Genomic DNA, 113,199 nt, shown 5'->3' with positions numbered 1-113,199 from the left:
ACGCCGACAGGCTGCGGTAAGCCGGGGCTCCGCCCCGGACCCCGCCAGGGCGCTGCCCTGGACCCGCCGGGGGGGATCATCCCCGGCCCCCCCGAAAGGGGGCGTCTTGCCAATCAGGGGGCGGGCGATTAGTTTTTCCCCGGCAGGTCCTTCCGGGGAAAAGAACTTTGGACGCCAGGCACACGCCCGACCTGCCAACCCCTTTTGAAAGTTTTTGAAGAGAGTCCAGAGAGAAACTTTTTTCAAAAAGTTTCTCTCTGGCCGCCGGAGGCATCCTCCCCTATGCGTACCATCGGCAGATATCCCATCCAGGCCGTCCTTGGCCGGGGCGGCATGGGCGCGGTCTTCAAGGCCCGGGTGCCGGTGGTCGGCCGGGTGGTGGCCTTGAAGCTTTTGCGCCCCAACGAGCTGACCCTTGGCCTGTGGGGCCGGGAGCGGGTGGAGCGGGCCTTTCGCGACGAGGCCGCGCTCCTTGGCGGCCTGCGCCATCCGAACGTGGTCGATGTGTTCGACTACGGCGAGGCCGGCGGCTGGCCGTATTTCGTCATGGAGTTTCACGGGGAGTCGCTCGGTTCGGTCATCGGCGAGACCTACCGGGTCGAGGCGGCCAGCCGCCGGCTGCCGGTGGACCGGGCGGTCGGCTACGGGGCCCAGCTCCTGGCCGGCCTGGCGAGGCTCCACTACGCCGGCATCGTCCACCGCGACGTGAAGCCCTTCAATCTCCTCGTCACCGACGCCGATGTCCTTAAAATCACGGACATGGGCCTCTCCAAGGTCCGGGGCGAGACCTTTCGCGGCCCGGCCAACGTCAAGGTCGGCTCGCCCTATTACGCCGCGCCCGAGCAGGAGGACGACCCCGAGGCGGCCGACGCCCGGGCCGACCTGTACGCGGCCGGGGTGACGCTTTTCCGGATGCTGACCGGCCGGCTGCCGGAAACCGGCCGGGAGCGGCCCGGGGACCTGGTGCCGGACCTCGGCCACGCCTTTGACAGCCTGCTCGAAACGGCTCTGGCCGAGCGCCCGGGGAAACGGTTTCCGAGCGCCCGGGTCATGGCCGAGGCCCTGGCCGCCAGCCACGCGGTCTGGCGGCGGCGGATGGAGGGGGTGTGCGCCGGAGCGGGGGAGGCCCTGCTCGCCCCCCGGACGGCGGCGGGAGCCGACCGGCCCCGGCGGGAGCCGGTCATGGTGCCCACGCGCCACGCCCGGGAAGCCTTTGGCCTGGACGGGCTCTGGCGGCCGGCGGCCTACTGGCCGGGGCGGTTCAAGGACATGGGCGGGGGCGTGGTCCGGGACCCGGACGCGGGACTGGCCTGGGTCCGCCAGGCCGCGCCCTATGCCGTCACCTGGCCGGAGGCCGGGACTTATGTGGACGCGCTCAACGCCGGGCGTTTCGGCGGCTTCGCCGACTGGCGGCTGCCGACCGTGGCCGAGCTTGTGACCATCCTGACGCCGGAGCCGACCGGGGCGGGCTACTGCCAGCCGGCGGCCTTTTCCCAGCCGGTCAGGCGGGTGTGGAGCGCGGACCGGGCGAACTACGCCGGCGCCTACGCCGTGGACGTGGAACTCGGCTACGTGACCCGGGCGGATTTCTGTTGCCCGGTGGCGGCCCGGGCCGTGCGGTCGCTCTGAAAAGGGGATTCTAGATGGGACAGCGGTCCTTGGTCGGGAGCTTTTTCCCGGTCAGCCGTTTGTAGAGGAACTCCTCCACCGGCTTGCCGCCGAGTTTGGCCAGCTCGATCTCGGCCCGGGCCGCGCCCCGGTGGCCGCCGGCCGAACCGATGTCGCCGAAGACCTTGGCCGCCATGTGCCCCATGTTGCGGCCGATGCCGTCGCCCCGGAAGATCACCACCACCTGCTTTTTGACCACCGCCGCCAGCGTGTTCCAGGACAGGCCGTGGACCCGGGTGAAGAAGTCGGCCAGCATGACCAGGATGTCCGGGCTCTCGATGGTGTCCATGTAGACGAACAGGCCATGGGTGCCGACGAAGCGCATCTTGCGAAAGGCCTTGGAAAAGAACTTGAGCCAGCGCCGGTGGAACTCGCTGTGGATGATCTTGCGCATGAGCACCATGTCGGCGCACTTGGTCAGGTAGCTGAAGGCCTTGACGTCGGCTTCGATGAAATGGCGTTCGAAGCTCTGGGTGTCGGTCTTGATGCCGTAGACGAGCGCCGTGGCCAGCAGCTTTCCCGGCCGGATGCGCAGGTTGTAGAGGTATTCCGTCAGGATGGTGCTGACCGAGCCGTAGTCGGGCCGGATGTCGGCGAAGGCGGCCTTGACCGGATGGTCGGGATGGGTCGGGTGGTGGTCGATGACGATGCTGAAGTCGCAGTTCTTGAAATCGGGATGGTGGTGGGGCTGGGAATCGACCATGGCGAAACGGGTGTAGGCCGCTTTCAGCTCCGGGGTGAGGGTGACGGTCGGGATGCGCAGAAACCGCATCATGGCCAGGTTGTCCGGCCGCTTGACCTCGTTGACGTGGGCGATGCCCACCTCGTCCACGCGGTGGGCCATGATGCGCCGCAGGGCCATGGCCGAGGCCATGGCGTCCGGGTCGGCGTTGATGATGATGAGCCAACGGTCGTCCCGCTCGAGCATCTGGGAGAGCCGCGTCGTTTCCGAGACCAGCTTTCGAAAATAGGTCATGAGGCGTTTCCCTTGAGCGCCACGGACAGGCCGGCCACGACCAGGCGCACGTCTCCGGCCATGGCGGCGGCGGCCTGGTTGAGCGTGCCGAGCGCGTCCGCGAACCGCCGGACCGAAGCATCGGCCGCAAGCGGCCCCAGCCCGATTTCGGCGCTGACCACGATCAGTTCCGGGCCGTCCGCCCCCTGGTAAGGGGCCAGTCCCCGGGCCAACGCCGCCAGGCTCGATTGCGTTTTCCCAAGGTCATGGCAGGCGAAAAGCCAAAAGTCCAGGCTGTCAAAGAGAATCGTGCCCCCGTGTCCGGCCTCGCGGCCAAGGACGTCCATGGCCGCGGCCCCGGCCTCGATGACCGCGACCCCGGCCGGCCGGGCCCGTTTGTGGGCCGCGATCCGCTCCCGGAAGGCGAAATCCAGGGCCCGGCCCGTGGCCACCACCCGGCGGGGCGGCGACCCGGCGGCAAGAAGCGCCTCGCCAAGAGCCGACTTGCCGCTTCGCGTGCCGCCAAGCAGCAGCCGGATCACGCCCCGTCTCCGGCGGGGCAGTTCCGGGCGGCCTCCCCGGCCACGGCGTCGAGCACGGCCAGGCTTTCGAGCAGGTGGACGGGGGTGAAGACCTCGGCCACCACGGTCCGCGGCCGCAGGCGGGTGAGCATCCACATGAGGACTTCCCGGCCCTCGGGCGACAGGCAGCTGAGTGTGCGGTGGGAGTGGCTGCGTCCCGGCGGCGGCCCCTCGACCCCGAAGGGCGAATAGACGTGGAGCATGCGCGCGGCCGGGGCGAGCCTCGGATCGTCGGTCGGCAGGGCGTGGCCCATGGCCAGCAGGTGGCCGAGGTCCAGGCAGACGCCGCAGCCGGCCGCGTCGGCCAGGGCCAGGACGTCGGCCGGGGAGGCCGTATCGGTGTTTTCGAGCAGCACGGCCTGCGGATCGCGGCCCGAGGCCGCCAGGGCCCCGAGAAAGGCGTGCAAGTCGTCCGGGCGCTCGGGCGGGTGGAGGACAAAGGCCCAGGGGTGGAGATAGGCGGTTTTTTCGAGCAGCCCTTCCATGGCGTAAAAGACCGTTTCCCCGCCAAGCCGCCAGGGCAGGTCCAGGGGCAGGTGCAGGTGGTAGGCCAGGCCGTAGTCCTTTCGGGGCAGGTCGTCCGGACCGTAGGCCAGGCAGGCGTGGAGTTCCAGAAGATAGAGCCCGACTTCCGCCACGGACCGGGCCAGGCGACGGCAATTGATGGCCGCGGTTTCAGGAAAAACGCAACTCGGGGCTGCGGTGTGCCAGGAAAAAGAAGTATTGCAATTTTGTATCATGGCAAAATGTAAAGCGATAATAGTTAGGGGTCAAGGCTTGAGGGTTCCCCCCGCCCGGAGTATGGAAAGCCCGTTGCCGGGGTATCCAGGGGAGAGGGACTCTCGCTCCTGGACGTGGTTTTTTCCCGGCATCCCGGAGTGAGGATCATGCGACACGTTCGAGATTTCATGCAGCACTTTTTCAATCCGCTGCACGTGTATTGCCGGTTGAAGGACATGGGCGTGGCTGCGCCGGCGGCCCATCGGATGACCCGGGCCTACGAGCGCTACCTGTGGCGCTTCATATGGTAGGTTCCCCGCCGCCGAGCAAGGGCAGCTGCCTGGCCTGACGAACGGTGCGGGCCGCCAAGGTCCGTTGCCTGACCCCGCCGAGATCGAGCTCTTCCAGAAAACGCGACCGAGGAAGCGCGAGCCTCTTGCCAAAGAGGTCGCGGCGTTTGGCGTGGGAGAGAAAGAGCCGGGTCTTGGCCCGGGTGAGGCCCACGTAGAAAAGCCGCCGTTCCTCGTCCTCGTCCATCCGGCCGGCCGGATCGCCCGCTGTGCCGCCGGGCGCGCCGGTCAGGGCCGCCGCGCCGGCAAAGGGCAGGATGCCGTCCTCCAGGGCCGGCAGGAAGACGGCCGCGAATTCGAGCCCCTTGGCCGCGTGGAGCGTCATGATCCGGACCTTCTCGGCCAGCCTCCCCACCAGTTCGATCTCCGTCTCCCCGGCCACGTGGTTGAGCAGCCCGGCCCAGCCCTTGTGGGTGTCGTAGGCCCGGCAGAGGTCTCGAAACTGGGGCCCCTGCCAGAAAAGCCGGTCAAAGGGCGGGGAGTCTTGGAGCAAGGCCGCCAGTCCGCGCGGCCCCCGGGCCAGGATTGCATCCGGCAAGGCCGGGAGCGTTGGCCCGTCGGCGTCGCCGGCCTCGCCGAGCGCCGCCGGCAGCCCGAGGTGCCGGCCGGCGGCGGCGAGCAGGAGCCGCACGCGCGGCTCGTTAAAAAAGGCGTCGGCCTCGGGCGCGGCGCACGGAATGCCCCGGCGCTCGAGGCTCTTGCGGATGGCCGGGACGAGGCCGGAAAACCGGACCAGCACGGCCACGTCGCCCGGCGACAGGGTGGCCACGGAAAAATCCCGGGTCAGCGTCAGGGACGTGCCGCCGAGCAGCTCCTGGATCCGCCCGGCCATCCATTCGGCCTCGGCCCCGGCGGTCGGGGCCGCGAAGAGCTCCATCCCGCCGGCCGCCGGCAGGATCGGGCCAAGGCGCGACACCAGGGGGCGGCGGCCCGGAAAGAGCCCGGCCGCCAGATCGAGCACGGGCTGGGCGGACCGGTAGTTCTCGGCCAGGGGAGCCACGGCCAGATCCGGCCACAGGGCGGCGAGCCTTGCCTCGACGCCGCCGGTCGCCCCCCGGAAGCCGTAGATGGACTGGTCCGGGTCGCCGATGGCGAACAGCGCGGCCCGGTCCGGCCCGGCCAGGGCCGCCACAAGGGCCAGCTGCAGAGGCGTCAGGTCCTGGACCTCGTCCACGAGGATATGGGACCAGTCCGGCCGGCTGTCGCCCGACGTCAGCTTCTCCAGCCAGAATTCGAGCAGGTCCGTGAAATCGAGGAGGTTCCAGGCCGCTTTTTGGGCGGCGTACCGGGCGGCGAAGCGGCCGGGGCCGTCGCTTCCGTCCGTGTCCGCTGCCGGTTCCAGGGGCTCCAGGCGTTCGCGGGAAAGATCGAGCGCGCGCCAGGCGGCTTTGAGCCGGGCGCCGGCCAGCCCGGGGTTGGCCAGGGCGAAAAGCCGCCGGGCCGCCTCCTCGGACAGAAGGACCGGCTCGCGGCCGCCGGCCTCGGTCCAGGCAGCCAGGGCCAGGGCGTGGAGGGTGTCGGCCCGGGGCAGGGCGGCCGCTCCGGTTCGGGTGCCGTCGGCCAGGGCGGGGATGTCCCGGGCCAGCCGGTCCCGCAGTTCCCCGGCCGCCCGGCGGGTGAAGGTCACGGCCAGGATCTTGTCGGCCGGGACGCCGGCCTCGAGCAGGGACCGGATCTTGGCGAGCAGGGTATGGGTCTTGCCCGTGCCCGGGCCGGCCACGACCAGGAGGTGGCGGCCGGCGGCCGTGACGGCGGCCTCTTGGGCGGCGTTCAGGTCCGGGCGGGCCGGGGCGGACCGGGGCGTTTGCCCGGCAGGGGGAGGCTCGGGCGGCGCATCGCCGTCGGATGCGGATTCGCGCGGCGTGGCCCCCGTGGAGTTTCCCGCCGGCACGGGTCGAAACCGGCCGGCCTTGATGTCGCGCTTTTCCTCGGCCGAAAAGACCGTGATGCGGCCGTACTCGCCGTCAAAGCCCGGCGTGCGCTCCACCCGGCCCTGGCGCATGCGGGAGACGGCCTCGGCCAGGACGGTGTTGACCTTGGCGAGGTCTTCGGGCGGCGTTTCGCGCAAAATGGTCAGCTCCGCGCCGAAGCGGGCGTAGAGGGCGGCCGTCAGCCGCCGGGCCTTGCCGGTCTTGGGTCCCACCCCCATGATCTCGCCGGCCAGCTCGTCCAGGGGAATAAGCGAGGTGAACCCGGGCATGCCCGGGGGCCTGGCGGGTTCGGTCCGGTCGGCCAGATCCAGGACCCGGTGGAGGACGCCAAGGGTGAGCTGCTTGCCGCAGACCGGACAGATGCCGCCCCGGGCCTTGGCCTCGGCCGGCTCCATGACCACGTGGCAGTCGCGGTGGCCGTCCAGGTGGTATTTGCCCTCTTCCGGGAAAAATTCCACGGTGCCGCAAAAGTCCCGGCCGCCGTTTTCGCCGCGAAGGGCCCGGTGGATGCCCTCGTAGCTGGCCTCGCCGCAAAAAAGGTTGCACTCCCGGCCGAGCTTCTCCCCGGAGTGGGCGTCGGAGTTGGAGATGAGCCGGAACCGGTCCAGGGCCGAAAGGGTCCAGTTCATGTCCGGGTCGGACGACAGGCCTGTCTCCAGGGCGAAGATCTCCTTGGACAGGTCGCCGAAGCACTCCTCCAGGGAATCGAAGCCCGATTTGGAGCCGAAGACGGAAAACCAGGGCGTCCAGATGTGGGCCGGCACGAGAAAGGCGCGCTTGTCCGTTTCGAGCACCAGTTCGAGCAGGTCGCGGCTGTCGAGACCCAGGATCGGCCGGCCGTCGGAAGCCAGGTTGCCGACCTTGGACAGCTTGCGGTTGATGGTCTCGGCCACGTCCAGGGACGGGGCGAAGACCAGGTTGTGGACTTTCCTGACCTTGCCGCCGCGCTTGTAGATGGAGCTTATTTCGGCCGAGAGCATGAACCGGACCCGGCCCTCGGGCCGGAAGTCCGGCAGCCAGGGGATCTCCCGGCCAAGCCCGGCCGGGTCGGCCGTGTCGGCCAGGCGCAAAAGGCCCGTGCCGTCCTCGATCAGGTCGCGGCGCAGGTCGGCCAGCCAGCCCGGATGGGTGAAGTCCCCGGACCCGACCACGGCGAGGCCCTTCAGTTCCCCGAAGGCGGCCAGGTTCCGCGGGGTCAGCCCCTTGCTCGTGGCCCGTGAATAATGGGAGTGGATGTGCAGGTCGGCGAGGTACTGCTTCATGGCCTGATCCCATACAAGGATTGCCACGGTGCGGCAAGGGCGGGGGAAAAGAGCCCGGGCGCGGCGGCGGTCAGGGGCGCTTGACGTCAAAGGCGAAGGCCCAGACCCCCTTGGCGGCGAGGCGCTGGCGCACGGCGCCGCCATCCTCGAAGGCGGCTTCCAGCAGCCGCTCCTCCCGCTGCCGGACATGGGCGAAGAGGACCCAGCCGTGGCCGGCCGCCTTGACGGTCCGGACCGCCTCGTCGAGGGAGGACGGGTCGCCCCGGGTGACGGACAGGGGCGTGAAGCCCGTGAGGCGCGGATCCTGCCGGCCATAGTATTCGAGGAGCGGCACGGCCGCCTGAAAGACGAAGACGGCATCCCCGTCCGCGCGCGCCTGCGCAATCTGGGCGCTGATCGTCTTGAATTCCTGGCGCTCAAACGAGCCGGGGTCGAACACTGCGGCGGCCATGGGCCGGACCAGAAGCGCCAGCACGGCCGCGGCCGGCAGCCATTTGCAGGCCGGGCGGACCCGGCCAAAGCGGGCGCCGAGGGCGACGAGGCCCTCGGCCAGCAGCAGGCAGCAAAGCGGCAGGGTGAAGAGCAGCAACCGTTCGTGCAGGGGAAACCGGCCCGTCATGGACAGGAGCACCGCCGCCGCGATCGGAAGGGTGAGGACGCACCCATAGGCCCGGTCGCGGCGCAGCACGGCCACGGCTCCAACCACGGCCAGGCCGGCCAGAACCGCTCCCTGCCAGGGATGTTGCAGCCCGAAAAAATGGCACAGGACCTGGCTTGCCCGCTCCCCGTACCAGAGGAACGCCGACAGGGACGTGGGAAGGGGGGCCGCAAAGGCCTCCCAGTAGCCGGCCCGCAATTGGGTGGCGCTGGCCGGTCGGGCATAGACGCCGTACATGACCAGAAACGACAGGCCGCCGACAGCCAGGAGGGCCCAGGCCGGACCCTGCCGGTTGTGCGCCGACCGCCTGGCAGCGAGCAACCCGCCGGCCAGCCCGGCCAGCAGGAAGATTGTGGGAAAGCCCAGCCAAGGCGCCAGGGCGAAGAGCACGGCCCAGCCGGCCGGGTGGGGCAGGGGTTCCCCCTCCAAAAAGCGCCTCGCGGCCAGCAGGAAAAGGACCGAGAGCAGGGCCTCGGTGGCGTAGGGCTTGAACTCGGCGGCGTAGTAGACGCCGCCGGAGGAAACGGCCAGCAGGAAGGCGCCGGCCAGCAGGCAGGATCGCGAATGCCGGCGGGCCGACAGCGGCCAGAGGCCAAGCGCCAGGCAGGCGCTGGCGAAGGGGATGGCGCGCAGGGCCGTTTCGGACGTTCCGGCCACGGTCGAGAACATTTTGACCAGTACGAGAAACAACGGCGGCGGCGTCTGCTCATAGGGCAAGGGCAAGGCCAGGAGGGTGGACAGGGGCCGCTCGACGATGGCCAGGGCCAGGAAGGCTTCATCGAGCCACAGGGATCGGTTCCAGAGGAGCTGTTCCGCCCGCAGGGCGCATCCGAAGGCTACAATACAGAGCAGTACAAGCGGATAGGGCGCCAGGAAACCTCGCAAGCCCTCCAGGGAAAAAGGGTTTGCCGGAGAACGGAAGGGGAGGAAGAGAGGACGCTTTTTCATGGCACGGCAACGCTCCGGGTTCCGAGGTAGGCTCCGGTTGCTCCCCGGGCCCTCAAAGAGAGGGCGCATCGTCCTTCCTATGCCGAAACCGGGGAAGCGTGGCAACCAAAAAACCTTTTCCCGGGCAGGGCCGCCTTTCGCGTCGGGCCTGGGTGCCGGGCCGGCGCCCGCCTTCCGGCACGAAAAAAGCCCCCGCCAAACGGCGGGGGCTTCTCTGGCCCGTCCGGGGCAAGGCCCCGGACGGGAAGGGATGCGGATACTTATTTGGCTTTGTCGCCGGAAGCGGCGCCGTGCATCTTGATCTCGACCTTTTCGGTCAGGCCTTCGTAGTACTTGCGCAGGATGACCAGGACCTCTTCGCGGCCGAAGTGATCCGGGATCTCGCCGCCCTCGGACAGCATCTTGCGCAGCTTGGTGCCGGACAGGATGACGCGGTCTTCCTTGGTGTGCGGGCAGGTGCGCAGCGAAGCCATGCCGTCGCACTTGTAGCAGTAGAAGGTCCAGTCGATCTTCAGCGGCTCGCACAGGAGAGCCTTGCCCGGCATGTCGCACTTGCCGTCGGCATAGGGGATCCGGTCGAAGATTTCCTGGGCCTCGAACATGCCGTAGAAGTCGCCGACGCCGGCGTGGTCACGGCCGATGATCATCTTGTTGACGCCGTAGTTCTGGCGGAAGGTGGCGTGCAGCAGACCTTCGCGGGGACCGGCGTAACGCATGTCGAGGGGGTAGCCGCCCTGGACAACGTTCTTGTCGACAAAGTAGTGCTTGACCAGGGTGTCGATGCACTCCACACGGACTTCAGCCGGGATGTCGCCGGGCTTCAGGTTGCCGATCAGGGAGTGGATGATGACGCCGTCGCACACTTCGATGGCGATCTTGCACAGGTACTCGTGGGAGCGGTGCATGGGGTTGCGCAGCTGCAGAGCGGCGACGTTGGCCCAGCCGCGCTCGTCGAAGATGGCGCGGGTCTCGGCCGGACGCAGGTACACGCCCTTGTACTTGGTGGGGTACTCGCCTTCGGACAGGACTTTGACCGGGCCGGCCAGGCACACGGGCTTGCGCTCCATGACCATCTTGACGCCCGGATGGTCGTCAAGAGCGATCTTCCAGAACTTGTCGTCGGCGGAATCGTCGCCGGCGCCCTTGTAGACCAGCTCGCTTTCCCACTTCTTGTCGGCTTCGGTCAGCTCGAACTTCTCGGTGACCTTCATGGTGGCGAAGATTTCGCCCTTGCGCTCAAGGGTGATCTCGTCGCCTTCCTTGATGCCGTTGGCGTCTTCGGGGGTGACCGCCAGCATGACGGGAACCGGCCAGAAGGTGCCGTCGGCCAGCATCATCTTCTCGACGACGCTCTTCCAATCGGCCTTGGTCATGAAGCCTTCCAGGGGCGAGAAGCCGCCGATGCCGAGCATGATCAGGTCGCCCTTTTCCTGGGCGGTGATCTCGACTTTCTTCAGGCCAGCGGCCTTTTTCAGCTCGGCTTCCTTGGCAGCGCCCTCGAGCAGGCGGATGACCAGACCTTTGCCTCCATGCGGCGGAACCAATTTGGACATGTAGCGCCTCCTTACCGGTGATTTTGTTTAACGTTTCCGCGTAAATCGTGGGTGGCCGGATGTTATCCGGAGCCGGCCGTCCCCATGAGTTCGACTCCTATACACCAGGGCCAGGGGAATACCAAGTGAAAAATGTGTCAAACCCTCCGAAAATGGGCACGGAACCCGTGCGGGCAGGCGGTTTTTTCTTCCTCCGGGAACGCCCGAAACCCGCCGCATTGACCTGGACGGCGCCTTCCATTATGTGCCTTGCCGACCCTCTGCCACGTTTCGCCAAAAGGCTTCCCCACACATGGATACTTCGCGCATTCGCAATTTCAGCATCATCGCCCACATCGACCACGGCAAATCGACCCTGGCCGACCGCATCCTCGAGCTCACGGGCCTGATCGCGGCCCGGGACATGCGCGAGCAGTACCTCGACCGCATGGACCTCGAACGCGAACGCGGCATCACCATCAAGGCCCAGACCGTGCGCATCCCCTACAAGGCCGCCGACGGCAGGGACTATATCCTGAACCTCATCGACACCCCGGGCCACGTGGACTTCTCCTACGAGGTCTCGCGGAGCCTGGCCGCCTGCGAGGGCGCGCTCCTGGTCGTGGACGCCACCCAGGGCGTCGAGGCCCAGACCTTGGCCAACGTCTTTCTGGCCCTGGACAACGACCTGGAGATCATCCCGGTCCTCAACAAGATCGACCTGCCGAGCGCCGACCCCGAGGCGGTCAAGGCCGACATCGAGGAGGCCATCGGCATCCCCTGCGCCGACGCGGTGGCGGTCTCGGCCAAAACCGGCGTCAACGTGGACAAGGTCCTCGAACAGATCATCGCCAGGATTCCGCCCCCGCGCGGCACGGCCGAGGCGCCGCTCCAGGCGTTGGTGGTCGATTCCTACTACGACTCCTACCAGGGCGTGGTGGTCCTTTTCCGGGTCATGGAAGGGACGGTCAAACTCGGCCAGCGCATCCGCATGATGTCAAACGGCGTGGAGTTCGAGGTGACGCGGCTGGGGGCCTTTTCCCCGGGGCCGCTCGATTTCCCGTCGTTCGGACCGGGCGAGGCCGGGTTTTTGTGCGCCAACATCAAGACCCTGACCGACGCCCGGGTCGGCGACACCGTGACCGAAGCCGCCAATCCGGCCACCGCACCCCTGCCCGGCTTCAAGGAAGTCAAGCCCATGGTCTTTTGCGGCCTCTATCCGGTGGATTCCGCCGAATACGAGGTCCTCAAATCGGCCCTGGAAAAGCTGGCCTTAAACGACGCGGCCTTCACCTACGAGCCCGAGACCTCCCAGGCCCTGGGGTTCGGCTTCCGCTGCGGGTTCCTCGGGCTCCTGCACATGGAGATCATCCAGGAGCGCCTGGAGCGGGAGTTCGGGGCCACGCTCATCGCCACGGCCCCGTCGGTCATCTACAAGGTGGAGACGACCTCCGGCAAGACGGTGTCCATCGACAACCCGAGCAAGTTGCCGAAGACCCAGGAGATCGCCGCCCTTTACGAGCCCTTTGCCCGGCTTGAGATCCACACCCCCAACGAGTACGTGGGCGCGGTCTTCAAGCTGTGCGAGGAAAAGCGCGGCATCCAGAAGGACGTCCGCTACCTGACCGCCACCCGGGTCATCATCACCTACGAACTGCCCTTTGCCGAGATCGTCTACGACTTCTTCGACCGGCTCAAGTCCGCCACCCGCGGCTATGCGTCGCTCGACTACGAGATCGTGGAGTACCGGGCCTCGGATCTGGTCAAGCTCGACATCATGATCAACGGCGACCCGGTCGACGCCCTGGCCGTCATCGTGCACCGGGACAACGCCTACACCTACGGCCGGGCCCTGGCCCTGCGGCTCAAGCGCGTCATCCCGCGCCAGCTGTTCGAGGTCATCATCCAGGCGGCCATCGGCACCAAGATCATCGCCCGCGAACGCAACTCGCCCATGGGCAAGAACGTCACGGCCAAATGCTATGGCGGCGACATTACGCGCAAGCGCAAGCTTCTGGAAAAGCAGAAGGAAGGCAAGAAGCGCATGAAGCGCATGGGCAACGTCGAACTGCCCCAGGAAGCCTTCCTGGCCGCGCTCAAGGCCGGCGAGGACTAGACCGCCGTTTTGAAATCAACGGGTTGCCAGAAAGGGCTTTCCTGACCCCGGCGGGAAGGTATAAGGGTCCGGAGCGCGGCCAGGCGCGCTGCCTCCCCGCCTGGCCCCACGGCCGGGCCAGGCCATATCCCCATGCGCCGGCGCGCCGCCCCTCCGGTTCCCCTCCCAAACAACAACAAGGAATTGCGACGATGAATCCGAGATGGCAAAAACTGCTGTTGGAATACCTCGAAGCCCTGGCCGTGGCCCTGGTGCTGGCCTTTGTCATCCGCACCTTCGTGGTCCAGGCCTTCAAGATACCCTCCGGCTCCATGCTCGATACGCTCCTTATCGGCGACCACCTGCTGGTCAACAAGTTCCTCTACGGCACCCACATCCCCTTCACCGACAAGGTCGTCCTGCCGCTCGAAGAGCCCAAGGCGGGCGACGTCATCGTCTTCGAGTTCCCGGAAGACACCTCCAAGGACTTCATCAAGCGCATCATCGGCGTGCCCGGCGATGTCGTGGAAATGAAGGACAAGGCCGTCTTCCGCAACGGCGAGAAGCTCACCGAGCCCTACATCAAGCACACCGATCCGGGCATCCAGTCGCGCCGGGACAACTTCGGCCCCATCACCGTGCCCGAAGGCAAGTACTTCGTCATGGGCGACAACCGCGACGAGTCCTACGATTCCCGCTTCTGGGGATTTGTCGACAAGGAAAAGATCCGCGGCAAAGCCTGGATCATCTACTGGTCCTGGGACGGGCCGGCCGACATCCGCTGGAACCGCATCGGCCGCATGGTCAATTAGGAGAGGGGATGCCTCCGGCGGCCGGGAGGGGGTTACCCCCTCCCGGACCCTCCCTGTCCGGGGGCGTCGGCGGCCTTGGCCGTCAAAGCCCGGCCAAGGCCGCCGACACCCCCAAACAGCCAGTTTCCGACAGCGCATTCCCGGCCCATCGACTCTCCGCCAAGCCTACCCGACGTTCCCGCCCAGGGGGTCCGGGGGGGATGATCCCCCCCGGCCGCCGGAGGCCTCTTCGCTCTTCCCCGCTTCCGCGACGACCACCCGATTCCTTCCCGAATTCTTGGCCTCGTACAGGGCCGCGTCCACGCGCTGCATGAGTTCCTCCACGGTCTCGCCGGGGGCAAGCTCGGTAACGCCGAGGCTGATGCTGCCCGCGATGCCGTGGGGGAAGGGGGCGCCGGCCACCAGGGCGCGGAGTTTTTCGGCCAGGACGGCGGCCTGGGCCCGGCCGGTGTGGGGCGCGGCCACCACGAATTCCTCGCCGCCGTAGCGAAAGAGCCAGTCCACGGCCCGGATGGCGGCCTGGACCCGCCTTGTCAGCTCGCGCAGCATGTCGTCGCCGGCGGCGTGGCCGTAGGTGTCATTGACGACTTTGAAGCGGTCGATGTCGAACATGATAACCGAGAGCGGTTCGGCGTAGCGGCCGGTCCGCTTGATCTCGTGCTCCATGACCTGGTTGAACTTCAAGCGGTTGTAGGCCCCGGTCAGCTGGTCGGTGACGGCCAGTTCGGTCAGGGCCTCGTTGGCCCCTTCCAGGCGTTCCCGGTCGGCGCAGATGCGGCGGACCATGGGGCGCAGAATGCAAAGGCCGACGGCCGCGAGCAGGGCGAGCATGCCGACGGTGGTGGCCAGCTCGACCCGGCGCAGGATGGTCAGGCGGCCGACGGCCTGGCGCTGGTATTCCTGGACCACCTTGCCGAGGTCGCGCAGCAGCTCGTCCTGGCCAAAGGCCAGAACGTCGAGGAATTTCGGATCGGACAGGGCGGGGCGGCCGGCGTCGGAGCGGTAAAAGGTCCGGGTGGCGTCCAGGAAAAACCGCATGCGCCGGTCGAGCTCGTAGGGCGGCTTGAAGTAGAGGGCGGCCAGCTCCGGGGAGTGGGCGGCCAGGGAGCCGGGATCGCCGAGGTCGGCCAGCAGGTGGGCGTGGTTGGCTTCGAGGGTGTCCACGGCCCGGGCCAGATGGGCCCGGATGTCGCGCCGGGCTTCCTCGTCATCGGCGGCGGCCAGGAGCAGGCACTGGGCCAGGACGCGCTGGATGAGCAGGCGCTGGGAGCCGTTGATGGCGGTGATGGCGGCCGACCGGTCGATGGTGGCCCCGATATGGCGGAAGACGCCGTAGGACAGGAGGGCCAGGGCGGCCACCAGGCACAGGGCTGCGACATAGCGCAGGGTGAGGCCGCGCTTGTAACGGCCGCTGCGTGCGTCGGCCTGGTCGCGTGCTGGCGGGGGCATGCCTCCAAGCCTAGGCGAGTTGGAGGAAATGTTCAAGGCGGGCCGGGCGCGAGACGGTCTCGCGCCCGGCCCGGGAAGGGGGCTAGAGGTCGCCGATGGCCTGCCGGTAGGCGGCGATTGCCGCCACGGTCACCAGCGGAAAGCCGTGGGCCGCGGCAAAGGCCTCGATCTGCCCGCCCTTGGCCATGGTGCCGTCGGGGTTGGTCAGTTCGCAAAGGACGCCGGCCGGGGCGAAGCCGGCCAGCCGGGCCAGGTCCACCGTGGCCTCGGTGTGGCCCCGGCGGGCCAGCACGCCGCCGGGCTTGGCGATCAAGGGAAAGACGTGGCCGGGCCGAGCCAGGTCGGACGGCTTGGCGCCCGGGGCCGTGGCCGTCTTGACCGTGGTCACGCGGTCGGCGGCCGACACGCCGGTGGTGACGCCTTGGGCCGCCTCGATGGTGACGGTGAAGGCCGTGCCGTTCTTGCAGGTGTTGACTGCCACCATGGGCGGCAGCTCGAGCTCCCGGGCCTTTTCTTCGGTCAGGCACAGGCAGACGATGCCGCTGCATTCGCGGATCAGCATGGCCATCTGGGGGGGCGTGAGGGTTTCGGCCGCGAAGATGAGGTCGCCCTCGTTTTCGCGGTCCTCGTCGTCGGTGACCAGGATGCCCTGGCCCTGGCGCAGGGCCGAGATGGCGTCGGTGACGCTTTTGAACTGGGACTCGGTGCCTGAAAAGGACTGATTCATGGCGCACTCCATGCGTGAGTTGCAAGGCCAGAATCAGGGCGGAAATTGAGACGGCCGCGCGGGTCGCCCATGCGAACCGCCGGCCTCGCGCCGGAACGACCCGGCGGCGGGGAAATGCCGTCTTCTCCTCTTCACTCCGGACTGTGACCGTCGGCCCTGGCCTCGCACCAGGTCTGCTGACCTTTCCGCCGCGCAGGGCCCGTGGAGTGGCCCCGGCGTCGCGCCCACGGAGGAGGCTCCGTCCGGGAGCGGCCGGCTGCGGCCGTCCCTGTGGCGCACGGGCGAAAAGCGCTCGCGGGCTCCCCGGTTTTCCGGGATACCGCCGGTGGGGACTTCCACCCCGCCCTGAGGACAACGGGCGGGTTGTAGCGCCGGCCCGGACGGTTGGCAAGGGGAGCGGGGCGCAAAAAAGCGGCCGGGCCCCGGGCCCGGCCGTTTGGAAAAGACGGGGCCGGGCTACAGGCCGGGCATGCCGGCGGGCCTTTCGGCGGGCAGAAGCCTGGCGGCGAGGGGGCTGCGCATGGTTTGTTCCTTGTGTTGGAAGGTCCGAGGACTAGTTGGTCTTGGCCGTGCCGGCCGGAGCCGCGTCCTTGGCCATGTCCATGCCGCCCATGTCCATGCCCGGCATCGCGCCCTTGCCCATGCCGTGGCCGCCCATCATGCCCTTGCCCATCATCATGCAGCCACCGTCCATGCCCTTGCCGCCCATCATCATGCCCTTGCCCATGTGGCCCATCACGCCCCGGGTGTCGCGGATGGGGGTGCCGGTCTCCTTGGCGTAGCGGATGCGAAAGAGGGTGGCCTGTTCGAAGAGCTGGCCGCGCAGGGTGGCGATGTCGGCGGTGAGCTTTTTCACGGCCGCCGTTTCGTCGGGGTTGGTGGCCAGCTGGGCTTCGAGCTCGGCTTCCCGGGCCGTGATCCTGCCGTGGAGTTCGGCGGTCTTGGCCACGAATTCCTGGTGCAGCAGGTCGGCCTTGGCCGGATCGGCGGCCGGGACGGCCTTGGCGGCCGGCATGGCCATGGCGCCGCCGGCCGGGTGCTGCATGGGGGTCTGGGCCAGGGCCGGAACGGCCAGGGCCAGGGTCAGGGCCAAAATGGCGGGAATACGAATGCTGTTACGCATGGGAGAGCCTCCTGTGGGATTTGCCGGTGAGCATAGCACGGGGCATGCCAGGGGGGAATGGTTGCGGGAAAAAAGAAGTCCGGGCGGCCGGCCCGGAAGGCGGGCTTGGGGAGGCTGCTGCGGCAACACGCTTGAAAGCTGCAGGTTTTAGGGAAAACCTGCAGCGGGCGGGCCGCCTCGGCCGGAAGACGTCCGGCGTGTCGCCGCCGGCGGAAGAGGGCGGCCGGGCAAACCGGTGGCCGGCATCCGGCTAGAATCTATACGGGGAAAGGATGGAATCCGGGCGAATTCCATACATCTGTCGTCAAATTAGCCGGGGCGGTCAGGGCGCCACGGCCCGCACGGCCGGGGGCGCCGCCTCTTCCACGCCGAAGCGGTTCTCGAAGTCCCGGCCGAACCGGCACAGGGCCTCCAGGATGGGGATGATGTCGCATCCGGGCTCGGTCAGGCCGTATTCCACCCGGGGCGGCACCTCGGCGTAGACCGTGCGGGAAATGAGCCCGTCGGCCTCGAGTTCGCGCAGCTGCTGGGTCAGCATCTTCTGGGTGATGATCGGCATGGACCGGCGCAGGGCCGAGAACCGCATGGTGCCGCCGCCGCGCAGGTGCCACAGGATAAGCGGCTTCCACTTGCCGCCGATGACGGCCAGCGACAGCTCCATGCTGCACGAATACTCCTTGCCGCGACAGCGCCTGCGGCCGCATGGCGTCGGGGAATCTCCCATGGCTGGTCCTCCTTGTGGCCGGTAGGCGGCACCCATTGGTATCCAAAAGGGTACTACAGAACTTTTTTGTGCCTACTTGCTTTTCCGGGTATACTGGCAGAATTTGCCCAAAGCGTAAAGCGGAAACCAACTGCGGAAACCATCAAGGAGGCTCCCATGGATCTTTTCGAAGCCCTCCACACCCGGCGCAGCATCCGGGCCTTCACGCCCGAGCCGGTGTCCGAGGCCGATTGCGAGACCGTGCTGCGGGCGGCCATGGCCGCGCCGAGCGCCGGCAACGCCCAACCCTGGCATTTCGTGGTCATCACCGACCGGGCCGTCCTCGACGCCATTCCGGCCATCCACGCCCACGCGGCCATGGTCACGGGCGCGCCCATGGCCATTGCCGTGGCGGCCGAGCTGTCCCTCGAAAAATACCCGGGCTTCGGCTACTGGACGCTCGACTGCTCGGCGGCCGTGGAAAACCTGATGCTGGCCGCCCGGGGCCTTGGCCTCGGCACGGTCTGGTGCGGCATCTACCCCCGGCCCGAGCGCATGGAAGGCCTGGGCAAGCTCTTGCAGTTCCCCGAAGGCGTGACCGCCCACGCCCTGGTGGTCATCGGCCACCCGGCCCAGGAGTTTCGGCGCGTGGACCGGTTCAAACCCGAGCGCATCCACCGCAACGTGTGGTAAGAGGCCGGCCTATGCACACCAACATCGGCCCGACCTGCGCGCTTTATCCCATGCCCTCGACCCTCGTCGGGGCCACGGTCGGGGGCCGGGCCAACTTCCTGGCCATCGCCCACATCGGCATCTTAAATAACGTCGCCCCCCAGTACCTGACCGTCAGCCTCAAAAAATTCCGCCACACGGCCAAGGGCATCCACCAGACCGGGACCTTCTCCATCTGCCTGCCCACCAAGTCCATGGTCCTGGCCGCGGACTACGTGGGCATCGTCTCCGGGGCCAAGGTGGACAAGTCGCGGATTTTCGACGTGTTTTACGGAGAACTGGAAACCGCGCCCATGATCCGGGAATGCCCGGTCAACATGGAACTGAAGCTCCACCAAGTGATCGACCTGCCGGCCCACGAGGTCTTCGTGGGCGAACTGGTGGCCAGCCACGTGGCCCCGGAGGCCCTCGACAAGGGCAAGGTCGACCTGGAAAAGGTGAAGCCGCTTCTTTTTGACTACGCCAGCGGCTGGTATTGGTCCCTTGGCGAGCCCGTGGCCCCGTGCTGGCGGGCCGGCCGGGACTACCAGCCGCAACAAACCGAAGAAGAAGGGAGATGACATGAAAGTATCCATCGGCCCCAAGACCATGGCCCTGCCGACCCCGACCTGGCTGGTCGGCACCTACGACGCCGACGGCAAGCCCAACCTCATGACCGCGGCCTGGGGCGGCATCTGCTGTTCCAAGCCCCCGTGTCTGACCGTCTCCCTGCAAAAGCCCCGGCATTCCTATGCCGCCATCATGGAGCGGCAAGCCTACACCGTGAGCGTGCCCTCCGAGTCCCAGGCCGCCCAGGCCGACTACTGCGGCATCGTGTCCGGCCGCGACCACGACAAGTTCGAACGCCTCGGCTGGACGCCGGTCAGGAGCGAACTGGTGGACGCGCCCTACGTGGCCGAATGCCCGCTGACCATCGAATGCAAGGTGGTCCACGTCAAAGACCTCGGCATGCACACCCTGTTCGTCGGCGAGATCCTGGACGTCAAGGTCGACGAGGCGGCCATGAAGGAGGGCAATCCCGATCCGACGTTGATAAGGCCCATGATCTACTCTCCTTCCGACCGCAGCTACTACGGTCTCGGCCGGCTTCTCGGCCAGGGCTTTTCCATTGGTAAGGAGTTTAAATAATGGAGAAAATGAAGGTCGATCCCGACCTCTTGCCCCCCATGCCCATGACCCTGGTCGGGGCTACGGTCGAGGGCCGGGCCAACTTCATGGCTGCGGCCTGGGTGACGCGGGTCGGGCACAAGCCGCCGCTGATCGGCGTGGCCATCAACCACCGCCAGTGGACCGGCCAGGGCATCCGCCAGACCGGCGCGTTTTCCGTCTGCCTGCCCGGCCGGGACCTCCTGGAAAAGGCCGACTACTGCGGCCTGGTTTCCGGCCGCAACGTCGACAAGGCCGCGCTCTTCGACGTCTTCTACGGCGACCTCGGCAACGCGCCCATGATCCGGGAGTGCCCGGTGTGCCTGGAGGTCAGCCTGACCCAGACGGTGGAGTTCGAGCACCACGCCTTTTTCATCGGCGAGATCAAGGCCGGCTGGGCTGACGGGGAGGTCCTGACGGCCGGCCGGCCGGACGTGGACAAGTACAAACCCCTTCTCCTCACCATGCCCGACAACCGCTACCACGCGCTCGGCCCGGTCGTGGCCCAGGCCTGGAGCGTGGGCAAAGCCCTCAAGAAAGGAACGGACCATGAAAGTTCTGGCGATTAACGGCAGCGCCCGAAAGGACGGCAACACGGCCATCATGCTGCGCACGGCCATGGTCGAGCTCGAGGCCGAAGGCATCGAGACCGAGCTCGTGCAGCTCCACGGCAAGGTCATCCAGGGCTGCATCGCCTGCATGCAGTGCTGGGAGAAAAAAGACGGCCACTGCGCGCTCAAAAAGGACATGTTAAACGAAATCCTGGACAAGATGGTCGCGGCCGACGGCATGCTGATCGGCTCGCCCACCTATTTCGCCAACGTGTCGAGCAATATCAAATCCATCATCGACCGGGCCGGCATGGTGGCCCTGGCCAACGACTCCCTGCTGGCCCGCAAGGTCGGGGCGGCGGTGGTGGCCGTGCGGCGCGGCGGGGCCATCCATGTCTTCAACTCCATCAACCACTTCTATTTCATCAACCAGATGGTGGTGCCGGGGTCGAGCTACTGGAATCTTGGCCGGGGCCTTGAGCCGGGCGATGTGGAAAAAGACGACGAAGGTCTCCTGACCATGCAGAACCTGGGCAAGAACATGGCCTGGGTGCTCAAGAAGCTGCACGCCTGAGCCGCTTTTCCGCTTCGCCGCCGCGCCCGGGCCCCGGGCCCGGGCGCGGCTTCCCCGCAGCCGGCCCGGCCGGTGGCATCCAAGGAGAACCTATATGATTGTCGCAAGCGAAACCGAGGCCGGGCTCGTGGTCCTGTGGGTCACGCGCGACCGCGAGGCCGCCCTCAACATGGCGCTAATGTATGCGAAAAATTCCAGGCTCCAGGGCTGGTGGGACCGGGTGCATCTGCTCGTGTGGGGCCCTTCGGCCGATCTGCTCGCCTATGACCGGGAGATCCAGGACGAGGTGGCCGCCTGCCGTGAGGCCGGGGTCGAGGCCTTCGCCTGCCGGGCCTGCGCCGAACGCTACGGCGTGGCCGACAAGCTGGCCGGCCTCGGCCTTACGGTCCTCTACGCCGGCGAACCCCTGACCCGGTACCTCAAGGACGGCTGGAAGGTCGTAAGCGTGTAGGCCAGGGCCGGGCCGGCCTTCCCGGCCGGGCTAGGCAGGACCTTGACCCGGGTGAGGCCGGCCCGGCCGACGGAAGGCATAGCCGGCGGCCGGCCCACGACCTGAACCCGGCTTTGACAAAAACGGGCGAATCCTTTCAAATGCCCTTTACATGCGGTCCCGCCGGCCGCGTCTGCCGGTTCCGGGACCTTTCCCTGTCGCCTGTGCGACGCCAGGAGGTTTCCATGTTGCGCATGGCTGTCGGGCACGCCAAATGTCTGGATCCGGATTGCGCGGCCCGGGGCGCGGCAGAGTCCTGCCGGCAGGGCCTCGGCGGCCGCGATCCGGTCGGCCTGCTGCTCTTTGTCGGCGTCAGCTATGACCACGCGGCCATCCTCGAACGGATCGAATCCGTCTTTCCGGGCGTGCCGCTGGTCGGCACCACCAGCGCCGGCGAGATGTCGGCCGCCGGCGGCACCAGCGACGATTCCGTGCTGCTGGTCGCCTTTGGCGGCGAGGGCGTCGGCTGCGTCACGGGCCTGGCCCGGGACGCAGCCGGCCCGGAGACGACCCCCGGGGAAGCGGCCCGGGCCGCCCTGGAGGCGGTCCGTCCCCGGCTGGCCGGGCCCCCGGCCCTGTGCCTGACCTTTCCGGACGGGGCCCGCGGCGGGGTGCAGGCCTTCAGCCAGGCCCTGGCCGAGGGCCTTGGCCAGGGTTGCCCGGTCCTTGGCGGCCTGTCCGCCCGGCACGCCTCCGAGCACCTGCCCAAGCGCCAGTTTCACGGCCGCGAGGTCCTGACCGAGGGCGCGCCGTTTCTCATCCTGACCGGCAACGTGCCGGCCATCCAGCGCCTGTCCCGGGGCTGGCGGCCGGTGGGGAGCCTGGCCCGGGTGACCGGGGTGACCGGCAGCGTGGTCAGGCGCATCGGCGACCGCACGGCCCTCGGCTTTTACCGCCACTACCTCGGCCCCCGGGCCGAGCCGGCCCTCGAGCTGCCGCTCGCCGTCATGTGCGAGAAATACAAGGATTTCATCCTGCGCGTGCCGCACTTTTTCAGCGAGGACGACGGCAGCATCGAATTTCCGGGCGGCGTGCCCGAAGGAGCCATGGTCCAGCTGGCCGAGGCCACCCGGCCGGAAATGCTGGCCGACATCCGCCAGCTGGCCAAGGGCCTGGCCCGGGAGGCGGCGGGCCTGCCGCCGGCCGGGGTGCTCATTTTTTCCTGCGCCACCCGCAAGGACATCCTCGGCACCAAGTCGGTGGTGGAAATCGAGGCCATGCGGGACGCCCTGCCGCCCGGCACGCCCATCGCCGGGTTCTACTGCCAGGGCGAGGTCGGGACCACCGGGCCCGGCATGCCGCTGCACCTCCAAAACGGCACCATGGTGGCCCTGGTCCTTGGCGGCGAGCAGTCCTCCCCGGCCCTGGTGGCAAAGGGGAGCGAACTGCCGTGCCCGGCCGGCGAGGTCGAAGGCCTTCTGCGGGAAAACCGCTCCCTGAACCGGGCCCTGTCCCGGGCCCTGGAGTACCGGGAACGCCTGGAAGCCCAGAAGGAGCGGTCCCAGTCCCTCATGCGGACCATCAACCAGGAGATCAACGAGGCGCGGCTCGAAATCCAGCGCAAAAACGAACTCTTGCGCCAGGCCCTGGCCCTGGCCGAGGAGGTGCAGCGAAACCTGCTCCCCCAGGCCGCGCCCGGGCTTCCCGGCTTCGACATCGCCGGCACGAGCCTTTACAGCGACGAAACCGGCGGCGACTATTTCGATTTCATCCACACCCAAAACGAGGACCACGGCCGGTTCGCGGTCATCATCGGCGACGTGACCGGGCATGGGATCGCGGCGGCGCTCCTTATGACCACGGCCCGGGCCTTTTTGCGCATGCGCTCCTTCCAGCCGGGGTCGCTGGCCGCGGTCATGGACGACGTCAACAAGCTCCTCTGCGCCGATCTGGCCGATTCCGGCCGGTTCATGACCCTTTTCTACCTGGCCATCGACGTCGAGCGAAAGCGTCTCCACTGGGTCCGGGCCGGGCATGACCCCATCATCCTCTACGACGCCGAAACGGGGCTTGTGAGCGACATCCCGGACAAGGGCGGCCCGCCGCTCGGCATCGTGACCGACGCCCGCTACGCCGAGAACAGCGCCGACGGCATGCTTCCCGGGCAGGTGGCCCTTCTGGCCACCGACGGCCTGTGGGAGGCGCGAAACGGTTCCGGCGAAATGTTCGGCAAGGAGCGGGTGCGGGAGCTCCTTGGCCGCCACAACGGCGAGAGCGCGGCCGACATCGTGACCTCGGTCCTGGCGGGCCTCAAGGCCTTTCTGGGCGACGTCCCGGCCGAGGACGACGTGACCCTGGTCGCCATCAAGGTCCTGCCCGAGGAGGCGGACGGCCAGCCGGAAGGCTAGGCGGAGGGCCGACAGGAGGGCAGGGCGGCCAAGTGGGGGGCCGGACCGTCAGCCGGACAGTGGGGTCGGAAAGCGGGCGAAGAGGAGAGCGGGCGGGCTTGGACGCGGAGACCGGGGACCTATAGGAGAAACGCCGCCTTGGCGGCCGGGGGCGTCGGCGTGACGCTCCCCGGCCTTGAGCGAAGCGCCTTATTCGTCCTTGAGGGCCCGGGTCATCAGGTCATAAACGGCCTGGCCAGGGTCCTTGTCCTTGTAGAGGATGGCGTAGACCTGCTCGGTGATGGGCATTTCCACGCCGACTTTCTCGCGCAGGGCGTGGACGGCCTCGGTGGTCTTGACCCCCTCGGCCACCATCTTCATCTCGGCCAGGATATCGAGGAGCTTTTGCCCCTTGGCCAGGCGCAGGCCGACCTGCCGGTTGCGGGACAGGTCGCCGGTGCAGGTCAGGACCAGGTCGCCCATGCCGGACAGGCCCATGAAGGTCTGGCGGTCGCCGCCCATGGCCTTGCCGAGCCGGCTCATCTCGTGCAGCCCCCGGGTGATGAGCGCCGCCCGGGCGTTGCCGCCGAATCCCAGCCCGTCGGCCACGCCGGCGGCGATGGCGATGATGTTCTTGATCGCGCCGCCAAGCTCCACGCCCGGCACGTCCGAGGCGGTGTAGACCCGGAAATAGGGCGTGGACAGGGCCTCCTGGACTTCCTTGCCGGCTTTCTTGTCCTTGCAGGCCAGCGTCACCGCGGTCGGCATCTCGCGGATGACCTCGTAGGCGAACGACGGGCCGGACAGCATGGCGAAACGGGGTTTGGACGAACCCAGGGCGTCGTCGCAGACCTGGGACATGGTCATCAGGCTGTCGAGCTCGATGCCCTTGCTGGCGCAGATGACGACCGGGCTTTTGGGCAGGTATTTCTGGAACCGCTGGTAGGCGTTGCGAATGAACTGGCAGGGCACGGCGAAGATGAAATGCCTGACCCCTTCCGACACGGCTGCCGCGTCGGTGCTGACCTCCAGGTTTTCCGCGAGCTTGCGCCCGGGCAGGTACCAGGAGTTTTCGCCCGTGGTCCGGATTTCGTTCATGACCGCCGGTTCGCGGACCCAGAGCCTGGCCTCGTGCCCTTTCTTGGCCAGCAGGTCGGCCAGGGTGGTGCCCCAGCTGCCGCCGCCTATGACCGCCATTTTCATCGCATTGCCTCCGGAGGAAAAACCGGGCGGGCAGGGGGCGGGGAGAGGCCCCGCGGGGTCCTGGCCGTCAGGAACTATCGGTTCGAAACGCCGGGCGCGCGGTCCTGGACCAGGACCGGCGCCACGGTTGCCTCTAGCACACAAAGCCGCTAGAGACAAAGGCTTTCCAGAAGACACAGGCGGGAGGCGCCATGGACGAGGATACAGTGGGGACGGAGCTTTCGCGGCTCGACAGGGAGATTCTCCGGCGGGTGCAGGACTCGCTGCCGGACTCGGCCACGCCCTATGCCGACATCGCGGCGGCCGTGGGCACGGACGAGGCCCATGTGCTGGACCTCTTGTCGCGCCTGGCCGCGTCCGGCGAGATCCGCCGGTTCGGGGCCACGCTCAAGCACCAGAAGGCCGGGTTCGGGGCCAACGTCATGGTGGCCTGGTACGTGCCCGAGGAGGATGTGGACCGCATCGGCGCGCTTCTGTCGAAGCGGCCCGAGGTCAGCCACTGCTACCATCGGAAAAACTGCCTGGAATGGCCGTACAACCTGTACACCATGGTCCACGGCCGCTCGGCCGAGGCCTGCCAGCAGGTGGTCACGGCCATGAGCGAGGCCGCCGGCCTCGACGACTACGCCATGCTTTTTAGCCTCAAGGAACTCAAGAAGGTCAGCATGCGGTATTTCTAGCCGCCGCCGGGAAGACGGGGGCCGTGGCCCGGCTGCGTAAAACCGCTTCGGCCCGGCGCCGCCGGGAGCGCTCGCGCCATCGGCCCCGGGCCGCTCACGGGGCAGCCGGCCGGGGTGAACAGGCCGCCGGGGGCGCCGCTTCGCCGGCCCCGTGGCGCCCGTGGGCAGCGGCCCCGGGGCCCAGGGAAGCGGCGGCGCGTTCCTATTCGGCGGCCTGCCGGCCTTTCGCCCGGGCGGCCATCCGGTTTTGCATGGCGACCTTGAACTCCGGCGAATTGACGCGGTTCAAAATCAGCATGTCCTCGGTTTCAAGCGACCGCCGCAGCTCGTTGATGTCGCTTTTCAAGAGCTTGCGGATGGAAAGCATGGTCGAGACCTGCGGCTCCTGGTAGAAGTTGGCGATTTTGAGCGCCTCTTCCTCGAGCTTGGCCCCGGGCACGATCTTGTCCACGATGCCAAGCGTCAGCGCCTCTTCGGCCGTGAACCGGGGCCATTGCAGGATCTCGGCCGTCTTGCCCGCCCCGAGCATCCGGGACAGGAAATAGCCGCTGCCGCCCTTGGGGATGGTGCCGACCTCGGCGAACCCGTTTTCGAAAACCGTGTTCCGGGTGACGATGCGGTAGTCGCAGGCCAGGCTGACGTTCAGGTGGAACAGCGAAATGTGGCCCGTGTCGGCGTGGATGGTGACCTTGTCGAGGCCGGCCATGGTCACGGTGTAGTTGTTGACCAGGTTGAAAAGCCGCTGGATCAGGTAGTCCTCGCGCCGGGACGTGAGGAAGTGGTCGAAAAACTCCATGGTCTCGGTGGCCCCGGCTTTTTCCGGGCAGCCGAGGAAGACCACGACGTTGACCTGGTCGGTGTGGGCGATGATCTCCAGGTGGTCGAAGAAGGTGTCGATCTTTTTGAGGTCCCGGGCGTGGCGGGTGAAATGCGGCTTTCCCCGCACGATCAGCAGCTGCCCCTGGCGTTCCGAGGAAAAAAACTCGTTGTCCGTGACAAGGCTTGTGGCGACTTCCATGGAACCCTCCCGTGCCGGCGGGGACCTGGGGCGGACCCGGGCCGCGGCTCGGATCCCCGCTGCAACCAGCCGGCTTTATTGAAGCCTGCCACTGCCTTTCCGGCCTGTCAACAACGGTCGGCCCGGCCGCCCGGCGGGGCAAAATCCGCAAAACCCCTTGCTTTGGCCGGGCGAGCCTTTTATCCTCACCCAAACCCCGGACAACCTCTCACGCGGAGCCACCGTTGAGCGCCCGAAGCCTTGACGCCCTGTTTCGACCCAATTCCGTGGCCGTTATCGGCGCGTCCACCGATCCCCGCCATGTCGGGGCGGTGATCATGAAAAACCTGCTCGGCGGCAAGTTCCTCGGCCCCGTCATGCCGGTCAACCCGGCCCTGGACGCCATTTCCGGGGTCCTTTGCTACAAGTCCGTGGACACCCTGCCGCTGACCCCGGACCTCGGCGTCATCGCCACCGACCCCGAGTCCGTGCCCGAATACCTGCGCGACCTGGGGCGGCGCGGCGTCGGCGCGGCCGTCGTCCTGCCCCCGGGCTGGGCCAAGATGCCGCGCGAGGCCAAGCGGGCCTTGCAAGAGAGGATGCTCGAGGCCGCGGCCCCGTCGGGCATCCGCATCCTCGGGCCCTCGGGCCTGGGCCTCGTGGTGCCGGGCATCGGGCTCAACTGTTCCCTGGCCTCCTCCGACGCCCTGCCCGGCCGCATCGCCTTCATTTCCCAGTCCGCCTCGCTTTTCTCCGCGGTCCTCGACTGGGCCCGGACCAAGGGCATCGGCTTTTCCCACATCCTGTCGCTTGGCGACCGGGTGGACCTCAAGTACGCCGACATCCTCGACTACATGGCCCAGGACCCCAACACCCGTTCGATCCTTCTTTACGTCGAGTCCATCACCGACGCCCGGTCGTTCATGAGCGCCTCCCGGGCCGCGGCCCGAAACAAGCCCGTCCTGGTCATAAAACCCGGCCGCCGGCTCTGGTCCGTCTTTCCGCCCGATCCGGACGAGGGCCGCGACGAGGTCTACGACGAGGCCTTCCGCCGGGCCGGCATGCTGCGGGTGGGGGAGATCGACGCCCTTTTCGACGCGGCCCAGACCCTTGCCCGGTCAAAGCCCCTTCGCGGCGAGAACCTGGCCATCCTGACCAACGGCGGCTCCATCGGCATCATGGCCGCCGACGCCCTGCTCGAAGGCGGCGGGTCGCTCGCCGCCTACGACGCCGAGGCGACCACCGCCCTGTCCGCCCTCCTTGGACCCAACTGGCTGCGCCACGGCGTGGTGGACATGAGCTTCGACGCCGCCCCGGCCGACTACGCCGCCGCCCTGCGGGCCCTCTTGCGCGCCCCGGACGTGAGCGCCGTGCTGGTCATCCACGTGCCCTTTCCCGGGGTGTCGGCCGACGAGGCGGCCACGGCCATGGCCGAGGTCCTGTCCAAGACCAACCGGACGATCCTGGCCTGCTGGATGGGCTACGACCCGGCCGGAGGCGAGGCGCTGAAAATCCTAAACGCCGCCGGCGTGCCCACCTACGAGACTCCGGACCAGGCCGTTTCGGCCTTTGTCCACCTGCTTCGCTACCGCAAGAACCAGGAACTTTTGATGGAGATGCCGGCCAGCCTGCCCTCGGAATACGCGCCTGATCCGGACGCGGCCCGGGCCGTGGTGGAGCGGGCCTTTGCCGAGGGCCGGCTGACCCTGACCGATCCCGAAGCCAAGGAGGTCCTCGGCTACTACGGCGTGCGGGCGGTCGCCTCGCACCTGACCGAGGACGTGGACGACGCCGTGGCCGCGGCCGACGCCCTGGGCTATCCGGTGGCCGTCAAGATCGTCTCCCCGGACATTCCCCAGCCCTTTGACGTGGGCGGCATCGTCCTCGACGTGGCCGGGCCCGAGGCCGTGCGCGAGGCGGCCGAGGCCGTGCGCAAGCGGGCCCTGGCCCATGTGCCGGAGGCCCATATCGAGGGCTACGTCATCCAGGAAATGGGCCGCCGGGCCGGGGCCCACGAGGTCACCATCAAGGCCCGGGTGGACCCGGTCTTTGGGCCCTACATCATTTTCGGCCAGGGGGGCCTCGCCGCCCGAGTCACCCGGGACAAGGCCGTGGCGCTCACCCCGCTCAACATGTCCCTGGCCCGGGATCTCGTCTTTCGCACCCGCGTGGCCGCCACCCTTCGCGGCGCGTCCGGCCAGCCGGGCGTGGACCCGGAGGTGAGCCCCGGGGTCGACATCGACGCCCTGTGCCTGACCTTGAACCAGGTCTCCCAGTGCGTGGCCGACCTCGAACGCATCGCGGCCATCGACCTGAACCCTGTGCTCAGCCACCCGGGCGGGGTCACGGTCATCGGCGCGGGCATCAGGCTTACCGCCGAGGCCGAGCCCGACGCCCACCGCCTGGCCATCCGGCCCTATCCGCGCGAACTCGAGGAGTGCGTGACGCTCAAAAACGGCCGCCACGTCCTTTTGCGCCCCATCCGGCCCGAGGACGAGCCGGCCCATTTCCAATTTTTCAAGCACCTTTCGCCCGAGGACCTGCGTTTCCGGTTTTTCGGCGTGGTGCGCGAGCTGACCCACACCGAAATGGCCAAGCTGACCCAGATCGACTACGAGCGGGAGATGGCGTTTATTGCCACGGCCCCGGACGCCGACGGCAGGCCCGAGACGCTTGGCGTGGTGCGGGCCTCGACCCGGCCGGACAATTCCTCGGCCGAATTCGCGGTCATCGCCCGTTCCGACCTCAAGGGCCTGGGACTTGGCCGGCTCCTGATGGAAAAGATCATCCGCTACTGCAAGGCCCGGGGCACGCGTCTGCTGACCGGACAGGCGCTCATGGAAAATGGCGGCATGCAGGGCCTGGCCGAAAAGCTCGGCTTCTCCGTGGTGCGCAACTACGACGAGGAAGTGGCCGAGATGCGCCTGCCCCTAAACGAGCCCGCCCCCGGCGGGGCCGCCCGGCCCTGACGGTCGTCCCGCCAGCGTCTCCCCCGGACGATTGCGCCCCGACCGCACGATCCGGCCACACGTCGCCCACCCGGCCACGACCACAGCCCCACCCGCTTCCCCAACTCCCGCCCACCCCGTTCGGGGGGTCCGGGGGGCGTGACGCCCCCCGGCCGCCGGAGGCATTCTCCCTGCCGTTCCGTTCCCCCTTACACACCCCGCCCGAACGCCCCGGGCGTGACGCCGAAGGCTTCCCGAAACGCCGCGATGAAGGCGGAGGTGGACTCGTAGCCGCATTCGAGGCCGGTGGCGGTGACGCTTGTGCCGGCTTCGAGCAGGGACAGGGCGGCCAGCAGCCGGGTGCGGCGTCGCCAGGCGCCGAAGGTGAGGCCGGTTTCGGCGAGAAAGATGCGGCCAAGCGTCCGTTCGGTCATGCCGGCGGTCCTGGCCCAGGCCGTGGCGGTGCGGGTGTCGTCCGGGGCGTCGGCCAGGGCCTGGCACAGGGCGGCCAGGCGCGGGTCTTTGGGCCAGGGCAGGCTGAAGCCGGCTTCGGGCAGGACGGCCAGCTGGTCGAGGAGCACGGCCACGAGGCGTCCGTCGGCTCCGGCCGCGTCGTAGAGCGGCGGCAGGGCGGCCACGGCCAGGATCAGTTCCCGGGCCAGGGGCGTGACGGACAGGACCAGGCAGCGGGGCGGGTTGAAGACGTTCTGGTCCGGGGAGACGTAGAGGCTTCGCATTTCGGCCGGGTTGGAGGTGGCCACCTGGTGGGCTAGGCCGGGTGGCACCCACACGGCCCGCTGGGGCGGGGCCACATGGCTGCCGGCCTGGGTCCGCACCAGGAGCACGCCGACGCCAGCAAAGGAGAGCTGGCCAAAGGGGTGGCTGTGGGCGTGGGACACGGAACCGGCGGGCAGGGTCTCGCTGCGGGGATAGACGGGCCGGGGCAGCCGGTCGAGGGCAGGGGCGGTGCGAAAAATGGCCATGTCGTTTTTGCGCTAGAGGTTGTCTTTCTAGCGCGAGACGGCGAGGGCGTCCATGCTTAGGGAGTCTTCAGGCGCGGGCCGAGGGGCGGCCGGGCCATTCAAGGCGGGCCGGGAAGCGGCCAAGGAGACGGATATGATTTTGAAGCTGTTGCGGAAGATGGCCGGCGACTGGTTCCTGGCCGGCATGATTGCGGCGGTGGTCCTGGCCTCGCTTTTCCCGGGGTTCGGCGCGGCCGGCGGGGCCATGCACGCCGACGTGGTGTCCGACGCCGGCATCTTCGCGGTGTTTCTGCTCCACGGCCTGGCCCTTTCGACCCGGAGCCTGCGCCAGGGCATGGCCCGGTGGAAGCTCCACCTGCTGGTCCAGACGCTGACCTTCGTGGCCTTTCCGCTGCTTTTCATTCCGTTCAAGGCGGTTTTCGGCGGCCTCGTGCCCGAGGGGCTGATGCTCGGATTCCTCTACCTGTGCGCCCTGCCCTCGACCATCCAGTCGTCGGTGGCCATGACGGCCATCGGCAAGGGCAACGTGCCGGCCGCGATTTTCAACGCCACGCTGTCCGGGCTTCTCGGCATCTTCCTGACCCCGGCCATCGTCGGGTTGGCGATCGACATGCAGGGGGCGGGCGGGATGCCCTTTGGCAAGGCCGTGGCCAACCTCGCGACCCTCCTTTTCCTGCCCTTCGTGCTCGGCCAGGTGCTGCGGCCGGTCTTTGGCAGGCTGGCGGCGCGGCACAAGAAGGGCATCAACGTCTTCGACAAGCTGGTCATCCTGATGCTGGTCTACGGCTCGTTTTGCGATTCCGTCAAATCCGGCCTGTGGACCAACAACGGCATCGAGGTCATTGCCATGACCATCGGCGGGGCGGCCCTTTTCCTCGGCATGGCCCTTTTCATTTCGACCAAGGTCTCGGCCCGGCTTGGGTTTTCCAAGGAGGACCAGATCACGGCCATTTTCTGCGGCTCCAAAAAGACGCTGGCCTCGGGCGTGCCCATGGCCCGGCTCCTGTTCGGGGCCCACCCGGCCCTGGGCATGATCGTCTTGCCGATCATGTTCTACCATCAGCTCCAGCTTTTCGTCTGTTCGATCATGGCCGGCCGGTTCGCCAGCCGTTTCGACGCTCCGACCGTCCCGGACGCGTCCGGGGCCGGCGGGCCGGCGGTCGCGGCCGTGCGGGTGCGCTCCCAGGCGTAGAAAGACGCGGCGGGGGAAACCACCCCCGCCGGTTGGGCCAAGGGGCCGTGTCCGGCAAGGGGTGCGGCCCCTTGGCTATTGGAACTCCAGGACCAGGGGCGCGCCGGCGGGCGGGTCGCCCGGCCGGGACACGGCCACGGGCGGCGGGCAGGCGGGCGGGCCGGGGATGGCCAGCACCCGGCCGACGGCCAGGGTTTTGGGATCAAGGCCGGGGTTGGCCCGGGACAGGAGGCCCAAGGGAATGCCGAATCGTTCGGCGATGGCGGCCGGGGAATCGCCGGGCACGACCACGTACCGCAGGCCCGGGGCCTCCTCGTCGGGCAGGACGGCACCCCGGGAGGGCGAAGCGGCGGCTTCCGGGCCGGCCGGCCCGGGGGACGGGGCGGGTCCGGCCGGCACGAGGAGCACGTCCCCGACCCGGATGCGGCAGGGGTCGAGGCCGGGGTTGCGGGCCAGGAGGGCGGCCAGCGTCACGCGGTAGGCCCTGGCCAGGGCGGCCGGGGTGTCGCCGGGCCGGGCGACGTGGGGAATGTCCGCCGTCTGGGCGGCCCGGGCGGCGGGGGAGGCGGCCAGAACCCAAGGGAGAACGAACAGCATACGCCAGGACATGGCGTCCTCCGGGTTGCGGGCGAGGATGCCAATGCCTAGCAGCCCGGCCTGCGTTTGACAATCGGCCCGGCCTTTGGGATAGCCGGAGAATCGCATTCTCCTGGAGGTGTCGCCATGAAATTTCGGACAGTTGCCGGGCCGGTGGCCCTGGCCCTCGTCTTGGCCGGCCTGCCCGGCTGCGGCATCATGAAATTCTCCCCGTCGGAGCCGTCCGCCAAGGACGGCATCGCGGCCGGCAACGCCGCCTACGACAAAAAGGATTACGCCACGGCCTGCCGGGAACTGTCCAAGGCCGGGGCCGCAGCCGGGGCCGAAACCCTGACCCGGGCCGGCACGGCCTGCGCCCGGGACGGTGGGATGAAGGCCCAGCAGGCCTTTACGGCCGCGCTGTCGGCCAATGCCGGGTTCGCGCCGGCCATGGAAGGGCTCGGCCTGGAAGCCTTTGCCGCCGGGGACGTGCTCCGGGCCAGGGACATGCTCGAGGCCGCCGCCCGGGCCGGCGGGACCGATCCGCGCGCCGCCCTGGCCCTTGGCGACGCCTACCTGCTGTCCGGCCAGTGCGACAAGGCCCTGGCCGCCTACCAGGAGGCCCGAAAACGGGACGCCTCGTTCGCCCCGGCCGGGGCCAGGCTCGACGCCGTCCGGCTGGCCTGCGGCGCCCGGAAGCCCACTCCCGTCGGCGCCAACGGCTCGCCGGCCGCGCTGGTCCCGTCGGCTCCGGCCGGTCCGGGCCCGGCGGCCGGATCGCCTCCGGCCGCCGGCAAGGAGGCGGGCAAGCCCAAGGCCGCGCCCAAGACGATCGATCTGAACGACATCTGATGAGCCGTCCGCCCGCGAATCCGCCGGGCCGGGGCACGTTGCCCCGGCCCGGCGGGCGCACGTTGGGGGAAGGAAGGCCGGAAAAACCGGCGGTCGTCAGGACAAGGCCAGGCCCGGCTCCGGGCGGTCGGCGTCGAAGGACGGCCCCTGGCCGCGGCCCCGGGCCGGGACCGGCAGTTCCACCACAAAGGACGTGCCGCGCGGGGTCCGGGCCTCGGCCCGGATGCCGCCCTGGTAGCGCTCGACGATATGTTTGCAGATGGCAAGCCCAAGGCCCGTGCCGCGCCGGTCCGAAGCCATGGTGTCGCCCCGGCGGGTCTGGTAGAATTTGTCGAAGATCCGTTCCCGCTCCTCTTCCGGGATGCCGGGGCCGGTGTCGGCCACGCGGAATTCCAGCCGCCCGGTGGAAAGGCGGCGGGCCGAGAGCGTCACCTCGCCCTCGCCGGTGTGGCGGGCCGCGTTGGTCAGCAGGTTGACCAGGACCTGCATGAGCCGGTCCGGGTCCAGACGCAGCGGCGGCAGCGTCTCCGGGATGTCGACCACCAGGGCCAGGCGCTCGTTCTGTTCGTATTCGCCGCCAACGGCCGCCACGGCCGCGCGCACCACCTCGGTGGGGTCCACGGTCTGGTCGTTCCAGGCCAGGTGCCCGGACTCGATCTTGGACAGGTCCAGGAAGTCGTTGACCAGCCGGGTGAGCCTGGCGCCTTCGTTTTCGATGATGGCCAGGTTGTCGGCGATGCGCGTCCCCTTGCGGTGAAGCTTTTCGCTCACCTCGGAAAACGGCATGAAATCCTTTATGAAATCGCGCCGGGTCAGCTTGGCGAACCCCAGGACCGAGGTCAGGGGCGTGCGCAGGTCGTGGGTGACCGTGGCCAGGAAGCCGGATTTGAGGGCGTCGAGTTCGCGCAGCCGCTCATTGGCGTCGGCCAGTTCCCCGGCCTGCCGGGCCAGGGTGTCGGTCCGTTCCGCCACCCGCCGCTCCAGGTCCCGGTTGAGGGATTTGAGGCGGGAGAGGGCCAGGTTGCGGTCGGTCACGTCGGAAAAAAGCGTCAGCATGAGCGGCGGCCGGCCGGGCAGGCGCAGGGGAGCGCTGGTCATCGTGAAAAAGCGGCCGTCAAGCGGGCTTTGGATCTCGAGGCCCACAGCCCGGCCGCAGGCGACCGCCTCGCGCGGGCACCAGGAGCAGGGCTCCTCCCGGCCGTGTAGGGCGGCGAAGCAGGCCATGCCTACGGGATCGCGACCGCAGCGGCCGGCCAGGGCCTCGTTGGCGAAGACCACCCGCAACTGCGAATCGCAGGCCACGGCCAGGCCCGGGAAGCCCGAGGCCAGGGCCGTGTGCCAGGCCTCGTGTCCCTCGGCCAAAAGCGCCTGCCCGTCGCGTTCGGCCAGGATGTCGAGCACCGCGCCAAGGGCCGGGGCGTCCAGTCCGCCGAGGATTCGCAGCGCTCTGGAAAGGCTGGGCCCGGCGGCAGGCGGGACGAAGTCCCGGTCGGCCAGGAAAAGGGCGTGGACCGGCAATCCGTCCCACAGGCCGAGGAGTTCGGGCAGGAGGCCGCGATCCGACGGGCCGAACAAGGGAATGACGGCCACCTCGGGCAGGGCGGCGGGGGAAAGGGCCAGGGCCGTTTGGGCGCCAAAGGCGGCGGCGCGCCGGCCGGGCGCGAACAGGCGGGCGGCCAGGGTCCGGGCGTCACGGTCCGGGCCGCCACGGACGAGCAGCCGGCCGCCGGTCACAGCCCTTCCGGCCGCCCGGGCGGCGTGGAGGCGTCCGGGCGGTGTCGGCCAATGGGCAGCCTTGGCCCGAAGCGTCGCGATTCATGCACAGCGATCGTCTCCGTTCAAAAGGCATCGCGGCCCGTGAAAGACTTCCCTTCCCCGATGAGTCGTCACTATCACAAGGGGTTGGCCCGCACAACTCGCCCGTGGCCGATCCCCCCGGCCGGGGGCTTCCCAACCGGTCCGGGCCGGGGTAGAGACCGGCCTTTTTCCGACAGGAGGCGCCCATGACCGGCGAGACCCTACGAAGATTCCTGGCCCGGGCGGCCACCCGGGGCGGCCTGCGCCAGGCCGGGCGCACGGCGGTTGCGGCCGTGGCCACCCTTTTCCTGGTCACGGTCCTGGAGTTGCCCCAGGGCTACTGGGCCGTCATCACGGTGGTCATCGTCATGCAGGCCAATCTCGGCGGCTCCATCCGGGCCGCCTGGACCAGGCTGGCCGGCACGGCCGTCGGCGCGGCCTCCGGGGCCCTGGCCGCCTCGCTTGGCGGCCCGGCCTGGGTGGACCTGGCCCTGGCCGTTTTCGCCACCCTGGCCGTGTGCACGGGCATGACGAGGCTTCGGGACAGTTCCCGCGTGGCCGGCATCACGGCCGTCATCGTCATCCTGGCCGGCCATCCCGGCTCCTCGCCCTTTGCCGTGGCCCTCGACCGGTTTCTCGAAATCGCCATCGGCATCGTCACGGCCCTGGCCGTCTCGGCCGTGGTCCTGCCGTCCCGGGCCAGCCAGGCCCAGGCCCTCGGCCTGGCCCGGATCTTCGAGGACGTGGCCGTCTTTTTCGCCACCGTGGTCGAGGGCCGCCTCCGGGAGGACTATCCCGAGCGGCAGGTCTTCGCGCTCAAGGACCGCATCGTGCGCACCCTGGCCCGCTGCCGTGAGCTCGGCCGGGAGGCCGGAGCCGAGGGGCGCGACGCCGACGGCGCGGCCCGCCGGGGCCTGCTCCTTTTTCGCGGGGAGCGGCTTTTCGAGCACGTCCTGGCCATGGACCACGTGGCCTCCGAGTCGCGCGGCCAGGGACTGCACCGCCACCTGCCGGACGAATTGGCCGGTCTGGAGCGGACCGCGGCCGACGTCCTGACCGGGCTCGGCGTCCACCTGCGCGCCGCCGGCCCCCTGCCGGAACTCGGCCCCATGGAGGCGGCCGTGGCCAGGGCCCGGGAGAAGCTGGCGGCCATGCGCCGGGACAGGGCCCCGGCCGCCTATGATCTGAGCGAAGTCATGCACTTTTTCAGCTTCGTGCACGGCATGCTGGCCTGCGCCGCCGACGCGGCCGAGATCGTCCGGCGGCTTCGGGCCATGGAAGAGGGGTAGGCCCGGCCCGGCTTGCCCGGGCCCCGGCCCGCTGATAGCCTGGCGGCAGGCTTGGGAGCACGATTTTTCGCTCCCGGAGGCGACGACACACATGCAGGCGCAAGAACTCCTGGCCAAGGCGCGGCGCGTGCGCCTGCCCGGCCACGGCCCGGCCGATGCCGTCATGGCCGGCCAGTACCGGTCGGCCTTTCGCGGCTCGGGCATGGAATTCGAGGAATCCCGCGAATACGCGCCCGGCGACGACGCCGGGGCCCTGGACTGGAAGGTCACGGCCCGGATGGGCCGGCCCTTTGTCAAACGGTTTCGCGAGGAGCGGGAGCGCACGGTCATGCTGGCCGTGGACGTCTCCCGGTCCATGGCCGACGCCGCCCCGGGCGGGCCGCCCCTGGCCGAGGCGGCGGCCGTGGCCGCCTGCGCCCTGGCCCTTGGCGCGGCGGCCAGCCGCGACCGGGTCGGGCTCGTCCTTTTTTCCGACCGGGTGGAGGCTTTCGTGCCGCCGGGCAAGGGGCCGGGCCGGGCCGTGGCCGTGGCTCATGCCCTGGCCGGAACCACGCCGGCCGGCACCGGCACCGATCCCGGTCCGGCCATGGCTCTGCTGGCCGCCGCCCTGGCCCACCGGTCGGTGGTCTTCGTCTTTTCCGACTTCCTCGGCCAGGGCTTTGCCGCGCCGCTCGGGCGGCTGGCCCGGCGGCACGAGGTGGCGGCCGTGCTCCTGGCCGGCCCCGGGGCCGGCATCCTGCCACCCTACGGGCTTTTGACCGTCTCGGATCTGGAAACCGGGGCCCGGGCCACCCTCGACTGCGGCGACCCGGCCGCCCGGACCCGCTACGCCGCGGCCCGGACAACGCGTCGGGAGGCACTTCTGGCCGGGCTGCGGGCGGCCGGGGCGGATCTCCTCGAACTGCCGGCCGACGCGCCGCCGGACGCGGCCTTGACGGCCTTTTTTCACCGGCGCGGCCGGGGCGGACGGGTTGGAAAGTCGCGGCTCCGGGGAGCCTAGGCGGCGATACCTATGGACGACATCCGCGACATCAAGGAACCGGTGCCCTTTGGCGGGGGAAACGACTGGCCGGCCCTGGCCGGGTTGGCCGGCCTCCTCGCCGTCGGCGGTCTGGCCGTCTGGCGGTGGCGGCGGCAGGTCCGGATAAGAGCCCGTCCATTTGAGGCCGTCCGGGCCGGGCTTGGCCGCCTGGAGGCCTCGTCCGCCGGCCTCGACGACCGGACTTTTTATTTCGAGCTGGCCGGCCTCGTCCGCGAGGCCCTTGGCCTGCGCCTTGGCCTTACGGTCGAAGCCATGACCACGGCGGAGATCCTGCCCCATCTCTCCGGGCTGCCGGAAAGGCTCCGCCAGCCCGTGGCCGGGCTCCTCGGCCGGGCCGATCCGGCCCGTTACGCCGGGGAGGCGGTCGGGGCCCGGGACCGGTCGGCCGATCTGGCCGCCGCCTTGGCCCTGGCCGGGGGGCGGCGGTGACGGTCCTTTTGGCCCACCCGAAGGCCCTGGCCTTGCTCCTGTTCCTGGCCCTGGCCCTTTTCCTGCGCCGGCGCGGGCGGCCGCCGGCCCTGCCCCTTGGCGACATCGCGCCGGCCCTGGCCGCCCTTTCGCCCTCGTTTTGGGCCGCGTTGCCCATGGCCTGCCGGCTCCTGGGTCTTGCCGCCCTGGTCCTGGCCCTGGCCGGGCCGCGCCTGAACGGCGGGACGACCGCCTACCAGGGCCGGGGCCTCGACATCATGCTGGTGGTCGACCTGTCCGAATCCATGGCCGCCATGGACATGCGGCTGGCCGACCGCACGGTCACGCGCCTGGATGCCGTGGCCGACGCGGCCGCCCGGTTCGCGGCCAACCACCCGGGCGACCGCATCGGGTTGGTGGCCTTCGGTTCCCGGGCCTACGCGGTCATGCCGCCAAGCGCGGACCGGGCGGCCCTGACCGGGGCCCTGGCCCGCCTCGCGGTCGGCGCGGCCGGCAAGCGCACGGCCATGGGCGACGGCCTGGGGCTCGCGGTTAAAAGGCTCTCGGACGCGCCCGGGCTGTCCCGGCTGGCGGTCGTTTTCGGCGACGGCCGGTCCAACGCCGGCGAGGTCAGCCCCGAGGACGCGGCCAAGGCCGCGTCCGAGCGGGGCGTCACCGTCTACAGCGTCGGCGTCGGCGGCGACGAACCGGCTCCGTTTCTGGTCACCCACCCCCTCCTTGGCAGCCAGATCGTGACCGAAAAGGCGGCCGTCGACGCCACGACCCTGGCCGCCATGGCCAAGGCCACGGGCGGGGCCTACTACCGGGCCGGGGACGCCGCCGGCCTCGACGCGGCCGTGGCCGCGCTGTCGGACGCGGCCCGAAGCGACATGGTGCCGGTCGAAAGCGCGCGGGACATGCCGCTCGCCCCCCTCTGCGCCGCCGTGGCCGCAAGCCTCTTGACCGTGGCCGCCGGTCTGGCCGCCACCCGCTTCCTGAGGCTGCCATGACCTTCGCTCGGCCCGAATACCTGTGGCTCCTCGCGGCCGTGCCCGTCTGTCTCGTCTGTGGCCTGCTGGCCGCCTCCCGTCGCCGGAGGATCGCGGCCCTGCGCCCGGACCTGGCCCTGCCGTCGGCCCGACGGCGCGTGAAGGCCGCCGCCTTCCTGGCCGGACTGGCCTGCGTGGCCCTGGCCGCCGCCGGACCGGGCTGCGGCCGGGAAACCGCCGCCGCCCCGCCGGTCACGCCGCTCCGTCTGGTCGTGGCCCTCGACTGTTCGCGCAGCATGCTGGCCCGGGACCTGCGGCCGGACCGGCTCGGGGCGGCCAAGGCCCTTGTCCTCGATGTCCTGGCCCGCCTGCCCGGCGTCGAGGCCGGGCTGGTCGGCTTTGCCGGCCGGGCCTGGCTGGCCTGTCCGGTCACGGCCGACCGGGCCGGGCTGGCCGTGGCCCTGGACGGCCTGTCCCCGGCCGAGGCCCCGCTTGGCGGCACCAACCTGCCCGCCGCCCTGGAGGCGGCCCGGCTGGCCCTGGCCGGGGCCGGGCCGGGCGCCGGGGCCGTGGTGGCGGTATCCGACGGCGAGGACACGGCGTCCGCCCCTGTCCCCGTGTCCGTCCCGGGCGAGGCGCCGGTCTTTGCCGTGGCCGTTGGCGGGGCCACGCCCGTGCCCGTGCCGCTGCCCAAGGCGGAGGGGGGGCTTTTGCGCGACGCCGGGGGCCGGCCGGTCCTGGCCGGAGTGGATGCGGCCGGGCTGGCCGACCTGGCCGGCCGCAACCGGGGCCGGGCCTTTCGCCTGGCGCCGGAGTCCCCCGATCCGGCCGCCGCCCTGGCCACGGCCCTGGCCGCCCTGGTCCCGCCCGAACCCGCCAGCCGGCCCGCCACCCCGTCGGCCGACCGGACGGAGTGGTTCCTTCTGGCCGGATTCGCGTTCCTGCTCCTCGATCTCGGCCTGTCCCCGGCCGGGCGGGCCGCTATTTTGCTCCTGCCCGCGTTTTTGGCCCTCTGCAGCCCGGCCCTGGCCGGGAGCCGGGCCGGGGAAGGGGTGGACCGGGGCCTCGCCGCCTATGCCGCCGGCCGGTACGGCCAGGCGCGGGACGCCTTCCTGGCCGCCCGGGTCTGGGACCCGGACCGGCCAGAAATCCTTTTCGCCATCGGCGCGGCCGACTACCGGCTCGGCCGGTTCGAGGCCGCCCGCGCCTCTTTCGCCCGGGCGGCCGAGGCGGCGGCGCCGGGGCTTCGGGCCAGGGCCCTCTACAACCAGGGCAACGCCGCCTACCGCCTGGGCGACGTGGACGCGGCCAGGAAACTCTACGAGGCCGTCCTGGCCCTCAACCCGGCCGACGCCGACGCCAGGGCCAACCTGGACTGGCTCCGCAACCGACCATCCCCGCCACCCGTCCAGAAAGACCAGAAGGACCAGGAGGGCCAAAAGAAGCCCGGCCACGGGAACCCGGACCCCGAGGCGGGCCAGGGCGGCAAGGCGAAGGACGGAGAGTCCGGGCAGGCGCCGTCGCCCCTGGCCGACCCACGCGGCGACGACGGCCAGGGCGGCGACCGGAACAAGCGGCAGACGGCGGCCGGGGCGGCCGATCCGGATTTGTCCGACGATCCCGCCGCCCCGGCCGTGGCCGTGCCGGCTCCGGAAGGGGAGAAGATCGGGGAAAAACGGGCCGCCACGGCCGGCGCGGCTTCCGATCCGATCCTCGACCGCATCCCGGACCTGCCCGGCCTGCCCGAGCCGCCGGTCTACGGCCGGCCGGCCGTGGAGAAGGACTGGTGACGGTCCGCGTGTTCCTGGCGGCCCTCGGCTGCCTCCTTTGCCTGCTGGCCCCGATCCGGTCCGCCGCAGCGGCCGATTGGCGCGTCACGGCCGAGGTCGACGCCCGGGAGGTCTACCTCGGCCAGAGCCTGGTGCTGCGGGTGCTGGTCCCGGGCGACGCCCCGGCCGAAGTGGCCGTGCCCGAGCTTGCCGACTGCACGGTCACCCCGCGCGGTCTGGTCCACGGCAGCCGGGGCGAAGACGGGGCCGTGGTCGCGGCCTACCGTTTCGAGCTGACCCCGAGGCGGGTGGGGGAGTGCCGGGTGCCGGCCTTGCGCGTCACGGCCGGCGGCGAAACCGGGCTGACGGCTCCCGTTTCCGTCCGCGTCCTGCCCCGGCCGACACCGCCCAAGGGGCTGGCCGGCCGGGACCTCTTCGTGGACGCCGTCCTGACGCCCGAGGCTCCCTACGCCGACCAGCCGGTCCGCTACACCGTGATCCTCTACCGGGCCGTGGCCGTGGAGGCGGTCCACGTGTCGCCGCCGGAGATGTCCGGGACGTCCGGGGCGACGCTCGATCCCCTGCCCGGCCAGCGCGACGGCGAGATCGAGGCCGGCGGCCGGCGCTACGCCGTGACCGAGGTGGATTACCGGCTGACGCCGCGCCTGCCCGGCCGGCTTGCCGTGCCACCGGCCACGGCCGTCTTTCGGGGGGGGGCGGCCACGGCCGCCTTGCGGGGTATGGCGGCCCCGGCCGCTTCCCGAGGTACGGCGGCCCCGGCCGGTCCCGCCCGGGAGGCGACCCTGGCCGGGCCGGCCCTGGCCGTCGCGGTCCGGCCCTTGCCGGCCTACGGCGGTCCGGTCCCTTTCACCGGACTGGTCGGCCACCTGGAGCTGGCCGCCCGGATCGAGGACGAGGCCGGGCCCGGCCGGGACGCGGTCTATGTCCTGACCTTCTCCGGCACGGGCAACCTGCGCGAGGCCGCGCCGCCGGCCCTGTCGCCGCCGCCCGGCGTCACGGCCCGGCTCCTGCCGTCCGAAGCGGCTCCCGGCGAGGCGGCCGGCGAGTCAGCAGGGGAGGGGGGCGCGCGTGTCTTCCGCTACGCCCTGGCCGCGTCCGGGCCGGGCGACTATGTCCTGCCCGGGCCGAAGCTCGCGGTCTTCGACCCCGAGGCCGGGGCCTACCGGCTGGCGGCGGCGGGTCCCGTCACCCTGCGCGTGGGCACGCCGCCGCCGGACCCGGCCCTGGCCCCGCCCTTGCGCCACGATCCCCGGGCGTCCCGGGCCGCGCCGCCGTCCTGGCCGTGGCGGCTTGGGCTCGGCCTTTTGCCCCTGGCCCTGTACGGCCTGGCCTTCCTGCCCCGGCCGGCCTGGCGCCACGGCGCGGGAGCCGCTCCCCCGGCCACGCCCACGGCCGTGGCCGAGGCCCTGCGGCAGGCGTTGGACCGGTCCCGGGCAGGGGACCGGCGGCCAGGGGAGCGGGAGGCGGGCGTGCAAGCCCTGGAGGACCTCGACCGGCTCCTCTACGGCGGCGGTCCGGCCGGCCCGGCCGCCGTGGACGCGGCCGTGGCCCGGGCCGCCAAAATCCTGCGGCGGCTTGGCGCATGAGGCGGGTCTGGCTGGTTGCCGTGGCCGTGGCCTGGCTGTGGGCCGGCCTTGCCGGCGCGGTCTGGGCGGCCGGTTCCGGGGAGACGCTCCTGGCGGCCGGCCGGCAGGCCTACGCGGCCGGCCGCTACGCCGAAGCGGCCACGGCCTTTGCCGAGGCGGCCGCAGCCGATCCGGGGCGGGCCGACGCGGCCCTCTGCCTGGACGCGGCCATGGCCTGGCGGCTGGCCGGCCAGACCGGCCGGGCGGCCTACTGGCTCTACCGGGGCCAGCGGGTCGCGCCGGCCGACCCGGAGGTCAAAAAGGCCCTGGCCGCCGCCGGCCTGACCCCGCTTCCGGCCGGCCTGCCGCTTGGGGCGCGCGTGGCGCCGCGTCTCCTGTGGCTGGCGGCCCTGGCCGCCAACGCCGTCTTCTGGCTCTCGCTGGCCTGTTCGCGCCTTTTGGCCCGGCCCCTGCCGCGTCCGGCCGTGGCCCTTGGCGCGGCCCTCGTCTTCTGGCTCTGGTGCGAGGCGGCCTGGCCGCCCGTCGCCGCCCGGCTGGCCCCGCATGGCGTGGTCCTGGCCGAGGTCCCGGCCCGGAGCGCGCCGGAGCCCGGGGCCGAAGCCCTTTTCCCGCTGCCGGCCGGGACCCTGGTCGGGCTCGGGCCGCACCGGGGGGGATTCGTGCGGGTTATGACGGCGTCTGGCCGGGCGGGCTGGGCCGCCCGTGACCGGATCGCCACCTTGCTCCCGTAGAATCCCCAATTCCGGGCCTGCCTCGCCTTGCTAAATAAGGGCGATATGCTATCGAAACAAAAGTCTTTCGGCCTCAGGCCCGCATGACAGGATGTTGCGTCATGAACGATGCTTTGGCGCCCGTGGTCCACACCAACCTGGACCTGCATTTCGGCCGGTTGGACAGGCTGACCGCCGGGCCGGACGACCATCCGGCCCTGGCCGGGGCGGCTTCTTCCCTGGTGCGCCACATTTCCGAAAACCTGCTGCGTCTCTCCGATGCCGCCGGGGCCGACACCACCGTCCAGCGGCATGTCTTCGGCCGGGACGCGGCCCTGCCCCCCTGGCTCGTCAACAAGGGGCTGGTGGCCTGCCAGAACGACCGGGCCGGGCTGGAGCCGGCCGTGTGCGGGATTCTTGAAAACACCTTCCATCGCCGGCGGTTCCTGGATTACTTGAGCGGCGAGCTGCTCTACCACTGCTTTCTGTGGTCAAACGAGGATGAAAAGGCCCGGTGGCCCGTCCGCATGGCCAGCGACCTGCGCGAAAACCAGTACTGCCTGGAACTCAATACCGAGGACCACGTCCTCAAGTTCGACGACAGCATCCTCGGGAAAAAAGACGTTCCCGAGGACGTGCGCCGGTGGTTCGTCAAGTCGCTCGGCACGGTGACCCTCGTCAATTTCACGACCAAGCCCATCTACGAATTCACGGCCCGGCTGGTGGAGGCGAAATACAAGACGCCGTTCGTTCTGACGCTTTTCAAGGACCTGTTTGCGGCCAAGGTCCAGGGCCCGCCCCTGGACCGTTTCGGCGTCCTGGTCCTTGGCGACATTCCCAAGTTTTTCGCCCTAAGCGACTATGTGGCCTCGCTCCACGCCACCCAGGCCATGGGGATTTCCCGCGAGACCGGCGTGCTCGACCTCCTGCGCCACATCCTCGGCCGGTTCGACAACCAGAGCGCCCGGCGCTACCCCGAGGCCCGGTTCCGCCTGGGCGGCGATCCGCCCCAGGGGCTGGTCAACCGGGTCGGGGCCATGGTCTGGCTGCGCCGGACCCTGCAGGCGGCCAAGGCCGTGCAGAAGAAGAAGGCCGCCCCGTCCCGGGGGCTGCGGGTGGAGGAACTCACCGTCCTCTCCGAGGCCCTCAAGCAAAAAAGCATCGTCTATTTCAGCCTCTTCGACGATCCCGACAGCTCGGCCATCAATCCCTGCTCCCTCAAGGACGTCGGGAAAGAGGCCATGGTCCTCCAGTCGCCGCGCGGCAACCGGTTAAACGACGCCAAGCCCGGCCAGGAGGTCCACGGCTATTTCGCCATCACCGGGCACAGGCAGAAGAGCACCTACTGCGATTTCCGCTCCAACGTGGTTTCCGTCACCCTGGCCGACGCCCACCACGCCCTGGTGGAGCTGGCCCTGCCGGCCGCCTTCGAGCTGACCCGTCGCACCCACAAGCGTCTGCCGCTGGACCCGAGCCACCTGGCGGTTTTTGAAATGGCCAGCCCGGCCCTGGGTGCGGACTGGAGCGTGTTTTTGGCCCTCGACAAGTGGCCCGCGCCCTTTTGCATCATCCCGGACGGCGCGTCCCACTGCCACATCAGGGACCTGTCCGCCGGCGGGCTCATGCTCGAACTCCACCGCGACGCCCCGGCCTACGAGTATTTCACCCAGCGAAGCGCCGCGTATCCGCTGTTGGCCTGCATGCACCTAGTCGGCCGGTCCAACATCCCGGACCTCAAACTCGGGCTTCGCCTAGAGGTGAAGCGCATCCGGGACTTTCCGCCCCTTTGCAAGAAATACGTGGGATTCCAGTTTGTCGAGGCCGGCGAGATCCGCCAGGACAAATTCGTGCGGTTTACGCCGGTCGGCAAGGACGGTATCTTCCTCATCAACGACTGGATTTTCCGCAATTCCATCGGGCGCTGACCGCGTGCGCCGTCACGGGCGGGCCGGCGGCAGGGGTGGAACTCCCTGCCCGTTTCGGGCCGCCAAGGGAAACACATGACCGGAATCGGGCAGGAAAGGCTCGCGGCGGCGGCCGCGCGCGTGGGGGCGCTTCGGGCCGAGATGGGTAAGGTGCTGGTCGGGCGCGACGCCCTGGCGGACCGGCTTTTCATCGGGCTTTTGTGCCGGGGGCATGTGCTGATCGAGGGCGTGCCGGGGCTGGCCAAGACGCTCGCGGTCAAGACCCTGGCCGGGGCCATCCGGGCGGTTTTTCACCGGGTGCAGTTCACCCCGGATCTCCTGCCCGCCGACATCAGCGGCACCGAGGTCTACCACCCGGACACGGGCCTTTTTACCGTGCGAAAGGGTCCGGTCTTCTGCAACATTCTCCTCGCCGACGAGATCAACCGGGCCCCGTCCAAGGTCCAGTCGGCCCTGCTTGAGGCCATGGCCGAGCGGCGGGTGACCATCGGCGGCGAGACGCTGCCGCTGCCCGAGCCGTTTCTGGTCCTGGCCACCCAGAACCCCATCGAGCAGGAGGGCACCTACCCCTTGCCCGAGGCCCAGGTGGACCGGTTCCTGCTCCAGCTCGTGCTCGGCTATCCCACGGCCGAAGAGGAAAAGGAGATCGTCCGCCGGGCCTGCTCGCCCGAGGAGCCGGCCCTTTCGCCGATCCTGTCCGGGGAGGAGGTGCTGGCCATGGCGGCGCTGGCCGGGCAGGTCCATCTGGACGAGCGGCTGCTCGACTACATCGTGGGGCTGGTCGGGGCCACCCGGGACCCGCAAGGCGCGGGGCTCCCGGACCTGGCCGGCCGGATCGCCTACGGCGCGTCGCCCCGGGCGGCCATCGGCCTGGCCAGGACGGCCCGGGCGAGCGCCCTGCTCGACGGCCGGGGCTACGCCACGCCGGGCGACATCAAGGCGCTGGCCCCGGACGTCCTGCGCCACCGGCTGCTCCTCACCTACGAGGCGCAGGCCGAGGGCCTCACGCCCGACGCGGTGATCCGGCAAATCCTCGAAACCGTCCCCGTCCCCTGACGCGCCCCCTGCCGGGGGTCCGGGGGGATGATCCCCCCGGCCGCCGGAGGCATCTTTTTTCTCTTCTCTCCTTAAAATAACGCCTTGGGATCGGTCTTCCCGACCTCTGGCAGGGCCGGCACGTCCCGGGCCGCCTCGTTTTTTGCCGCGAATCCCGGTCCGTGGGCGCTTGGCGGCAGGAACTTGACGGCCGCGAGCACGCCTTTTTCCGCTTCCGGGTCGAAGCCGGCCGGGACGAAGGCGGCCAGCCGCTCCTGCACCCGGTCGCGCTGCTCCGGGGCCAGCCGTTTTTCCAGCACCGCTTTGGCCTTGCCGGCCCGCAGGAGCAGGGGATCGCTCCCCGGGGCCCGGCTGGCCAGGGTCAGCCAGAAAAGGGCGGTCTCGAAATCGCGCGGCACCACCTTCCCCTCGTAGTAGAATCCGGCCAGCATGGCCTGCGCCTGGGCGAATCCCTGGCCGGCGGCCAGCCTGTACCAGCGGAAGGCCTCCCGGGCGTCGGCCGGCGTGCCCCGGCCGGTCAGGGTCAGGGAGGCCACGTTGCATCGGGCGTTGGCATCGCCGTTTTTGGCCGCCTCGAGCAGCCAGCGCAGGGCCTCCTGGTCGCTCGCCGGGCCGCCCTTGCCGGTCAGGAACATGAGCCCCAGGTTGAACTGGGCCCGGGGATCGCCGGCCGTGGCCGCCTTCTCGTACCACTGCCGGGCGGCCACGAAATCCGGCGGTCCGGCCAGCCCCTTGGACAGGAGCGATCCCAGGGCGAAGCCGGCCTCGACATTGCCGGCCTCGGCCGCCTCGCGGTAAAAGGCCATGGCCTTGGCCAGATTGGCCGCGCTCGGGAATTCCTCCTCGGACAGGGCGGCGAGCAGGGCCTTGGCCTCGGGCAGGCCGGCCTCGGCCGCGAGCCGGCACCAGCGGAAGGCCTCGGCCGGGTTGCCGGACACGCCCTTGCCGGCCAGATGGAGCAGGGCCATGGCGTACATGGCTTCCGGGTCCCCGGCCCAGGCGGCCTGGGACAGGAGGGCCGTGCCCGTGCCCACGCCCCCGGGCAGGCGGCCGCGCACCATGCCGAGGCCGAGCAGGGTGGCCGCGCCGGCGTCGCCGGCCGCGGCCGCCTTGGCGCAGAACCGGGTCGCCCGGTTCGGGTCGCGCCGGGCTTCGGGGCCGGCGGCGAAAAGCCGGCACAGTTCGCCCGCCGCCTGGTCGCTGGCCGCGCCGGCCGCGTCGTAGAGGCCAAGCGCCCGGGCCGGGTCGCGAAAGACGCCGAGCCCGGCCTGATACATGTCGGCCAGCCGGAGCATGGCCGCCACGTGCCCGGCTCCGGCCGCCCGCTCGAAAAGCCGCGCCGCCTCCAGCGGGTAGGCGGACACGCCCTGGCCGGAAAGGTACATGAGCCCCAGGGCAAAGGCGGCCGGGGCGTAGCCGGCGTCGGCCGCCTGGCGGCGAAGGCGGGCGGCCTCGGCCGGATTGCGGGCCACGCCCGTGCCCGAGGCGTAGAGGTCGGCCAGACGGTTCTGGGCCTCGGGGTCGCCGGCCTCGCCGGCCTGCCGGAAAAGGGCCGCCGCCTCGGCCGGAGAGCCGTTCGCGGCGTTGCCGGCCTCGGCCAGGGCGAGGAGCGCCTGGCCAAGGGCCGTGGCCGCCTGGGCGTTGCCGGCCGTGGCCGCCCGGCGAAGCCAGGCCATGCCGGCCCCCGGATCGGCCGTCCCTCCCTGGCCGGTGAAAAGCATGATGCCAAGCTCGGCCATGGCCGCCGTGTCGCCCCGGTCGGCCGCCCGGCGGTACCAGCCCAGGGCGGCCGCGTCGTCGCCCGCCACCTTCCGGGCCAGGGCCCCGGCCCGGACCATGGCCGGCACGTGGCCGCGCCCGGCGGCGGCGGTGAAAAGGGCCAGGGCCCGGGGCAGGTCCTCGGGTGCGTCCCGGCCGGCTTCGAGGACCAGGCCGAGCCGGTGGGACGAGGGAGCGGAACCGTTGGCCGCGGCTTTTTCCAGCAGGGGCAGGGCTTCGGCCACGCGGCCGGCGTCGAACAGGCGGGAACCGAGCTCGGGTGTGGCGCAGCTGAGCGCAATCAGCCAGAAGGCGCCCAAAAGGAGCAGCGTCGCGCCGGCGGCGGTCAGGGCGCGGCGGCGGGAGGCGGTTTTGGCGGCAGGGCTTGGCATGGGACTCCGGGAGGCGCACTGGCGCGAGCCTTGGGCCAAAGGGTGCGCCAAAGCCCGTCCGTGGTCAATCCCCGGCCGCTACGACCAGGGCAGGACCAGATTGAGGTAGGCCCCCTCGAACAGGTAGAGGGCCATGGTACCGAGGGCCCCGGCCGCGATGGCCGGGCCGTAGCACAGGCGGTAGCCGGCGGTGGCCCCGGGCCGGGCCAGGCGCAGCCAGGCGAGCCAGACGAAAAACTGGAGCCCGCCGGCCACGCTCGTGAAAAGGACGGCGGTCAGGAGCGCCTGGCTGCCGAGCCCGGCCCCGACCACGGCCATGAGCTTGACGTCGCCGGCTCCGAGCAGCCCGAAGAGGTGGGGGATGAGGAAGACCAGAAAGCCGCCCAGAAGGCCGAGGGCGGCTTCGCCAAGTCCGGGCAGGCCCGAGAAGGCGCCGTGCAGGGCCACAAGGACGAGCATGGCCGGAAAGGTGATCCGGTTGGGGATGCGCCGGGATCGCATGTCCACCACGGCGGCCGCCAGGCAGGCGGCGGCGGTGACGGCAAAGGCCAGGAGTGTTTGCGGATCCGGGGACATGGCGGCTCCTCGGGGTTTTTCCCGCTCTTAGCGGCAATGCCCGGCCGTGTCCAACCCAACCCGGCCCGGCCTGGCCTTGACGCCGCAGAGGGAAAAAGCCAATTTTACAGGGTAGCGGCGGGACCCGTAGCGACCGCCCGGCCCAGGCCTGGGCAACCGGAGTCTTTCATGGAACAGGAGCGTGCCCAGGGCGAGGCCTCGCGCCACGCCGCGGCGGCCATGGCGGCCGAACGCGACCGGCTGCTGGCCCGGATCGAGGCGGCCGAGGCGGCCAACGTCCGGCTGCGCGGCGAGGCCGAGGCCGCGACCCGGGCCAAGGCCGATTTCATGGCCCGCATGACCCATGAGATGCGCACCCCCCTTTCGGCCATCATCGGCCTGGCCAACCTGGCCCTGCCCCTTGCCGGCGATCCCCGCGTCGCCGACTATCTGGCCAAGATCACGACATCGGCCACGGGTCTCCTTGACGTGGTCGACGACATCACCGACTTCGCCCGCCTGGAAAAAGGCCTGGCCGACCTGGTGGTCGCGCCGTTCGACCTGGCCGCCTCCCTGGACCGGGTGGCGGCCAGGTTCGCGGACACCGCCCACGGCAAGGGGCTTTCCCTGTCCGTGCGCCTGGACCGGGACGCCCCCCCGCGTCTGGTCGGCGACAGCGCCCGGCTCGAGGGCGTGCTGGCCCAACTCGTCGGCAACGCGGTCAAATTCACCGAAAAAGGCTCCGTGGAAATCACCGTCCGGCTGGTTTCGCGCGAGGCCGGCGCGGTCCGGCTGGCCTTTGCCGTCCGGGACACGGGCATCGGCATGGACGCGGCCACCATCCCGGCCATGCTCGAATCGTTCACCCAGGCCGACGGCACCCTGTCGCGGCCCTACGGCGGCACGGGCCTGGGCCTTGCCCTGGTGCGGCGCGGGGCGGTCCTGCTCGGCGGCGACCTCGAGGTCACGAGCCTGCCGGGCCAGGGAAGCCGCTTCGCGTTCGAGGCCCTTTTTGTCGAGGACACCGGCGAGGACGCCACCGCTCCCGTCCCGCCCCCGCCGGCCGCGACGCCCGCCGCCGGAACGGACACGGCCAAACCCCTGGCCGGCACCCTCATCCTGCTGGTCGAGGACAACGCCATCAACCGGCAGGTGGCCCGCGACACCCTGCAGCGGTTCGGCGCGTCCGTGGACGTGGCCCGGCACGGCGGGGAAGCCGTGGAAATGGTCAAGGTGGCCTTTTACGACGCCGTGCTCATGGACGTGCAGATGCCGGTCATGGACGGCCTGACCGCGACCCGGCTCATCCGGGCCCTGCCCGGCGGGCCGGACCTGCCCATCGTGGCCCTGACCGCCCACGCCCTGGCCGAGGACCGGGACCGGTGCCTGGAAGCGGGCATGAACGACTACCTGACCAAGCCCATCGACACCGGCCGGCTCCTAAACGCCCTGGGCCAGTGGATCGCGCCGGCGGCCGCGGCGGCCAAGGCCGGCCGGCTGACCATCGCCTCCGGCCAGGAGCCGGGCCGAAAGCCGGCGGCCGGTCGGCCGGGGCCGGATTCCGGGCTCGACGCCGCAACGGCCCTGGCCCGCCTGGGCGGCAACGAGCGGCTCCTTTTGAGCGTCGCCACGGAATTTTCCCGGGACTACAAGAACAGCGCCCGGATCCTGGCCCGGCACATCGAAGCCGGGGACCTGGGCGAGGCCCGGCGGCTGGCCCACACGATCAAGGGCGTGGCCGGCAACATCGCGGCCGACGTCCTGGCCGAGGCCGCCCGGGGACTCGAAGCCCGCCTGGCCTCGGGACAGGCGCCGTCGCCGCCGGCCCTGGCCGCCTTCACCGCGGCCCTGGAAGCGACCCTGGCGGCCGCCTCCCGGCTGGCCCCGCCGGCCGCCGTGCCCCAGGCCTGCGCCCAGGACGGCTGCTGGCGCATCCTCCTGGTCGACGACGCCAAGCTCAACCGGGCCATTTTTTCGCAGATCCTGCGCAGCGCCGGCCACGACGTGGCCACGGCCGCCAACGGCAAGGAGGCCTGCCGGGCCCTGTTCGGGGAAAAGGCCACGGGCCGGCCCTACGACCTCATCCTCATGGATATCGAGATGCCGGAGATGGACGGTCCGGCCGCCACCCGCGTGATCCGGGGCCTGCTTTCCGCCAGCGCCAGTCCGCCGTGCCCGCCCGGCATCCCCATCGTGGCCCTCACCTCGCACGATGCGGACGGGGAGCGGGCCCGCTGCCTGGAGGCCGGCATGGACGAGTGCCTGCCCAAGCTCTTCGAGCACGACGCCCTGCTCGATTCCCTGGCCCAGGTGATGCGGGGCCGCGACCCCAGGATCCGGCGGCCGGACAGCCCACGGCCCGCCGGCGGGGCGGGCACGGCCATGGGGCCGCTTTTGCGCTGTCTGGCCGGCCATCTGGCCGAGGGCAACATCCGGGCGGACGAGGACATGGCGGTCCTGCGCGAGGCCTTCTCCGGACGACCCGCGCCCATGGAACTCGAAGCGCTGTCCCAGGCCATCGAACGGTACGATTTCGCCGGGGCCCTGGCCGTCGCCTCCCGGCTGGCCCCGCTTTTGGGGGTGGACCCGGCCGGACTGCCCGGCAGGTCCCGGACAGGCGGCAAGGCCGGGTGAGCCGGGGCGTCCCGGCCGGAACGTTATTTGCGGCGCAGCCGGCGGCCGACCACGATGCCGATGACCACGGACAAGACGACGATAAGCGTCACGATAGCCAGATTCGCACCCATGTTTCCCTTCCTCCCGTGCCGTTGGCGGCGGGCCGGCCAAAAGGCCCGGCCGTGTCCACCGGACGAGTATAGGGGGGAAAACCACCGGGCGCAAAAGGGAATGCGCCGCAACCTGTGGCCGGGACGCTTCCCGGCCGCGCCTGGAGAAGGCCATGGGGACCGTTTTCGAGGGACTGCGCAGTCTGGTGGCCAGCTTTTCCCGCCGGGAAGGGGGCCTGCAAAGCGGGGAAACCGCGGCCGTTTTCCGGGAAAAGTACAACCATTTCCAATCGCTTTTGGAGTCCAATACCGAACTCCTCAAGATCTGCGCCGAAATGGAAGTGATGCTCGAAGGCCGGGAGGTCTTCGGCATGGCCTTTATCCGCTCCCGGTCGAGCCGGGCCGTTTTCCATGCCATCCGCATGATCAAAAGCTTCGAGCGCCTGTCGAACCGGCCCCAGCCCGTGCTGCTGGACCTGGTCGAGCGCCTGTCGGCCGAGATCAAGGCCGTTGCCGGCGGCCGGCACGGCCAGGCGGCCGGCGCGCTGGTCCTTGATCTCTCCGAAATCACGGCCGGCATGGTGGATCAGGTCGGCGGCAAGTGCGCCAATCTCGGGGAAATCGGGAGCCGGGTGGGCCTGCCCGTGCCGGCCGGGTTCGCCGTGACGACCAGCGCCTTCCGGGCCTTTTTCGAGGAGGCCGGGCTTTTCGAGACCGTAGCCAGCCTGCGGCTTGGCATCACGCCCGACGATCCCGCCTCCATGGCCGCCGCGGCCGAGGAGATCCAGGCCGCCATCCTGCGCGCCTCCCTGCCCGTGGCCGTGGCCGGGGGACTCGCCGGGGCCGTGGCCGGCATCGCCGGCCGGGAGTCTGGCCCGGGCCCCGGCCCGGTCCGCTTCGCCGTGCGCTCGAGCGCCATCGGCGAGGACGGGGAGCTGTCCTTCGCCGGCCAGTACCTGACCATGCTGAATGTCGCCCCGGACCGGATCGAGAGCGCCTACAAGTTCGTCATCGCCAGCCTCTACACCCCCCGGGCCATGTCCTACCGGCTTTTGAAGGGCATCCCCGACGACGACGTGGCCATGGCCGTGGCCTGCCTGCAGCTCATTCCGTCCAAGGCGGCCGGCGTGCTCTACACGCGCCTGCCCGAGGATCCCTGCCGGGACGAGGTCCTCATCAACGCCGTGTGGGGGCTTGGGCCCTATGCCGTGGACGGGGTCGTCATTCCGGACACGATCCGGCTCGACCGCGAGTCCCTGGCCGTGACCGTGCGCCAGACGGCGGAAAAAGACCGCATGCTGGTGGCGTCCGAGGCCGGGGGACTCGTGGACGCGCCCGTGGACGAGGCCCTTCGCCGCGAGCCCTGCCTGTCCGACGCCATGGCCCGTCGGCTCGCCGCCTGGGGGCTCTCCCTCGAGCGCCATTTCGGCCGGCCCCAGGACATGGAATGGGCCCTCGACCCGGCCGGGGAGCCGGTCGTCCTGCAGTCGCGGCAACTGACGGCCCTGTCCGACGCCGGGTGCGCGGCCGGGGGCCCGCCGGTGGCCGGGGCCGAGGTGCTTATCGAGGGCGGCCAGACCGCCTGTTCGGGCGTGGGGGCCGGGCCGGTCCATCTGGTTCGCACCGACGACGACCTCGACGCCTTCCCGCCGGGCGCGGTCCTGGTCGCCCCCCACAGCTCGCCCCAGTTCATGGTGGCCATGCAGCGGGCGGCGGCCATCGTCACGGACCAGGGGAGCGTCACCGGGCACATGGCCTCGCTGTCGCGGGAATTCGGCGTGCCGACGCTGCTTGGCCTGCGGGAGGCCACCCGGCTTCTGGCCGAGGGCCAGGTCGTCACCGTGGACGCGGCCTCGGGCCGGATCTATCGGGGGAGGGTGGAGAGCCTGCTCGCCACGGCCGGGGACACGGCTGCGGCCTTCATGGCCGGGACCCAGGTCCACGGCATCCTGGCCGACGTGGCCCGGCGCATCATCCCGCTGACCCTTCTCGATCCCAAGTCCCCGGCCTTCCGTCCGGAGAACTGCCAAAGCCTGCACGACGTGATCCGGCTGCTGCACGAATGGTCCTACGGCGAGATGTTCGCCATAAGCGACCTGGCCGCCGGCCAGCGCGGGGTCACGGTCATTCTGGAAGCGACAACCGGCCTCGACCTCCACATCATCGACCTTGGCGGCGGCATCCGCCCGTCGGCCTCGGGCCAGACCCGGGTCAGGCCCGGGGACATCGTGTCGCGGCCCTTTGCCGCGCTTCTGACCGGCCTTGTGCTGGCGGGCGAAGCCAAGGCCGTGCGGCCGGTCAACCTCGGCGGCTTCCTGTCCGTCATGTCCGAGCAGATGCTGTCCCAGCCCAAGGCCGGCAGCGAGCGGTTCGGAGAGAAGTCCTACGCCATCATCTCGGAGAAATACCTCAATTTCAGTTCGCGGGTCGGCTACCACTACGGCGTGCTCGACTGCTACTGCGGGGCCACCGTCAACAAGAACTACATCACCTTCTCCTTTGCCGGCGGCGCGGCCGACGACGTCAAGCGGTCGCGCCGGGTCCGGGCCATCGCCCGTATCCTCCAAGAACTGGGCTTTGCCGTGGAAACCGTGGCCGACCGGGTGTCCGGGCGGTTCCAGAAGGTCCCGGCGGCCGACATCGAGGAAAAGCTCGGGCACATGGGAAGGCTTTTGCAGTTCACCCGCCAGACGGATATGCTGATGGTCAGCGAATCGAGCATCGAGGCCATGGTGGCCTGCTTCCTGTCCGGGGCGCCCTGTTTCGATCCGGCCAGGGCCGGCGGGGAGGCCGGGACGGCCTGAGCTTTTTTCCGGCCCGCCCGGCAGGGCTCGAAGCGCCGGGCCGGAACCGTTGTCTCCGCCGTGGCCCTGCCCGGCGTTTCGGGAGCAGGCCGTTGCCGCAAAACCCTTTTCACGGAGTCCGCCATGCCGCAACTGGCCGCCAACCTGACCATGCTGTTCACGGAACTGCCGTTTCCCGAACGTTTCGCCGCCGCCGCCAGGGCCGGCTTCCGCCATGTGGAATACCTGTTTCCCTACGCCTATCCGGCCGGGGAACTGCGCGGGCTTTTGGACGCCAACGGGCTGACCCAGGTCCTTTTCAACCTGCCGAGCGGCGACTGGGCGGCCGGGGACCGGGGCATCGCCGCCGATCCGGGCCGGGCGGCCGAGTTCCGCGACGGCGTGGGCCAGGCGCTGGCCTATGCCAAGGCCCTCGGCGTCACCCGCCTCAACTGCCTGGCCGGCAAGGTTCCGGCCGGCTGCGCCCCGGAAGCGGCCCTGGACGCCCTGTGCGAAAACGTGGCCTTCGCGGCCGACGCCCTGGCTGCCGAAGGCCTGTCCCTGGTCATCGAGGCCATCAACCACTTCGACATCCCGGGCTTCGCGCTTACCCGCACGGGGCAGGTCATGGCCCTTCTCGACGACCTGGCCCGGCCCAACGCCTTCATGCAGTACGACGTCTACCACGCCCAGCGCGAGGAAGGGGAACTGGCCGCGACCCTGGCCGCCAACCTGCCGCGCATCGGCCACGTCCAGGTGGCGGACAATCCCGGCCGGCACCAGCCCGGCACGGGCGAGATCCACTATCCCTTCCTTTTCGCCGAACTCGACCGCCTGGGCTACGCCGGCTTCGTCGGCCTCGAATACGTGCCCACCCCCGACACCGTGGGCTCTCTTTCCTGGATCAAGGAAATGGGCCTGGCGTTATAGCTTTTTCCCCCTTTCAGGGGGTCCGGGGGGGATGATCCCCCCCGGCCGCCGGAGGCATCTTCTCTTCTCTCTTCGCAATAAGGAAACACCATGAAAAAGATCGGCTTCATCGGCCTTGGCATCATGGGCAAGCCCATGTGCCGCAACCTGCTCAAAGCCGGCTACGACCTGACCGTTTTCAGCCGCAGCAAGGACAACGTGGCGGCCGTGACCGACCACGGCGCGGCCTATGCCCCGTCGCCGGCGGCCGTGGCCGAGGTGTGCGAGCTGGTCATCACCATGGTGCCGGACTCGCCCCAGGTGAAGGAAGTGGTCCTTGGCGAGGGCGGGGTCATTCACGGCGGCAAGGCGGGCCTTTACGTCGTGGACATGAGCTCCATCGCTCCCCTGGCCAGCCGGGAGATCGGGGCCGGGCTGGCCCGCAAGGGGATCAAGTTCCTGGACGCCCCGGTCAGCGGCGGCGAGCCCAAGGCCGTGGACGGCACGTTGACCGTCATGGCCGGCGGCAGCGAAGCCGATTTCGAGGCGGTACGGCCCGTGCTCGCGGCCATGGCCGCCTCGGTGACCCGGGTCGGCGAGATCGGGGCCGGCAACGTGGCCAAGCTGGCCAACCAGATCGTGGTGGCGCTCAATATCGCGGCCATGTCCGAAGCCTTTGTCCTGGCGGCCAAGGCCGGGGTGGAGCCGGAGCTGGTCTATCAGGCCATCCGGGGGGGCCTGGCCGGCAGCACGGTCCTGGACGCCAAGGCCGGGCTGGTCATGGACCGCAAGTTCGATCCCGGCTTCCGGATCAGGCTCCACGTCAAGGATCTGGCCAATGTCATGCAAACGGCCAACGAATTGCATGTGCCCCTGCCGTTGACCGCCTCGGTCATGGAAGTGATGCAGGCCATGCTGGCCGACGGCTGCGGCGAGGACGACCATGGGAGCATCATCCGGTATTTCGAGAAGCTGGCCCATGTGACGGTCGGCCGGTAGCCTGGCGTCATCGAAACAAGGCGATTTGCCGATTTGTCGGCAAAACCACGGCTCCGCCCGCCTGCCCGTGGGGCGAGTGCCGCAACCGGCGCGCCGCGCGCCGCAAAGGAGGCCGTTTTGCGAAGTCGAAGACTGGCCGTGGCCCTGGCCGTGGTCCTGACCCTGTGCGGGGTGGGGGCCCTGGCCGCCAAGGTCATGAGTGTCGCGGTACGGGATGGGCAGGTCCGGGAGACCCCGTCGTTTCTCGGCAAGATCGTCGGCAAGGCCAGCTACGGCCAGACGGTGGACGTCAGCGACGAGCAGGGCGACTGGGCCAAGGTGTCGGTTTCGGGCGGCCCCTCGGGCTGGATGCACCGCTCGGCCCTCTCTGCCGGCAAGCTGGCCCTGTCGAGCGGTTCGGGCGCGTCGGGAAACGTGTCCGGCAAGGAAATGGCGCTGGCCGGCAAGGGCTTTTCCGCCCAGGTCGAGGCCGACTACCGGCGCGGCCACGGCGGCGACTACGCCGCCATCGACGCCATGGAGCGCCAAAGTTATAGCCCGGCGGCGCTCCTGGCCTTTCTTGGCCAGGGCGACGTCAAGCCCCAGGGAGGCAGCCGATGAAACCGCGTCTCCTCCTCTCCCTCGGCGGCCTTCTGCTGACCGGGCTGGCTCTTTTCGGCTGCAACAACCCCGACGCCGTCTCCCGGGTGCTCGGCTCCCTCGGCAATGTCGGCGGGGCCCCGGTCGGCGACTACGCCGCCTCGGCCGTCAAGGGCGCCTCGGCCGTGGCCCACGCGGCCGAGGACTTCAACCCGGAACAGGAATACTACATCGGCCGGTCGGTCGGCGCCTCGCTTCTGGCCAAATACCGGCCCTACAACAACGCCAAGGCCAATGCCTACGTCAACGAGGTCGGCCAGGCCCTGGCCATGTTCTCGGACATGCCCCAGACCTACGGCGGCTACCACTTCCTGATCCTCGATTCGGCCGAGATCAACGCCTTTGCCGCGCCGGGCGGGCTCATCTTCATCACGCGCGGCATGCTGCGGTGCTGCTCGGGCGAAAACGCCCTGGCCGCGGTCCTGGCCCACGAGATCGGCCACGTCCAGGGCAAGGACGCCCTGCGGTCCATCAAGCGCGCCCGCACCACCGAGGCCCTGGCCATCATCGGCGGCGAGGCCGTCAAACACGCCGGCGGCGGACAGCTCACCCAGCTGACCAACATCTTCGCCGACTCCATCGGCGACATCATGACCACCATGGTCAACAACGGCTATTCCCGGACCCTCGAATACCAGGCCGACAAGACCGCCGTGACCATCCTCACCCGCACCGGCTACAACCCGGCCGGGCTGCCGGACATGCTGGCCGAGATGCAAAAGCGCCTGACCCCGGGAGGCACGGACTTCGCCAAGACCCACCCGGCGCCCAAGGACCGCATCACGGAACTGGCCAGCCTCGCCCGCGTGGCCGAGGTCAACGAACCCCCGGCCCGGGCCGCCCGCTTCAAGGCGGCATTGGGGAATATCTAAGAGCTGGGGCCCTGCCCCAGACCCCGCCAGGGCTCTGCCCTGGACCCGCCGGGGGGAATCATTCCCCCCGGACCCCCCGAAAGGGGGCAGGGCGCGGGACCGGCATCGGCCCCGCGCCCATGGCGGGGGCACGTCTCCCGAAGAGAACACCCATGCAAAATACCCCGTTTTCCCCTTCCAGGGGGTCCGGGGGGGATGATCCCCCCCGGCCGCCGGAGGCCTCTTCCTCTTCCCTCCTCTCCCGTCTCCGCCTGCGGCGCACGCGCCTTCTCCACGGCCTCTCGGCCGGGTTGGCCGGCCTTCTGGCGGCCTGGCTGCTGTCACTTTCCGGCATCGTGACCTCGTTCGAGGCCCGGACCTTCGACTGGCGGGCCCGGCTGCTGGCTCCGGGCGGCAGGGGTTCGGACGCGGTGCGCCTGATCCTCCTCGACCAGGCGAGCCTCGACTGGGGGGCCAGGGAAAACGGCCTGTCCTGGCCATGGCCGCGCGAGGTCTACTCGGTCATCCTGGATTTTTGCCGCCGGGGCGGGGCCAAGGCCGTGGCTTTTGACGTGCTTTTCACCGAACCGTCGTCCTACGGCGTGGCCGACGACACGGCCCTGGCCGAGGCCGGGACGCTCTTTGGCAACTTCGCCCTGCCGGTCTTCCTCGGCCGTGAGACCGGGCAGGCGACACGGTGGCCGGCCGACGCGCCGGCCGGTCCGCTGCGGATCAAGGGGCTGGAAACCTGGCTGGCCGGCCTGTCGCCCGAGGACGCCCCGGTCTACCCCAAGGCGGCCTTTCCCGTGCCCGAGGTGGCGGCCGGGGCGAAGATCCTCGGCAACGTCAGCCAGGACCCGGAGTTCGACGGCGTCTACCGCCGGGTGGGGCTCTTCGGCGTCTTCGACGGCCGGCCGGTGCCGGCCCTGTCGCTGGCTTCAAGGCTCCTGGCCGAACCGCCCCTCGACGCTTCGATTGGCGGCATGACCCTGCGCCTGGGGGCGGTCACCATCCCCGTGGACGACGCCGGCCGGGCCATTCCCCGCTGGCGGCGCTCGTCGGACTTTCCGGCCGTGTCCGCCGCCGCCGTCATTCAGAGCGAGCTGGCCCTGCGCGAAGGCGGCAAGCCGACCCTCAATCCGGAGATGTTCCGGGGGCGCTACGTGCTCTTCGGCTTTTCCGCGCCAGGCCTCCTGGACCTGCGCCCGTCGCCGGTGGGCGGCGTGACCACGGGCGTGGAGATCCATGCCCAGGCCTTGCAGAGCCTTCTGACCGGCGATTTCCTGCGGGTGGTGCCGCACTGGGCCGGCTGGTGGCTGGCCGCCGGTCTGGCCGTGGCCGCCGGCCTGGCCGTGTCCCTGGCCCCCGGGGCCACGGCCAGCGCGGTGGCGTTTCTCGTGTTCCTGCCGCTGCCCCTGGGCCTGGCCCTGTCCGCCTATGCCTGGGGCCTGTGGCTGCCCCTGGCCCTGCCGCAGGTGGCCGTGGCCGGCGGGCTGGCCGTGGCCGTGCTGGTCGGCTACGCCACCGAGGGCCGGCAGAAGCGGTTCATCAAGTCGGCCTTCCGCCAGTACCTCTCCCCGGACGTCATCGAGGCCCTCATCGCCCAGCCGGAACGCATGAGCCTCGGCGGCGAACTGCGCGAGCTGACCATCTTCTTCTCCGACCTGCAGGGATTCACCGGCATCTCCGAAGGCCTCGGGCCCCAGGAGCTGACCGCGCTCCTCAACCGCTACCTGACCGCCATGACCGACATCATTTTGGACGAGGGCGGCACCGTGGACAAATACGAGGGCGACGCCATCATCGCCTTCTGGAACGCGCCGCTCGACCAGCCCGACCATGCCGCCCGGGGCGTGCGCACAGCCCTTCGCTGCCAGGACCGGCTGGCCGAACTGCGCCCCGCCTTTCGCGAAATCTCGGGCCATGACCTCTTCATGCGCGTCGGCCTCAATACCGGCCCGGCCGTGGTCGGCAACATGGGCTCCGATTCCCGTTTCGACTACACCATGCTCGGCGACGCCGTGAACCTGGCCTCGCGCCTGGAAGGCATCAACAAGCAGTTCGGCACCTTCACCATGATCTCCCAGGCCACCCGCGATGCGGCCGGCCCATCTTTCGCCTCCCGCAAGATCGGCTGCGTGGCCGTGGTCGGCCGGGCCGAGCCGGTGGACGTCTACGAGCCGCTGTGGCCGGATGTCGCGGCCAGGGCCAGGACGACCCATGCCGCCTTCGCCGCCGCCCTGGACCTGTTCACCAAAGGCGATTTCCAGGCCGCCCAGGCCGGGTTCGCCGCCCTGGCCGACCACGACCCGGCCGCCGCGTCCTATGTGGCGCGCTGCCGGCGGCTCGGCGAGGAGACGCCGGCCGGGTGGAGCGGGGTGTGCGTGCTGACGTCGAAGTAGGAGGAAGGAATGCCTCCGGCCGCCGGAGGCATCTTTTTCTCTATTCTCCGCCGACAGCAAATCCCAGCCGTTCCAGTCCTTCCCTATCGGCCGCGAGCGACGCGCCGGCGGTGGTCAGGTAGTCGCCGACCATGAGGCCGTCGGCGCCGACGGCCATGGGGGCCAGGGGATCGGTCGCGCCGAAGACGGCGGGCCGGCCGCCGCAGATGCGGATCTGGCGGTCGGGCAGCAGGAAGCGCAGGAGGATGACGATGCGCCGGGCTTCGTCGGGGGAAAGGACGGGCTGGGTGCCGAGCGGCGTGCCCGGGATGGGGGAGAGGAAGTTGACCGGGATGGAGAAGGCGCCCGCTTCGAAGAGGGTCTGGGCCAGGTCGGCCCGGTCAGCCCAGGTCTCGCCCATGCCGAAGAGGCCGCCCGAGCAGACGGGGATGCCGAGGGCCCGGCATTGGCGCAGGACATCCAGGTTGTCGTCGAAGGTCCGGGTGGTGCAAATGCTTGGGTAAAAGGCCCGGGAGGTTTCGAGGTTGTGGTGGTAGGCGGCCAGGCCTGCGGCCTTGAGCCGGGAGAGGGCCTCGCGCGAAAGGACGCCGAAGGAGGCGTCGGCGGCCATGCCAAGGGCCGCGATGCCGGCCAGGGCGGTTGCGGCCGTTGCCAGTTCGGCTTCGGGCAGGGCCTTGCCCGAGGCCACGACGCCGAAGCGGGAGACGCCGGCGGCGTGCATGGCTGCGGCCGCCGCCACGATGCGGTCCGGGTCGAGCAGCGGGTGCTCGGGGGAGGAGGTGGCGTAGTGACCGGACTGGGCGCAAAAGGCGCAGTTCTCGCCGCAGCGGCCGGATTTGGCGCTAATAATAGCGCAAAGCGAGGCTTGGCGGCCGAGCCGGTGGGCGCGCACGGCGCTGGCGGCGGCGGCCAGGGCGTCGAGGTCCGGACCGGACGCCTGGGGCAGGTGGGTGAGGAGCCTGTCCCGGCCGGTGTCGGACAGAAAGCCGCCGGCAAGAAGCGGCCGGGCCAGTTCGGTGGCAAGGGTGTTTTTTTCAGGCATGGCGTGCTCGGAGGACGGTTTTTATCCCTGGCGCGGCATTTGGGCAAGCCGGCGGACGAGGGGTGTTTGTTTGGAGGATGGCTTGCCTTTTCCCGCAATTCTTTCCATAACAGTAAAAGGAAGTTAGCCCCGCTTGTCCGTCGGCCGGGCGGGGGCGTGCGCGCCGCGGGGCGCGGCGCGGGGTTCGCCACGGTCGGAAGGTTGATCCCGGCGGGCAGATCTTAACCAAAGGAGAGGAACATGATGCGAATGCGTGCGAGACAAGTGGTGTTCGGGCTGGCCTTGGCCCTGGCCGTGGCCGTGGCGGTTCCCGCCCTGGCCCAGGATTATGAAATGCCGGTGGTGACCGGGGATCATTGGCAGCGGTCCACGCCGCAGGAACGCAAGGCCTTCGTCCTGGGCGCGGCCACCATCATCGAGCTGGATCAGGAAGTGCAGGGCACCCCTCCCGCGAAAAAAAGCACCATCAACGCCTGGGCCCAGGGTCTTTCCCATTTCACCTTCGACCAGATGGTGGCGGCCATCGACAAGTGGTATGCCGAACATCCGGACAAGGCCACGCGGCCGGTGATCGAGGTCATGTGGTACGAGCTGGCCAAGCCGAACTGCCCTCCCGGCACCTTTGACCAGTCCGGGACGGAGGAAGAAAAGCCCATGCCCGGCAAGAAGGCCGGCAAGGGCAAGGTCGCCAAGCCTTAGGCAGCATAGCCAAATCGCCGGGCGGCATTATCTTCAGGAGAAGCGGGCTCTGAAACAGGAGCCGGGAGCGGTTCGCCACATGTGGCGAGAACAAAGGAGAACACCATGAAGCGTTTGAGCGCGATGATCGCCGTCCTCATGCTGGTCGGCAGTCTCGGCTGCACCAATATGACGAAAACCCAGCAGGGCGCGCTTTCCGGCGCCGTGATCGGGGCCGGCACCGGCGCGGCCATCAGCGCCATCTCCGGCGGCAACGCCGGTGTTGGCGCGGGCATCGGCGGGGCCCTGGGCGGCATTGCCGGCGGCCTGATCGGCCATTCCCAGGAGCGGGGTTACTCCTACTAACCGTCCGGTCGCGTCCTTCGGGACGCCGGGCCGTTTTTCAAACGCCGCACTCCGGCGGGTCCTTCCCGGCCCGGCGGGTTGCGGCGTTTCCGATTTCTCCCCGCCGGCGGCGAATCTCCCGCCGCCCAGGCCATCCATTCCCGCCCCGTCCTTAAAAAATCCCTCCCGCCCCGTCGGGGAGGGTCCGGGAGGGGATCATCCCCTCCCGGCCGCCGGAGGCATCTTCTCTCTTTTCTTCTTCTCACCCCTCATTCAGGAAATGCCTCGCGGGCCAGGGCCAGCCAGGCCCGGGCGGCCGGGGACAGGCGCGCGCCCTTGCGCCAGACCAGGGCCGCCCGCCAGCGCAGGTCCTCCTCGTCGAGGAGAACGGCCCCAAGCGGAGCCAGCCGCCGGCCCTCGGTCAGGATGCGCGGCAGGAGGGCCACGCCGAGCCCGGCCGCGACCAGGGCGATGATGAAATCGACCTGGCTGCTGCGGGCCGCGCCATGCGGCAGAAAGCCCCGGGCCCGGCAGGCCGCCTCGATGCGGGCGTTGAGCGCGAATCCCTGCTCGAAGAGGATGAACGGATAAATGGCCAGCTGGCTGAGTTTCAGGGCCGGCTGTCCGCCCAGGGGATGGTCGGCCCACAAGACGGCCATGAGCGGGTCGTCGCGCACCGGCTGCCAGTCGAAGGCCTCGGAGACCGGCAGAAGCGACACGGCCAACTCCACCTCGCCGGCCAAAAGCGCCTCTTCCAGCCGGGCGCTGCCTTGCTCCATCAGTTCGATCTCCACGCCGGGATGCCGGCTGCGGTATTCGGCGAATAGCGGCGCGAAAAGCCGGGCGCTGCCGAAGATGGGCAGCCCCAGGCGCAGCCGGCCGGAAATAAGCCCCTTCAAATCCGCCATGTCGGCCACCAGATGCTCGCTCTCGGCCAGGATGGCCACGGCCCGGGCGTAGGCGACCTCGCCGGCGCCGGTCAGCCGCACGCCCGGCCCGAGCCGGGTGAAAAGGGCCTCGCCGAGCTCCTCCTCCAACTGGCGCACGGCCTTGCTGACCGTGGACTGGGTGGAAAAAAGCACCCGGGCCGCCCGGGAGAATCCGCCGTGCCGGGCCACTTCCACGAAGGCGTGCAGGTTTCGCAGTTCCATCTCCATTCCAATACGGAATAGGTTCCATGCTGACAATTCATTTCACAACTGGCTGGGTCGTGCTTACAGGAAGGTCGTGCAAGGAGAAAAGGTATGAAGACAAAGCTATACGCGGCCCTTGGCCGGCTGGCCGGGCTCGGCGGCGGCTGGCTCCAGATGGCCTGCTTGATCGGCTTGTGGTGGGTGTGCGACGTGGCGGTGCGGGCGGCCGGGCTGCCGGTGCCGGCCGGGGTGGTCGGCATGCTGCTCCTGGTCGGGCTTCTGGCCACGGGCCGGCTGCCGGCGCGGTGGCTGCGGCGGGGCGCGGGCGGGCTCCTTGACCACATGCTGCTTTTTTTCGTGCCGGCCTGCATGACGCTCCTCGACCACCCGGAACTGGTCGGCGTCACGGGCCTCAAACTCCTGGCCGTCATCGTGGTCGGCATCGTCTCGGTCATGGCCGGCACGGCCCTTATCGTGGAATTTTCCTTCCGAATGAGGTCGCACCATGTTCGTCAGTCATAACGCCGCCTTCTGGCTGGTGGCCACGCTGGCCGCCTATGTCCTGTCGCGCATCGCCAACCATTACGTGCGGTCCTGGTGGACCTCGCCGCTGCTTCTCACCTGCGTGCTGTGCCTCGGCCTGACCCTGGCCCTCCACACCGGCTACCGCGAGTACATGCGCGGCGGCCAGTGGCTGCTGCTGCTCCTCGGCCCGGCGACCGTGGCCTTTGCCCTGCCCATCTACGAGCACCGGGCCTTGCTGCGCCGCCACTGGCCGACCCTGGCCCTTGGCGTGGCCTTTGGCTGCCTCCTGGCCTTTGGCGGGGCCTGGCTCCTGTCCGGGCTCCTCGGCCTGCCCCAGGGCATGCGCCTGTCCGTCCTGCCGCGTTCCTTCACCACGCCCTTTGCCATGGCCTTTGCCAGGGACGTGGGCGGGGCCCCGGATCTCGCCGCCGTGTGCGTCATCGTCACGGGCGTGCTCGGCGCCTCGCTTGGCGGGATGCTCCTCAAATTCCTGCCCCTGCGCTCGGCCCTGGCCCGGGGGGCCATGCTCGGCATGGGGGCCCACGGCGCGGGCGTGGCCCGGGCCCGGGAGATCGGCGACGAGGAAGGGGCCGTGGCCGGGCTGGTCATGATCCTGGCCGGCGTCACCTGTGCCCTGGTCGGCCCGGCCATCGCCCTGCTGGAGTCGTAAAAAAAACGCCTCCGGCGGGGTCCGGGGCGCTGCCCCGGACCCCGCCGGGGGGGATCATCCCCCCCGGTCCCCCGGACGGGAAGGCAATGGCGGGCTTTGCTTGTTGCGGCTTACGGCTTTGTGGTAGGGGTGTTGCCGGGGTGTCCGCAGGAACGCGCCACCCGAAGCCGACCGGAGGCCAAGACCGATGAGCGTACTCTTCACCCCGTTCAAGCTCGGACCACGGACGCTAAAAAACCGCATCATCGTCGCGCCCATGTGCCAGTATTCCTCGCCCGACGGCCATGCCGGGCACTGGCATGTCATGCACCTCGGGCATCTCGCCATCTCCGGCGCGGGCCTGCTCATCATCGAGGCCACGGCCGTGGAGGCCAAGGGCCGCATCTCCCCGGACGATCTGGGCCTGTGGTCCGACGCCCACCAGGACTCCCTGGAGCGGGTGCTGCGCTCGGTGCGGGCCTATGCCTCCATCCCCATCTCCATCCAGCTCGCCCACGCCGGACGCAAGGCCTCGGTGGCCAAACCCTGGGAAGGCGATGCCCAGCTCACCCCGGCCCAGGGCGGCTGGGTGCCCGACGCCCCCTCGCCCGTTCCCTACGAGTCCGGCGAGGCCACGCCCCACGAACTCGACCACGCCGGTCTCGGCCGCCTCGAAGCCTCCTTCGCCGCCGCCGCCAAGCGGGCCGACGCCCTGGAACTGGCCGGCGTCGAGGTCCACAGCGCCCACGGCTATCTGCTCCACCAATTCCTCTCGCCCCTGTCCAACCACCGCACCGACGAATACGGCGGCTCTCTGGAGAACCGCATGCGTTTTCCGCTGCGCGTCTTCAAAGCCGTCCGGGCCGCCCTGCCCAAAAACCGCATTCTCGGCCTGCGCCTCTCGGCCACGGACTGGGTGGCCGGCGGCTGGGACATCGAAGACAGCGTCGCCTACGCCAAAAAACTCAAGGCCCTTGGCTGCGACTACATCCATGTTTCCAGCGGCGGCCTGTCGCCGGACCAGAGGATTCCCGTCCGCCCCGGCTTCCAGGTGCCCTTTGCCGAGCGCATCCGCCAGGAGGCCGACATCCCCACCGTGGCCGTCGGCCTCATCACCGAGCCGATGCAGGCCGAAACCATCGTCGCCACCGGCAAGGCCGACATGGTCGCCCTGGCCCGGGGCATGCTCTATAACCCCCGCTGGCCCTGGCACGCCGCCGCCGCCCTCGGCGCCCAGGTCGACGCGCCGTCCCAGTATCTGCGCTGCCAGCCGCACGACAAGCCGGACCTGTTCAGGAAGCCTGGAGCGTAAGGGAAGGGTGGAGGAGGAGGCGAGGTATGCCTCCGGCGGCCGGAAGGGGATGATCCCCTCCCGGACCCTCCTCTATGGTGACGGACGGTCGGGAGGTCCGGCGAAGTCGGGTGGTGTGGGGGCGGCTGAGGAGCGAAAGAGGCGTGCCGAGGCTGGGAAGGCGCGGGTCGGGCGGCGTTTCATCGACGCACACCCGGCCACGACCATCTCCCCACGCGCTTCCCGATCTCCCGCGCCCCCGTGCGGGTGGGTCTGGGAGGGGGTGACCCCCTCCCAGCCGCCGGAGGCATTCCCCCTGCGGTCCCGCTCGCCTACACGCCTTCACGCAGCCAGTCGGCGAAGTCGGAGAGTTCGCCGGTCCAACCTTGGCTGAGGCGGGTGTTCAGGAATTGGGTGTAGAGGGCGTCGAAGAAGCCGCCGCATTTTTCGAGGAGGTAGAGTTTTTCGAGGACCTTGGCGTCCGGGTCGTCGCCTTCCTCGTCGCGGGTCTCGGTTTTGGGGGTGCGCAGGGTATTGAGGGTGAAGTCGTCGGCCTTGACGGTGACGGTCCAGGTCTCGCCGTCCTGTTCGAAGCGGATGAGGGCCCGGTCCACGCGCTTGCCGCTTTTGACGCCGAGCCGCGCTTCGGCGAACTGGGCGTGGGGGCCGGAGACGGTGGCTGTTTCGGCGTCGTCGCCTTCGCCGCCGCGCACCGAGATCTTCTGCTCCAGGTAGACGTTCACTTCGCCGCCGTCCGGCAGTTTGAACAACCAGCCGCTCTTCTCGCTTTTGAACCAGAGCCAGGTCAGGAAATCCTGGCCGAGGATCGGGTTCTTGGCTTCCGCCATATTGACGTCCATCGCGTTATCTCCTGCCACTGTGCTTTCTGAATTTTGTCTCTGCCTCCCATTCAGGGGGTCCGGGGGGGATGATCCCCCCCGGCCGCCGGAGGCATCTTTTCTTCGTTTTCTAACCGGCGAACTGGCTGGGTTCGACGTGTTCGAGGGCCAGGCCGCGTTCGACGCCGATGATGCGCTCCGCGAGGTAGGCCGGGGTCTGGGGTTCGAGTTGCAGTTCGAAGGTCATGGTGAAGAGGTCGTCGAAGAGGGTCTGGACCTTGCTGTTGGTGGAGCAGAGCCAGACGGTGTGGTCGAGGGTGTTCCAGACGGCCTCGAAGATGGCCGGGATGGGGAGGGAGCGGGCCATGAGCGAGAGTTTGACCCGTTCGGCGATCTCTTTCTTGCGGTCTTTGGAGAGAAAGGCCTTGCCGTCGGATTTCATGTGCTCCTTTTCCTGGTCCAGGGCCAGGCGCAGGTGCTTTTTGAGCACGGCCGGCGAGACCCGGCGGGTGTCGAGGCGCAGGGAAAAGGCCAGGTAGTGGCCTTTTTCCGGGGGCGCGCTGCGCCACTCGTTGTCGAGGTAGTCCTCGAAGGCGACCCAGCCGAAGGAGCGTTCGTCGGCCGAGTGGTCGATGTCGACAAAGGCGTATTTTTTCAGGCGGTCAGGCGCCTGGCGCAGGATCTCGTCTTTGACTTCGCCGACGATCCTGTACCGGGTGAAACCGCCGCTGGCTGCGAGAAGTCCCATGGCGTTCTCCTTTGCGCGCCGGAGGTTCCGGCGGCGATGGCGTGTGGATGGTGGGCTCATAGATCAAAACCGGGCGGCGCGCCAGGGGCGGCGGAGGAGGCGGAAGGGGGGAGCGGGGCTGCGTTGCCATTGGCCCGCCGTATGCAGTGGAAGAAGAAAAAACGGAGGTGACGACCATGGCCGTAGTCAGTTTCGGTCACACGGACGGCAGGATGCGGATCGGCTCGTTTTCCCGCAAGGCCACCACGCCCTCCGGGTGCAACGAGCCGTTCAAGAAGGCCTACTGGTGCCCCAGGAGGAAGTGGTTTGCCAAGGAACCGTGCCCCTTTTCCAACCGTTTTGAATGCATGAGCTTCGCCCGCTTCAGCGGCGCGATGTGAGCCTGGGGTTGCAAAAGCCCGGCCGGGCTTTTGCAACCGCCGTGGCCTTTTCCTTCCCGTCTCCCTCCGGCGGCTGTTGTCGCCGTCTCCGACACCGGTTCCCCTTTTTCCCAGACAGCAGCCGTGGCGACGCGGCCGGGATTTCTTTTTCCGGCGGCGCGGCGGCTTTCGGGGCGTACGATTTCGCAGGCCGCAGCCACAAAAACGTCGGGGCCTTCAAAAAACCGCATTTCCCTTTTGAGCCTGACGCGGCGCCAGGGTTTGGGATCGGCGTAAACGGAGGGAAGGTCATGCGGGCGTTTTCCCTTGGCGTGCGGGCCCGCGCATCTTAGGGAAACGTGGTATGGGACGCCCTGGCCGCCCTGGTCGGGCCAAAGGGGGGCCTGACCCGGATCGTCCTTGCGACGTGGGCGACGTGGGCGACGTGGGCGACGTGGGCGACCGGGCCGGCCGGGGCGGCCCGGGGCGGCCAGGGGCGCGACGATCGTCTGACGTTTTGGAAAGACGCCGCTGGCGGGCTGGCCGGCCGGCCGTGACACGTGTAACCTTTTGCCACCCGGAAACGACGAGGGACAGGCGACGCCGATTCCGGCCTTTTTCACGGCGCCGCCAAATAACGACAAGGAAGACAGTCATGCCGAAGACTGGGACCGGTTCCAGGCCACAAGGGCGGACGCGCCCGATAGGCCCGCTACGCCCGCTACGCCCGCTACGATGGGCGCTCGTGGCCCTGGCCGCTTTTCTGGCCGTGGGCCTGCTCGTGTGGCGGTTTCCCCGCGACGGCGCGGCCCAGCAGTCCCGGGGCGGCCCCGGCGGGCCGCCCGCCGTGACCGTGACCACCGAACAGGCCAAGCTCGGGGTCGCGCCCGTGACCCTGTCCGGCATCGGCACGGTGACGCCGCTCAAGACCGTCACCGTCAAAAGCCGGGTGGACGGAGAGTTGACCGAGGTCCGCTTCAAGGAAGGCCAGCTCGTCAAGGAAGGGGACCTGCTCGCCCGGATCGACCCTCGCCCCTTCCAGGCCCAGCTCGACCAGTACCAGGGCCAGCTGGCCAAGGACCAGGCCCTGCTCGACAACGCCAAGGCCGATCTCGTGCGCTACCAGAACCTGGTCCAAAAGGACATGCTGGCCGGCCAGACCAAGGACACCCAGGCCTCGCTGGTGCGCCAGTACGAGGGCGCGATCCGGTCCGACAAGGCGCAAATCGACAACGCGAAGCTGCAAATCGAATACAGCCGCATCACGGCCCCGGTCACGGGCCGGGTGGGGTTTCGCCAACTCGATCCCGGCAACATGGTCCGGGCCACGGACACGACCGGGCTTTGCGTCATCACCCAGGTCTCGCCCATAAGCGTGGTCTTCACCCTGCCGGAAGACCAGCTGCCGGCCGTGCGGGAGCGGATGCGGGCCGGGGAGAAGCTCAAGGTGTCGGCCTTTAACCGCACCCTGTCGCAGAAGCTGGCCGAGGGCACGCTCTCGACCACGGACAACCAGATCGACGTGGCCACGGGCACGGTCAAGCTGCGGGCCATTTTCGCCAACGCCGACGAGGCCCTTTTCCCCAACCAGTTCGTCAACGCCGTCCTGCTCCTCGAGGAGCGAAAGGGCGTGGTCCTCCTGCCGGCGGCCGCCGTGCTGCGCGGCCCCCGCGGGGCCCACGTCTTCGTGGTCGGCCAGGACAACACCGTGGCCTCCCGGTCCGTGGTCACGGGCATGGCTGTCGGCACCGATCTCGTGGTCGAATCGGGCCTCGCCGCCGGCGAGGCCGTGGTGGTCGAGGGCGCGGACCGGCTCAAGGACGGCACGGCCGTGGTGGTCAAAAACCCGGGCACCGGAGCGGCCGCCAAGCCATGAACCTGTCGCGCCCTTTCATCCTGCGTCCGGTCGCGACCACGCTCATCATGGTGGCCGTGATCCTGGCCGGGGCGGTGGCCTATTTCCAGCTGCCGGTCTCGGCCCTGCCCCAGGTGGACTACCCGACCATCCAGGTCCGCACCCTCTATCCCGGCGCCAGCCCCGACGTCATGGCCTCGGCCGTGACCGCGCCGCTCGAACGCCAGTTCGGCCAGATGCCGGGCCTGACCCAGATGACTTCGGCCAGCGCCAGCGGCGCCTCGGTCATCACCATGCAGTTTGCCCTGAGCCTGTCCCTGGACGTGGCCGAGCAGGAGGTCCAGGCCGCCATCAACACGGCGTTTAGTCTCCTGCCCGAGGACCTGCCGGCCCCCCCGGTCTACAGCAAGGTCAATCCGGCCGACGCCCCGATCCTGTCGTTGGCGCTCATTTCCGAGACCATGCCCCTGACCGAGGTCCAGGACCTGGCCGACACCCGGCTGGCCCAGAAGATTTCCCAGCTTTCGGGCGTTGGGCTCGTGAGCGTTTCCGGCGGGCAGCGGCCGGCCGTTCGCATCGACGCCAACCCCACGGCCCTGGCCGCCTACGGCATCACTCTGGAGGACGTGCGCGCGGCCGTGGCCGCAGCCAACGTCAACCAGGCCAAGGGCGGGTTCGACGGGCCGAAGCAGTCCTCCATCCTCGGGGCCAACGACCAGCTGTTGACCAGCGCCGAATACAGGCCGCTCATCGTGTCCTACAAGGCCGGCCGGCCGGTGCGCCTTGCCGACGTGGCCACCGTGTCCGACGGCGCGGAAGACGTGCGCCAGGCCGCCTGGGTGAACGGCAAGCCGGCCATCGTGCTCAATATCCAGCGCCAGCCCGGGGCCAACGTCATCGACGTGGTGGACCGGGTCAAGGCCATCCTGCCGAGCCTGCGGGCCTCGCTGCCGGCGGCCATCGACCTCTCGGTCCTGGCCGACCGGACGGTCACCATCCGGGCCTCCATCGAGGACGTGCAGGTGGAGCTCCTGCTGGCCGTCGTCCTCGTCGTCGGGGTCATCTTCGTCTTTTTGCGCGACCTGCCCGCCACGCTCATCCCGGGGGTGGCCGTGCCGCTGTCCCTGGTCGGCACTTTCGGCGTCATGTATCTCCTCGGCTACGGCATCAACAACCTGACGCTCATGGCGCTCACCATTTCCACGGGATTTGTGGTCGACGACGCCATCGTCATGATCGAAAACGTGGCCCGCCACGTGGAGGACGGGGCTACGCCCATGGAGGCGGCCCTGGCCGGGGCCGGGCAGATCGGGTTCACCATCCTGTCGCTCACCGTTTCGCTGGTGGCCGTCCTCATCCCGCTTCTGTTCATGGGCGACGTGGTGGGGCGGCTTTTCCGGGAATTCGCCGTGACGCTCGGCGCGGCCATCCTGCTTTCGGCCGCGGTTTCGCTGACGCTCACCCCCATGATGTGCGCAAGGCTCCTGCGGGACCGGAGCAAGGACGCGGGCAACCGGTTTTTCCGGGCCACCCAGGGCGTCTTCGACCGGGCTGTGGCCGGCTACGGCCGGACGCTGACCGTGGTCCTGCGCCACCAGGGCCTGACGCTCCTCGTGGCCCTCGGCACGGTGGCGGCCTCGGTGGTCCTTTACGTCGTGGTGCCCAAGGGCTTTTTCCCGGTCCAGGACACGGGCCTGCTCTCCGGCGTGACCGAGGCCCCGCCGACCGTCTCCTTCGCCGCCATGGCCGAGCGCCAGCAGGAGCTGGCCGGGGTCCTGTCAAAGGACCCGGCCGTGGCCAGCGTCGCCTCCTACATCGGGGTGGACGGCAGCAACATGAGCCTCAACATGGGCCGGGTGGCCGTGACGCTCATCCCCAAGGCCAGGCGCGACGCCGACGCGGCCGGCGTGGCCCGCCGACTCGAAGAGGCGGCCCGCAACGTGACCGGCCTGGGCCTGACGCTCCAGCCCGTGCAGGACCTGTCCGTGGACGCCCGGTCCAGCCGGGCCCAGTACCAGTATACCCTCGACACCCCGAGCGCGGCCGAGCTGTCCCAGTGGACCCGCCGGTTCGTCCACGCCCTGTCCGACCGGCCCGAAGTGCGCAACGTGGCCTCGGATCTGGTCGAAGGGGGGCTTCGCCTCAATGTCGACATCGACCGGGTGGCCGCCGCCCGCTACGGCGTGACCCCGGCCGACGTGGACAACATCCTCTACGACGCCTTCGGCCAGCGCCAGATCTCGACCATGTTCACCGAACTCAGCCAATACCGGGTGGTGCTCGGCCTGCTGCCGGACATGGCCGCCGGACCGGAAGCCCTGGGCCGCATCCGCCTGCCCGGCGCCGGCGACGGCCAGGTGCCGCTCTCGGCCGTGGCCACCATCCGCGAGGGGACAGGCCCGCTGGTCATCAACCGCCAGGGCCAGTTCCCGGCCGCCACCATCTCCTTTGACGTGGCCCCGGGCCATTCCCTTGGCGACGCCGTGGTCGCGGTGGACGCGGTCAAGGCCGAACTCAAGCTGCCCGAAAGCATTGTGGGCTCCTTTCAGGGCGCGGCCCGGGCCTTCATGGATTCGCTGCGAAACGAGCCGCTTCTCATCCTCGCCGCCCTGGTCACGGTCTACATCGTCCTTGGCGTCATGTACGAGAGCTTCATCCACCCGGTGACCATCCTTTCGACCCTGCCCTCGGCCGGCATCGGCGGCCTGTGGGCCCTGCTCCTTTTCCACGAGGACCTGGGCGTCATGGCCGTCATCGGCATCATTCTCCTTATCGGCATCGTCAAGAAAAACGGCATCATGATGGTGGACTTCGCCCTTTCCGCCGAGCGCGAGCAGGGCAAGTCCCCGCGCGACGCCATCTACGAGGCCTGCCTGCTGCGGTTCCGGCCGATCATGATGACCACCTTCGCCGCCCTGCTCGGGGCCCTGCCCCTGGCCCTTGGCACGGGGGTCGGGTCCGAGCTGCGCCGGCCCCTTGGCATCGTCATTGTCGGCGGGCTGATCGTCAGCCAGGTGCTGACCCTCTACACCACCCCGGTCATCTACCTCTTTTTCGAACGTCTGGCCGGACGCAAGAATGCGGCCGCGCCCGTGGGGCCGGCCGCTTCCGGCGAGGCCCTCCCGTTGACGGAGCCCGGGGACCGGCCATGAAGAGCCTGCCCGAGCTCTGCATCCGCCGGCCGGTCGGGACCACGCTCCTGACCCTGGCCCTCATTCTGGCCGGGGCCATCGCCTTCAAGCTCCTGCCGGCCGCGGCCCTGCCCCAGGTGGATTTCCCGACCATCTCGGTCCAGGCCCAGCTGCCCGGGGCCGAGCCCCAGACCATGGCCACCTCGGTGGCCGCGCCCTTGGAGCGCCAGTTCGCCCGCATCGCCGGGGTGACGGAGATGACTTCGTCGAGCTCCCGGGGTTCGACCCGCATCAACCTCCAGTTCGATCTGACCCGCGACATCAACGGCGCGGCAAGGGACGTCCAGTCGGCCATCAACGCGGCCCGGGGCTACCTGCCCCCGACCCTGCGCCAGAACCCGACCTACCGGAAGATGAACCCGGCCGACGCGCCGATCATGGTCCTGGCCCTGACCTCGGACACCGTGTCCCGGGCCAAGATGTACGACGTGGCCGCGACCGTCCTGCAGCAGAAGCTGTCCCAGGTCGACGGCGTGGGCCAGGTGTTCGTCGGCGGCGGGGCCTTGCCGGCCGTGCGCGTCAACGTCAATCCGACCTCCCTGGCCCAAAAGGGCCTGAGCCTCTCCGACGTGCGCGGCATGCTGGCCAAGACCACGGTCAACCGGCCCAAGGGCCGGGTCGAGGCCGGGGACGTGTCCTTCGAGGTCGAGACCAACGACCAGCTGCACGAGGCCTGGGAGTACGAGCCGCTCATCCTGTCGTACAAAAACGGGGCCGCGGTCCGGCTTTCCGACGTGGCCACCATCACCCCGTCCGTCGAGGACGTGCGCACGGCCGGTCTCGTGGGCGGCCGGCCGGCGGTCATGATCATCGTTTTTCGCCAGCCCGGGGCCAACATCATCGAGACCGTGGACAACGTGAGGGCGCTCTTGCCCCAGCTGTCCACCGCCCTGCCGGCCGCTGTCGGGGTGTCGGTCGAGATGGACCGTTCGCCGCCCATCCGGGCCTCCCTGGCCGAGGTGGAGCGCACGCTGATCCTCTCGTGCGGGCTGGTCATCCTGGTGGTCTTCGCCTTCCTGGGGAGCTTGCGGGCCACGGTCATTCCGGCCGTGGCCACCGTCGCCTCCCTGGTCGGCACCTTCGCGGCCATGTACCTGCTCGATTATTCGCTCGACAACCTGTCGCTCATGGCGCTGACCATCGCCACGGGCTTCGTGGTGGACGACGCCATCGTGGTCCTCGAAAATATCTCGCGCCATGTGGAGGACGGCCTGTCCCCGCGCGAGGCCTCGTTTCTGGGGTCCCGGGAAGTGGCCTTCACCGTGGTCTCCATGAGCGTGTCGCTGGTGGCCGTTTTCATCCCCATTCTTTTCATGGGCGGCATGGTGGGGCGGCTTTTCCGCGAGTTCGCGGTGGTCTTGTCCGTCGCCATCCTCATCTCGCTCCTGTTGTCCCTGACCTCGACGCCGATGCTGTGCGCCGTGCTGCTGCGCCCCCACCGCCAGCCCCGGCACGAGAAGCGGTTCGGCTGGACCGCCCGGGCCTTTGGCCGGCTCCTTGGCGCCTACGCGAAAAGCCTCACCTTCTCCCTGTCCCATCCGCGCCTCATGCTGGCGGCCACCGTGGCCGCCCTGGCCGGGGCGGTCTGGCTCTATATCGCCATCCCCAAGGGCTTTTTCCCGGAACAGGACACCGGCCGGGTCATGGGATTCATCCAGGCCGCGCCGGACAGCTCGTTTCAGGCCATGGAAAAGAAGCTTGCCGCCGTGGTCAAGGTCATCAGCGCCGACCCGGACGTGGTGTCCGTGACCGGATTTACCGGCGGCGGCGGAGGCCCGGGCGGGGGCGGCACCAATGCGGCCCAGATGTTCATCACGCTTAAGCCCTCGGGGGAGCGTCCGCCCCTGGCCGTGACCATGGGCCGGCTGCGAAAGGCGCTCGGCGCCATTCCCGGGGCCCCCGCCTTTCTCATGCCGGCCCAGGAGCTGCGCATGGGCGGCCGGTCGGGCAAGGCCCTCTACCAGTATACGCTCCTGTCCGACAGCTATCCCGACCTCATGGCCTGGACCCCCAAGGTCGAGGCCCGGATGCGGGGCCTCAAGGAACTGACCGACGTCAGCGCCGACCAGCAGGACAACGGGCTCATGACGTTCATCGACATCGACCGGGACGCGGCCTCGCGCCTTGGCGTCACCACCGGGGCCGTGGACGACGCCCTCTACGACGCCTTCGGCCAGAGCCTGGTCGGCGTGTCCTATACCGACCAGAACCAGTACCACGTGGTCCTCGAGGTCGAGCCCCGGGTCTGGCAGAGCCCGGAGGGGCTCAAGGAGATCTACGTGCCCGGCGCGGGCGGCAGGCAGATCCCCCTGGCCTCGGTGGCGACCATCCGCCGGAGCGAGGCCGCCTTGTCGGTCAACCACCAGGGGCAATTCCCGGCCGCGACCATCTCGTTTAACCTGGCGCCCGGCGTGGCCCTGTCCCAGGCCGCGGCCGCCATCGAGGCCTCCAGCCGGGAGCTCGGGCTGCCGCTGTCGGTGCGCGGCTCGTTCGCCGGCACGGCCCAGGCCTTTGCCAGCTCGCTCAAAAGCCAGCCGCTGCTGCTCCTGGCCGCGCTCATCACGGTCTACATCGTGCTCGGCGTCCTCTATGAAAGCACCGTCCACCCCCTGACCATCCTGTCGACCCTGCCCTCGGCCGGCCTTGGGGCCGTGGCCGCGCTCATGGCCTTCGGGCTCGATCTGTCCATCATCGCCATCATCGGGATCATTCTCCTCATTGGCATCGTCAAGAAAAACGGCATCATGATGGTGGACTTCGCCCTGGTGGCCGAGCGGGAGGAGGGACTCTCGCCGCGCGAGGCCATTTACCAGGCCTGCCTCAAGCGGTTTCGGCCGATCATGATGACCACCCTGGCCGCCTTCCTGGGGGCATTGCCCCTGGCCCTGGGCCACGGGGCCGGGGCGGAGCTGCGCCGGCCGCTCGGCATCGCCATTGCCGGTGGGCTCCTCGTCAGCCAGGCCATGACCCTCTACACCACGCCCGTGATCTATCTGTACCTCGACCGGCTGCGCTGGCGGTTTTCCCCCAAGGCCCGGCTCGCGGCGAAAAAACGGCGCGGCCCCGGGGCTTAAGCGCCGTTCCCGCCGTCGCCGCCTGGTGCGCCCGGAGGAGGCGGTTTTTGCGGCAACCGGGGCATGCTTGCTTCGCGCCCGTCTTTCAGCATACAATGCGGCACCTTATCATACACGGCGCGGATCGGTGGGACCGGGCCAGGCGACAGGACAGGCGATGCCCGACCAGTGCGACGCGACCAGGGGAAATCGGAACCCGCAGCGGCCCGGTGATGGCGGCCCGGACACCGTCGCCGCCGACACCGCCGTCCGGGCCGACGGGGGACTGGCCCCGGCCTTGGCAACGGCCCGGGCCGAACTGGCCGCCAGCCAGCGGCGCTGCCGGCTCCTGGCGGCGTTCGGCCCGGTCTGCCTCCTGGTCTGCGACCGGGACGGCCGCGTGCTCGAAGCCAATCCCCGCACCCGGTCCCTGCTCGGCCTGGCCGCCGACCTGCCTGCCGGCCTGGTCCTTGGCGACATCGCCGCCCCGCGCACCCGGGGGGGAAGCCTCCTGCCGGACCCGGCCCACCCGTCCGACCCGGACGCTCCCGATGCGCCAGGGCCGGACGTTCCCGCGGACGGCGCGTCCCTCGAATGGCTTTTTCGCGGGGTTGACGGCGACTGGTTTCCGGCCGATGTCCGGATGAGCCCGCTCGCCGGCGCGGAGGCGGGGCGCTACCTGGTTCTTTTCGAGGACGACGGCGAGGCCCGGGAGATGGTCACGGCCCTGGTCGCGGCCAAGGAGGCGGCCGAACGGGCCGACCTGGCCAAATCGGAATTCCTGGCCAACATGAGCCACGAGGTCCGAACGCCCTTAAACGGCGTGCTCGGCATGCTCCAGCTCCTGGAGTCCACGGCCCTCGATCCGGAGCAGGCCGATTACGCGGCCACGGCCCTGGCCGCCGGCCGGGGGCTCCTTGGCATCATAAACGGCATCCTGGATTTTTCCCGGGCCACCCGGGGCGACATCGGGCCGCGTCCGGTCACCTACAGTCCGCTGACCGTCCTGCGGGGCATCATCGAGGCGTTCTCCGACCAGGCCCGGGCTGCGGGCATCGGACTTTCGCTGGCGGCCGGGGAGGACGTGGCGGCCGCGGTCCGTGGCGACGCCACCCGGGTGCGGCAGGTGGTGTCGTGTCTGGTCTCGAACGCCGTCAAGTTCACGGAGCGCGGGGCCGTGGCCGTCACGGCCATCGTCCCGGCCGGGAAGGAGGGGGAGGGGCGGTGGCTGCGCATCGCGGTCTCCGATACCGGCATCGGCATCGCGCCCGAACACGCGGCCAGGATTTTCGAGCCCTTCACCCAGGTGGACGGGTCTTTCACCCGCCGGCGTTCGGGCACCGGGCTGGGGCTGGCCCTGGTCAAGCGGCTGACCGCGCTCATGGGCGGAAGCGTGCGTCTGGAGAGCCGGCTTGGCCGGGGCACCACCGTGACCTGCGACCTTCCCCTGGCCCCGGCCGCGGGCAGGGCGCCGGCCGGCCCGGCCCGGGAGACGCCCCTGCCGCTCCACCTGGCGGCGCCGGCGGGGAACCGTCTGCGGGTGCTGGTGGTCGAGGACGAGCCCCTGTGCGTGGTCGCCACCACCCACCTGCTCCTGACGCTTGGCCACGCCGCCATGAGCGCGGCCAACGGCCACGAGGCCCTGGAGCTGCTCCGGCGCCAGCCCTTCGACGCCGTGCTCATGGACATCTGCATGGACGGCATGGACGGGCTGACCGCCACCCGGCGCATCCGGGCCCTGCCCGAGCCGGTGGGACGCATTCCCGTCATCGCCATGACCGCGCTGCCTCTTTCCGGCGACCGGGCGGCCTTCGCCGCCGCCGGCATGGACCACTGGCTGGCCAAGCCCCTGGACGAGGACGAGTTGGCCCGGGCCCTGGCCCGGCTGCCGGCCCGCGAGGCATAGGGCCGCGTCCTCAGAGGCGCACGAAGGTCAGCTCGTGCTTGTTGTGGGAGAGGTGCAGGAGCCGGCTGCCGGGAATGGCCCGGAACCGGTCGAGAAGGGCCGGGTCGGTCTGGCCCTGCAGCTTGACCGTCAGCACGAAGCGGCGGCACTCCCCGAGTTCGAGCCACCGGCCGAGCCAGTCATAGAGCCGGTCCGGGTAGCAGATGACGTCGGAAAAAAGCCAGTCCACGGCCCCGGCGTGCCGGGGATCGAGGCCGAAGGCGCTGCCCGGGCAAAAGGACACCAGCGGATTCTTGTCCACGTTGTCCGCCAGCCCGGCCTTGTCGATGCAAAAGACCCGGGCCCCGAGGCTCGCCAGCACGAACGCCCAGCCCCCCGGGCTTCCGCCCATGTCCAGGCACAGGTCCCCCGGGCCGGGGTGGGTCCCCAGCCGCGTGAATAGCTCCCACAGCTTGAGGTAGGCCCGGCTCGGCGGCCCGACCTTGTCCTCGGCGAAGCGGTGTTCCCCGCCGGGCACGGGTTCCGTGGTCGCGGGGGAGGCCAGGAGCAGGTTTTCCTCCCAGAGCGTGAAGGCCCCAAGCGGCGCGGTCGGCAGCGGCTGGCCGAAAACGAGCGGCCGGGCCGTGACCTTGGGCAGCTTTTCCTGGACCAGGGCGGCCCGGCGGAAGTGTCCGGCCGGGACCACGGCCCAGTTGCGCTGGATGGCCTTGAGCTTTTTGGCCGCGTCGCCGATGGACTCCATGGGAATGTATGCGGGTTCGGTCCAGACGTTGGCGGCAAAGGCGGCGGGCCGGGCCGGGCCTTCGGCCACGACCAGGGGATCGCGCACGGCGGTGACGGCCGGGCCCAGTTCGGCGACCAGTTCGGACAAAAGGCCCGGCGCGGCATGGTAAACGGTAAAGGTCATGGTGGTGTGGTGGGGTAGACGGTTGGGGAAAAGCCGGGCCAGGGGCGGCCCCGCCGCTTGGCACGGCGGCCGGATCAGGCCTTTTGGCGCATGAATTCCACGCCCAGAAGGCTCACGTCGTCCCGGGGCGGGGTGTGGCCGCAAAAGGCTGCGGCCTCGGTCCGCATGGCGGCCAGCACTTCGCCGACGGGGCTCCCCGCCTTGTCGCGGAGGATGGCGAGCGTGCGCTCCTCGCCGTAAAAGAGGCCGCCCGGCCCCAGGGTGTCGGCCAGGCCGTCGCTGACCAGGATCAGCTTGTCGCCGGGAGCGAGCGTCACCTCCCCGACCCGGTACGGCTGGAAGCCGCCGAGCCCGACGATGGTGCCCCGGACCGGCAGGGCCAGGATGTCCCCGGCCGGGGTGACGCGCCAGGGCGGCGGATGGCCGGCGTTGCAGTAGCGGGCCTGGCCGGTGGCGAGGTCCAGGGCCATGTAGAACATGGTAAAAAATTTGGAGAACTTCTGGAACGGAAATTCCTCGTCGAGCTTCTCCAGCACGACCTCCGGCGGCACCACGTCGATGCGGCCTTCGGAGCGGTCGATCAGGGTCGAACGCTGGTAGTGCATGAAGTTGTAGACCGAAAGGGCCACCAGGGACGAGGCCACGCCGTGGCCGGAGACGTCCAGCATGTAAAGGCCCACGTGCCGGGGCCCGAGCGGAAAGACGTTGAAGATGTCGCCGCCGATGGATTCGCAGGGCCAAAACTCCCAGGCGAACTTCAGGGAATCGGTCATGGAGAAGCGCCGGGGCAGCAGGCTCTGCTGGATCTCGGCCGCGGCCTCCAGGTCCTTCTGGTGGCGGCTGTGCTTTTTCTCCAGGTCTTCCTTCTGTTTGGCAAATAAGGTCACGTCCTCGATATTGAGGATGAGGTCCCCGACGGGCATGGTGGAAAAGTGGATCTGGCAGGTCCGGCGCTGGCCGTTTTTGTCGGCAAAGGGGTAGAGCCGCTGCCAGACGTGGCCCGGCGCCGGGCGCGAGGCCACGATGTCGGCCAGGTCGTGTTGGGCGGCCGCGTCGGGAAAGACGGTGTCGATCCACCGGTCGGCCGTGGTGTAGGTGTCGGCCGGCAGCCCGAAGATCCGCTCCATGCCCGGGGAGACGAAGGTGAAGCGTCCGTCGTGGCCGAGGACGGCAATGCCGTCGTGGGAGTATTCGAGGATGGCGGCAATGCCGTCCTTTTCGGCCTTGAGCTCCCGCTCCCGGGCCTTTCGCTCGTCGATGGCCTGCTTGAGGCGCAGGGCCGAGTCCACCCGGGAGAGGAGTTCCGGACGCCTGGGGGGCTTTCGGATGAAGTCCATGGCCCCGGCGGCGAAGGCCGCGGCCAGGTTTTCGTCGTCGTCGCTGACCGTGATCATGATGACCGGGATATCGGCCAGGGCCGGGTCGGCCTTCATCCTCCGGGTGCCGCCGAGGCCGCCCTGGCCGGGCATGATGCAGTCCATGAGGACCAGATCGGGCAGGCGGGCGTCCCTGCGGCCGAGGGCGGCCAGGAACGCCTCGGCCGAGGCGTGGGACACGACGTCGTCATGGCCGGCCTGGCGCAGCAGGCTTTCGAGGTAGATGCGGAAACTCTCCGAGTCGTCGACGATGCAAATCCGCATGGGACGGGTCAGGCGGAGGGGGTGGCGCCGGGGGAGGTGACAGGCGTCGCCGATACGGCGAAATAGTCCGTCAGGCGCAGCATGTCGAAAAGCTTGCGGATGGGCGGGGAGGGATTGGCGATGGAGAAGGCCTTGCCCTCGTCCTCGCACAGCCGGCGAAGGCCGATGAACAGTCCCACCCCCGAACTGTCCAGGAAGGCCACCCCGGACAGGTCGAGGACCACCGCCTTCCGGGAGGCATTTTGGATCAACGGCGCGATCTCCGCCTTCAGTTCGATCACCACGTCCATGATGATCTCGCCGGACAGCCCGATGACCAGGGCTTCCTCCGTGTTCGTGTGCGCAAGGCGTTCCATGGGAAAACTCCCTTTTGACGGCCCGGAGCCCACTGCGTCCGTCGGGGGACAGGCTAGCAGGCTTGCCGCGAAAAACCAACGTTCCGGGCGGGGAAATCCCCGGACCGTTGCCGGGAGACGGCCGTCCCCCTGGTAACTATGGCAATCATCGGCCCAAGGCAACGGCCGTCCGGTCACCGGGCCCGGCCGCCGCTCCCTCGCCCACCGTCGGCCAGTTCCCCGGCCAGCCGGCCGAGGGTGGCCAGGGCCTCCTCCACGGCCGGGGTCCAGGCGTTGCCGTAGCTTAGGCGCAGGAAGTTGTCGAACGCGTCGCAGCTCGAAAAGATGTTGCCCGGGGCGACGCTTATGCCCAGGGCCTTGGCCTCGTAGAAAAGCGTTATGGAATCGACCCCTTCGGGCATCTGGACCCACACGACCGTGCCGCCGGAGGGGTGGGTCACCCGGGTGCCGGGCGGAAAGTGTTCGAGGATGCGGGCCTCGGTCATGCGGGCTTGGCGTTCGAGCACGGCCCGGGTCTTTCGCAGGTGGCGCTCGAAGGATCCCTGGGCCAGGTAGGCGGCCACGGCCATCTGGGTGGGGGTGGCGCAACAGACGTTGGTGGTGGCCTTGATCTCGAAGGCCTTGGCCGCGAACCGGCCGGGGAGCAGGTAGCCGATCCGGAAGCCCGGGGCCAGGGTCTTGGAAAACGACGAACAGTGCAGGACATGCCCCGAGGTGTCGTAGGAGGCCAGGCACCGGGGCCGGGGGCCGTCGAAATAGAGGTCGCCGTAGACGTCGTCCTCGATGGCCGGCACGCCCCGGCCGGCCAGGATCGCCGCCATCTCGGCCTTGGCCGGGTCGGGGATGCGCGAGCCGTCGGGGTTGTTGAAATTGGGCGTCAGGATGACGGCCTTGACGTCGAAGCGGTCCAGGGCCCCGGCCAGGTCGGCCGGACGCACGCCGCCGTCGGGGTGGGAAGGCAGCTCCACGGCCCGCAGGCCGAAATTTTCGAGCAGCTGCAGGAAGCAGTAGTAGGACGGGGCGGCGATGGCCACGTTGTCGCCCGGCCGGGTGACCGAGCGCAGGGCGATGTAGAGGGCCTCCATGGCCCCGGAGGTGACCATGATGTCGTCCGGCCGGGCCTCGATGCCGGCCTCGGCCAGATGGCCGGCGATCTGGCGGCGAAGGGCCATGTTGCCGCAGACCCCCTCGTAGGAGATGACGCCTTCCCCGTCGGCGGCCACCTTGCCGAGCAGCCGGACCAGCTGCCGGGTCGGCAGGAAGGCCTCGTCCGTGCGGGCCACGCCGAGGGGCACGATGTCGCGCCGGCCCATGGCGTCCAGGACCTCGCGGATAAGGGCCCCCCGGTTGACGGCCGTCGGCGGCTTGGCCGGCAGGACGGGCGTTTTGGGTGCCGGGGTGCGCGCCGGCCGGGTCCGCACGAAAAATCCGGACTTGGGCCGGGCTTCCACCACCCCGCGCCGCTCCAGGGCCACATAGGCCTGGCTGACCGTGGACACACTGACCCCGAGCCGGTTGCCGAGGGCCCGCAGCGACGGGATGCGTTCGCCCGGCCGGAGATCTCCGGCTTCGATCAGGCCAAGGACATGCTTTTCGACGCGCACGTAGCGGAACACGCCTTCGTCGGTCTGGGGCAGGGGCATGGCGTCTCCTCGGGGGATATCTGTTATGCCTGTTTTTTCTCTAAACTGTGTCTGTCATGGTAACAGGCCTTGTGGTTCAAGGGAAGCACGTCGCCGGAGGGGCCGGCGGCCAAAAAACCGGGAGCAGGCCATGTTTGCACAGCGGAGCAGGGAAGACAGGGCGTTTGAGGCGGCCAGGGTCGGGATCGTGGACGCGTGGATCGCGCGGTGGCGCGACAGCCGGCTGTTGCGGGTGGCGGCCGAGGCCGGCAGCCGGATCTTTTCGCCGGCAAGAAGCCTGACCTTCCGGCTCGGCCACGGCAAGTACCTGGCCCTGACCGGCGTGCGCTACTGCCGGGTGCGCTGCGACCGGGGCGCGATCTGGGTGACGGCCACCGGCGACGGCCGGGACCGGGTGCTGACGCCGGGCCAGAGCCTGACGCTTGGCCAGGCCGGCAAGGTGGTCATCTCCGGGCGCGGCGAGGCGTCCGAGGTCAGGGTGCGGTGGGACTAGGGCCGCGTTGCCGGCAATGGTGGGCCGAGGGCTGAAAAGTGGTTGCGGGACGCAAGAGGAGGGCCGGCGGCGGACGGACACCGGGCCGACGCGGCCCCGTGTTGCCCGGGCCGGCGGAAGCTGGTATCGGCAGGGCAGTCAAGGAGTCCGCCATGATGGAAGACCGTTGCGAAAAAGCCCCCATCGATACCGGCATCCCCGCGCTCGGGCCGGCCAAGATCCCCTCGCCCCTGCCGTATTGCCGGTTCGACGACGACGCCCGGGTCCGGCTCGAACTCGACGCCAGCGAATTCGGTTCCGGCGAGGGGGCCTGTTTCGCCGATTTCGAGCTGGCCGGGCCGCGAAGCCGCATCTATTACGACTCGTCCAAGGTCAAGGCGGCCATCGTCACCTGCGGCGGCCTGTGCCCGGGCCTAAACGACGTCATCCGGGCCATTGTCATGGAGTGCCACCACAACTACCGGGTGGCCGGGGTGCTCGGCATCCGCTTCGGCTTGCAAGGCTTCATCGAATCCTACGGCCACGCGCCGGTGGAACTGACCCCCGAGTCGGTATCCGACATCCACCAGTTCGGCGGCACCATGCTCGGCTCCAGCCGGGGGCCGCAAAAGCCCGAGGACATCGCCGACGCCCTGGAACGCCTCAATATCGCCATGCTTTTCGTCATCGGCGGGGACGGCACCATGAAGGCCGCCCGGCGCATCCAGGAGGAGATCGCGAGGCGGGGCTCCAAGATCAGCATCATCGGCGTGCCCAAGACGATCGATAACGACATCAACCTGGTCACCCAGTCGTTCGGCTTCGACACGGCCGTGGAAAAGGCCACCGAGGCCATCCGTTGCGCCCACACCGAGGCCATCGGGGTCCTGAACGGCGTGGGGCTGGTCAAGGTCATGGGCCGGGAATCCGGGTTCATCGCGGCCCAGGCCACCCTGGCCCTCAAAGAGGTCAACTACGTCCTGGTTCCGGAATACCCCTTCGACCTGACCGGGGAGCATGGGCTTTTGCCGTCGCTCGAAAAGCGGCTGGCCGCCCGCGGCCACGCGGTCATCGTGGCCGCCGAGGGCGCGGGCCAGGATCTGCTCCCCGACACCGGGGCCAGGGACGCCTCGGGCAACCCGGTCCTTGGCGACATCGCGGACTTTCTGTCCGGGGCCATCGAGGGCCACTTCCGGGAGCGCGGCACGCCCATGACGCTCAAATTCATCGACCCGAGCTACATCATCCGGTCCGTGCCGGCCAACGCCAACGATCGGGTCTACTGCGGCTTTCTCGGCCAGCACGCCGTGCACGCGGCCATGGCCGGCAAGACCGGCATGGTGGTCTCCAAGCTCTACGGCCGCTACGTCCACCTGCCGCTGGATCTCGTGACCATGCGGCGAAAAAAGCTCAATATCACCTCCGACTACTGGCGGGCGGTCCTCGAATCCACAGGCCAGCACGCGGTCACGCCCTTCACCGCCGATCCCGCCGTCTTCTGCCAACGGTAGGGGAAGAGCCAAGAGCCGGGGCTCTGCTCCGGACCCCGCCAGGGCGCCGCCCTGGACCCGCCGGGGGGAGTCACTCCCCCCAGACCCCCCGAAAGGGGGGCCGTGGACGCGCGTTCCGACCCTCTCTCCGCGACACGTCTATGCCCCTTGTCGTTTCGAAGGGGGGCGCGGGGGGAAACGCTTTTCAAAAGCGTTTCCCCCCGCATCTTCTCTTCCCTTCTTCTCTATTCCTTGCGCCACATGGCCAGGGCGCGCAGGGCGAATTCCAGCAGTTCGTCCGGGCCGCGTTCGGGCAGGCAGGCATTGGCCAGGGCCAGGTAGACGGGTTCGCGTTCGGCGAGCGTGGCCTTGATTTCTTCGCGAAACCCCATCTCCGTGAGCTTTGGCCGCTGCTCCTCGTTCATGTCGGCCAAGAGGCGCTCGGCCAGCCGGTCGGGATCGGCCTGGAGGTAGAAGACCCGTCCTTTGGCCAGGAGGGCGCGGTTTTCCGGCAGGAGCACCGCGCCGCCGCCCGTGGCCACCACCAGCCCCCGGCGCGTGGCGGTCTCGGCCAGGATGGCGGCTTCGGCCCGGCGGAAGGCGTCCCAGCCCTCGCGGGCGACCAGGTCGGCGATGGTCTCGCCGTTTCTTTCCACGAAAAGGGCATCCAGATCGACGAAGGGCCGGCCGAGGCGCTCGGCCAGGCGCGCGCCGAGCGTGGTCTTGCCCGAGGCGCGGGGGCCGATCAGGTAAATATTCACGTCGTCGTCCGGGACGGGGGAGACGGGGGCGGATGGCATGGCGTGCTCCGGGAGTCGGGCTGGCGGCCGTCCGGCGGCTGCCGCGTCCGGGAGATACCGTCCGTCCGGCAGGTTGTCGAGCCGGGCGTGTAACCGAACCCCTGTCCGGGCCGCCTGAAAAGGCGGCGCGGTGTGATGCCGGGGCCGGGGAGGGGTGCGGCCCATGGGTGACGGCGAGGATTCGGCAATGCAAGTGCTGTCGGGGACCGGGGTGGCGGGCGGGTCATGGGACGCGTGCTGACCCTTGGCGACCACCGGGACGATGTCGTGCTGGCCACGGCCGCGGCGGCCGGCGACCAGCGGGCCTTCGCCGCCCTGGTCGCCCGGCACCGGGTCGGCGTGGCGCACCTGGTTTCCCGGTTCTGCGAGGACCCGGCCGGCCAGGAGGACCTGGTCCAGGAGGTGTTCGTCAAGGCCTACCTGAACCTCGGGGCATTGCGAAACGGCGCGGTCTTCCGGGGCTGGCTCCACCGCATCGCGGCCAACACCTGCATCGACTGGCTGCGGCGGCAAAAGGCCGAGGCCGGGGTGGTGGCCGGGCTGGAGGAGGATCTCCCGGACGAGCGCGACCGGGACCGACAGGAGGCCCGGGAGGCGAAGCGGCGGCTGGAGGCGGCCATGACCGTGCTGCGGCCGGCGGACCGGACGCTCATGGTCATGCTCGGGCTTGAGGAGAAAAGCGTGGAGGAAGTGGCGGCCTTGACCGGACTCACCCGGGTCAATGTCAAGGTCCGGGCTTTCCGGGCCAGGAAAAAACTCAAGGCGTTTCTGGAGAAGGACCATGTCTGAAACGGGCCGTGTGTCACGGCGGCTGGTGGTGGCCGGGGCGTTCGCCCTGGGCCTGGGGCTTGGCTGGGCCGGGGCCTCGCACCGGGCCATAAACGAGTCGCGGGCCAGGGACGGCGGCGGCATCCTGGCGATCCGGGACCGGATCGACGCGGAGGAGATGCGCCTGCTCGATCTCAGCGCCGAGCAGCGGCAGGTTTTCCAGGCGGCCCGGGACGAGGCCATGGCCAAGGCCGACCTGGTCTTCGCCCGCCTGCGGCCGGAGATGGAGATCATTTTCCAGGCCTTCGACCAAAAGGTCCGTCCCGTCCTGTCGCCGCGCCAGCTTGCGGTCTACGACCGTCTGGAGCAGAAGCGGCGGGCGGAAATGCCCGCGCGTCCGGCCGGCGCGGACGACTGAGCCGGGTTCCCGGCGCTACTCGTTTCGCAGGTACGGCCAGGCCTTTCGCGACAGCATGCGAAGGACTCCGGCCAGGCCGAGCGTCAGGGTCAGGGCGGCGGCCGCGCCCACTGTGGCCACGGCCGGACCCGGGAAAAAGCGGAACGGCAGTTCCATGAAATAGACCACAAAGGCCGAGGCCACGGCCGTGCCGAGGACCAGGGCCATGAGGCCGGCCAGGACGCCGAGCAGGGCGTTCTCCAGGAGCAGCACGGCCATGACATCCCGTCGTGACGCGCCGCAGACCTTGTAGATGACGGTTTCGTAGGCCTTTCGGCGCAGTCCGGCCGCCATGGTCTGGATAAGCACCAGCATCCCGACCACGAGCGTGGCCCCGGCGGCCACGGACACGGCGGCCGACACCTTGTCGGCCACGGCCAGGACGTCGGTCAGGGCGTCGCCGATGCCGATGGCCGTGATGTTGGGGAAGCGGTCGGTCACGGCGGCAAAGACCGCCTCGCCGGGATCGCCCCCGGCATTCTTGTCCGTGTAGGCCGTGGCCAGCCAGGTGAGCGGCAGGCCGTCCAGGGAACCGGGCGAGAAGACGAAGACGTAGTTGATGCCAAGGGTCAGCCAGTTGATGCGGCGAAGGCTCGATACCGTGGCCGTGATCTCCCGGCCAAGGACGTTTACGGTCACGGTGTCGCCAAGCCCGAGCCCCAGGCCCTTGGCAATGCCCTCGTCCACGGACACCAAGGGCGGGCCGGCATAGTCGGCCGGCCACCAGGCCCCGGCCACCACCCGCGTGCCCTCGGGCATCCTCGCGGCATAGGTCAGGCCCCGGTCGCCCTGGACCGCCCATCTGGCCTCCTCGCCGACCTCCACGTCCTCCGGGGCCAGCCCGTTCAACCGGGCGATGCGGCCCCGGGCCATGGGCGCGGTCTCGACCCGGGTCACGCCGGGGACGCTCCCGGCCGTTTGCAGAAAGGGATCGAGCTGGTCCGGCTGGATGTCCACGAAAAAAAAGTCCGGGGCCGTTTGCGGAATGTCCTCGGTAAAGGCCGAACGGAAATTGGCCTCGACCAGGGCCATGGCGCAAAGCGTCAGGAGGCCGAGCCCCAGGGCGGCCAGGACCCTTGCCACCTGGTTGTCCGGCCGGGTGAGTGCCCGAAGGGCCAGCCCCAGGCGCCCCGGACGCCTGGCCGGCAGCCGGGCCAGGAACACGGCCAGCTTGGCGAAAATCCAGAAGACGCCCGTTGCCGCCAGGGCCACCCCGACAAAACCCAGGCCGAGCTGGCGGTTGGGCGTCGCGGCCACGGCCAGGGCCAGCAGGCCGGCTAGGGCGGCGAGACCGGGCAGTCGGGCGGCAATGCCCAGCCGGATTTGCTCCGGGGCGGCGTAGCCGCGGAAAAGGACCAGCGGGGCCACCCGGCCGGCCCGGGCCAGATGGGGCAGGGCAAAGGCCAGGGTGGTCAGCACGCCGCAGGCGGCGGCCAGGGCCAACGCGCCGGGATAGGGGCCGGGCAGCAGGCGCACGGGCAAAATCCCGCCGAGGAGCGGCCCGACCAGGGCCGGCACGGCCGCGCCGACGGCCAGCCCAAGGACGATGCCCCCGGCGGCCAGGGTCGCGACGACCAGGAAATAGGTGGCTGTCACCACCCGACGCGGCGCCCCCAGGCACTTGAGCGCGGCGATGGATTCCGTGCGGCCTGAGAGGTAGGCGGAAACGGCCTGGGACACGCCGATGCCGCCAAGGAGCAGCGAGGCCAGCCCCACGAGCCCGGTGACCGCCACCAGCCGGTCGATGAACCGCGACAGCCCGGGCTGGGCCCCGGACGCGTCGCGCACCCGCCAGCCGGAGGTGGGAAAGGCGGCGCGAAGCCGCTGGGCCAGGGCCGGGGCGTCGGCCCCTGGCGGAAGCTTCACGCGGTAGGCGTGGCGGGTCAGGCTTCCCGGTTCGAGGAGGCCCGTGGCGGCCAGTCCCCGGTCCGAGACGATCAGGCGCGGGCCGAGGGTCGCAAGGCTCGAGGAGGCGTCCGGGTCGCGGGAGAGGACCGCGCGCACGGTAAAGACGCCGTCGGCCACGCGGATGGTGCCGCCGACCGGGACGGCGAGGCGGGAGAGAAGTTCCGGCGCGGCCACGGCCCCGGGCAGGCCGTCCTTGACGGCCAGGGCCGCAGCCAGGGGTTGGGGCGGCGACAGGGCCACGGTCCCGTAGAGGGGATAGGCGTCGTCCACGGCCCGAAGCGTGGCCAGGGTCCGTTTGGCCGGCCCGGCCTCGGCCCGGACCATGACCTGCATGGAGACCAGGTGGGAGGTCTGGCCCAGGGCCGCGAGGGCGGCCAGTTCCTCGGGCGAGGCCGGCCGCTGGGGCAGGGTGGCCTCCAGGTCGCCGCCGAGGAGCGCGGCCGCGTCCTCGGCCAGGCCGGCGCCGTAGGAGGCGGACAGGCTTTTGACCCCGGCCACGGCCGCCACGCCGAGGGCCAGGCAGGCCAGGAAAACGCCGAAGCCCCGGATGCCGGCCCGCAGTTCCCGCCGGGCCAGCCGGGCGGCCAGGGCCATTTCGCGAAAAAATTGCATGTCCCCGCACCTCCGATGGTTGCGCTTCTACGGGAAAAGGCCGGGGCGGTCCACCGGGCATTGGGAAACCGCTATCTTTACATTGCAAGACAGATGGAAATAAGCCACTTGTAGGGAAAGTGACGTTGCATGCCAGCATGCCCGCAAAGGCCGCGCTCCCCGGGGGAGACGGCCTGGAACAGCGACGCTCGAGGGGGGGCCGTCTGTGAAAAATTTGAAACTTGGTGTCAAGATCAGCATCGGTTTCGGTCTGTTGATCCTTATCGCCTGCGCGCTCGGCGGCATGGCGGTCGTCAACATGCACGGCGTGGAAGTGCAGTCCACCCGGCTGGCCATGGAATTCGTTCCTGAAATGGCCATTGCCAACAGCATCGAGCGGGCCGCCTTGCAGACCATGATGGAAATGCGCAGCTACGGCTATTCCGAAGACAAGAAACAATACGAAGCCGGCATGCGCAACCTGGGCGACCTCAAAAAGGCCCTGGCCGAGGCCAAGGCCCATTCGGACAAGTACCCGGGACTCGTGAAGCTGCGCGAGGATGTGGCCAAGGCCCAGGCCAAGACCACGGAATACGAAAAGCTCGTCATCGAGACCGCCGCCCGCATGGAAGCCATCGGCGGCGTGCGGCGGACCCTGGACGTGGCCGCCGGAGAGTTCGTCAAGAACTGCAGCGCCTATCAGGAAAACCAGAACAAGCAGCTCGAAGAGGATATCGCCAAGGGGGCGCCCACCGAGGCGCTCAAGGACCGGGCCGACAAGGTCGAGGACGTCGGCGTCATCCTCAACGCGGGCACGGCCATCCGGATCGGCAACTACCGGGGCCAGCTCTTCCGCGATCCGCGCCAGGTCGAGGAGGCCATCAAGGGATTCACCGCCCTGGACCAGGCCGTGGACACGCTGCGGGCCAAGACCAAGGGCGAGGCCAACCTGCGCCAACTGGCCGGCATCAAGGACGCCTCCCAGAAATACCGCCAGGCCCTGCTCGATTTCCTGGACAACTTCCGGGCCATCCAGGACTTGAACGCCAAGCGGATCGAATCGGCCAACGCCGTGCAGGACGCGGCCGAGGAAACGGCCAAGGCGGCCCTGGACGCCACCCAGAACATTGCCAACAACGCGGTCGCCAGCCTGTCCGCGGCCTCCTCGGTCATGATCGGCGGCCTGGCCGTGGCGCTTTTGATCGGCATCGTCATCGCCTTCCTGCTGACCAAGGCCATCACCGGCCCGGTCATCAAGGGCGTGACCTTTGCCAAGGCCATGGCCGAGGGCGATTTCACCCGCCTGCTCGACATCGACCAGAAAGACGAAATAGGCGTGCTGGCCGGGTCGCTCAACGAAATGGTCGGCAAGCTGCGCGAGGTGGTGGCCGAGGTCCAGTCGGCCTCGGAGAACGTGGCTTCGGGCTCGGAAGAGCTGTCCGCCTCGGCCCAGAGCATGTCGCAGGGCGCCACCGAACAGGCGGCCAGCGTGGAGGAGATCTCCTCGTCCATGGAGGAGATGAGCTCGAACATCAAGCAGAACGCCGAAAACGCCCAGCAGACCCAGTCCATTGCCGTCAAGGCCGCCCAGGACGCCCGCGAGGGCGGCGAGGCCGTGGTTTCGGCCGTCTCCGCCATGAAAAACATCGCGGAAAAGATCTCCATCATCGAGGAAATCGCCCGCCAGACCAACCTCTTGGCCTTAAACGCCGCCATCGAGGCGGCCCGGGCCGGGGAGCACGGCAAGGGCTTCGCCGTGGTCGCGGCCGAGGTCAGGAAGCTGGCCGAGCGCAGCGGCTCGGCCGCGGCCGAGATCTCGGAACTGTCCTCCTCCAGCGTCCGGGTGGCCGAGCGGGCCGGCACCATGCTGACCAAGATGGTGCCCGACATCCAGCGCACGGCCGATCTGGTCCAGGAAATCGCGGCCGCGAGCCAGGAGCAGAACTCCGGAGCCGACCAGATCAACCGGGCCATCCAGCAGCTCGACCAGGTGGTGCAGCAAAACGCCTCGGCTTCCGAGGAAATGGCCTCCACCTCCGAGGAACTCTCCAGCCAGGCCGAACAGCTCCAGAGCACCATGGCCTTTTTCCGGGTGGACGGCGCGGTCCGGCGCCAGACCCGGCTGGTCAAGGCCCTGCCGGCCGCAGGCGCCCGCCGGCCCGCCGCCCGGATCGTCCGCCCGGCCCCGGCCAAGGCGCCGGCCGGCGGCGTCGGCATCGACCTGGAAGACAAGGACGACGATTTCGAACGGTTCTAACCCGGCCAAGCCCCCCTTCTCCCTGCCGGGAAGCCATGGTCCATGGCTTCCCGGTTTTTTTTGAAGGGCGGGCCGGCGGTTGCCCCGGGCCGCCTTCCCCTTTATCCAGGAGCCGACGCGGCGGCGGTGTGCCCCCGACCGCGCAAGGAGGCATGATGGACAGCGATCGCGTACGCGAGGAGTTTCCGGTGACGGCCGGGCCGGCCTTTTTCAACCATGCGGCTGTCTCACCCATGCCGCGCCGGGCCTGTCTGGCCGGGCAGGCGGTCTTCGAGGACCGGTGCCTGCGGGCTTCGGCCGACTACTTCAAATGGCTCGCGGCCGTGGCCGACGCCCGGGCCCGGGCCGCCCGGCTCCTTGGCACCACGCCGGACCGGCTGGCCTTTACCGGCAACACCTCCCACGGCCTGGGGCTGGTCGCGGCCGGGATCGACTGGCGGCCGGGCGACCGGGTGGGGGTCACCTGGCCGGATTTTCCGACCCTGCGTTTTCCCTTCGACAGCCTGGCCGGGCGCGGCGTGACGGTGGTGGAGCTGCCCAAGTGGGGCGGCCGGCTGGATCTGGACGCGGCCCGGCGGCTGGTGCCCGGCTGCCGGCTGGTTGTGGCCTCGACCGTGGACTGGACCACGGGCGTGGCCCTGCCGGCCGGGGAGCTGGCCGCGCTTTGCCGGGAGCACGGGGCCCTATTCTGCCTGGACGCCATCCAGAGCTTCGGGGCACTGCCCACGGACGTCACGGCCCTTGGCGCGGATTTCCTGGCCGCCGGCTGCCACAAGTGGCAGCTCGGCCCCATGGGCCTGGGGCTTTTCTACGCCTCGGCCGCGGGCGACGCGGCCTTGGGCCCGGTCATGGCCGGCTGGCGGTCCATGCGGGACGAGGAGAACCTCGGCGAGACGTACCGCCCCAAGGAAGGGCCCGGCCGGTTCGAGTCCGGCACCCAGGACATCGCCGGCATCAGCGCCCTTGGGGCGTCCTTGTCGCTGTTCGAGGAAGTGGGGACCGGGGAGGTCCGGAACCGGATCTGGGCCGTGGCCGATATCCTGGCCGCCGGCCTGGCCGACCGGGGCCTGCGGGTGGCCTCGCCGCTTACTCCTTCCGAACGGTCCGGCATCCTGGCCTTCGAGCACCCGGACGCGCCCGGGCTCTTCGCGCACTTAAACGCCGCCCACGTGGCCACGTCGCTTCGGGCCGGCCGCATCCGGCTCTCGCCGCACTTCTACAACGACGCCTCGGACGCGGCCCGGTTCTTCACGGTCCTCGACGGATTCGGCCGTTAGGAAGGGAAGATGCCTCCGGCGGCCGGGAGGGGGTCACCCCCTCCCGGACCCACCCGACCCGGGAAACGACGAAGGGCGGTCGCCATGATGGGACCGCCCTTCGTCGTTTCCCCTTCCAGGGGGTCCGGGGGGGATGATCCCCCCCGGCCGCCGGAGGCATCTTTTCTCTTCTCTCCTCTACCCGAACGACCGTTCGTACAGGGCGGCGATGGCCGCCTTGCCCGAGTCTTCCAGGAACCGGGTGCCGGTGCCCGTGAAGTGGGAGTGGGTGATGGTCGGCCCGGAAGCGGGGGCCCAGGCGTCGTTTTCCCAGGTGAACCAGCCGGCTTTTTCCTGGCAGAAGACGAAAAGCGGCTTGTTGCAGATCTTGGCGAACTCCGCGCCCCAGCCCGTGCCGCCCTTGACCGTGCCGTCGTCCTGGATGGTGCCGACCACGAAGATTTCCAGGCCCGCGTCGATCTGGTGCATGATGGTGCGAAGGACCATGCGGATCTGGGGGCCGTTGGAGAATTTGCGCGACAGGAGTTTGGAGACGTAGGTCAGGCTCACGTCCTTTTTGGCCAGTTCCTCCTGGGTCAGGACGCGGATGCCGCGCGTGCGCTCGATGCGGTGGCCCTCGAAGGTGTAGTTGATTTCCTGGACGCCGTGGAGCTCGGCCTGGCGTCCGAACTCGGCTTCGGCGCCCTGGGCGCCGCCGCTAAAGAGCGTGAAATCCGTGGCTTTGGGCATGGGGACTCCTTGGCAGTGGTTCCGGTGGACACGAAGCGGCGAGGCGGATGCCGCGTGATGGGGCATTGTGCACATTTTGCCCGGCCGGCGCAAGAAAGACCCCGGTCCGAGCGGGTATTTGGCCGGCCGGACCGGGCTTCAGGGCGTGGGGATGCCGAGCAGGGACAGCAGGCCGTCGAGGATGGTCAGGGGATGGGGCGGACAGCCGGGGATGAAGAGATCGACCGGCAGGTGCGGCGTGGCTCCGCCCGTGGTCTCGGGGCTCCCGGCAAAGACGCCGCCCGAGATGGCGCAGGCCCCGACCGCGATGGCGACGCGCGGGTCGGGCACGGCGTCGAAGGTGGCGCGGGTGGCGGCCAGCATATTGACGGTCACCGGGCCGGTCACGGCCACGCCGTCGGCGTGGCGCGGCGAGGCCACGAAATCGATGCCGAAGCGGCCGAGGTCGAAGACGACGGTGGTCAGCACGTTGAGGTCGGCCTCGCAGGCGTTGCAACCGCCGGCGCTGACCTGCCGGAGTTTGAGCGACCGGGCGAAGAGCCGGCGGCGGGCCGGGTCGAGCGGTGAGACGTGGGGGCGGGTGCCCGGGCGCAGGACCAGGCCCTCGCGGGTGTCGGAGGCCAGCCGGTGGTCCTGGCTGAAGGCCACCCGGCCGGCCGGGCAGGCCGTGGCGCAGGTGCCGCAGAAGATGCACTTGCCGAGATCGAGGAAGAGGCCGGCCTCGTCCGCGCCGAGGGCCCCGGTCGGGCAGGTGCCGGCGCAGGAGGCGCAGTCCGTGGCGCAGGGTCCGGGCGAGAGCACGGGCAGGCCCCGGAAGCGCGGCGGCAGGTCGGGCACGTTTTTCGGGAAGGCGACGGTCCGCCGGCCCTGGCGCAGACGTTCGGCGAGAATATGGAGCATGGGCGTTTCCCTACAGGTCGTGGCCGCAGTACGAGAGGTTGAAGCTCTTGTTGCACAGCGGAAAATCCGAAATCTGCTGGCCGCGCAGGGCCTGGGCCAGGCCGAACCAGTTGTGAAAGGACGGGTCGATGATCTTGTAGGCCAGAAAGCGCCCGTCCGGGCCGGTCACGGCCACGTGGCGGATTTCCCCGCGCCAGCCTTCGATCAGACCCACGGCCAGGCGGCCGGGCGGCAGGCGCCCGGGCAAAAGCTCCCGGGTCGGACCGTCCGGCAGGTCGGCCAGGAGCCCGTCCAGGAAGTCGAGGGAGGCCTCCATTTCCAGGCGGCGTACCAGTCCCCGGGCGTAGACGTCGCCGAAATCGTGGAGCGAGAGGGCGATGTCCCTGGCCCCGGCCCCGGGCTGGGGAAAGGTCCGCCTGGCGTCGCGGGCCAGGCCGCAGGCCCGGGCCGGCGGCCCGACCAGGCCCAGGTCCAGGGCCTTTTCGGCGGTGAGTTTGCCCGTGCCCTCGAACCGGGCCAGGACCGTGGAGGAGGCGAAAAGAAGCTCGGCGGCCCCGAAAGCGGCCCGTCGGGCGGCCTCCAGGCGGCCGGCGAGGACCCGCAGGAGGCCGGTGTCCACGTCAAAGGCCGTGCCGCCCGGCCGCACCAGCCCCCGGCCGAACCGGTTGCCGCACAAAAGGGCGGTCATGTTCAAAAAATCGCCCCGGATCCGGCCGCAGTAGGAGAGTGTCGGCAAAAAGCCGACGTCCCCGGCCAGGGCCCCGAGGTCGCCAGTGTGGTTGGCCAGGCGTTCGAGTTCCAGGGCCGCCCGGCCGATGGCCCGGCCGCGCGGGGGCGCGGTCCGGCCGGAGAGGGCCTCGATGACCGCGGCGTGGGCCAGGGAATGGCCGATGGACGTGTCGCCGGCGGCGGTTTCCATGAAGTGCACGGTGCGCGGGTCCGGGCCGCCGGCGAGCATGGCCTCGATGCCCCGGTGCTGGAACCCGAGGCTGATTTCCAGGTGGAAGACCTCCTCGCCGAAGCACTGGAACCGGAAGTGGCCGGGCTCGATGATGCCGGCATGGACCGGTCCCACGGCCACCTCGTGGACCTCCTCGCCCCGGACCTGGAAGTAGTCGGTCACGCCCGGGGCCGGGCGCGGCCGGCCGGCCCCGGGCGGCGTGGTGAAGCGGATGGGTTTGAGCCAGGGGTGGCCGTCCGGCAGGATGCCCCACTGCTCGTAGAGTTCCCGCTCGAACCAGTGGCACTGGGGGCAGTCCGGGGTGAGCGAGGGGTAGCGGTCGAGCGGGGCGGTGCGGCAAAAGGCCAGCCGGCCGTCGTGGTCGCGGCCGCAGACGGCGGCCAGACCGGCCGCGCCACCCCCGGCCGGCAGCCCGAAAAGGGCCAGCACGCGCCAGCCGTCGGCCACGCGGGACAGGAGCAGCCGGCGAAAATCCTCAAGGGCCAGGACCGGCACGTCGGCCAGGGCCAGACCGGTGTGGTGGGAAAATTCCATGGCCTAGCCTCCCATGGCCACGGCGGCGGCCGCCTGGTGCAGAAATGCGGTGAGGGCCCTGGGCAGATAGAGGCCAAGGGCCAGGGTGGCGGCCAAAAGGGCCAGGGGGGGGGCCACGGCGAGCAGGCCCTCGCGGCCGGGCCGGGCCGTGGCCGGGGGCAGGGGCCCCTGGACCATGCGGGCCACCGGCACGGACATGCCGACGAAGATGACGGCCAATAAAACGAGGTAGCCGATGGCGGCGGCCACGTGCCCGGTCGTGAGCATGGTTTTGAGGATCGTCAGCTCGCTGACGAAGATGCCGAACGGCGGCGAGCCGCAGATGGCCAGGAACCCGGCCATCCACAGGGCGGCCGTGACGGGCAGGGCCTGGGCGACGCCTCTGGCGTCGTGGCAGGACCGGGTGTGGTACACGGCCAGGATGTTGCCGGACAGGAGAAAGAGCGCGCCCTTGGTCAGGGAGTGGTTGACCGCGTGGAGCATGGCCCCGAAGGCCGCGCCGCCGCCGACGCCGACGCCAAGGGCCAGGATGCCCATGTGCTCCACGCTCGAATAGGCCAGCAGCCGCTTGTAGTCGCCCTGGCCGACCACGAACACGGCGGCCGTGGCCATGGAAATAAGCCCGAACAGGATGAGGAGCTCCCCGCTAAAGGCGCCCATGTCCGCGGCGCAAAGGACCTGGTTGGCCCGCAGGATGCCGAGGAAGGCGCAGTTCAAAAGCGCGCCGGAGAGCAGGGCCGAGACCAGGGAAGGCGACTGGCTGTGGGCGTCGGGCAGCCAGTTGTGCATGGGAGCCAGGCCCATTTTCGAGCCGTAGCCGACCAGGACGAAGATGAAGGCGGCCCGCAGCCAGGGCTTGGCGGCGAGAGCCGCCCGGGGGAGCATGCCGGAGAGGTTCATGGAGGCCAGCGGACTGGCCGGATCGTAGAAGGCGACGGAAAAAAGGATGTTGCCAAGGAGCGCCAGGGCGATGCCGACCGAGCAGATGACCAGATACTTCCAGGTGGCCTCCAGCGACCGGCGGTGGCGGTGGAAGTAGATGAGCGGGGCGCTCGAAAGCGTAGTGGCCTCGATGCCGACCCAGAGGACCGACAGGTTGCGCGTGGCGCAGACCACGGTCATGGCGGCCAGGAAAAAGCACAGGCACATGGTGAAGATGCGCTCCGGGGCGTTCACAAAGGCCGCGCCGTCCTGGAAGTCGCGCTTGGGACCGGCCCCTTCGTGGCGCAGATACCCGGCGGCGTAGACCGAGGCGGCCAGAAAGAGGACGCTGGCCAGGGCCAGGAACAGCTGGCCCGGGGCGTCGAGCTCCAGGAGTCCGCCGTAGGCCGGAGCCGGGGGCCAGACGAAGGTGGCCGCGACCAGGGCGGCGTGGGTCAGGGCGGTCAGGATCAAGACGGCCCGGCGCGGCCCGTCGGCCGGAAGGGCCAGGACGAGCAGGGCGGCCAGGAGGGGAACAAGCGGCAGGGCCTCAAGCATGGTGGTCAATCCCGAAGGCTGCAAAACCGGCCGACGTCGATGGACTCGAAGGTCTTGCTGATGTGGTGGAGGGCGATGCCCATGACGAAGACGGCCACGAAGACGTCGAGGAGCACGGACAGTTCCAGCCAGACCGAACCCTGGCCGGAAAGCGGGGTGCCGAGGAGAAAGATGCCGTTTTCGGCGGCCAGATAACCGATGACCTGGGTGAGCGCCTTTTGCCGGGCAATGACCAGGGTCAGGCCGGTGAAAATCGTGGTCAGGGCTGCCGGGAAAAGGAGCGGCGGGAAAAGGCCCGGCGGAAAGGGCAGCCTGGTTTCCAGCCACAGGGAAAACAGCAGGCCCGCCACCCCGGCCACCAGCGACAGGTTGAAGCCGAGGTAGGGCTCGACCACGGGGTTGACTTCCAGGCGCGAGAGAGTCCGGGCCAGGAGCCACGGGAACCCAACGCCCTTGATGGCGAAGACGGCCAGGGACAGGAACAGGGCATGGCCGTGGCCGACGCCGGTTTCCGGGCCGGCGAACAGGAGCGGCACCAGGGCCAGGAGCGCCCCCTGGACGGCGGTCAGGCGGGTGAGCGTGCGAAGGCGCGTGATGGCCAGGTAGGCCAGGTTGACGCAGACCAGGGCCACCATGACGGACTGAAAGAGTTCCACCGGCTACCTCCACACCGTAAGGACCAGGGACAAGGCGACCAGGGCCCCGGCCCCGCCGAGGAGGCGCGGCACGCGCTCCATGCGCAGCCGGGCCATGCCCGACTCCACGAGTCCTACGGCCACGGCCACGACAAAGACCAGGACCAGCCAGGCGCCCCAGGCGGCCACCGGGGACAGGCTTGCCACCGGGGTCATGGAGAGGGCGGTCAGCGAGCAGAACAGCCACAGCTTGAGCGAGGCGCCATAGACGATGGCGGCCATGTCCGGCCCGGAGTGGTCAAGGACCATGACCTCGTGGATCATGGTCAGCTCCAGGTGGGTGTTGGGGTCGTCCACCGGGATGCGGGAATTTTCGGCCAAAAGGAGGACAAAGAGGATGGCCGGCACGAAAAGCCGCTCCGGAGCCAGGGGGCCGACCGGGCCGGGGCCGAGCATGGCTGACAGGGACAGGCCCGAGGTGTCGGCGGCCAGGCTCAGAAAACAGAGGAACAGGACCGGTTCGGCCAGGGCGGAGAAAACGGCCTCGCGGCTGGCGCCCATGCCCTCGAAGCTCGATCCGGTGTCCAGGGCGGCCAGGAGCAGGGCCAGCCGGGACAGGCCGAGCAGGTAGGCCATGAACATGAAGTCCCCGGCAAAGGAGAGAGGGGCGGCCGCGCCCGGACCCGGCAGGAGGAGCAGGGCGCAGGCCACGGCGGCCAGGGACAGGCTCGGACCGGCGGCAAAGACCCAGGACGTGGTGGTGCTTATGACCGCGCCCTTGCGGACGAGCCTGGCCAGGTCGAAATAGGTCTGGAAGAGCGGCTTGCCGGCCCGGCCGCCAACCTTGGCCTTGACCCGGTTGATGATGCCGGGAATGAGCGGGGCCAGGACAAGGGCCACAAGGAGGTGGAGCAGCGTGTTCATGGCTTAGAGCTTCCAGGCCAGAAGCAGCACGACCGTGGCCAGGACGTAGAGGATGTAAAGATGGACCCGGCCGTGCTGCACCACCTTCATGGCGTCGCAGACCCGGCCGACGGCTTCGAAAAGAGGGAGGAAGACCGTGTTTTTCAGCCGGTCGGGACTGGCCACCGCCAGCCGCCCCCAGGCCGGGAAATAGCCCGGGTCCAGGTCCAGGCGGCGGGTCAGGCCCATGGCCCGGCCGAAGATCCGGGCCGCCGGCTCGGCAAAGGAGGCTTGGCCGTACTGGATGCGGGGGGAGGAGGCGGTGTAGCCGCAGCCCCAGGTGGGTCCCCAGCGCAGGCCGTTTTTGGCCAAAAGGCGCGACCGGACGCAGAGGAGACCCCCGGCCAGAATGGCCAGACAGGGGAAAACCGCGCCCACGGTCCACAGGATGCCGGTGGCCTGGGCCAGGGCGGCCCGGGCCGGGGCCGGGTCCAGGCCGGGAAAGGCCAGGGCCGCCTGGCCGGACAGGGACAGGAGCAGCGGGGCGCAGACGGCGGCGGCGACAATGCACAGGCAAAGAAACAGGAGGGCCGTGCGGGCCGCGCGACCGGCCGGGGCGGCCTTGGCCGCGGCCGGGGTCCGGGGCTCGCCGAGAAACGACAGGCCGGCGGCCTTGGCAAAGGCGGCCAGGGCCAGCCCGCCGACGGCCGCCAGCACGACCAGGGCGGCGGCCATGCCGACCCGGGGCAGCAGCCCGGGCAGGCCGGCGGTGGTCAGGCCTTCGAGCATGGCCAGGGCCAGGACCAGCTCCCCGGCAAAGCCGGACAAGGGCGGCAGGCCGGCGATGCCGAGGGAGGCCAGGGCAAAGGCGGCGCCGACCACGGGCATGCGCTTGCCAAGGCCGCCCAGGTGGGCGATGCGCACGCTGCCCACACTGTGGAGGACCTCGCCGGCGCATAGGAAAAGAAGGCCCTTGAAGGCCGCGTGGTTCAGCACATGAAAGACCGCGCCGGACAGGCCGAGCACGGCGATGGTTTCGTTGCCGGCCTGGCGGCCGACCAGGCCGAGGCCGAGGCCCAGGCAGGCCAGCCCCATGTTTTCCACGCTGGAATAGGCGAGCAGGCGCTTGAGGTTCCCCTGGGCCAGGGCCTGCAGGATACCCGAAACGGCGGAGACGAGGCCGACGGCAACCAGGGTCCAGCCCCACCAGACGGCGGCCGGTCCGAGCAGCTCCGCGGCCCGCCACAGGCCGTAGAGGCCGGCGCTGATCATGGCCCCGGACAGCACGGCCGAGACGTGGCTCGGGGCGGCCGGATGGGCTTCCGGCAGCCAGACGTGGAAGGGGAAAAAGCCGGCCTTGGCCCCGAATCCGGCCAGGGCCAGGAGGAACAGGACCGACGGCGCGGCGAGCTGGCCGCCTGCCGCGGCCTGGGCCAGGGCCTCGAAGGACGTGCCCCCGGCTGCGGCCCAGAAGGCGGCGAAAAAGGCCATGACGCAGACCGCACCGAGGTGGGCGGCCACGAGATAGATCCAGGCCGCCTCGCGGACCTCGGCCTCGTCGTCGTGAAAGCTTATGAGGAAAAACGGGGCCAGGGACATGAGCTCCCAGGCGATGAGAAAGGTGACGGCATCGCGGGCGGCCATGACCAGGGCCAGTCCGGCGAGGAGGAGGTTGAAGAAGAACCAGTGCGGCCCGAGCTTTCCCCGGCCGTTGTGGGCCAGATGGCCGGCCATGGCGGCCGCGCCGGCCACGGCGCAGGCCGCGCCGAGCAGGTAGACCGGGATGAGAAACAGGCGGCTGGCCGGGTCGAGGCCGAGGAGCAGGCCGCCGATGGGCAGGCCCCAGGGAAGCGCGATCTGGGTGGCGGCACTGGCCGGAGCGCCGAGCACGCCGGAGAGGCCCACAAGCGACCCGGCCAGGGCCCCGGCCGCCCCGACACGGCTGGCCGCGTCACGGCCGGACAGGCCGAGCGCGCCGAGCGCGCCGAGCAGGTACAGCGCCAGCGAGGCCTCGAAAATTTCCATGGCATTTCCCTTTCAAGCGATGCCGGCCGATCCGCCGGCGCGGGCACGAGATCGCCCCGAGTCGCTCGCAGCTATGCCGGGCGGCCCGGCATGTCAAGAAAACGGCCCGTGGCGGCCCTGCGGCAATGCCCTACTGCGAAAGGCGCATCCGCGTCATGGACGTCTTGAGATCGGAAGCCAGGTGGGCCAGGTCGGACACGGCCGAGGAGGCCAGCGACATGGTTCCGGCCGTATCTTCGGCAATGCGGTTGATCTGGTCGGTGGACCGGTTGATCTCCTCGGAGGTGGCCGACTGCTGTTCGGCGGCGGTGGCGATGCCGCGCACCTGGTCGGAGGTCTTTTCCACGAATTCGAGGATCTGGCGCAGGGCGTCGCCGGCCTTGTGGGCCAGGGCGTCGGCGTCCTCGATGACCTGGCTGGTCTCGTCGGTGGCGGCCATGTTGCGGCGGGCGCTTTCCTGGATGGCGCGGATGTAGTTGCTGACCTCCTTGGTGGCGGTCATGGTCTTTTCCGCGAGCTTTCGGACCTCGTCGGCCACGACCGCGAATCCCCGTCCGGCCTCGCCGGCCCGGGCCGCCTCGATGGCGGCGTTTAAGGCCAAGAGGTTGGTCTGGTCGGCGATGTCGGAGATGACCTGCATGATCTGGCCGATGCCCTGGGCCTGGTCGCCGAGGTCCTGCATTTCGGACTTGAGGCCGGTGGCCTTGGCGTTGACCGACTCCATGACCGTGATGACCCGCTCGACGAGTGCGGCGCCGGTGGTGGCCATGGCGTTGGCGTGGCCGGCCGTGGTCGCGGCGTCGCCGGCATTTCTGGCCACCTCCAGGATGGTGGCGTTCATCTCCTCGATGGCGGTCGCCACTTCGGCCGTGCGCGCGCGCTGGTCTTCCATGCCCTCGGTGGAGCGGGCGATCTGGCTGGTCATCTGTTCGGCCGCGGCGGCCAGGTTCTCGGACACGGCCGTGGCGTCGGCCACGCCCATGGCGATGCGCTGGTTCTGCTCGGTGATGGTCCGTTCCTTGAGCACCACGCCCGTAAAGTCGGCCACGGACACGAAGCCGCCGATAAGCTTGCCGTCGAAATCGAGGATGGGGGTCGCGAAAATGCTGATGTATTTGTGGTTGCCCTTGCGGGTATCGAATTCCGTCTTGGAGGTCTGGCGGGATTTCTCGCGGATGGCCTTGCCGACCACGGTGTCCTGGGACTTGCCGTAGAAAAAGAGGGCGAAGTTGCCGCCGAGGTGCTTTTCAGGCGGACCGTCGTTTTCGGTCAGGCGGACCATGGACTCGTTGAGCCATTTGAGGCCGCCCTTTTCGTCGACTATGGCCATGGGCGTGATGATGTTGCCGATCATGGCCTCGTCGCGGCTGAGGCGCTCCTTGAGGGTGGCCTCATGGGGGGCCATGGCGTCGCGAAGGTCTTCCACGCAAAGGAGCGGGTCGTCTTTGAGGCCGCAGTCGAACCGATTGGCGGTCATGGAGGCGAACGTCTGGGACACGCAGGCGAAGGCCGTCTGGATCCGGCTGTCGGTCCACAGGAGGAATCCCGTGCCCACGGCGAAGGCCAGCCCGAGGAGGCAGAAGGACAGCACGCCGCCGCCGGCCAGGGCGCTGGCGGACAGGAGGACGGCGTTTAGGAGGATGGCGGTGACGAGCGGCAGGCGTTTCATGGTCTCTCCTTCGGACGGCAGGCGAAGAGCCTTGTCAACAAACGGAGAGTCCGTAACGCATTACAGGTCAAACCGCAACACGCCGCCGCGAAACGGAAACAATTGCCCGCAAGGGAGGGATGCGCCGGCGAACGCGGCGGTGTGGCCAGGCCCCCGAACGGGGCCGCAAGGGGCGCCTGTTCCAGCGGGAAACGCCGCCTTGGAGTCCGCCCGGCCGGCCAGGCCAGCTGGGCGACCGCGAACGGCCGTGACGGCTAGAACTTGTAGGCGGGATTCTTCCTGGAAAAGTCCTGGTCCGTCAGGCCGACGTTTATCTTGACGTCCTTGTAGCGGTACTGTTCCACGAGGTCGCCTTTCTCATCGTAGCAGGTGATCCCGATCGGCATGAGAAATTCCTTGTCCACGTGGCAGACGATGCGGCTGGCGTAGTAGGTGCGGCCTTCCTTGGGCGAGAAGGTGACCTCGAACACGGTGGACGGCCGGCCCTCGAACACGGTGTCGGCCAGATCGCTGACGCCGAGTTCGGAGTGGCGGATGGCCGTCGGAATGTTTTCGCGCATCATCTGGATGATGAAGCCGAAACCGATGTCCGTGATGACGTGGCGGTTGTCAGCCCGCAGGACGGACCCTTTCGGGTCCAGGTTCCAGGTCAGGCCGGCGCCCGCGCCGTCGCTGTGGGCCACGACCTTGTTGCTGTTGGCGCCGTCCACGTAAATGGCTTCCTTGGTCGGGCCGTGGAGCCATTTCATATAGACCTGCAAGGGTTTGCGGAATTTGAGCGTAATGAATTCCTCGGGCAAAAGGACTTTTTTCACCCGCTCCTTCTTCTGGAAGATGGCGCAGTAGTCCACGATTTTGGCGTAGCTCGATTCCATCCTGCCGAGCAGGTCCATCAGCTCTTGTTTCGGGTCCGAGGCCAGGGCCGGACTCTGGAAGGCGGCCAGCCACAGGAGCGCCAGTGCAGTGACCAGCCAGACGGACCGGCCAAACCTGCCACGACGGGGAAAAAACGTGGGGAGGGGGAGGGAAGCTTCTTGAAAACGGGGGTATTTCATATTTTCTGGCATGGTTTTGTATTCCACGTGGTGCGTCCTATCGGCTTTCTTTAACCACGAATGCCGGGATTGTCCAACGGGCCAGGGGAAAAAAACGCGGTCCGGGCCCGCTCTTTCGCCGACGCGGCCGCCGTCCGTTCCGGCCGGCCACTCAGGGGGTCGGTCCGGGAAAGTCCATGGATACGCCCGGGTGGATGTTTTTCGATCCGGACCAGAGGCCGGGCGGCCACGATCGGCGGCCTCCGGCCGGTGGGAGAAAAAAAAAGCTGGTTCGCGTCCGCGAAACCGGGCAAGAATGGAGCTTCGTGGGAGACCCCCGCCGCCCGGAGGCCGCCGGCCCCGTGGCCGGGCGGCGGGGCCGGCGGCGAAGTGGCTTCGCCCGCTCTTTTTTCGCAACCAGAGGCCCTGCCGATCGGATGTGATGGAACATACCCTGCTTGAGCCAGGCCGCACCTGCCAGCGCATCGAGCGCGCGGACAAGGCGGCCGTCGTCGTGGACGGGGACCTGTACTTCCAGGCCCTGGACGAGGCCCTGGAGGCGGCCCGGGATTCGGTCTGGATCCTTGGCTGGGAGATCGACAGCCGCATGGTCCTGTCCGGACGGCCGGGGGAGGGCCGGGAGCATCGACTCGGCCCGCGCCTCAATGAAATCGCGGCCAAAAACCATGTCCGGGTCTATATCCTGACCTGGGATTTCGGCATGCTCTTCGCCATGGAACGGCAGTTCATGCCGGTCTTCGACCTGGGCTGGAATTCCCACCGGCTGATCCGCTTCGCCATGGACGCCGAGCATCCGCTCGGCGCGTCCCACCACCAGAAGATCGTGGTCATCGACGACGCCCTGGCCTTTGTCGGCGGCCTGGACCTGACCAAGCGGCGCTGGGACCTGCCGGGCCACGACAGCCGCCAGCCGCTGCGGGTGGATCCGGACGGCCTGCCCTATCCGCCCTTTCACGACATCCAGATGGCGGTCGGCGGACCGGCCGCCCGGGCTCTGGGCGACCTGGCCCGGGAACGGTGGCACCGAAGCCTCGGCGTCCGGCCGGCGCCGGCCCGAAGCGTCGGCGCGGTCTGGCCGGAAAGCCTGGTCCCCGAATTCACCGACATCCCGGTGGCCATCGCCCGCACGGAACCGGCCTTCAAGGGCCGGCCCGAGGTCCGGGAGGTGGAGGCCCTCTTTCTGGCCGCCATCGAGGCGGCCCGGCACAGCATCTACATCGAGAACCAGTATCTCACGGCCGTGTGCGTGGAGGAGGCCCTCGCCCGCCGCCTGGAGGAGCCGGACGGGCCGGAGATCGTCATCGTCCTGCCCCGGCAGCCCGTGGGCTGGCTCGAAGAGAACGTCATGGGCGTCTTGCAGGCCAAGGTCGGGACGGTCCTCGGCCGGGCCGACCGGCACGGGCGCCTGGGCCTCTATTATCCCCTGCCGCCCGGAGACGACGACGGCTACGTCAAGGTCCACTCCAAGCTCATGATCGTGGACGGCACCTTCCTGCGGGTCGGGTCGGCCAACCTCAACAACCGGTCCATGGGCCTCGACACGGAATGCGACCTGGCCCTGGAGAGCGGCGGCGACGAGGCCGTGACCCGGGCCATCGGCGCGGTCCGGTCCAGGCTGCTGGCCGAGCACCTGCGCGTGTCCCCGGAGGAGCTGGCCGATCTCCCGGCCGACGGCACGGGCCTCTTGCGCCGGGTCGCGGAACTGGCCGCCCGGACCGGCGGCATGCGGCCTTTCGCCTATCCCGACCAGGTTCCCCCGGTCCCGCTCACGGAGCTGTCCCTGTCCCTCGACCCGGAGCGTCCCGGGCAGGTGGACCGGCTGATGGACGCCTTCGTGGACGACCCCCGGCGGGGGGGCGGGCGCAGCATGTTCATCCTTTTTACCAGCGTGGCCGCCCTGGCCGTCCTGGCCCTTCTCTGGCGCTTCACGCCGCTCTCCGGGCTGGTCAGCCCCCGCACTATGGTCGCGTGGCTGCGGTCCGTGGAGCAGGGGCCGCTGACCCCTCTTGTCGTCGTCGGCATCTATGTGGCCGCAAGCCTGGTCCTTTTCCCGGTTTCGGTCCTTATCGCCGGCATGGCCCTGGTTTTCCCGCCCTTTTCCGGCATCTTCCAGTCCCTGGCCGGCTGCCTGGCGGCCAGCGCCGTCACCTACTGGCTCGGGGCCGGGCTTGGCCGGGGCACCATCCGGCGGCTGGCCGGCCGGCGCCTCAATCGCCTAAGCCGCCACCTGGCCTCGCTCGGCGTCCTGGCCGTCATGTTCGTGCGGCTCGTGCCCGTGGCTCCGTTCTCGATCATAAACATGGTGGCCGGGGCCTCGCACCTGCCCTTTGGCCGGTTCATGCTCGGCACGTTTCTCGGCATGGCGCCCGGCATCGTCATCCTGTCCCTTTTTACCGACCGCCTGCGCCAGGCCATTGTCCAGCCCGGCTGGCGGAACCTGAGCCTGTTCCTGCTCGCGGCCGGGGCCCTGCTGCTCGTTTCCCTGCTGGTCCGAAAGCGCCTGCGCCGGGACCAGGACGAGGCCCGGGACCGGACCGGAGGAGAGCAGCCGTGAACGCCGGGCCCGGCGCGCTCCTGCGGGTGGCCACCTACAACGTCCACGGCTGGAAGAGCCTCGGCGGCCGGCGGGATATCGGCCGATTCGTGGAAACCATCCGGGAGCTGGCTGCGGACGTGGTGGCCCTGCAGGAGGTGGTCATGCCGCCGCTGATCGAGGAGGAGTGCCTGGAGCGGGCCGTGGCCGGGCCGCTCGGCATGCATGCCGTGTCCGGCCCGACCCTCACGCGCCTGGGGACCGAGTACGGCAACGCGCTCCTTACCCGTTTCCCGGTGGAGCAGTCGCGGGGCCATGACCTGAGTGTCCGGGGCTGCGAACCGCGTGGGGCGGTGGAGGTGGTCCTGGCCGTGCCCGGAGGCAGGCTCCGGGTCATCGCCACCCATCTCGGGCTGCGGGCCAGGGAACGGCGGATCCAGACCGAGGCCCTGCTCGCCCTGGTCCGGGAGCGGCAGGACGTGCCCACGGTCCTCCTTGGCGACTTCAACGAGTGGATGCCGGCCAACCGCACGGTGCGGGCAGTAAGCCGCGAGCTTGGGGCCACGCCCGCGCCGGCCACTTTTCCGTCCTGCTTTCCGGTCCTGTCCCTGGACCGGATCTGGACCTCGCCGGGACTGGCCCTGACCAGCCTTCGCCGCCACCGGCCCGCCTACGCCACCTGCTCGGACCACCTGCCGCTGGTGGCCGAACTGCGCCACCCGGGGAACGGAATCGACAAAAATAACGGAGAAACCCGCAAGAACGAATTGTAAGGGCGCAACCCTAGACGCTCACGGTGCCGGCTCCCACCTGCCCGGCCTGCCGCAGGGCCTCCTCGCCGAAGACCTCGGCCATGACGTCCAGGGCGAACCGGGCCGAGACCGTGGCCGGGCCGCCGCCCATTTCGATGCCCACTTCCACGGCTTCGAGGACCTGGCGCAGGTCCGCCCCGGCGGCGGCCGCCTGCTCGATGTGCCACTGCATGCAGGACCGGCAGTCGATGACCACCGAGATGCCGACCGCGATGAGTTCCTTGGCCATCTTGGGCAGGGCCCCGTCGGCGTAGGCGGCCCGCTCCATGTCCAGAAAGGCGGCGTAGGTCGGGGAACGGAGATCGAGGAGCCGTTTGTGGGCCTTTTTGCGGTCACGGGTCAGTTGGGACAGGGTCTCGTTCATGGCGGGCCTCCTGTTTGATGGTTCGCAATGCGGATGCCGCGCGTGGCGGCCCGGACGCAGCATAGGCGGCGCAAAGGCGACAGAGCAAACGAATTCCCTTGAACAGGATGTTCGGAAAAAACGAACGGATGACGAGCCGGCACCGCTCGCGACGGGACAGGGGGTCCGGGGGGATGATCCCCCCGGTGGGGTGGGTCCAGGGAGGGGCGGCGTCCCTCCCTGGCCGCCGGAGGCCTCTTTCCGTCTCTCCTGCTAAACCACCACCGGCGTGAAGCCGGCGGCGCGCAGGGCGTCGACCACGGACTGGCCGTGCTCGCGGTCCCGGGCCTCGAAGGAGATCTCGATGCTGGCCTCCTTGGCCGGCAGGGCCAAGAGCGTCCGGTGGTGCTGGATCTCCATGATGTTGGCCCCAAGATCGCGAAGGACGCCCGTCACCCGGGCCAGGCCGCCGGGCCGGTCGCCGAGGGTGAGGCGCAAGGTCACGATGCGGCCGTCGCGGATGAGCTGGCGGGTGATGACCTGGGCGAGCAGGCGCGGGTCGATGTTGCCGCCGGAGAGGATAAGCCCCACCTTGCGGTTTTTGAACCGGGTCGGCCGGGCGAGCAGGGCGGCCAGGGCCGCGGCCCCGGCCCCCTCGGCCACGGTCTTCTCCACGAAGAGATAGAGGGCCACCGCCTCTTCGAGCTGGGGCTCCTCGACCAGGAGCACGGCGTCCACCCGGGCCCGAACCACTTCGCTCGTGAGCTTGCCCGGGAACTTGACCGCGATGCCCTCGGCGATGGTGTTGCCCTCGCCCTGCAGGGGCTCGCCGCGCAGTTCGCACAGCATCGACGGGTAGCAGGCCGCCTGGACGCCCACGACCTCGATGCCGGGCCGCACGCCCTTGGCGGCCGTGGCCACGCCGGAGATGAGCCCGCCGCCGCCGATGGGGCAGACGATGACCTCCAGGTCCGGACAGACGTCGAGCATTTCCAGGGCCACCGTGCCCTGGCCGGCCATGACCTCGGGGTCGTCAAAGGGGTGGATGAAGGTGAGGCTCCGCTCCCTGGTCACGCGCTCGGCCTCGGCATTGGCCTCGGCCAGGGTCTCGCCGGCCAGGATGACGGTCGCCCCGTGGGCCTTGGTGTGCTCCACCTTCACCGAGGGCGTGGCCGCCGGCATGACGATGGTGGCCGGGATGCCGAGCTGGCGGGCATGGTAGGCCACGCCCTGGGCATGGTTGCCGGCGGACATGGCGGACACGCCCCGGGCCCGCTGGTCCGCGTCCAGGGTCAAAAGCTTGTTCAAGGCCCCCCGTTCCTTGAACGAGGCCGTGAACTGATGGTTCTCGAACTTGACCATCACGTGGGCCCCGGTCAGTTCGGACAGCACCCGGGAATGGAGGAACGGAGTGGGCCGAAGCCTTGGGGCCAGCCGAAGGGCGGCGGCCCGGACATCTTCGAGTTCGATCATGGCGCGTTGTCCTCGTACGACGTTGCGGACGTTGCGGGCTTTGGGGGGGAGCTGGGAAGGAGACTTCAGGGCAAAGGCTCGAAGCGCCCCTTGTCGCGGTTCTTGCGCACGGCCCCGGCCGCGAAGACCCGGCCATTCATGGCGATGTAGACCCCTGGCGGCAGGGACTGGACCGCGCCCACGGCGCAGCCGACGTTAAACGTCGCGTCCGAGGCGGCGAACCGGGCCGGGCTCATGGCCCCGGTCAGGACGATGACCTTGTCCGGCAGGCCGGAGAGCACCTTGGCGGTTTCGGCCATGGTGTCCGTGCCGTGGGTGACAAGGACCAGGCGCCTCGGGTCGGCCGCGATGCGGTCGCGAAGCGTCGAGCGCTCCTCGTCGGTCACATACAGGCTGTCCTTCCTGGCCACCTCGATGACCTCGAAGTCCAGGTCCACATTGGCCGCGCGAAGGATCGGCCCGACCTGCGGATCGCCCACGGTGTAGTCCGACAGGTCGTCGAAATAGACCTTGTCGATGGTCCCGCCCATGGAAAAGACGGCTATTTGCATGATTATGCCTCCGGCGGCCAGGGAGGGGCGCCGCCCCTCCCTGGACCCACCCTGCCGGGGGGGATCATCCCCCCCGGACCCCCCGAAAGGGGGTGCTGTAAATAATTGGAGATACGTTTCGAGAAGCGCGGCTCGGCCAATACCCCCATTGAGGGGGTCCGGGGGGAATCATTCCCCCCGGCCGCCGGAGGCATTCCTCCTCTTCCCTTCTACCCGCCCAGATAGGCCGCCCGCACGCGTTCGTCGGCGATGAGTTCCTCGCCGGTGCCCTGGAGGGTGACGACGCCGGTTTCGAGCACGTAGGCGTAGTGGGCCACCTTGAGGGCTGCGTAGGCGTTTTGCTCGACCAGGAGCACGGTCATGCCCTTGGCGTTTATGGTGCGGATGATGTCGAAGACTTCGCGGACGAGCAGCGGGGCGAGACCGAGGCTCGGCTCGTCGAGCATGACCAGGTCCGGCTCGCTCATGAGGGCCCGGCCGACGGCCAGCATCTGCTGCTCGCCGCCGGAAAGGGTGCCGCCTTTCTGGTTGCGCCGTTCGCTCAGGCGCGGGAAGAGTTCGAGGACCCAGGCCAGGTCCCTGGCAATGCCGTCCTTGTCGCTGCGGCTGTAGGCCCCGAGGTGCAGGTTTTCGAGGACCGTCAGGTGCGGGAAGATGCGCCGGCCCTCGGGGGACATGACGATGCCGGCCTTGACGATGCCGACCGGGTCCAGGCCCGTGATGTCCTTGCCGTTCCAGGCGATGGTGCCGCGCCGGTTTTTGCAGAGGCCCGAAATGGCGCGCAGCGTGCTGCTTTTCCCCGCGCCGTTGGCCCCGATCAGGGTCACGATCTGGCCCTTGGGGACATCGAGGGAGATGCCTTTGACGGCCTGGATGCCGCCGTAGGCAATGTGGAGGTCGCGGATCTCAAGCATGGAGGTCCTCCTCGCCGAGATAGGCCAGGATGACCTTGGGGTCGTTCCGGATGGCCTCGGGGGGGCCTGCCGCGATGATCTGGCCGTAGTCCAGGACAAAGATGTGTTCGCAAATCCCCATGACCACCTTCATGTCGTGTTCGATCAAAAGGACGGTGAGCTTGAAGTCGTCGCGGATGGCCCGCACGAAGCCCATGAGATCCTCGGATTCCTGGGGGTTCATGCCGGCGGCCGGTTCGTCCAAAAGGAGAAAGGACGGCCCGGTGGCCAGGGCCCGGGCGATCTCCAGGCGGCGCTGGGCCCCGTAGGACAGGCTCGACGCCTTTTCCCCGGCCAGGTCGGCCAGGCCGACCACGTCGAGGAGCTCCAGACAGTGGCTTCGGATGGCCCGGTCCTCGCGGGTGGAGGCCGGGGTGAAGACGAGCGTTTGCAGCCAGCCGGTCTTCTGGCGCAGGTGGCGGCCGATCATGACGTTTTCGAGCACGGTCTCGTTGGTGAAGAGGCGTATGTTCTGAAACGTCCGGGCCACGCCGGCCTTGCAGACCTTGTGCGGCGGCAGGCCGCCGATGGGCCGGCCCTCGAAGAGGACCTCGCCCGAGGTCGGGCGGTAAAAGCCGGTGATCATGTTGAAGCAGGTGGTCTTGCCGGCGCCGTTGGGGCCGATAAGCCCGGTGATGCTCCCCCGGGCGATGGACACGGAGAAATCGGACACGGCCAGGAGCCCGCCAAAACGCATGGTCAGGTCGCGGGTTTCGAGAATCACGTCGTTTGGCATGATCAAGCCTTCCCCCGGGAGAAGACGCCGGCGATGGAGCGCCAGGTCAGTTCGCGCATGCCCATGAGGCCCTCGCGACGAAAGAGGATGATGACGATAAGGGCCAGGGAGAAGACCACCATGCGCATGCCCGGAATGCCCGGCAGGGAGAACCCGAGGACATCCACCGGGTTTTCCACGATGCGCAGCCATTCGAGCAGCACGGTGATGCCGATCCCGGCCAGGACCGATCCGGAAAGCGACCCCAGCCCCCCGGCCACCACGATCATGAGCACGTTGAACGTCAGCGTGAAGAGGAACATCTTGGGATCGATGGTGGTCAGCAGGCTCGCGATCAGGGCGCCGCCGACGCCGGCGAAAAACGAGCCCACCGCGAAGGACAGGAGCTTGTAGCGGAAGACGTCCACGCCCATGGCCTTGGACGCGGTCTCGTCGTCGCGGATGGCCTTGAGCACGTTCCCGGTGTTGCTCTGGAGCAGCCGCACGATGACGTAGAGGGTGATGACGGCGAAGCCGTAGTTCCACCACAGGTTGGCGTAGGACGGGATGCCCTTGAAGCCGAGGGCGCCGTTGGTCAGGCGCGGGATGTTGTTGGCCACCACCCGGATGATCTCGGCAAAGCCCAGGGTGGCGATGCCGAGGTAGTCGTCGCCAAGGCGCAGGAGCGGAAAGCCGACGATGACCCCGAAAAGCGCCGCCACGGCCCCGCCGGCCAGGACGGCCACCAGAAACGGCGCATGGGCGGCCACCACCCAGTCGAAGGCCGGCTGGAGGATGAAAAGGGTGTCCTTCTGCTCGGGCGTCATGATGAGGATCGAGCAGACATAGGCGCCGATGGCCATGAAGCCGGCGTGCCCGAGGCTGAAAAGGCCCGTGAACCCGTAAATGAGGTTCAGGGACAGGGCCAGGATGATGTTGATGGCAATGAGGTTCAGGATCTGGATCTGGTATCCGTCGCAGTTGGCCTCGGCGAAAGCCAGGAAAAGGCCGAGGGCCGCCAGGGCGAGGACATTGAGCAAAATGGTGCGGCCGCGTCGCATCAGACTTTATCCTCCGGTCGTTCGCCGAAAAGGCCGGTCGGTTTGACCATAAGGACCAGGATCAGGAGCACGAAGGCGAACGCGTCCCGGTAGCCGGCCAGGTCGGGAAAAAAGGCCACGGTCATGATCTCGATGAAGCCCAGGGCCAGGCCGCCGACGACCGCCCCCTGGATGGAGCCGATGCCCCCGAAGACGGCGGCGATAAACGCCTTGAACCCCGGGATGGTGCCCATGATGGGCTGGAGCTGCGGGTAGCGCAGGGCCCACATGATGCCGCTGGCCGCGGCCAGGGCCGAGCCGATGCCGAAGGTGATGGCGATGACCCGGTTGACGGGCACGCCCATGAGGTAACTCGTCTCGATGTCCTTGCTGATGGCCCGCATGCCAAGGCCGGTCTTGGTCCGGTAGACGATGTAGACCAGGCCGAGCATGAGGGCCAGCGAGAGCAGGGGGACGAAAAGGGTCAGCGGCAGGACGCGCACATCGCCCATGAGAATGGGATTTTCCAGCCAGGACGGGCGGTAGACCTCCCGGGGGATGGCCTGGAAAAAGACGATGGCCACGTTTTGCAGGAAAAAGGAGACGCCGATCGAGCTGATGAGGGCCGAGATGCGCGGGGCGTCGCGAAGCGGCCGGTAGGCCACCTGGTCGACCAGCACGCCGAGGCTTGCGGTCACGGCGATGGCGAGCACCATGGCCACGGGCCAGGGCAGGTGGCCGAGGGTGATGCCCCAGAAAACGAAATAGGCCCCGAGCATGAAGATTTCGCTGTGGGCGAAGTTGATCAGGCGCAGAATGCCGTAGACCATGGTGTAGCCGATGGCCACCAGGGCGTAGAGGCTGCCAAGCGTCAGGCTGTTTAAGAGATGCTGGACGAACGTGGCCAAATTCATGGGAAGTCCTTGTCACGTAGGGGCTGCCGGCGGACCGGGCCACGCCTTGGCCGCTCCCGGCGGACAGGGGTCCGGCCGGGAGCGGCGAGGCGGCAGAGGGTCTTAGAGTTCGGGGACGATTTCGCCTTCATAGGTCTTCTTGCCGCTTTTGATCTCCACGATGCCCACGGGCTTTTCCGCGTCATGGGTGGCGTTGATCGTGGTGGTGCCGGTCACGCCCACAAAACCCTTGGTCTCGGCCAGGGCCTTGGTGATGGACTCGGGATCGGCCTTGCCGGTCCGGGTGATGGCGTCGAGGATCAGCATGTAGGCGTCGTAGCCAAGGGCCGAGTTCACGTTGGGCTCCTTGCCGGGATACAGGGCCTTCCAGCTGTCGGTGAACTTCTTGGCCATGGGGCTCATGTTCTTCATGGACGGGTCGTAGGGGAAGGTGGTGTGGATGAATCCTTCCACGGCCTTGCCGCCGATGTCCGTGATCTTGGGGTTGTCCATGGCGTCGCCGCCCATGATCTTGAAGGTGGCGCCGAGTTCGGCGGCCTGCTTCATGATGATGGCGCCCTCGGCGAAGTAGGAGGGAATGAAAAGGACGTCGGGCTTTTCGCTGATGATCTTGGTCAGCTGGGCGGTGAAGTCCTGGTCGCCGGACTGGTAGTTGAGGGTGGCGACCATCTTGCCGCCGAGCTTGGTGAAGGAGCGCTCGAAGTACTTCGACAGGCCGACGGAGTAGTCGTTGGCCACGTCCACCAGCATGGCGGCCTTTTTGAGCCCCAGGTTCTTGTAGGCGTAGGTGGCCGCGCCGGCGCCCTGGTAGGGATCGATGAAGCAGACCCGGAAGATGTACTTCTTGCCCTGGGTCACGAGGGGGTTGGTGGCGCTGGTGGCCACCACGGGGATGCGGGCCTTTTCCGCCACCTCGCCGCCGGCCATGGCCAGGGAGGAGCCGTAGGTGCCGATGATGGCCTGGACTTTTTCCTTTTCGATCAGGCGCTGGACCGCGTTGGCGGCCTCGACCTTGTCGGACTTGTTGTCCACCACGAAGAGCTCGACCTTCTTGCCGAGCACGGTGGGGGTCTCCTTGTTGGCCATCTGGACGCCTTCGAGTTCGAGCTGGCCGCCGAAGGCGTTCTGGCCGGTCAGCGGCAGGAAGACGCCGATCCGGACCACGTCGTCGGCGCTCCAGGCCGCGTTGGCAAAGCCCAGGACCAGGGCCAGACACAGAAGCAGCAGTTTACGCATGTCACTCCCTCCACGTTGCAGGTTGATGCCTGATCGATCCCTTGGCCGGGCCGCTCACAGCGAGACCACGGCCGACAATTTTTTGGCCAGTTCCACCAGGTAGCCGGCGAACTGGTCTTCAAACGCCTTCATGGAATAGGTCGCGGTGGACGAGTCGAAGCTGACCGCGCCGATGACCGCGCCGGTAC

Annotated in this window: 95 protein-coding genes (2 of these 95 cut by a window edge); 50 read left to right on the top strand and 45 right to left on the bottom strand. The window is 69.5% G+C overall.

Going from position 1 to position 113,199, the window contains the following annotated elements; all coding sequences use genetic code 11:
• Positions 1–20, top strand: partial view of a metallophosphoesterase family protein gene (locus DFW101_RS08520; RefSeq protein WP_009181103.1) — the 3' portion only. 706 nt of this gene lie to the left of the window's left edge; the window shows 20 of its 726 coding nt (coding positions 707–726); the start codon falls outside the window, past its left edge; it ends in the stop codon at positions 18–20.
• 262 nt (positions 21–282) lie between these two features.
• Positions 283–1,629, top strand: coding sequence for a protein kinase domain-containing protein (locus DFW101_RS08515; protein WP_009181102.1), 1,347 nt, complete (start codon positions 283–285; stop codon positions 1,627–1,629).
• A gap of 10 nt (positions 1,630–1,639) precedes the next feature.
• Here the strand turns inward: DFW101_RS08515 and DFW101_RS08510 are convergent, their stop codons facing one another.
• The 3 genes from DFW101_RS08510 to cbiR are packed head-to-tail and all read right to left on the bottom strand — an operon-like array spanning position 1,640 to position 3,944.
• The gene (locus DFW101_RS08510) at positions 1,640–2,644 is read right to left on the bottom strand and encodes a DHH family phosphoesterase (RefSeq protein WP_009181101.1); all 1,005 of its coding nucleotides are present in this window, start codon (positions 2,642–2,644) and stop codon (positions 1,640–1,642) included.
• Entirely contained in the window at positions 2,641–3,165 is a 525-nt protein-coding gene (locus DFW101_RS08505) for a bifunctional adenosylcobinamide kinase/adenosylcobinamide-phosphate guanylyltransferase (RefSeq protein WP_009181100.1), read from the bottom strand. Before DFW101_RS08505 ends, DFW101_RS08510 begins: the two co-directional genes overlap by 4 nt.
• Positions 3,162–3,944 (bottom strand): cobamide remodeling phosphodiesterase CbiR, encoded by a 783-nt coding sequence (gene cbiR / locus DFW101_RS08500; RefSeq protein ID WP_009181099.1) that lies wholly within the window; start codon positions 3,942–3,944, stop codon positions 3,162–3,164. Before cbiR ends, DFW101_RS08505 begins: the two co-directional genes overlap by 4 nt.
• 147 nt (positions 3,945–4,091) lie before the next feature.
• Between cbiR and DFW101_RS19785 the strand changes: the two genes are divergently transcribed.
• Entirely contained in the window at positions 4,092–4,235 is a 144-nt protein-coding gene (locus DFW101_RS19785; RefSeq protein WP_009181098.1) for a hypothetical protein, read from the top strand.
• Here the strand turns inward: DFW101_RS19785 and DFW101_RS08495 are convergent.
• The 3 genes from DFW101_RS08495 to sat all read right to left on the bottom strand — a co-directional run bounded on the left by DFW101_RS08495 (position 4,225) and on the right by sat (position 10,626).
• Positions 4,225–7,467, bottom strand: a complete 3,243-nt coding sequence (locus DFW101_RS08495) for a UvrD-helicase domain-containing protein (RefSeq protein ID WP_009181097.1) — start codon at positions 7,465–7,467, stop codon at positions 4,225–4,227. The genes DFW101_RS19785 and DFW101_RS08495 overlap by 11 nt on opposite strands.
• Before the next feature lie 70 nt (positions 7,468–7,537).
• The gene (locus tag DFW101_RS08490; protein ID WP_232286194.1) at positions 7,538–9,010 is read right to left on the bottom strand and encodes a hypothetical protein; all 1,473 of its coding nucleotides are present in this window, start codon (positions 9,008–9,010) and stop codon (positions 7,538–7,540) included.
• A gap of 323 nt (positions 9,011–9,333) precedes the next feature.
• A complete protein-coding gene (gene sat / locus DFW101_RS08485; RefSeq protein WP_009181095.1) occupies positions 9,334–10,626 on the bottom strand; it encodes a sulfate adenylyltransferase in 1,293 nt (430 codons plus the stop codon).
• A 292-nt stretch (positions 10,627–10,918) separates the two neighbouring features.
• Between sat and lepA the strand changes: the two genes are divergently transcribed.
• Together lepA and lepB are read left to right on the top strand one after the other, a co-directional pair.
• Positions 10,919–12,721: a translation elongation factor 4 gene (gene lepA, locus DFW101_RS08480; RefSeq protein WP_009181094.1), complete on the top strand. Its 1,803-nt coding sequence runs from the start codon at positions 10,919–10,921 to the stop codon at positions 12,719–12,721.
• Positions 12,722–12,912: 191 nt separating this feature from the next.
• Positions 12,913–13,512, top strand: coding sequence for a signal peptidase I (gene lepB, locus DFW101_RS08475; protein WP_009181093.1), 600 nt, complete (start codon positions 12,913–12,915; stop codon positions 13,510–13,512).
• Between the two features lie 165 nt (positions 13,513–13,677).
• On the opposite strand, the gene DFW101_RS08470 is transcribed toward lepB, so the two are convergent.
• The 4 genes from DFW101_RS08470 to DFW101_RS08455 form a co-directional block, all read right to left on the bottom strand.
• Positions 13,678–14,961 carry a GGDEF domain-containing protein gene (locus tag DFW101_RS08470; protein ID WP_009181092.1) on the bottom strand — a complete coding sequence of 428 codons (1,284 nt, stop codon included), beginning with the start codon at positions 14,959–14,961 and terminating at the stop codon, positions 13,678–13,680.
• Between the two features lie 82 nt (positions 14,962–15,043).
• On the bottom strand, positions 15,044–15,688 hold the full coding sequence (gene ribB / locus DFW101_RS08465; RefSeq protein WP_009181091.1) for a 3,4-dihydroxy-2-butanone-4-phosphate synthase: 645 nt from the start codon (positions 15,686–15,688) through the stop codon (positions 15,044–15,046).
• Positions 15,689–16,241: 553 nt separating this feature from the next.
• The gene (locus DFW101_RS08460; protein ID WP_009181090.1) at positions 16,242–16,811 is read right to left on the bottom strand and encodes a periplasmic heavy metal sensor; all 570 of its coding nucleotides are present in this window, start codon (positions 16,809–16,811) and stop codon (positions 16,242–16,244) included.
• 322 nt (positions 16,812–17,133) lie between these two features.
• Positions 17,134–17,535, bottom strand: a complete 402-nt coding sequence (locus tag DFW101_RS08455; RefSeq protein WP_009181089.1) for a winged helix-turn-helix transcriptional regulator — start codon at positions 17,533–17,535, stop codon at positions 17,134–17,136.
• 156 nt (positions 17,536–17,691) lie between these two features.
• Between DFW101_RS08455 and DFW101_RS08450 the strand changes: the two genes are divergently transcribed.
• The 7 genes from DFW101_RS08450 to DFW101_RS08420 all read left to right on the top strand — a co-directional run bounded on the left by DFW101_RS08450 (position 17,692) and on the right by DFW101_RS08420 (position 23,355).
• Entirely contained in the window at positions 17,692–18,207 is a 516-nt protein-coding gene (locus tag DFW101_RS08450; protein ID WP_009181088.1) for a nitroreductase family protein, read from the top strand.
• A gap of 11 nt (positions 18,208–18,218) precedes the next feature.
• On the top strand, positions 18,219–18,806 hold the full coding sequence (locus DFW101_RS08445) for a flavin reductase family protein (RefSeq protein WP_009181087.1): 588 nt from the start codon (positions 18,219–18,221) through the stop codon (positions 18,804–18,806).
• 1 nt (position 18,807) lies between these two features.
• The gene (locus DFW101_RS08440) at positions 18,808–19,374 is read left to right on the top strand and encodes a flavin reductase family protein (RefSeq protein ID WP_009181086.1); all 567 of its coding nucleotides are present in this window, start codon (positions 18,808–18,810) and stop codon (positions 19,372–19,374) included.
• Positions 19,374–19,961, top strand: coding sequence for a flavin reductase family protein (locus tag DFW101_RS08435; protein WP_009181085.1), 588 nt, complete (start codon positions 19,374–19,376; stop codon positions 19,959–19,961). The genes DFW101_RS08440 and DFW101_RS08435 overlap by 1 nt, the downstream gene beginning before the upstream one ends.
• Entirely contained in the window at positions 19,942–20,517 is a 576-nt protein-coding gene (locus DFW101_RS08430; protein ID WP_009181084.1) for a flavodoxin family protein, read from the top strand. Before DFW101_RS08435 ends, DFW101_RS08430 begins: the two co-directional genes overlap by 20 nt.
• A 94-nt stretch (positions 20,518–20,611) precedes the next feature.
• Complete coding sequence (locus DFW101_RS08425; RefSeq protein ID WP_009181083.1) at positions 20,612–20,968, top strand: DsrE family protein; 357 nt, start codon at positions 20,612–20,614, stop codon at positions 20,966–20,968.
• 224 nt (positions 20,969–21,192) lie between these two features.
• On the top strand, positions 21,193–23,355 hold the full coding sequence (locus DFW101_RS08420) for a SpoIIE family protein phosphatase (RefSeq protein ID WP_009181082.1): 2,163 nt from the start codon (positions 21,193–21,195) through the stop codon (positions 23,353–23,355).
• 189 nt (positions 23,356–23,544) lie between these two features.
• Here DFW101_RS08420 and DFW101_RS08415 read toward each other — a convergent pair whose 3' ends face one another.
• Positions 23,545–24,537, bottom strand: coding sequence for an NAD(P)H-dependent glycerol-3-phosphate dehydrogenase (locus DFW101_RS08415; protein ID WP_009181081.1), 993 nt, complete (start codon positions 24,535–24,537; stop codon positions 23,545–23,547).
• Positions 24,538–24,728: 191 nt separating this feature from the next.
• On the opposite strand from DFW101_RS08415, the gene ahbB reads away from it, so the two are divergent.
• Positions 24,729–25,217, top strand: coding sequence for a siroheme decarboxylase subunit beta (gene ahbB, locus DFW101_RS08410; RefSeq protein ID WP_009181080.1), 489 nt, complete (start codon positions 24,729–24,731; stop codon positions 25,215–25,217).
• A 202-nt stretch (positions 25,218–25,419) separates the two neighbouring features.
• Here the strand turns inward: ahbB and DFW101_RS08405 are convergent, their stop codons facing one another.
• Positions 25,420–26,235, bottom strand: a complete 816-nt coding sequence (locus DFW101_RS08405) for an enoyl-CoA hydratase/isomerase family protein (RefSeq protein WP_009181079.1) — start codon at positions 26,233–26,235, stop codon at positions 25,420–25,422.
• A gap of 224 nt (positions 26,236–26,459) precedes the next feature.
• Between DFW101_RS08405 and DFW101_RS08400 the strand changes: the two genes are divergently transcribed.
• Positions 26,460–29,183: a bifunctional acetate--CoA ligase family protein/GNAT family N-acetyltransferase gene (locus DFW101_RS08400; protein WP_009181078.1), complete on the top strand. Its 2,724-nt coding sequence runs from the start codon at positions 26,460–26,462 to the stop codon at positions 29,181–29,183.
• A gap of 188 nt (positions 29,184–29,371) precedes the next feature.
• On the opposite strand, the gene DFW101_RS08395 is transcribed toward DFW101_RS08400, so the two are convergent.
• Positions 29,372–30,145, bottom strand: coding sequence for an AraC family transcriptional regulator (locus tag DFW101_RS08395; RefSeq protein ID WP_009181077.1), 774 nt, complete (start codon positions 30,143–30,145; stop codon positions 29,372–29,374).
• A gap of 133 nt (positions 30,146–30,278) precedes the next feature.
• Here DFW101_RS08395 and DFW101_RS08390 point away from each other — a divergent pair, with 133 nt between their 5' ends.
• On the top strand, positions 30,279–31,337 hold the full coding sequence (locus DFW101_RS08390) for a bile acid:sodium symporter family protein (protein WP_009181076.1): 1,059 nt from the start codon (positions 30,279–30,281) through the stop codon (positions 31,335–31,337).
• Positions 31,338–31,412: 75 nt separating this feature from the next.
• Here DFW101_RS08390 and DFW101_RS08385 read toward each other — a convergent pair whose 3' ends face one another.
• Positions 31,413–31,946, bottom strand: a complete 534-nt coding sequence (locus DFW101_RS08385; protein ID WP_043643276.1) for a LysM peptidoglycan-binding domain-containing protein — start codon at positions 31,944–31,946, stop codon at positions 31,413–31,415.
• A 114-nt stretch (positions 31,947–32,060) separates the two neighbouring features.
• Here DFW101_RS08385 and DFW101_RS08380 point away from each other — a divergent pair, with 114 nt between their 5' ends.
• Positions 32,061–32,765, top strand: a complete 705-nt coding sequence (locus DFW101_RS08380) for a tetratricopeptide repeat protein (RefSeq protein WP_009181074.1) — start codon at positions 32,061–32,063, stop codon at positions 32,763–32,765.
• A 96-nt stretch (positions 32,766–32,861) separates the two neighbouring features.
• On the opposite strand, the gene DFW101_RS08375 is transcribed toward DFW101_RS08380, so the two are convergent.
• Positions 32,862–34,499, bottom strand: a complete 1,638-nt coding sequence (locus DFW101_RS08375) for a sensor histidine kinase (protein ID WP_009181073.1) — start codon at positions 34,497–34,499, stop codon at positions 32,862–32,864.
• 269 nt (positions 34,500–34,768) lie between these two features.
• Here DFW101_RS08375 and DFW101_RS08370 point away from each other — a divergent pair, with 269 nt between their 5' ends.
• The 9 genes from DFW101_RS08370 to DFW101_RS20140 all read left to right on the top strand — a co-directional run bounded on the left by DFW101_RS08370 (position 34,769) and on the right by DFW101_RS20140 (position 45,357).
• Positions 34,769–35,851 (top strand): FUSC family protein, encoded by a 1,083-nt coding sequence (locus tag DFW101_RS08370; RefSeq protein ID WP_009181072.1) that lies wholly within the window; start codon positions 34,769–34,771, stop codon positions 35,849–35,851.
• 91 nt (positions 35,852–35,942) lie between these two features.
• The gene (locus DFW101_RS08365; RefSeq protein ID WP_009181071.1) at positions 35,943–36,851 is read left to right on the top strand and encodes a DUF58 domain-containing protein; all 909 of its coding nucleotides are present in this window, start codon (positions 35,943–35,945) and stop codon (positions 36,849–36,851) included.
• 12 nt (positions 36,852–36,863) lie between these two features.
• Positions 36,864–37,322, top strand: coding sequence for a hypothetical protein (locus DFW101_RS08360; RefSeq protein ID WP_009181070.1), 459 nt, complete (start codon positions 36,864–36,866; stop codon positions 37,320–37,322).
• The gene (locus tag DFW101_RS08355; RefSeq protein WP_009181069.1) at positions 37,319–38,311 is read left to right on the top strand and encodes a VWA domain-containing protein; all 993 of its coding nucleotides are present in this window, start codon (positions 37,319–37,321) and stop codon (positions 38,309–38,311) included. Before DFW101_RS08360 ends, DFW101_RS08355 begins: the two co-directional genes overlap by 4 nt.
• Entirely contained in the window at positions 38,308–40,080 is a 1,773-nt protein-coding gene (locus tag DFW101_RS20145) for a VWA domain-containing protein (protein WP_009181068.1), read from the top strand. The genes DFW101_RS08355 and DFW101_RS20145 overlap by 4 nt, the downstream gene beginning before the upstream one ends.
• On the top strand, positions 40,077–41,666 hold the full coding sequence (locus DFW101_RS08345; protein WP_009181067.1) for a BatD family protein: 1,590 nt from the start codon (positions 40,077–40,079) through the stop codon (positions 41,664–41,666). The genes DFW101_RS20145 and DFW101_RS08345 overlap by 4 nt, the downstream gene beginning before the upstream one ends.
• Positions 41,663–42,397, top strand: a complete 735-nt coding sequence (locus DFW101_RS08340) for a hypothetical protein (RefSeq protein WP_009181066.1) — start codon at positions 41,663–41,665, stop codon at positions 42,395–42,397. Before DFW101_RS08345 ends, DFW101_RS08340 begins: the two co-directional genes overlap by 4 nt.
• A gap of 101 nt (positions 42,398–42,498) precedes the next feature.
• Positions 42,499–44,301, top strand: a complete 1,803-nt coding sequence (locus DFW101_RS08335) for a PilZ domain-containing protein (RefSeq protein WP_009181065.1) — start codon at positions 42,499–42,501, stop codon at positions 44,299–44,301.
• 75 nt (positions 44,302–44,376) lie between these two features.
• Positions 44,377–45,357, top strand: a complete 981-nt coding sequence (locus DFW101_RS20140) for an AAA family ATPase (RefSeq protein ID WP_009181064.1) — start codon at positions 44,377–44,379, stop codon at positions 45,355–45,357.
• A 71-nt stretch (positions 45,358–45,428) separates the two neighbouring features.
• Here DFW101_RS20140 and DFW101_RS08325 read toward each other — a convergent pair whose 3' ends face one another.
• Positions 45,429–47,507: a tetratricopeptide repeat protein gene (locus DFW101_RS08325; RefSeq protein WP_009181063.1), complete on the bottom strand. Its 2,079-nt coding sequence runs from the start codon at positions 47,505–47,507 to the stop codon at positions 45,429–45,431.
• A 78-nt stretch (positions 47,508–47,585) separates the two neighbouring features.
• Positions 47,586–48,083, bottom strand: coding sequence for an A24 family peptidase (locus tag DFW101_RS08320; protein ID WP_009181062.1), 498 nt, complete (start codon positions 48,081–48,083; stop codon positions 47,586–47,588).
• Between the two features lie 168 nt (positions 48,084–48,251).
• On the opposite strand from DFW101_RS08320, the gene DFW101_RS08315 reads away from it, so the two are divergent.
• The 7 genes from DFW101_RS08315 (at position 48,252) to DFW101_RS08285 (ending at position 59,371) form a co-directional block, all read left to right on the top strand.
• Positions 48,252–50,696: a response regulator gene (locus tag DFW101_RS08315; RefSeq protein WP_009181061.1), complete on the top strand. Its 2,445-nt coding sequence runs from the start codon at positions 48,252–48,254 to the stop codon at positions 50,694–50,696.
• A gap of 265 nt (positions 50,697–50,961) precedes the next feature.
• Positions 50,962–53,592 (top strand): PEP/pyruvate-binding domain-containing protein, encoded by a 2,631-nt coding sequence (locus DFW101_RS08310; protein ID WP_009181060.1) that lies wholly within the window; start codon positions 50,962–50,964, stop codon positions 53,590–53,592.
• 123 nt (positions 53,593–53,715) lie between these two features.
• A complete protein-coding gene (gene hyi / locus DFW101_RS08305) occupies positions 53,716–54,501 on the top strand; it encodes a hydroxypyruvate isomerase (protein WP_009181059.1) in 786 nt (261 codons plus the stop codon).
• Between the two features lie 90 nt (positions 54,502–54,591).
• On the top strand, positions 54,592–55,479 hold the full coding sequence (gene garR, locus DFW101_RS08300; protein ID WP_009181058.1) for a 2-hydroxy-3-oxopropionate reductase: 888 nt from the start codon (positions 54,592–54,594) through the stop codon (positions 55,477–55,479).
• Positions 55,480–55,596: 117 nt separating this feature from the next.
• Positions 55,597–56,079: an SH3 domain-containing protein gene (locus DFW101_RS08295; RefSeq protein WP_009181057.1), complete on the top strand. Its 483-nt coding sequence runs from the start codon at positions 55,597–55,599 to the stop codon at positions 56,077–56,079.
• A complete protein-coding gene (locus tag DFW101_RS08290) occupies positions 56,076–56,990 on the top strand; it encodes a M48 family metalloprotease (RefSeq protein ID WP_009181056.1) in 915 nt (304 codons plus the stop codon). Before DFW101_RS08295 ends, DFW101_RS08290 begins: the two co-directional genes overlap by 4 nt.
• A 152-nt stretch (positions 56,991–57,142) precedes the next feature.
• Positions 57,143–59,371: a CHASE2 domain-containing protein gene (locus tag DFW101_RS08285; RefSeq protein WP_009181055.1), complete on the top strand. Its 2,229-nt coding sequence runs from the start codon at positions 57,143–57,145 to the stop codon at positions 59,369–59,371.
• A 40-nt stretch (positions 59,372–59,411) separates the two neighbouring features.
• On the opposite strand, the gene bioB is transcribed toward DFW101_RS08285, so the two are convergent.
• A complete protein-coding gene (gene bioB / locus DFW101_RS08280) occupies positions 59,412–60,413 on the bottom strand; it encodes a biotin synthase BioB (RefSeq protein ID WP_009181054.1) in 1,002 nt (333 codons plus the stop codon).
• Positions 60,414–60,653: 240 nt separating this feature from the next.
• On the opposite strand from bioB, the gene DFW101_RS08275 reads away from it, so the two are divergent.
• The gene (locus tag DFW101_RS08275) at positions 60,654–61,112 is read left to right on the top strand and encodes a hypothetical protein (RefSeq protein WP_009181053.1); all 459 of its coding nucleotides are present in this window, start codon (positions 60,654–60,656) and stop codon (positions 61,110–61,112) included.
• A gap of 105 nt (positions 61,113–61,217) precedes the next feature.
• On the top strand, positions 61,218–61,457 hold the full coding sequence (locus DFW101_RS08270; RefSeq protein WP_009181052.1) for a YMGG-like glycine zipper-containing protein: 240 nt from the start codon (positions 61,218–61,220) through the stop codon (positions 61,455–61,457).
• 248 nt (positions 61,458–61,705) lie between these two features.
• On the opposite strand, the gene DFW101_RS08265 is transcribed toward DFW101_RS08270, so the two are convergent.
• Positions 61,706–62,587 carry a LysR family transcriptional regulator gene (locus tag DFW101_RS08265; protein ID WP_009181051.1) on the bottom strand — a complete coding sequence of 294 codons (882 nt, stop codon included), beginning with the start codon at positions 62,585–62,587 and terminating at the stop codon, positions 61,706–61,708.
• A gap of 93 nt (positions 62,588–62,680) precedes the next feature.
• Between DFW101_RS08265 and DFW101_RS08260 the strand changes: the two genes are divergently transcribed.
• From DFW101_RS08260 to DFW101_RS08250, 3 genes are all read left to right on the top strand, one after another.
• Positions 62,681–63,091: a CidA/LrgA family protein gene (locus tag DFW101_RS08260; protein WP_009181050.1), complete on the top strand. Its 411-nt coding sequence runs from the start codon at positions 62,681–62,683 to the stop codon at positions 63,089–63,091.
• The gene (locus DFW101_RS08255) at positions 63,075–63,764 is read left to right on the top strand and encodes an LrgB family protein (protein WP_009181049.1); all 690 of its coding nucleotides are present in this window, start codon (positions 63,075–63,077) and stop codon (positions 63,762–63,764) included. Before DFW101_RS08260 ends, DFW101_RS08255 begins: the two co-directional genes overlap by 17 nt.
• A 187-nt stretch (positions 63,765–63,951) precedes the next feature.
• Entirely contained in the window at positions 63,952–65,055 is a 1,104-nt protein-coding gene (locus DFW101_RS08250) for an NADH:flavin oxidoreductase/NADH oxidase (RefSeq protein ID WP_009181048.1), read from the top strand.
• Between the two features lie 311 nt (positions 65,056–65,366).
• On the opposite strand, the gene DFW101_RS08245 is transcribed toward DFW101_RS08250, so the two are convergent.
• Positions 65,367–65,894: a hypothetical protein gene (locus DFW101_RS08245; protein ID WP_009181047.1), complete on the bottom strand. Its 528-nt coding sequence runs from the start codon at positions 65,892–65,894 to the stop codon at positions 65,367–65,369.
• A 109-nt stretch (positions 65,895–66,003) separates the two neighbouring features.
• Positions 66,004–66,621 (bottom strand): hypothetical protein, encoded by a 618-nt coding sequence (locus tag DFW101_RS08240; RefSeq protein WP_009181046.1) that lies wholly within the window; start codon positions 66,619–66,621, stop codon positions 66,004–66,006.
• Between the two features lie 176 nt (positions 66,622–66,797).
• On the opposite strand from DFW101_RS08240, the gene DFW101_RS08235 reads away from it, so the two are divergent.
• The 5 genes from DFW101_RS08235 to DFW101_RS08210 all read left to right on the top strand — a co-directional run bounded on the left by DFW101_RS08235 (position 66,798) and on the right by DFW101_RS08210 (position 76,985).
• Positions 66,798–67,001: a hypothetical protein gene (locus tag DFW101_RS08235; protein ID WP_009181045.1), complete on the top strand. Its 204-nt coding sequence runs from the start codon at positions 66,798–66,800 to the stop codon at positions 66,999–67,001.
• 634 nt (positions 67,002–67,635) lie between these two features.
• Complete coding sequence (locus DFW101_RS08225) at positions 67,636–68,856, top strand: MdtA/MuxA family multidrug efflux RND transporter periplasmic adaptor subunit (RefSeq protein ID WP_009181044.1); 1,221 nt, start codon at positions 67,636–67,638, stop codon at positions 68,854–68,856.
• Positions 68,853–71,987, top strand: a complete 3,135-nt coding sequence (locus DFW101_RS08220) for a multidrug efflux RND transporter permease subunit (RefSeq protein ID WP_009181043.1) — start codon at positions 68,853–68,855, stop codon at positions 71,985–71,987. Before DFW101_RS08225 ends, DFW101_RS08220 begins: the two co-directional genes overlap by 4 nt.
• Positions 71,984–75,100 (top strand): efflux RND transporter permease subunit, encoded by a 3,117-nt coding sequence (locus tag DFW101_RS08215; protein WP_009181042.1) that lies wholly within the window; start codon positions 71,984–71,986, stop codon positions 75,098–75,100. Before DFW101_RS08220 ends, DFW101_RS08215 begins: the two co-directional genes overlap by 4 nt.
• A gap of 157 nt (positions 75,101–75,257) precedes the next feature.
• Entirely contained in the window at positions 75,258–76,985 is a 1,728-nt protein-coding gene (locus DFW101_RS08210) for a PAS domain-containing hybrid sensor histidine kinase/response regulator (protein ID WP_009181041.1), read from the top strand.
• A 10-nt stretch (positions 76,986–76,995) separates the two neighbouring features.
• Here DFW101_RS08210 and DFW101_RS08205 read toward each other — a convergent pair whose 3' ends face one another.
• The 4 genes from DFW101_RS08205 to DFW101_RS08190 all read right to left on the bottom strand — a co-directional run bounded on the left by DFW101_RS08205 (position 76,996) and on the right by DFW101_RS08190 (position 81,531).
• Positions 76,996–77,892 carry an SAM-dependent methyltransferase gene (locus DFW101_RS08205; protein WP_009181040.1) on the bottom strand — a complete coding sequence of 299 codons (897 nt, stop codon included), beginning with the start codon at positions 77,890–77,892 and terminating at the stop codon, positions 76,996–76,998.
• Positions 77,893–77,966: 74 nt separating this feature from the next.
• Positions 77,967–79,532, bottom strand: a complete 1,566-nt coding sequence (locus DFW101_RS08200) for a SpoIIE family protein phosphatase (RefSeq protein ID WP_009181039.1) — start codon at positions 79,530–79,532, stop codon at positions 77,967–77,969.
• Positions 79,533–79,540: 8 nt separating this feature from the next.
• Positions 79,541–79,888 carry an STAS domain-containing protein gene (locus tag DFW101_RS08195; RefSeq protein ID WP_009181038.1) on the bottom strand — a complete coding sequence of 116 codons (348 nt, stop codon included), beginning with the start codon at positions 79,886–79,888 and terminating at the stop codon, positions 79,541–79,543.
• Between the two features lie 173 nt (positions 79,889–80,061).
• A complete protein-coding gene (locus DFW101_RS08190; RefSeq protein ID WP_009181037.1) occupies positions 80,062–81,531 on the bottom strand; it encodes an aminotransferase-like domain-containing protein in 1,470 nt (489 codons plus the stop codon).
• A 130-nt stretch (positions 81,532–81,661) separates the two neighbouring features.
• Between DFW101_RS08190 and DFW101_RS08185 the strand changes: the two genes are divergently transcribed.
• On the top strand, positions 81,662–82,024 hold the full coding sequence (locus DFW101_RS08185; protein WP_009181036.1) for a DUF2917 domain-containing protein: 363 nt from the start codon (positions 81,662–81,664) through the stop codon (positions 82,022–82,024).
• 155 nt (positions 82,025–82,179) lie between these two features.
• A complete protein-coding gene (locus tag DFW101_RS08180; RefSeq protein ID WP_083838514.1) occupies positions 82,180–83,514 on the top strand; it encodes an ATP-dependent 6-phosphofructokinase in 1,335 nt (444 codons plus the stop codon).
• Positions 83,515–83,738: 224 nt separating this feature from the next.
• On the opposite strand, the gene DFW101_RS08175 is transcribed toward DFW101_RS08180, so the two are convergent.
• A complete protein-coding gene (locus DFW101_RS08175; protein WP_009181034.1) occupies positions 83,739–84,293 on the bottom strand; it encodes a shikimate kinase in 555 nt (184 codons plus the stop codon).
• 225 nt (positions 84,294–84,518) lie between these two features.
• Here DFW101_RS08175 and DFW101_RS08170 point away from each other — a divergent pair, with 225 nt between their 5' ends.
• A complete protein-coding gene (locus DFW101_RS08170; protein ID WP_009181033.1) occupies positions 84,519–85,082 on the top strand; it encodes an RNA polymerase sigma factor in 564 nt (187 codons plus the stop codon).
• Positions 85,075–85,479 (top strand): hypothetical protein, encoded by a 405-nt coding sequence (locus DFW101_RS08165; RefSeq protein ID WP_009181032.1) that lies wholly within the window; start codon positions 85,075–85,077, stop codon positions 85,477–85,479. Before DFW101_RS08170 ends, DFW101_RS08165 begins: the two co-directional genes overlap by 8 nt.
• 15 nt (positions 85,480–85,494) lie before the next feature.
• Here the strand turns inward: DFW101_RS08165 and DFW101_RS08160 are convergent, their stop codons facing one another.
• Positions 85,495–88,038: an ABC transporter permease gene (locus DFW101_RS08160; RefSeq protein ID WP_009181031.1), complete on the bottom strand. Its 2,544-nt coding sequence runs from the start codon at positions 88,036–88,038 to the stop codon at positions 85,495–85,497.
• 205 nt (positions 88,039–88,243) lie between these two features.
• On the opposite strand from DFW101_RS08160, the gene DFW101_RS08155 reads away from it, so the two are divergent.
• Positions 88,244–90,274, top strand: coding sequence for a methyl-accepting chemotaxis protein (locus DFW101_RS08155; protein ID WP_009181030.1), 2,031 nt, complete (start codon positions 88,244–88,246; stop codon positions 90,272–90,274).
• A 155-nt stretch (positions 90,275–90,429) separates the two neighbouring features.
• A complete protein-coding gene (locus tag DFW101_RS08150) occupies positions 90,430–91,551 on the top strand; it encodes an aminotransferase class V-fold PLP-dependent enzyme (RefSeq protein ID WP_009181029.1) in 1,122 nt (373 codons plus the stop codon).
• 177 nt (positions 91,552–91,728) lie between these two features.
• Here DFW101_RS08150 and DFW101_RS08145 read toward each other — a convergent pair whose 3' ends face one another.
• The 9 genes from DFW101_RS08145 to DFW101_RS08105 form a co-directional block, all read right to left on the bottom strand.
• Positions 91,729–92,280: a hypothetical protein gene (locus DFW101_RS08145; protein WP_009181028.1), complete on the bottom strand. Its 552-nt coding sequence runs from the start codon at positions 92,278–92,280 to the stop codon at positions 91,729–91,731.
• A 138-nt stretch (positions 92,281–92,418) separates the two neighbouring features.
• Positions 92,419–93,180 carry an NADH-quinone oxidoreductase subunit B family protein gene (locus DFW101_RS08140; RefSeq protein ID WP_009181027.1) on the bottom strand — a complete coding sequence of 254 codons (762 nt, stop codon included), beginning with the start codon at positions 93,178–93,180 and terminating at the stop codon, positions 92,419–92,421.
• Between the two features lie 10 nt (positions 93,181–93,190).
• Complete coding sequence (locus DFW101_RS08135; RefSeq protein ID WP_009181026.1) at positions 93,191–94,675, bottom strand: hydrogenase large subunit; 1,485 nt, start codon at positions 94,673–94,675, stop codon at positions 93,191–93,193.
• 3 nt (positions 94,676–94,678) lie between these two features.
• Positions 94,679–96,154, bottom strand: coding sequence for a proton-conducting transporter transmembrane domain-containing protein (locus DFW101_RS08130; RefSeq protein WP_009181025.1), 1,476 nt, complete (start codon positions 96,152–96,154; stop codon positions 94,679–94,681).
• Between the two features lie 5 nt (positions 96,155–96,159).
• Positions 96,160–96,810 (bottom strand): hydrogenase-4 component E, encoded by a 651-nt coding sequence (locus tag DFW101_RS08125; RefSeq protein WP_009109225.1) that lies wholly within the window; start codon positions 96,808–96,810, stop codon positions 96,160–96,162.
• 3 nt (positions 96,811–96,813) lie between these two features.
• The gene (locus tag DFW101_RS08120; RefSeq protein WP_009181024.1) at positions 96,814–97,713 is read right to left on the bottom strand and encodes a respiratory chain complex I subunit 1 family protein; all 900 of its coding nucleotides are present in this window, start codon (positions 97,711–97,713) and stop codon (positions 96,814–96,816) included.
• 3 nt (positions 97,714–97,716) lie between these two features.
• Positions 97,717–99,717, bottom strand: a complete 2,001-nt coding sequence (locus tag DFW101_RS08115; protein ID WP_009181023.1) for a proton-conducting transporter transmembrane domain-containing protein — start codon at positions 99,715–99,717, stop codon at positions 97,717–97,719.
• Positions 99,718–99,847: 130 nt separating this feature from the next.
• Entirely contained in the window at positions 99,848–101,386 is a 1,539-nt protein-coding gene (locus DFW101_RS08110; RefSeq protein ID WP_009181022.1) for a methyl-accepting chemotaxis protein, read from the bottom strand.
• Positions 101,387–101,640: 254 nt separating this feature from the next.
• Entirely contained in the window at positions 101,641–102,453 is an 813-nt protein-coding gene (locus DFW101_RS08105; protein ID WP_009181021.1) for a DUF1571 domain-containing protein, read from the bottom strand.
• Positions 102,454–102,862: 409 nt separating this feature from the next.
• On the opposite strand from DFW101_RS08105, the gene DFW101_RS08100 reads away from it, so the two are divergent.
• Together DFW101_RS08100 and DFW101_RS08095 are read left to right on the top strand one after the other, a co-directional pair.
• Positions 102,863–104,995, top strand: a complete 2,133-nt coding sequence (locus tag DFW101_RS08100; protein ID WP_009181020.1) for a VTT domain-containing protein — start codon at positions 102,863–102,865, stop codon at positions 104,993–104,995.
• Entirely contained in the window at positions 104,992–105,747 is a 756-nt protein-coding gene (locus DFW101_RS08095; protein WP_009181019.1) for an endonuclease/exonuclease/phosphatase family protein, read from the top strand. The genes DFW101_RS08100 and DFW101_RS08095 overlap by 4 nt, the downstream gene beginning before the upstream one ends.
• Positions 105,748–105,757: 10 nt before the next feature.
• Here DFW101_RS08095 and DFW101_RS08090 read toward each other — a convergent pair whose 3' ends face one another.
• The 9 genes from DFW101_RS08090 to DFW101_RS08050 form a co-directional block, all read right to left on the bottom strand.
• The gene (locus DFW101_RS08090) at positions 105,758–106,150 is read right to left on the bottom strand and encodes a carboxymuconolactone decarboxylase family protein (RefSeq protein ID WP_009181018.1); all 393 of its coding nucleotides are present in this window, start codon (positions 106,148–106,150) and stop codon (positions 105,758–105,760) included.
• Positions 106,151–106,402: 252 nt separating this feature from the next.
• On the bottom strand, positions 106,403–107,602 hold the full coding sequence (locus DFW101_RS08085) for a threonine ammonia-lyase (protein ID WP_009181017.1): 1,200 nt from the start codon (positions 107,600–107,602) through the stop codon (positions 106,403–106,405).
• A gap of 65 nt (positions 107,603–107,667) precedes the next feature.
• Positions 107,668–108,153: an asparaginase domain-containing protein gene (locus DFW101_RS08080; RefSeq protein ID WP_009181016.1), complete on the bottom strand. Its 486-nt coding sequence runs from the start codon at positions 108,151–108,153 to the stop codon at positions 107,668–107,670.
• A 209-nt stretch (positions 108,154–108,362) separates the two neighbouring features.
• Entirely contained in the window at positions 108,363–109,067 is a 705-nt protein-coding gene (locus DFW101_RS08075) for an ABC transporter ATP-binding protein (RefSeq protein ID WP_009181015.1), read from the bottom strand.
• A complete protein-coding gene (locus tag DFW101_RS08070; protein ID WP_009181014.1) occupies positions 109,060–109,842 on the bottom strand; it encodes an ABC transporter ATP-binding protein in 783 nt (260 codons plus the stop codon). Before DFW101_RS08070 ends, DFW101_RS08075 begins: the two co-directional genes overlap by 8 nt.
• Before the next feature lie 2 nt (positions 109,843–109,844).
• On the bottom strand, positions 109,845–110,882 hold the full coding sequence (locus DFW101_RS08065; protein WP_009181013.1) for a branched-chain amino acid ABC transporter permease: 1,038 nt from the start codon (positions 110,880–110,882) through the stop codon (positions 109,845–109,847).
• A complete protein-coding gene (locus DFW101_RS08060) occupies positions 110,882–111,775 on the bottom strand; it encodes a branched-chain amino acid ABC transporter permease (RefSeq protein ID WP_009181012.1) in 894 nt (297 codons plus the stop codon). Before DFW101_RS08060 ends, DFW101_RS08065 begins: the two co-directional genes overlap by 1 nt.
• Before the next feature lie 102 nt (positions 111,776–111,877).
• Positions 111,878–113,011: an ABC transporter substrate-binding protein gene (locus DFW101_RS08055; RefSeq protein WP_009181011.1), complete on the bottom strand. Its 1,134-nt coding sequence runs from the start codon at positions 113,009–113,011 to the stop codon at positions 111,878–111,880.
• Positions 113,012–113,065: 54 nt separating this feature from the next.
• Positions 113,066–113,199 carry the final stretch of an IclR family transcriptional regulator gene (locus tag DFW101_RS08050; RefSeq protein WP_043642777.1) on the bottom strand. It continues 634 nt past the right edge of the window, so the window shows 134 of its 768 coding nt (coding positions 635–768); its start codon lies off the right edge, out of view; its stop codon occupies positions 113,066–113,068.

Origin of the sequence: Solidesulfovibrio carbinoliphilus subsp. oakridgensis (assembly GCF_000177215.2) — a bacterium.
In the GTDB taxonomy this organism is placed as follows: domain Bacteria; phylum Desulfobacterota; class Desulfovibrionia; order Desulfovibrionales; family Desulfovibrionaceae; genus Solidesulfovibrio; species Solidesulfovibrio carbinoliphilus.
This window is presented reverse-complemented; position numbering and strand designations above follow the sequence as displayed.

Bases quoted from the DNA above. Each gene is read 5' to 3' on its own strand.
- DFW101_RS08515 (WP_009181102.1), top strand. From the start codon at position 283: ATGCGTACCATCGGCAGATATCCCATCCAGGCCGTCCTTGGCCGGGGC.
- DFW101_RS08510 (WP_009181101.1), bottom strand. From the start codon at position 2,644: ATGACCTATTTTCGAAAGCTGGTCTCGGAAACGACGCGGCTCTCCCAG.
- cbiR (WP_009181099.1), bottom strand. From the start codon at position 3,944: ATGATACAAAATTGCAATACTTCTTTTTCCTGGCACACCGCAGCCCCG.
- DFW101_RS19785 (WP_009181098.1), top strand. From the start codon at position 4,092: ATGCGACACGTTCGAGATTTCATGCAGCACTTTTTCAATCCGCTGCAC.
- DFW101_RS08495 (WP_009181097.1), bottom strand. From the start codon at position 7,467: ATGAAGCAGTACCTCGCCGACCTGCACATCCACTCCCATTATTCACGG.
- sat (WP_009181095.1), bottom strand. From the start codon at position 10,626: ATGTCCAAATTGGTTCCGCCGCATGGAGGCAAAGGTCTGGTCATCCGC.
- lepA (WP_009181094.1), top strand. From the start codon at position 10,919: ATGGATACTTCGCGCATTCGCAATTTCAGCATCATCGCCCACATCGAC.
- lepB (WP_009181093.1), top strand. From the start codon at position 12,913: ATGAATCCGAGATGGCAAAAACTGCTGTTGGAATACCTCGAAGCCCTG.
- DFW101_RS08470 (WP_009181092.1), bottom strand. From the start codon at position 14,961: ATGCCCCCGCCAGCACGCGACCAGGCCGACGCACGCAGCGGCCGTTAC.
- ribB (WP_009181091.1), bottom strand. From the start codon at position 15,688: ATGAATCAGTCCTTTTCAGGCACCGAGTCCCAGTTCAAAAGCGTCACC.
- DFW101_RS08460 (WP_009181090.1), bottom strand. From the start codon at position 16,811: ATGCGTAACAGCATTCGTATTCCCGCCATTTTGGCCCTGACCCTGGCC.
- DFW101_RS08455 (WP_009181089.1), bottom strand. From the start codon at position 17,535: ATGGGAGATTCCCCGACGCCATGCGGCCGCAGGCGCTGTCGCGGCAAG.
- DFW101_RS08450 (WP_009181088.1), top strand. From the start codon at position 17,692: ATGGATCTTTTCGAAGCCCTCCACACCCGGCGCAGCATCCGGGCCTTC.
- DFW101_RS08445 (WP_009181087.1), top strand. From the start codon at position 18,219: ATGCACACCAACATCGGCCCGACCTGCGCGCTTTATCCCATGCCCTCG.
- DFW101_RS08440 (WP_009181086.1), top strand. From the start codon at position 18,808: ATGAAAGTATCCATCGGCCCCAAGACCATGGCCCTGCCGACCCCGACC.
- DFW101_RS08435 (WP_009181085.1), top strand. From the start codon at position 19,374: ATGGAGAAAATGAAGGTCGATCCCGACCTCTTGCCCCCCATGCCCATG.
- DFW101_RS08430 (WP_009181084.1), top strand. From the start codon at position 19,942: ATGAAAGTTCTGGCGATTAACGGCAGCGCCCGAAAGGACGGCAACACG.
- DFW101_RS08425 (WP_009181083.1), top strand. From the start codon at position 20,612: ATGATTGTCGCAAGCGAAACCGAGGCCGGGCTCGTGGTCCTGTGGGTC.
- DFW101_RS08420 (WP_009181082.1), top strand. From the start codon at position 21,193: ATGTTGCGCATGGCTGTCGGGCACGCCAAATGTCTGGATCCGGATTGC.
- DFW101_RS08415 (WP_009181081.1), bottom strand. From the start codon at position 24,537: ATGAAAATGGCGGTCATAGGCGGCGGCAGCTGGGGCACCACCCTGGCC.
- ahbB (WP_009181080.1), top strand. From the start codon at position 24,729: ATGGACGAGGATACAGTGGGGACGGAGCTTTCGCGGCTCGACAGGGAG.
- DFW101_RS08405 (WP_009181079.1), bottom strand. From the start codon at position 26,235: ATGGAAGTCGCCACAAGCCTTGTCACGGACAACGAGTTTTTTTCCTCG.
- DFW101_RS08395 (WP_009181077.1), bottom strand. From the start codon at position 30,145: ATGGCCATTTTTCGCACCGCCCCTGCCCTCGACCGGCTGCCCCGGCCC.
- DFW101_RS08390 (WP_009181076.1), top strand. From the start codon at position 30,279: ATGATTTTGAAGCTGTTGCGGAAGATGGCCGGCGACTGGTTCCTGGCC.
- DFW101_RS08385 (WP_043643276.1), bottom strand. From the start codon at position 31,946: ATGTCCTGGCGTATGCTGTTCGTTCTCCCTTGGGTTCTGGCCGCCTCC.
- DFW101_RS08380 (WP_009181074.1), top strand. From the start codon at position 32,061: ATGAAATTTCGGACAGTTGCCGGGCCGGTGGCCCTGGCCCTCGTCTTG.
- DFW101_RS08370 (WP_009181072.1), top strand. From the start codon at position 34,769: ATGACCGGCGAGACCCTACGAAGATTCCTGGCCCGGGCGGCCACCCGG.
- DFW101_RS08365 (WP_009181071.1), top strand. From the start codon at position 35,943: ATGCAGGCGCAAGAACTCCTGGCCAAGGCGCGGCGCGTGCGCCTGCCC.
- DFW101_RS08360 (WP_009181070.1), top strand. From the start codon at position 36,864: ATGGACGACATCCGCGACATCAAGGAACCGGTGCCCTTTGGCGGGGGA.
- DFW101_RS20145 (WP_009181068.1), top strand. From the start codon at position 38,308: ATGACCTTCGCTCGGCCCGAATACCTGTGGCTCCTCGCGGCCGTGCCC.
- DFW101_RS08340 (WP_009181066.1), top strand. From the start codon at position 41,663: ATGAGGCGGGTCTGGCTGGTTGCCGTGGCCGTGGCCTGGCTGTGGGCC.
- DFW101_RS08335 (WP_009181065.1), top strand. From the start codon at position 42,499: ATGAACGATGCTTTGGCGCCCGTGGTCCACACCAACCTGGACCTGCAT.
- DFW101_RS20140 (WP_009181064.1), top strand. From the start codon at position 44,377: ATGACCGGAATCGGGCAGGAAAGGCTCGCGGCGGCGGCCGCGCGCGTG.
- DFW101_RS08325 (WP_009181063.1), bottom strand. From the start codon at position 47,507: ATGCCAAGCCCTGCCGCCAAAACCGCCTCCCGCCGCCGCGCCCTGACC.
- DFW101_RS08320 (WP_009181062.1), bottom strand. From the start codon at position 48,083: ATGTCCCCGGATCCGCAAACACTCCTGGCCTTTGCCGTCACCGCCGCC.
- DFW101_RS08315 (WP_009181061.1), top strand. From the start codon at position 48,252: ATGGAACAGGAGCGTGCCCAGGGCGAGGCCTCGCGCCACGCCGCGGCG.
- DFW101_RS08310 (WP_009181060.1), top strand. From the start codon at position 50,962: ATGGGGACCGTTTTCGAGGGACTGCGCAGTCTGGTGGCCAGCTTTTCC.
- hyi (WP_009181059.1), top strand. From the start codon at position 53,716: ATGCCGCAACTGGCCGCCAACCTGACCATGCTGTTCACGGAACTGCCG.
- garR (WP_009181058.1), top strand. From the start codon at position 54,592: ATGAAAAAGATCGGCTTCATCGGCCTTGGCATCATGGGCAAGCCCATG.
- DFW101_RS08290 (WP_009181056.1), top strand. From the start codon at position 56,076: ATGAAACCGCGTCTCCTCCTCTCCCTCGGCGGCCTTCTGCTGACCGGG.
- DFW101_RS08285 (WP_009181055.1), top strand. From the start codon at position 57,143: ATGCAAAATACCCCGTTTTCCCCTTCCAGGGGGTCCGGGGGGGATGAT.
- bioB (WP_009181054.1), bottom strand. From the start codon at position 60,413: ATGCCTGAAAAAAACACCCTTGCCACCGAACTGGCCCGGCCGCTTCTT.
- DFW101_RS08275 (WP_009181053.1), top strand. From the start codon at position 60,654: ATGATGCGAATGCGTGCGAGACAAGTGGTGTTCGGGCTGGCCTTGGCC.
- DFW101_RS08270 (WP_009181052.1), top strand. From the start codon at position 61,218: ATGAAGCGTTTGAGCGCGATGATCGCCGTCCTCATGCTGGTCGGCAGT.
- DFW101_RS08265 (WP_009181051.1), bottom strand. From the start codon at position 62,587: ATGGAACTGCGAAACCTGCACGCCTTCGTGGAAGTGGCCCGGCACGGC.
- DFW101_RS08260 (WP_009181050.1), top strand. From the start codon at position 62,681: ATGAAGACAAAGCTATACGCGGCCCTTGGCCGGCTGGCCGGGCTCGGC.
- DFW101_RS08255 (WP_009181049.1), top strand. From the start codon at position 63,075: ATGTTCGTCAGTCATAACGCCGCCTTCTGGCTGGTGGCCACGCTGGCC.
- DFW101_RS08250 (WP_009181048.1), top strand. From the start codon at position 63,952: ATGAGCGTACTCTTCACCCCGTTCAAGCTCGGACCACGGACGCTAAAA.
- DFW101_RS08245 (WP_009181047.1), bottom strand. From the start codon at position 65,894: ATGGACGTCAATATGGCGGAAGCCAAGAACCCGATCCTCGGCCAGGAT.
- DFW101_RS08240 (WP_009181046.1), bottom strand. From the start codon at position 66,621: ATGGGACTTCTCGCAGCCAGCGGCGGTTTCACCCGGTACAGGATCGTC.
- DFW101_RS08235 (WP_009181045.1), top strand. From the start codon at position 66,798: ATGGCCGTAGTCAGTTTCGGTCACACGGACGGCAGGATGCGGATCGGC.
- DFW101_RS08225 (WP_009181044.1), top strand. From the start codon at position 67,636: ATGCCGAAGACTGGGACCGGTTCCAGGCCACAAGGGCGGACGCGCCCG.
- DFW101_RS08220 (WP_009181043.1), top strand. From the start codon at position 68,853: ATGAACCTGTCGCGCCCTTTCATCCTGCGTCCGGTCGCGACCACGCTC.
- DFW101_RS08215 (WP_009181042.1), top strand. From the start codon at position 71,984: ATGAAGAGCCTGCCCGAGCTCTGCATCCGCCGGCCGGTCGGGACCACG.
- DFW101_RS08210 (WP_009181041.1), top strand. From the start codon at position 75,258: ATGCCCGACCAGTGCGACGCGACCAGGGGAAATCGGAACCCGCAGCGG.
- DFW101_RS08205 (WP_009181040.1), bottom strand. From the start codon at position 77,892: ATGACCTTTACCGTTTACCATGCCGCGCCGGGCCTTTTGTCCGAACTG.
- DFW101_RS08200 (WP_009181039.1), bottom strand. From the start codon at position 79,532: ATGCGGATTTGCATCGTCGACGACTCGGAGAGTTTCCGCATCTACCTC.
- DFW101_RS08195 (WP_009181038.1), bottom strand. From the start codon at position 79,888: ATGGAACGCCTTGCGCACACGAACACGGAGGAAGCCCTGGTCATCGGG.
- DFW101_RS08190 (WP_009181037.1), bottom strand. From the start codon at position 81,531: ATGCCCCTGCCCCAGACCGACGAAGGCGTGTTCCGCTACGTGCGCGTC.
- DFW101_RS08185 (WP_009181036.1), top strand. From the start codon at position 81,662: ATGTTTGCACAGCGGAGCAGGGAAGACAGGGCGTTTGAGGCGGCCAGG.
- DFW101_RS08180 (WP_083838514.1), top strand. From the start codon at position 82,180: ATGGAAGACCGTTGCGAAAAAGCCCCCATCGATACCGGCATCCCCGCG.
- DFW101_RS08175 (WP_009181034.1), bottom strand. From the start codon at position 84,293: ATGCCATCCGCCCCCGTCTCCCCCGTCCCGGACGACGACGTGAATATT.
- DFW101_RS08170 (WP_009181033.1), top strand. From the start codon at position 84,519: ATGGGACGCGTGCTGACCCTTGGCGACCACCGGGACGATGTCGTGCTG.
- DFW101_RS08165 (WP_009181032.1), top strand. From the start codon at position 85,075: ATGTCTGAAACGGGCCGTGTGTCACGGCGGCTGGTGGTGGCCGGGGCG.
- DFW101_RS08160 (WP_009181031.1), bottom strand. From the start codon at position 88,038: ATGCAATTTTTTCGCGAAATGGCCCTGGCCGCCCGGCTGGCCCGGCGG.
- DFW101_RS08150 (WP_009181029.1), top strand. From the start codon at position 90,430: ATGGACAGCGATCGCGTACGCGAGGAGTTTCCGGTGACGGCCGGGCCG.
- DFW101_RS08145 (WP_009181028.1), bottom strand. From the start codon at position 92,280: ATGCCCAAAGCCACGGATTTCACGCTCTTTAGCGGCGGCGCCCAGGGC.
- DFW101_RS08140 (WP_009181027.1), bottom strand. From the start codon at position 93,180: ATGCTCCATATTCTCGCCGAACGTCTGCGCCAGGGCCGGCGGACCGTC.
- DFW101_RS08135 (WP_009181026.1), bottom strand. From the start codon at position 94,675: ATGGAATTTTCCCACCACACCGGTCTGGCCCTGGCCGACGTGCCGGTC.
- DFW101_RS08130 (WP_009181025.1), bottom strand. From the start codon at position 96,154: ATGCTTGAGGCCCTGCCGCTTGTTCCCCTCCTGGCCGCCCTGCTCGTC.
- DFW101_RS08120 (WP_009181024.1), bottom strand. From the start codon at position 97,713: ATGAACACGCTGCTCCACCTCCTTGTGGCCCTTGTCCTGGCCCCGCTC.
- DFW101_RS08115 (WP_009181023.1), bottom strand. From the start codon at position 99,717: ATGGAAATTTTCGAGGCCTCGCTGGCGCTGTACCTGCTCGGCGCGCTC.
- DFW101_RS08110 (WP_009181022.1), bottom strand. From the start codon at position 101,386: ATGAAACGCCTGCCGCTCGTCACCGCCATCCTCCTAAACGCCGTCCTC.
- DFW101_RS08105 (WP_009181021.1), bottom strand. From the start codon at position 102,453: ATGCCAGAAAATATGAAATACCCCCGTTTTCAAGAAGCTTCCCTCCCC.
- DFW101_RS08100 (WP_009181020.1), top strand. From the start codon at position 102,863: ATGGAACATACCCTGCTTGAGCCAGGCCGCACCTGCCAGCGCATCGAG.
- DFW101_RS08090 (WP_009181018.1), bottom strand. From the start codon at position 106,150: ATGAACGAGACCCTGTCCCAACTGACCCGTGACCGCAAAAAGGCCCAC.
- DFW101_RS08085 (WP_009181017.1), bottom strand. From the start codon at position 107,602: ATGATCGAACTCGAAGATGTCCGGGCCGCCGCCCTTCGGCTGGCCCCA.
- DFW101_RS08080 (WP_009181016.1), bottom strand. From the start codon at position 108,153: ATGCAAATAGCCGTCTTTTCCATGGGCGGGACCATCGACAAGGTCTAT.
- DFW101_RS08075 (WP_009181015.1), bottom strand. From the start codon at position 109,067: ATGCTTGAGATCCGCGACCTCCACATTGCCTACGGCGGCATCCAGGCC.
- DFW101_RS08070 (WP_009181014.1), bottom strand. From the start codon at position 109,842: ATGCCAAACGACGTGATTCTCGAAACCCGCGACCTGACCATGCGTTTT.
- DFW101_RS08065 (WP_009181013.1), bottom strand. From the start codon at position 110,882: ATGCGACGCGGCCGCACCATTTTGCTCAATGTCCTCGCCCTGGCGGCC.
- DFW101_RS08060 (WP_009181012.1), bottom strand. From the start codon at position 111,775: ATGAATTTGGCCACGTTCGTCCAGCATCTCTTAAACAGCCTGACGCTT.
- DFW101_RS08055 (WP_009181011.1), bottom strand. From the start codon at position 113,011: ATGCGTAAACTGCTGCTTCTGTGTCTGGCCCTGGTCCTGGGCTTTGCC.